98 protein-coding genes (1 of these 98 only partly in view) are annotated in these 112,760 nt (G+C 69.3%); 53 read left to right on the forward strand and 45 right to left on the reverse strand.

Annotated features, from left to right (window positions below):
- Positions 1–14: 14 nt before the first annotated feature.
- Positions 15–647: a thymidine kinase gene (locus ACFWZ3_RS00965; RefSeq protein WP_439705916.1), complete on the forward strand. Its 633-nt coding sequence runs from the start codon at positions 15–17 to the stop codon at positions 645–647.
- 40 nt (positions 648–687) lie between these two features.
- Positions 688–1,449, forward strand: coding sequence for a hypothetical protein (locus ACFWZ3_RS00970; RefSeq protein ID WP_439705917.1), 762 nt, complete (start codon positions 688–690; stop codon positions 1,447–1,449).
- Positions 1,450–1,509: 60 nt separating this feature from the next.
- On the opposite strand, the gene mutM is transcribed toward ACFWZ3_RS00970, so the two are convergent.
- The 6 genes from mutM to ACFWZ3_RS01000 all read right to left on the reverse strand — a co-directional run bounded on the left by mutM (position 1,510) and on the right by ACFWZ3_RS01000 (position 7,493).
- On the reverse strand, positions 1,510–2,337 hold the full coding sequence (mutM, locus tag ACFWZ3_RS00975; RefSeq protein WP_439705918.1) for a bifunctional DNA-formamidopyrimidine glycosylase/DNA-(apurinic or apyrimidinic site) lyase: 828 nt from the start codon (positions 2,335–2,337) through the stop codon (positions 1,510–1,512).
- A 278-nt stretch (positions 2,338–2,615) separates the two neighbouring features.
- On the reverse strand, positions 2,616–4,025 hold the full coding sequence (gene gndA, locus ACFWZ3_RS00980) for an NADP-dependent phosphogluconate dehydrogenase (protein WP_439705919.1): 1,410 nt from the start codon (positions 4,023–4,025) through the stop codon (positions 2,616–2,618).
- 141 nt (positions 4,026–4,166) lie between these two features.
- Positions 4,167–4,652, reverse strand: a complete 486-nt coding sequence (locus ACFWZ3_RS00985) for a hypothetical protein (protein ID WP_439705920.1) — start codon at positions 4,650–4,652, stop codon at positions 4,167–4,169.
- Positions 4,652–6,007, reverse strand: a complete 1,356-nt coding sequence (locus tag ACFWZ3_RS00990) for a GldG family protein (RefSeq protein WP_439705921.1) — start codon at positions 6,005–6,007, stop codon at positions 4,652–4,654. The genes ACFWZ3_RS00985 and ACFWZ3_RS00990 overlap by 1 nt, the downstream gene beginning before the upstream one ends.
- Complete coding sequence (locus tag ACFWZ3_RS00995; protein WP_439705922.1) at positions 6,007–6,762, reverse strand: ABC transporter permease; 756 nt, start codon at positions 6,760–6,762, stop codon at positions 6,007–6,009. The genes ACFWZ3_RS00990 and ACFWZ3_RS00995 overlap by 1 nt, the downstream gene beginning before the upstream one ends.
- On the reverse strand, positions 6,759–7,493 hold the full coding sequence (locus ACFWZ3_RS01000) for an ABC transporter ATP-binding protein (RefSeq protein ID WP_439705923.1): 735 nt from the start codon (positions 7,491–7,493) through the stop codon (positions 6,759–6,761). The genes ACFWZ3_RS00995 and ACFWZ3_RS01000 overlap by 4 nt, the downstream gene beginning before the upstream one ends.
- A 137-nt stretch (positions 7,494–7,630) precedes the next feature.
- On the opposite strand from ACFWZ3_RS01000, the gene ACFWZ3_RS01005 reads away from it, so the two are divergent.
- Entirely contained in the window at positions 7,631–8,824 is a 1,194-nt protein-coding gene (locus tag ACFWZ3_RS01005; protein ID WP_439705924.1) for a DesA family fatty acid desaturase, read from the forward strand.
- Positions 8,825–8,958: 134 nt separating this feature from the next.
- On the opposite strand, the gene ACFWZ3_RS01010 is transcribed toward ACFWZ3_RS01005, so the two are convergent.
- From ACFWZ3_RS01010 to rpmB, 5 genes are all read right to left on the reverse strand, one after another.
- The gene (locus tag ACFWZ3_RS01010; protein WP_439705925.1) at positions 8,959–9,471 is read right to left on the reverse strand and encodes a DUF3016 domain-containing protein; all 513 of its coding nucleotides are present in this window, start codon (positions 9,469–9,471) and stop codon (positions 8,959–8,961) included.
- Positions 9,472–9,601: 130 nt separating this feature from the next.
- Positions 9,602–10,009 (reverse strand): thiol-disulfide oxidoreductase DCC family protein, encoded by a 408-nt coding sequence (locus ACFWZ3_RS01015; protein ID WP_439705926.1) that lies wholly within the window; start codon positions 10,007–10,009, stop codon positions 9,602–9,604.
- Entirely contained in the window at positions 10,002–10,541 is a 540-nt protein-coding gene (locus ACFWZ3_RS01020) for a DUF4166 domain-containing protein (protein ID WP_439705927.1), read from the reverse strand. The genes ACFWZ3_RS01015 and ACFWZ3_RS01020 overlap by 8 nt, the downstream gene beginning before the upstream one ends.
- Before the next feature lie 79 nt (positions 10,542–10,620).
- A complete protein-coding gene (gene rpmG / locus ACFWZ3_RS01025; protein WP_017463578.1) occupies positions 10,621–10,788 on the reverse strand; it encodes a 50S ribosomal protein L33 in 168 nt (55 codons plus the stop codon).
- Between the two features lie 10 nt (positions 10,789–10,798).
- On the reverse strand, positions 10,799–11,035 hold the full coding sequence (gene rpmB / locus ACFWZ3_RS01030; protein WP_209619039.1) for a 50S ribosomal protein L28: 237 nt from the start codon (positions 11,033–11,035) through the stop codon (positions 10,799–10,801).
- Positions 11,036–11,336: 301 nt separating this feature from the next.
- Here rpmB and secB point away from each other — a divergent pair, with 301 nt between their 5' ends.
- From secB to ACFWZ3_RS01050, 4 genes are all read left to right on the forward strand, one after another.
- Positions 11,337–11,843, forward strand: coding sequence for a protein-export chaperone SecB (gene secB, locus ACFWZ3_RS01035; protein WP_439705928.1), 507 nt, complete (start codon positions 11,337–11,339; stop codon positions 11,841–11,843).
- A 12-nt stretch (positions 11,844–11,855) separates the two neighbouring features.
- Positions 11,856–12,881 carry an NAD(P)H-dependent glycerol-3-phosphate dehydrogenase gene (locus ACFWZ3_RS01040; protein ID WP_439705929.1) on the forward strand — a complete coding sequence of 342 codons (1,026 nt, stop codon included), beginning with the start codon at positions 11,856–11,858 and terminating at the stop codon, positions 12,879–12,881.
- Positions 12,882–13,072: 191 nt separating this feature from the next.
- Complete coding sequence (locus ACFWZ3_RS01045) at positions 13,073–16,096, forward strand: DEAD/DEAH box helicase (RefSeq protein WP_439705930.1); 3,024 nt, start codon at positions 13,073–13,075, stop codon at positions 16,094–16,096.
- A 135-nt stretch (positions 16,097–16,231) separates the two neighbouring features.
- Positions 16,232–18,196 (forward strand): S9 family peptidase, encoded by a 1,965-nt coding sequence (locus tag ACFWZ3_RS01050; RefSeq protein WP_439705931.1) that lies wholly within the window; start codon positions 16,232–16,234, stop codon positions 18,194–18,196.
- A 44-nt stretch (positions 18,197–18,240) separates the two neighbouring features.
- Here the strand turns inward: ACFWZ3_RS01050 and ACFWZ3_RS01055 are convergent, their stop codons facing one another.
- From ACFWZ3_RS01055 to glk, 3 genes are read right to left on the reverse strand one after another with little or no spacing between them, the layout of a single operon-like run.
- Positions 18,241–18,924 carry an HAD family hydrolase gene (locus tag ACFWZ3_RS01055; RefSeq protein ID WP_439705932.1) on the reverse strand — a complete coding sequence of 228 codons (684 nt, stop codon included), beginning with the start codon at positions 18,922–18,924 and terminating at the stop codon, positions 18,241–18,243.
- Positions 18,921–20,162, reverse strand: a complete 1,242-nt coding sequence (locus ACFWZ3_RS01060; protein WP_439705933.1) for a hypothetical protein — start codon at positions 20,160–20,162, stop codon at positions 18,921–18,923. The genes ACFWZ3_RS01055 and ACFWZ3_RS01060 overlap by 4 nt, the downstream gene beginning before the upstream one ends.
- A gap of 54 nt (positions 20,163–20,216) precedes the next feature.
- The gene (glk, locus tag ACFWZ3_RS01065) at positions 20,217–21,233 is read right to left on the reverse strand and encodes a glucokinase (RefSeq protein WP_439705934.1); all 1,017 of its coding nucleotides are present in this window, start codon (positions 21,231–21,233) and stop codon (positions 20,217–20,219) included.
- 145 nt (positions 21,234–21,378) lie between these two features.
- On the opposite strand from glk, the gene ACFWZ3_RS01070 reads away from it, so the two are divergent.
- The 6 genes from ACFWZ3_RS01070 to ACFWZ3_RS01095 all read left to right on the forward strand — a co-directional run bounded on the left by ACFWZ3_RS01070 (position 21,379) and on the right by ACFWZ3_RS01095 (position 28,167).
- Complete coding sequence (locus tag ACFWZ3_RS01070) at positions 21,379–22,044, forward strand: ABC transporter ATP-binding protein (RefSeq protein WP_439705935.1); 666 nt, start codon at positions 21,379–21,381, stop codon at positions 22,042–22,044.
- Entirely contained in the window at positions 22,028–23,917 is a 1,890-nt protein-coding gene (locus ACFWZ3_RS01075) for an HlyD family secretion protein (protein WP_439705936.1), read from the forward strand. The genes ACFWZ3_RS01070 and ACFWZ3_RS01075 overlap by 17 nt, the downstream gene beginning before the upstream one ends.
- Complete coding sequence (locus ACFWZ3_RS01080; protein WP_439705937.1) at positions 23,917–25,122, forward strand: efflux RND transporter periplasmic adaptor subunit; 1,206 nt, start codon at positions 23,917–23,919, stop codon at positions 25,120–25,122. Before ACFWZ3_RS01075 ends, ACFWZ3_RS01080 begins: the two co-directional genes overlap by 1 nt.
- Positions 25,119–26,351 carry an ABC transporter permease gene (locus ACFWZ3_RS01085; protein ID WP_439705938.1) on the forward strand — a complete coding sequence of 411 codons (1,233 nt, stop codon included), beginning with the start codon at positions 25,119–25,121 and terminating at the stop codon, positions 26,349–26,351. The genes ACFWZ3_RS01080 and ACFWZ3_RS01085 overlap by 4 nt, the downstream gene beginning before the upstream one ends.
- 329 nt (positions 26,352–26,680) lie before the next feature.
- On the forward strand, positions 26,681–27,673 hold the full coding sequence (hemB, locus tag ACFWZ3_RS01090; protein ID WP_439705939.1) for a porphobilinogen synthase: 993 nt from the start codon (positions 26,681–26,683) through the stop codon (positions 27,671–27,673).
- 95 nt (positions 27,674–27,768) lie between these two features.
- The gene (locus tag ACFWZ3_RS01095; protein WP_439705940.1) at positions 27,769–28,167 is read left to right on the forward strand and encodes a TIGR03067 domain-containing protein; all 399 of its coding nucleotides are present in this window, start codon (positions 27,769–27,771) and stop codon (positions 28,165–28,167) included.
- Positions 28,168–28,261: 94 nt separating this feature from the next.
- Here ACFWZ3_RS01095 and ACFWZ3_RS01100 read toward each other — a convergent pair whose 3' ends face one another.
- The gene (locus ACFWZ3_RS01100) at positions 28,262–29,065 is read right to left on the reverse strand and encodes a glutaminyl-peptide cyclotransferase (protein WP_439706202.1); all 804 of its coding nucleotides are present in this window, start codon (positions 29,063–29,065) and stop codon (positions 28,262–28,264) included.
- 109 nt (positions 29,066–29,174) lie between these two features.
- Between ACFWZ3_RS01100 and ACFWZ3_RS01105 the strand changes: the two genes are divergently transcribed.
- Entirely contained in the window at positions 29,175–30,983 is a 1,809-nt protein-coding gene (locus ACFWZ3_RS01105) for a monovalent cation:proton antiporter-2 (CPA2) family protein (protein WP_439705941.1), read from the forward strand.
- Positions 30,984–31,311: 328 nt separating this feature from the next.
- Here ACFWZ3_RS01105 and ACFWZ3_RS01110 read toward each other — a convergent pair whose 3' ends face one another.
- Both ACFWZ3_RS01110 and ACFWZ3_RS01115 read right to left on the reverse strand, forming a co-directional pair.
- Entirely contained in the window at positions 31,312–34,755 is a 3,444-nt protein-coding gene (locus ACFWZ3_RS01110; RefSeq protein WP_439705942.1) for an ankyrin repeat domain-containing protein, read from the reverse strand.
- A 65-nt stretch (positions 34,756–34,820) separates the two neighbouring features.
- The gene (locus tag ACFWZ3_RS01115; RefSeq protein WP_439705943.1) at positions 34,821–35,108 is read right to left on the reverse strand and encodes a YcgL domain-containing protein; all 288 of its coding nucleotides are present in this window, start codon (positions 35,106–35,108) and stop codon (positions 34,821–34,823) included.
- A 200-nt stretch (positions 35,109–35,308) separates the two neighbouring features.
- Between ACFWZ3_RS01115 and ACFWZ3_RS01120 the strand changes: the two genes are divergently transcribed.
- Positions 35,309–36,805, forward strand: a complete 1,497-nt coding sequence (locus ACFWZ3_RS01120; RefSeq protein WP_439705944.1) for an OmpP1/FadL family transporter — start codon at positions 35,309–35,311, stop codon at positions 36,803–36,805.
- Positions 36,806–36,878: 73 nt separating this feature from the next.
- On the opposite strand, the gene ACFWZ3_RS01125 is transcribed toward ACFWZ3_RS01120, so the two are convergent.
- The 3 genes from ACFWZ3_RS01125 to putA form a co-directional block, all read right to left on the reverse strand.
- Positions 36,879–37,214 (reverse strand): hypothetical protein, encoded by a 336-nt coding sequence (locus ACFWZ3_RS01125; RefSeq protein ID WP_439705945.1) that lies wholly within the window; start codon positions 37,212–37,214, stop codon positions 36,879–36,881.
- Between the two features lie 144 nt (positions 37,215–37,358).
- Positions 37,359–38,768: a coniferyl aldehyde dehydrogenase gene (locus tag ACFWZ3_RS01130; RefSeq protein ID WP_439705946.1), complete on the reverse strand. Its 1,410-nt coding sequence runs from the start codon at positions 38,766–38,768 to the stop codon at positions 37,359–37,361.
- Between the two features lie 408 nt (positions 38,769–39,176).
- The gene (gene putA / locus ACFWZ3_RS01135) at positions 39,177–42,332 is read right to left on the reverse strand and encodes a bifunctional proline dehydrogenase/L-glutamate gamma-semialdehyde dehydrogenase PutA (RefSeq protein ID WP_439705947.1); all 3,156 of its coding nucleotides are present in this window, start codon (positions 42,330–42,332) and stop codon (positions 39,177–39,179) included.
- A gap of 376 nt (positions 42,333–42,708) precedes the next feature.
- Between putA and ACFWZ3_RS01140 the strand changes: the two genes are divergently transcribed.
- From ACFWZ3_RS01140 to ACFWZ3_RS01160, 5 genes are all read left to right on the forward strand, one after another.
- Positions 42,709–43,149 carry a DUF2244 domain-containing protein gene (locus tag ACFWZ3_RS01140; RefSeq protein WP_439706203.1) on the forward strand — a complete coding sequence of 147 codons (441 nt, stop codon included), beginning with the start codon at positions 42,709–42,711 and terminating at the stop codon, positions 43,147–43,149.
- A gap of 20 nt (positions 43,150–43,169) precedes the next feature.
- Positions 43,170–44,135 (forward strand): cytochrome c oxidase subunit II, encoded by a 966-nt coding sequence (gene coxB / locus ACFWZ3_RS01145; RefSeq protein ID WP_439705948.1) that lies wholly within the window; start codon positions 43,170–43,172, stop codon positions 44,133–44,135.
- A gap of 54 nt (positions 44,136–44,189) precedes the next feature.
- Entirely contained in the window at positions 44,190–45,806 is a 1,617-nt protein-coding gene (ctaD, locus tag ACFWZ3_RS01150; protein ID WP_439705949.1) for a cytochrome c oxidase subunit I, read from the forward strand.
- Positions 45,799–45,984: a hypothetical protein gene (locus tag ACFWZ3_RS01155; protein WP_439705950.1), complete on the forward strand. Its 186-nt coding sequence runs from the start codon at positions 45,799–45,801 to the stop codon at positions 45,982–45,984. The genes ctaD and ACFWZ3_RS01155 overlap by 8 nt, the downstream gene beginning before the upstream one ends.
- Positions 45,985–46,086: 102 nt before the next feature.
- Positions 46,087–46,971: a cytochrome c oxidase subunit 3 gene (locus ACFWZ3_RS01160; protein ID WP_439705951.1), complete on the forward strand. Its 885-nt coding sequence runs from the start codon at positions 46,087–46,089 to the stop codon at positions 46,969–46,971.
- 185 nt (positions 46,972–47,156) lie between these two features.
- On the opposite strand, the gene ACFWZ3_RS01165 is transcribed toward ACFWZ3_RS01160, so the two are convergent.
- Positions 47,157–47,372, reverse strand: a complete 216-nt coding sequence (locus ACFWZ3_RS01165; protein WP_209618944.1) for a twin transmembrane helix small protein — start codon at positions 47,370–47,372, stop codon at positions 47,157–47,159.
- 59 nt (positions 47,373–47,431) lie between these two features.
- On the opposite strand from ACFWZ3_RS01165, the gene ACFWZ3_RS01170 reads away from it, so the two are divergent.
- The 7 genes from ACFWZ3_RS01170 (at position 47,432) to ACFWZ3_RS01200 (ending at position 56,668) form a co-directional block, all read left to right on the forward strand.
- Positions 47,432–48,169: an SURF1 family protein gene (locus ACFWZ3_RS01170; RefSeq protein WP_439705952.1), complete on the forward strand. Its 738-nt coding sequence runs from the start codon at positions 47,432–47,434 to the stop codon at positions 48,167–48,169.
- On the forward strand, positions 48,166–48,741 hold the full coding sequence (locus ACFWZ3_RS01175; RefSeq protein WP_439705953.1) for a hypothetical protein: 576 nt from the start codon (positions 48,166–48,168) through the stop codon (positions 48,739–48,741). The genes ACFWZ3_RS01170 and ACFWZ3_RS01175 overlap by 4 nt, the downstream gene beginning before the upstream one ends.
- A 20-nt stretch (positions 48,742–48,761) precedes the next feature.
- A complete protein-coding gene (locus tag ACFWZ3_RS01180; RefSeq protein ID WP_439706204.1) occupies positions 48,762–49,961 on the forward strand; it encodes a COX15/CtaA family protein in 1,200 nt (399 codons plus the stop codon).
- Entirely contained in the window at positions 49,958–50,863 is a 906-nt protein-coding gene (gene cyoE, locus ACFWZ3_RS01185; protein ID WP_439705954.1) for a heme o synthase, read from the forward strand. The genes ACFWZ3_RS01180 and cyoE overlap by 4 nt, the downstream gene beginning before the upstream one ends.
- Before the next feature lie 268 nt (positions 50,864–51,131).
- Complete coding sequence (locus ACFWZ3_RS01190; RefSeq protein ID WP_439705955.1) at positions 51,132–51,320, forward strand: hypothetical protein; 189 nt, start codon at positions 51,132–51,134, stop codon at positions 51,318–51,320.
- Positions 51,321–51,460: 140 nt separating this feature from the next.
- The gene (mgtA, locus tag ACFWZ3_RS01195; RefSeq protein ID WP_439705956.1) at positions 51,461–54,109 is read left to right on the forward strand and encodes a magnesium-translocating P-type ATPase; all 2,649 of its coding nucleotides are present in this window, start codon (positions 51,461–51,463) and stop codon (positions 54,107–54,109) included.
- Positions 54,110–54,229: 120 nt separating this feature from the next.
- On the forward strand, positions 54,230–56,668 hold the full coding sequence (locus ACFWZ3_RS01200; protein ID WP_439705957.1) for a CehA/McbA family metallohydrolase: 2,439 nt from the start codon (positions 54,230–54,232) through the stop codon (positions 56,666–56,668).
- 80 nt (positions 56,669–56,748) lie between these two features.
- Here ACFWZ3_RS01200 and ACFWZ3_RS01205 read toward each other — a convergent pair whose 3' ends face one another.
- The 6 genes from ACFWZ3_RS01205 to rpsU all read right to left on the reverse strand — a co-directional run bounded on the left by ACFWZ3_RS01205 (position 56,749) and on the right by rpsU (position 61,675).
- A complete protein-coding gene (locus ACFWZ3_RS01205) occupies positions 56,749–57,735 on the reverse strand; it encodes a bile acid:sodium symporter family protein (protein WP_439705958.1) in 987 nt (328 codons plus the stop codon).
- Positions 57,736–57,782: 47 nt separating this feature from the next.
- A complete protein-coding gene (locus ACFWZ3_RS01210) occupies positions 57,783–58,406 on the reverse strand; it encodes a DedA family protein (RefSeq protein ID WP_439705959.1) in 624 nt (207 codons plus the stop codon).
- A 65-nt stretch (positions 58,407–58,471) separates the two neighbouring features.
- Positions 58,472–60,262, reverse strand: a complete 1,791-nt coding sequence (dnaG, locus tag ACFWZ3_RS01215; RefSeq protein WP_439705960.1) for a DNA primase — start codon at positions 60,260–60,262, stop codon at positions 58,472–58,474.
- Between the two features lie 124 nt (positions 60,263–60,386).
- On the reverse strand, positions 60,387–60,557 hold the full coding sequence (locus ACFWZ3_RS01220) for a DUF1328 domain-containing protein (RefSeq protein ID WP_231321958.1): 171 nt from the start codon (positions 60,555–60,557) through the stop codon (positions 60,387–60,389).
- Positions 60,558–60,909: 352 nt separating this feature from the next.
- Positions 60,910–61,356, reverse strand: a complete 447-nt coding sequence (locus ACFWZ3_RS01225) for a GatB/YqeY domain-containing protein (RefSeq protein ID WP_439705961.1) — start codon at positions 61,354–61,356, stop codon at positions 60,910–60,912.
- 103 nt (positions 61,357–61,459) lie between these two features.
- Positions 61,460–61,675, reverse strand: a complete 216-nt coding sequence (gene rpsU / locus ACFWZ3_RS01230; protein ID WP_055999514.1) for a 30S ribosomal protein S21 — start codon at positions 61,673–61,675, stop codon at positions 61,460–61,462.
- Positions 61,676–61,747: 72 nt separating this feature from the next.
- Here rpsU and tsaD point away from each other — a divergent pair, with 72 nt between their 5' ends.
- The 5 genes from tsaD to ACFWZ3_RS01255 all read left to right on the forward strand — a co-directional run bounded on the left by tsaD (position 61,748) and on the right by ACFWZ3_RS01255 (position 66,160).
- The gene (gene tsaD / locus ACFWZ3_RS01235) at positions 61,748–62,809 is read left to right on the forward strand and encodes a tRNA (adenosine(37)-N6)-threonylcarbamoyltransferase complex transferase subunit TsaD (RefSeq protein WP_439705962.1); all 1,062 of its coding nucleotides are present in this window, start codon (positions 61,748–61,750) and stop codon (positions 62,807–62,809) included.
- 98 nt (positions 62,810–62,907) lie between these two features.
- Positions 62,908–63,267 carry a dihydroneopterin aldolase gene (gene folB, locus ACFWZ3_RS01240; RefSeq protein ID WP_439705963.1) on the forward strand — a complete coding sequence of 120 codons (360 nt, stop codon included), beginning with the start codon at positions 62,908–62,910 and terminating at the stop codon, positions 63,265–63,267.
- A gap of 80 nt (positions 63,268–63,347) precedes the next feature.
- Positions 63,348–64,598: a mechanosensitive ion channel family protein gene (locus ACFWZ3_RS01245; protein ID WP_439705964.1), complete on the forward strand. Its 1,251-nt coding sequence runs from the start codon at positions 63,348–63,350 to the stop codon at positions 64,596–64,598.
- A 3-nt stretch (positions 64,599–64,601) separates the two neighbouring features.
- The gene (folK, locus tag ACFWZ3_RS01250) at positions 64,602–65,084 is read left to right on the forward strand and encodes a 2-amino-4-hydroxy-6-hydroxymethyldihydropteridine diphosphokinase (RefSeq protein WP_439705965.1); all 483 of its coding nucleotides are present in this window, start codon (positions 64,602–64,604) and stop codon (positions 65,082–65,084) included.
- Between the two features lie 221 nt (positions 65,085–65,305).
- On the forward strand, positions 65,306–66,160 hold the full coding sequence (locus ACFWZ3_RS01255; RefSeq protein ID WP_439705966.1) for a DUF6159 family protein: 855 nt from the start codon (positions 65,306–65,308) through the stop codon (positions 66,158–66,160).
- 97 nt (positions 66,161–66,257) lie between these two features.
- On the opposite strand, the gene ACFWZ3_RS01260 is transcribed toward ACFWZ3_RS01255, so the two are convergent.
- Together ACFWZ3_RS01260 and ACFWZ3_RS01265 are read right to left on the reverse strand one after the other, a co-directional pair.
- Entirely contained in the window at positions 66,258–67,004 is a 747-nt protein-coding gene (locus ACFWZ3_RS01260; RefSeq protein ID WP_439705967.1) for a pteridine reductase, read from the reverse strand.
- Positions 67,005–67,035: 31 nt separating this feature from the next.
- Positions 67,036–67,716 carry a hypothetical protein gene (locus ACFWZ3_RS01265; RefSeq protein ID WP_439705968.1) on the reverse strand — a complete coding sequence of 227 codons (681 nt, stop codon included), beginning with the start codon at positions 67,714–67,716 and terminating at the stop codon, positions 67,036–67,038.
- Positions 67,717–67,866: 150 nt separating this feature from the next.
- Here ACFWZ3_RS01265 and ACFWZ3_RS01270 point away from each other — a divergent pair, with 150 nt between their 5' ends.
- The 3 genes from ACFWZ3_RS01270 to ACFWZ3_RS01280 all read left to right on the forward strand — a co-directional run bounded on the left by ACFWZ3_RS01270 (position 67,867) and on the right by ACFWZ3_RS01280 (position 71,807).
- Positions 67,867–70,005: a TonB-dependent receptor gene (locus tag ACFWZ3_RS01270; RefSeq protein WP_439705969.1), complete on the forward strand. Its 2,139-nt coding sequence runs from the start codon at positions 67,867–67,869 to the stop codon at positions 70,003–70,005.
- 180 nt (positions 70,006–70,185) lie between these two features.
- Positions 70,186–71,379 carry a class I SAM-dependent methyltransferase gene (locus ACFWZ3_RS01275; RefSeq protein ID WP_439705970.1) on the forward strand — a complete coding sequence of 398 codons (1,194 nt, stop codon included), beginning with the start codon at positions 70,186–70,188 and terminating at the stop codon, positions 71,377–71,379.
- The gene (locus tag ACFWZ3_RS01280; protein ID WP_439705971.1) at positions 71,376–71,807 is read left to right on the forward strand and encodes a VanZ family protein; all 432 of its coding nucleotides are present in this window, start codon (positions 71,376–71,378) and stop codon (positions 71,805–71,807) included. The genes ACFWZ3_RS01275 and ACFWZ3_RS01280 overlap by 4 nt, the downstream gene beginning before the upstream one ends.
- Positions 71,808–71,968: 161 nt before the next feature.
- Here ACFWZ3_RS01280 and hemH read toward each other — a convergent pair whose 3' ends face one another.
- Positions 71,969–73,012, reverse strand: coding sequence for a ferrochelatase (hemH, locus tag ACFWZ3_RS01285; protein ID WP_439705972.1), 1,044 nt, complete (start codon positions 73,010–73,012; stop codon positions 71,969–71,971).
- Between the two features lie 101 nt (positions 73,013–73,113).
- Here hemH and ACFWZ3_RS01290 point away from each other — a divergent pair, with 101 nt between their 5' ends.
- The 4 genes from ACFWZ3_RS01290 to tatC all read left to right on the forward strand — a co-directional run bounded on the left by ACFWZ3_RS01290 (position 73,114) and on the right by tatC (position 75,319).
- On the forward strand, positions 73,114–73,800 hold the full coding sequence (locus ACFWZ3_RS01290; RefSeq protein WP_439705973.1) for a lipid-binding SYLF domain-containing protein: 687 nt from the start codon (positions 73,114–73,116) through the stop codon (positions 73,798–73,800).
- Positions 73,801–73,866: 66 nt separating this feature from the next.
- The gene (tatA, locus tag ACFWZ3_RS01295; RefSeq protein WP_439705974.1) at positions 73,867–74,112 is read left to right on the forward strand and encodes a twin-arginine translocase TatA/TatE family subunit; all 246 of its coding nucleotides are present in this window, start codon (positions 73,867–73,869) and stop codon (positions 74,110–74,112) included.
- An 18-nt stretch (positions 74,113–74,130) separates the two neighbouring features.
- Complete coding sequence (gene tatB / locus ACFWZ3_RS01300; protein WP_439705975.1) at positions 74,131–74,577, forward strand: Sec-independent protein translocase protein TatB; 447 nt, start codon at positions 74,131–74,133, stop codon at positions 74,575–74,577.
- A complete protein-coding gene (gene tatC / locus ACFWZ3_RS01305; RefSeq protein WP_439705976.1) occupies positions 74,564–75,319 on the forward strand; it encodes a twin-arginine translocase subunit TatC in 756 nt (251 codons plus the stop codon). The genes tatB and tatC overlap by 14 nt, the downstream gene beginning before the upstream one ends.
- 367 nt (positions 75,320–75,686) lie before the next feature.
- Here the strand turns inward: tatC and ACFWZ3_RS01310 are convergent, their stop codons facing one another.
- On the reverse strand, positions 75,687–77,030 hold the full coding sequence (locus tag ACFWZ3_RS01310) for a S41 family peptidase (protein WP_439705977.1): 1,344 nt from the start codon (positions 77,028–77,030) through the stop codon (positions 75,687–75,689).
- Positions 77,031–77,116: 86 nt separating this feature from the next.
- Complete coding sequence (locus tag ACFWZ3_RS01315) at positions 77,117–78,286, reverse strand: murein hydrolase activator EnvC family protein (RefSeq protein ID WP_439705978.1); 1,170 nt, start codon at positions 78,284–78,286, stop codon at positions 77,117–77,119.
- Between the two features lie 161 nt (positions 78,287–78,447).
- On the opposite strand from ACFWZ3_RS01315, the gene ACFWZ3_RS01320 reads away from it, so the two are divergent.
- The 4 genes from ACFWZ3_RS01320 (at position 78,448) to ligB (ending at position 86,383) form a co-directional block, all read left to right on the forward strand.
- A complete protein-coding gene (locus ACFWZ3_RS01320; protein WP_439705979.1) occupies positions 78,448–80,553 on the forward strand; it encodes a TonB-dependent receptor family protein in 2,106 nt (701 codons plus the stop codon).
- Between the two features lie 250 nt (positions 80,554–80,803).
- Positions 80,804–83,626: a TonB-dependent receptor plug domain-containing protein gene (locus ACFWZ3_RS01325; protein ID WP_439705980.1), complete on the forward strand. Its 2,823-nt coding sequence runs from the start codon at positions 80,804–80,806 to the stop codon at positions 83,624–83,626.
- A gap of 91 nt (positions 83,627–83,717) precedes the next feature.
- Positions 83,718–84,470, forward strand: a complete 753-nt coding sequence (locus tag ACFWZ3_RS01330) for an NRDE family protein (RefSeq protein WP_439705981.1) — start codon at positions 83,718–83,720, stop codon at positions 84,468–84,470.
- Positions 84,471–84,697: 227 nt separating this feature from the next.
- The gene (ligB, locus tag ACFWZ3_RS01335; RefSeq protein ID WP_439705982.1) at positions 84,698–86,383 is read left to right on the forward strand and encodes an NAD-dependent DNA ligase LigB; all 1,686 of its coding nucleotides are present in this window, start codon (positions 84,698–84,700) and stop codon (positions 86,381–86,383) included.
- A 32-nt stretch (positions 86,384–86,415) separates the two neighbouring features.
- Here ligB and ACFWZ3_RS01340 read toward each other — a convergent pair whose 3' ends face one another.
- The 10 genes from ACFWZ3_RS01340 to ACFWZ3_RS01385 all read right to left on the reverse strand — a co-directional run bounded on the left by ACFWZ3_RS01340 (position 86,416) and on the right by ACFWZ3_RS01385 (position 96,008).
- Positions 86,416–86,814 (reverse strand): YchJ family protein, encoded by a 399-nt coding sequence (locus ACFWZ3_RS01340; RefSeq protein WP_439705983.1) that lies wholly within the window; start codon positions 86,812–86,814, stop codon positions 86,416–86,418.
- 76 nt (positions 86,815–86,890) lie between these two features.
- A complete protein-coding gene (locus ACFWZ3_RS01345; RefSeq protein ID WP_439705984.1) occupies positions 86,891–87,436 on the reverse strand; it encodes a lipocalin family protein in 546 nt (181 codons plus the stop codon).
- Positions 87,437–87,531: 95 nt separating this feature from the next.
- Complete coding sequence (locus ACFWZ3_RS01350; RefSeq protein ID WP_439705985.1) at positions 87,532–88,131, reverse strand: DUF938 domain-containing protein; 600 nt, start codon at positions 88,129–88,131, stop codon at positions 87,532–87,534.
- Position 88,132: 1 nt separating this feature from the next.
- Positions 88,133–88,330, reverse strand: coding sequence for a hypothetical protein (locus ACFWZ3_RS01355; protein ID WP_231321914.1), 198 nt, complete (start codon positions 88,328–88,330; stop codon positions 88,133–88,135).
- A 77-nt stretch (positions 88,331–88,407) separates the two neighbouring features.
- Positions 88,408–88,995 (reverse strand): NnrU family protein, encoded by a 588-nt coding sequence (locus tag ACFWZ3_RS01360; RefSeq protein ID WP_439705986.1) that lies wholly within the window; start codon positions 88,993–88,995, stop codon positions 88,408–88,410.
- Positions 88,996–89,079: 84 nt separating this feature from the next.
- Positions 89,080–89,640 carry a HutD/Ves family protein gene (locus ACFWZ3_RS01365; protein WP_439705987.1) on the reverse strand — a complete coding sequence of 187 codons (561 nt, stop codon included), beginning with the start codon at positions 89,638–89,640 and terminating at the stop codon, positions 89,080–89,082.
- Between the two features lie 210 nt (positions 89,641–89,850).
- Positions 89,851–90,804, reverse strand: a complete 954-nt coding sequence (gene tal / locus ACFWZ3_RS01370) for a transaldolase (protein WP_439705988.1) — start codon at positions 90,802–90,804, stop codon at positions 89,851–89,853.
- Between the two features lie 16 nt (positions 90,805–90,820).
- The gene (locus ACFWZ3_RS01375) at positions 90,821–92,122 is read right to left on the reverse strand and encodes an NAD(P)/FAD-dependent oxidoreductase (RefSeq protein ID WP_439705989.1); all 1,302 of its coding nucleotides are present in this window, start codon (positions 92,120–92,122) and stop codon (positions 90,821–90,823) included.
- A 157-nt stretch (positions 92,123–92,279) separates the two neighbouring features.
- On the reverse strand, positions 92,280–94,445 hold the full coding sequence (locus ACFWZ3_RS01380; RefSeq protein ID WP_439705990.1) for a primosomal protein N': 2,166 nt from the start codon (positions 94,443–94,445) through the stop codon (positions 92,280–92,282).
- A gap of 366 nt (positions 94,446–94,811) precedes the next feature.
- A complete protein-coding gene (locus ACFWZ3_RS01385) occupies positions 94,812–96,008 on the reverse strand; it encodes a DUF3667 domain-containing protein (RefSeq protein WP_439705991.1) in 1,197 nt (398 codons plus the stop codon).
- A 105-nt stretch (positions 96,009–96,113) separates the two neighbouring features.
- Between ACFWZ3_RS01385 and ACFWZ3_RS01390 the strand changes: the two genes are divergently transcribed.
- Positions 96,114–97,529, forward strand: a complete 1,416-nt coding sequence (locus tag ACFWZ3_RS01390) for an MATE family efflux transporter (protein ID WP_439705992.1) — start codon at positions 96,114–96,116, stop codon at positions 97,527–97,529.
- 18 nt (positions 97,530–97,547) lie between these two features.
- A complete protein-coding gene (gene sppA, locus ACFWZ3_RS01395) occupies positions 97,548–99,425 on the forward strand; it encodes a signal peptide peptidase SppA (RefSeq protein ID WP_439705993.1) in 1,878 nt (625 codons plus the stop codon).
- 753 nt (positions 99,426–100,178) lie between these two features.
- Here the strand turns inward: sppA and ACFWZ3_RS01400 are convergent.
- On the reverse strand, positions 100,179–100,388 hold the full coding sequence (locus ACFWZ3_RS01400) for a hypothetical protein (protein ID WP_439705994.1): 210 nt from the start codon (positions 100,386–100,388) through the stop codon (positions 100,179–100,181).
- Positions 100,389–100,469: 81 nt separating this feature from the next.
- On the opposite strand from ACFWZ3_RS01400, the gene ACFWZ3_RS01405 reads away from it, so the two are divergent.
- Entirely contained in the window at positions 100,470–101,252 is a 783-nt protein-coding gene (locus tag ACFWZ3_RS01405) for an SDR family oxidoreductase (protein WP_439705995.1), read from the forward strand.
- An 81-nt stretch (positions 101,253–101,333) separates the two neighbouring features.
- Here ACFWZ3_RS01405 and ACFWZ3_RS01410 read toward each other — a convergent pair whose 3' ends face one another.
- Both ACFWZ3_RS01410 and ACFWZ3_RS01415 read right to left on the reverse strand, forming a co-directional pair.
- Positions 101,334–102,005, reverse strand: a complete 672-nt coding sequence (locus ACFWZ3_RS01410; protein ID WP_439705996.1) for a DUF4124 domain-containing protein — start codon at positions 102,003–102,005, stop codon at positions 101,334–101,336.
- Between the two features lie 273 nt (positions 102,006–102,278).
- Positions 102,279–103,220, reverse strand: a complete 942-nt coding sequence (locus tag ACFWZ3_RS01415; protein ID WP_439705997.1) for a DegV family protein — start codon at positions 103,218–103,220, stop codon at positions 102,279–102,281.
- Between the two features lie 226 nt (positions 103,221–103,446).
- Here ACFWZ3_RS01415 and ACFWZ3_RS01420 point away from each other — a divergent pair, with 226 nt between their 5' ends.
- The 7 genes from ACFWZ3_RS01420 to ACFWZ3_RS01450 all read left to right on the forward strand — a co-directional run.
- Positions 103,447–104,238 carry an AMP nucleosidase gene (locus ACFWZ3_RS01420; RefSeq protein ID WP_439701591.1) on the forward strand — a complete coding sequence of 264 codons (792 nt, stop codon included), beginning with the start codon at positions 103,447–103,449 and terminating at the stop codon, positions 104,236–104,238.
- A 498-nt stretch (positions 104,239–104,736) separates the two neighbouring features.
- Positions 104,737–106,527: a thiamine pyrophosphate-requiring protein gene (locus ACFWZ3_RS01425; protein WP_439705998.1), complete on the forward strand. Its 1,791-nt coding sequence runs from the start codon at positions 104,737–104,739 to the stop codon at positions 106,525–106,527.
- Entirely contained in the window at positions 106,524–107,666 is a 1,143-nt protein-coding gene (locus ACFWZ3_RS01430) for an enolase C-terminal domain-like protein (protein ID WP_439705999.1), read from the forward strand. Before ACFWZ3_RS01425 ends, ACFWZ3_RS01430 begins: the two co-directional genes overlap by 4 nt.
- 162 nt (positions 107,667–107,828) lie before the next feature.
- Positions 107,829–110,975 (forward strand): FAD-binding and (Fe-S)-binding domain-containing protein, encoded by a 3,147-nt coding sequence (locus tag ACFWZ3_RS01435; protein ID WP_439706000.1) that lies wholly within the window; start codon positions 107,829–107,831, stop codon positions 110,973–110,975.
- A 220-nt stretch (positions 110,976–111,195) separates the two neighbouring features.
- Positions 111,196–111,642 carry a PPC domain-containing DNA-binding protein gene (locus tag ACFWZ3_RS01440; protein WP_439706001.1) on the forward strand — a complete coding sequence of 149 codons (447 nt, stop codon included), beginning with the start codon at positions 111,196–111,198 and terminating at the stop codon, positions 111,640–111,642.
- Positions 111,639–112,019 carry a sensory rhodopsin transducer gene (locus tag ACFWZ3_RS01445; protein WP_439706002.1) on the forward strand — a complete coding sequence of 127 codons (381 nt, stop codon included), beginning with the start codon at positions 111,639–111,641 and terminating at the stop codon, positions 112,017–112,019. Before ACFWZ3_RS01440 ends, ACFWZ3_RS01445 begins: the two co-directional genes overlap by 4 nt.
- An 85-nt stretch (positions 112,020–112,104) precedes the next feature.
- Positions 112,105–112,760, forward strand: partial view of an SDR family oxidoreductase gene (locus ACFWZ3_RS01450; RefSeq protein ID WP_439706003.1) — the 5' portion only. The gene runs 352 nt beyond the window's last position; only the first 656 of its 1,008 coding nucleotides appear in the window; it begins with the start codon at positions 112,105–112,107; its stop codon lies beyond the right edge, outside the window.

Genomic DNA, 112,760 nt, shown 5'->3' on the forward strand with positions numbered 1-112,760 from the left:
GGCCTCGCCGCCTCATGGCCAAGTTCTACTTCTATTACTCGGCAATGAATGCCGGCAAGACCACCACGCTGCTGCAGAGCGCGTACAACTATCACGAGCGCGGCATGCGCACGCTGATTCTCACGCCCGCGCTGGACAATCGCTTCGGCGTGGGTGTGGTGGCTTCGCGCATCGGCCTGAAGGCCAACGCGCGGCGTTTCGGTGCGGGCGAGGACCTGTTCGCGCTGGTGGAGAAGGACATCGCCGACCGCGGTGCGCTGCATTGCGTGTTCGTCGACGAGGCGCAGTTCCTCTCCAAGGCGCAGGTGTGGCAACTGTCCGACGTCGTCGACCGGCTCAACATTCCGGTGCTCGCCTACGGCCTGCGCACGGATTTTCGCGGCGAGCTGTTCGAAGGCAGCCGCTACCTGCTCGCCTGGGCCGACAACCTGGAAGAGATCAAGACCATCTGCCACACCGGCCGCAAGGCCACCATGGTGGTGCGCGTGGACGAGCAGGGCCGCGCGGTGACCGAAGGTCCGCAGGTTGAGATCGGTGGCAACGACCGCTATGTCTCGGTCAGCCGCGCCGAGTTCAAGCACATCACCGAGGGCCGAGGTCGCATCGAACTGCAGCAGAGCGTGCTGCCGCTCGACGATCGGCCCTGACGCTTCGCCTTGCCGGGCGCCCTCTCCTCAAGGACACCCCATGACCGCAACCCCGGAAGCCTGGCCTCGCCCCTACTGGCAGCCGAGCGATGAAACCCTCGTGCTGCACTTCTACGTCTTCGGCCGTTTTGCCCAGGACCTGGCGATTCCCGCCGCGCGCTACGCGAGCCGGGGCCTGCCTGACGGCATGGGGCTGCAGCGCTTCGGCCACAACGCGCTGCGTGGCTGGGAGGGCTATCCGCTCAAGGGCGCGCTGGGCGAGCTCCTGAAGGAAGACGCCCCCGATGCCTTTGACCGCGCCCGCGCCGCGCCGGATGTGCTGGTGGTGCGTGGCGAGCTGGCCGACCGCGACAGTCTGGACTACCTGCGCGACACGATGGGCGTGCTGGCCGGCCTGCTGGACGTGGGTGGCGCCGCGATCCTTGATCCGCAGATACTCACCCTGTTCGACGCCGAGGCATGGCGCCAGCATTACCTGGTGCCTGGTGGCGCGCCGCCGCGCAACCACGTGCTGATCCTGCGCAACCCGGACGACGAGGGACGCTCGCACATCCACACGCGCGGCCTGCGCAAGTTCGGCCGTCCCGACCTGAGCCTGCGTCACGTCCCCGATGCGCACGCCGGACAGGCCGGCATGCTGTGCGAACGGCTGGTGGAACTGCAGGCGCTCGGCGCCCACTTCGCCGAAGGCCAGCCGCTGGAGGTCGAAGGCCTGCCTGGCGAACTGGTGGCGCACCTGGGGGGCAGCCTGGACGATCCGCGCTTCAACAACACCCACGTTGCCTTCGACTGGCCGGCGTAGGTCGGCTCCAGCCACCATCGGCGCCCGGCACGGGGCGGTGGCGGGTGGACGTTCGCCCGCTCAGCGCTGGCAGCGTGGGCACCAGAACGTCGAGCGCTGGCCGAGCACGGCCTGGCGGATCGGCGTGCCGCACGCCTTGCACGGTTCGCCGGCGCGGCCGTACACGTTGAGTTCGCGGAAGAAGTAACCGGGCGCACCGTCGGGATTGAGGAAATCCCGCAGCGTGGTGCCGCCCCGCTCGATCGCCCAGCCGAGGATGCGCTTGACCTCCGCCGCGAGCCGCGCGTAGCGCTCGCGCGAAACGCGGCCGGCCGCGCGGCGTGGGTCGATGCCGGCGGCAAACAGCGCCTCGCTGGCGTAGATGTTGCCCACCCCGACCACCACCGCGTTGTCCATCAGGAAAAGCTTGACCGCGGCGCTGCGCCCGCGAGAGACGTGCCAGAGCAGGTCGCCATCGAAGGCGTCAGTGAGCGGCTCGGGGCCGAGCGCGGCGAGTAGTTCGTGGGTCTCGCCCGGCGGCTGCCAGAGCAGGCAGCCGAAGCGGCGCGGATCGGTGAAGCGCAATACGCGTGCGGGGCGGCTGGCCTCTGCGGCGAGCTCGATATCGACGTGGTCGTGCGCGCCCAGCGGCGCGTCGGGCGGCAACACGCGCAGCATGCCGCTCATCCCCAGATGCATCAGCGCGCTGCCGGCGCGGGTGTGCAGCAGCAGGTACTTGGCGCGACGCTCGACGGCCTCGATGCGCTGACCGGGCAGCAGTTCGCTCACCTCGTGCGGGATCGGCCAGCGCAGGTCCGGGCGACGCAGCACCACCCCCGCGACGCGGCGGCCCTCGACTTGCGGAGCGATGCCGCGGCGGGTGGTTTCGACTTCGGGAAGTTCGGGCATGGTGATGGATGTTCGGGTGAGGGCCGGGGCAAGGTTGCCCCCATCCGCCCTGCGGGCACCTTCCCCCGTCTTCACGGGGGAAGGATCGTTGGCTGTTCCCTGGCGGAGGTCAGGGGTGCTTCGAGTCGGCAGTCTTGGCTGATCCGATTCTTCCTGGCGCGAGAGGGCGATTGCAGAACGAATGGGGTTTGCCTCAAGTCTGCCAGCTTGCGGCTGACCCGGTCCTTCCCGCGCGCGCGGGGGAAGGTGCCCGAAGGGCGGATGGGGGAAGCCTTGCCTCAGGCCTCCCAGTCCACATGGAAACTCCCGGGCCGATCGACGCGTTCAAACGTGTGCGCACCGAAATAGTCGCGCTGCGCCTGCAGCAGGTTGGCCGGCAGGTGCTCGCTGCGGTAGCCGTCGAACCAGGCGATCGCCGATGCCAGGCAGGGCGTGGCGACGCCACAGGCCACCGCGGTGGCGACCACTTCGCGCAGGGCCTGCTGGTAGCGCGCGGCCGTGTCGGCGAAATAGGGATCGAGCATAAGGTTGGCAAGGTCCGGGTCGCGCGTGTAGGCCTCCATGATCCGTTCCAGGAAGCCGGCGCGGATGATGCAGCCGGCGCGGAAGATGCTGGCAATGGTGGCGTAGTCCAGGTCCCAGTCATGTGCCGTGGAGGCGGCGCGAAGCTGCGCGAATCCCTGCGCGTAGGAGACCAGCTTGCCCAGGTAAAGCGCACGGCGTACCGATTCGACGAATGCCGCGCGATCCCCGGCGAAGGCCGTCGTGGGTCCGTGCAGCACGCGGCTGGCGGCGAGGCGCTCGTCCTTCTGCGCCGACAGGCCGCGCGCGAACACCGCCTCGGTGATAAGCGGCAATGGCACGCGCATCTCCAGCGCGTCCTGGCAGGTCCACTGGCCGGTGCCTTTCTGCAGGGCACGGTCGAGGATCATGTCGACCAGGTCGTTGCCGCTGTCGGGATCCTTGCGGGTGAAGATGTGCGAGGTGATTTCGATCAGGTAGCTGTCCAGTTCGCCCCGGTTCCAGTCCGCATAGACGCGCGCCAGTTCGGCGTTGGACAGGCCCAGCACCTGGCGCAGCACCGCGTAGCTTTCGGCGATCAGCTGCATGTCGCCGTACTCGATGCCGTTGTGCACCATCTTCACGTAGTGGCCGGCACCGTTGGGGCCCATCCAGGCTACGCAGGGCGTACCGTCCGGCGCGCGCGCGGCGATCTCGGTGAGGATCGGTTCGACCCTGGCGTAGGCGTCGCGCGGGCCGCCCGGCATGATCGACGGGCCGAGCAGCGCGCCTTCCTCGCCGCCGGAGACGCCGCAGCCGATGAAGTTGAAGCCGGTCGCCTGCATCGCTCGCTCGCGGCGGATGGTGTCGCGGTAGTAGCTGTTGCCACCGTCGATCACGATATCGCCCGGCTCCAGTAGCGGCGTGAGCGCCTCGAGCATCGCGTCGACCGGCGGCCCAGCCTTGATCATCAGCAGGATGCGCCGCGGGCGCTCGAGCGATGCGACGAAGGCGGGCAGTTCGTGGAACGGCACCAGGCGGCGGTCGGGATGGGCGGCCATGACCTGGTCGGTGAAGGCGCCGTCGTGGTCGTAGACGGAGACCGCGTGCCCGCGGCTTTCGATGTTCAGCGCCAGGCTGCGTCCCATCACGCCCATGCCGAACACACCCATCACCTGCTGGCTCATCGCGCGCTCCTTCGGTCTTCGATCCGTTGGATATGGGACCGCCGCGCGCACGCCACAAGCGCCGGCGCCTTTCGCAGGAGCGCACCGTGTGCGCGGCACGGGGGCGGCTTGCGGTCGCGCACAGGGTGCGCTCCTACAGGATCAGTGGATGCGCTCGGCGTCCCGCGTGGCCGGGCGCGGTGTGTAGCGCAGCGGCACGAGTGCGATCCGTTCGCCCACGCGCACGTAACGCAGCGGTCCGGTCACGGCGGTGGTGCCGAAATCCAGCACCTGGCCATCCAGCGTGAGCTGCGCGACCGGCGGCGCCAGGCCGATTTTCCCCGCCTGGAAATCGGTCGCCGGCCGCCAGCTGACGACCGGCGCCTGCGCGATCTCGGTCAGCTCCTGCAACCGGCCATCGTCAGCGCGCTTGCCGTCGGCCTGCCACCAGTGGCCATCGTGGCGACGGTAGCTCTCCGGGGGCTGGCCGGACAGGGTGAGGGTGACCGAGGCGATCGCGGTTGGGTCCAGGTCCAGCAGCGTGCCGGGCGCCTGGCGCTGGTCGTGCAGGTACTGCACGGCGGCCAGCGCCAGCAGCGCCAGCGCGATCGCGCCGACGATCCAGCGCTGGCGTGCCTTGCGCCGCATCAACGCCGGCGCCGGCGCCAGGTCAGCGCGCCGCCGATGATCAGGAGCAGCAGCGGCAGCGCGATCAGGAAGCCCAGGCTCACCACGTTGAGTTCGGTCTGCGAGAGCTCCAGCACGCGGTCGGGTGCGCCGCGCGGCGGCAGGCTAACCAGCGCGTCGTCGCCGAGTAGCCAGTCGAACACGCGTTCGCCCAGTGCGCGGTTGCCGCCGTTCCCCAGGAACGTGTTGGACAGGAAATCACCGTCGCCGATCACCACCACGCGCTGCTGGCTCTTGTCCGGACTCGGCGACAGGCGCGACAAGGCCAGGCCGAAGGCCAGCGGCCCCTTCAATTCGCCGGCCGCAGCATCGAAACGAATGGTCGAGCTCGATGCACTCTCGATCGGCTGGAACTCGGTCCAGCTCTGCGGGCCCGATTCGAGGAAGTCCTGCACCGCCCAGTCGTTGCGGTTGACCTGGGCCAGCGCGGCGACCTGCGGGAACAGCGTGGTGAGCATGAAGCCGCGCGTGATCGCATGCGGCGGATAGGCGCCCAGTGCGATCAGGCGCGGATCCTTCAGGCCCAATGCGGCGCCGCCGCCATCGACCAGCACGCCCGGCAGCACGCGCAGGCCCAGCGCATCGGCGAGCGGTGCAAGGTTGAGGTCGCTGTTGGCCGGCTCGGTGAGCCACAACAGGTTGCCGCCATTGGCCAGGTAATCGACCAGTGCACGCACGGCGCCCGGCGCGAGGGCCAGCGAGGGGCTGGCCAGCACCACCAGGTCGGTGTGCTGCGGGACCGCAGTGACCTGCGCGAAGTTGAGCGGCACCGCACGCATGCCGCGGCTTTCCAGCTGCGCCATGAAGGTGCCCACGTCGGCGTTGGCCTGGCCGTCCGCGCGGCGTTCGCCGTCGCCGGTGACGAAGGCGACGATGCGCTCGCCGCCGCGCGCCAGCCGCTCCAGCGCGTTGGTCAGGCTGCGCTCGGACAATTCGTCAAGCCGCTGCTCGCGGCCGCGGTAGCGCACGATGATCGCGCCATCGACGGTGATGCCCAGCTCGCGCATCTTCGCCGGGTCCTGTTGCGGGTCGACGAAGCGCAGCGTCAGGTCGGGCTTGGCCCGGCGGTAGCGTTCGAGGAAGCCGGCGATCGTCGGGCGCAGGTCGCCCTGGGGGTTCGCATAGCTGACGATCTCGACCGGCCCGTCGAGCTGGTCGAGCACGGCGTGGCTCTCCGGCGACAGGCTGGCGCGCCCGCCCGCGGTCCAGTCGGCGACGAAGACGTGCCGGGTGGTGAGGTAGCCGATAGCCCCCGCGCCGACCAGCATGGCCAGCGCGAACAGCCAGACGTCCAGGCGTCCGAATAGCGTGCGCATCAGCCGCGCTCCCGTTCAGCCGCGACGCGGCGGATCGCCAGCGCCAGGCAGACCACTGTAAGCAGCGCGAACCACGCCACGTCGACGCTGGTCACCAGCCCGCGCAGCAGCGGCTGCAGGTGCGAGCTCATCGCCAGCCAGTTGATCGCGCCGCCTTCCATGCCGGCCAGCTGGGCGCCCATGTTCACCGCCCACAGTCCCAGCGTGAGCACCAGCGCGGCGGCCGCGGCGAGGGCCGGATGCGAGGCGAATGCCGAACAGGCCAGCCCCAACGCAGCAAGCGAGGCGAGCAGCAACGCCATGCCGAGCGTGGCGGCGGCGAGCTTGCCCCAGTCGATCGCGGTCGCGTGCGCCAGCGCCGCCGGCATGGCCAGCACCAGCGCCAGCCAGGCCAGCAACCACACCAGCAGTGCCGCGTACTTGCCCAGCACGATGCGCGAGGGCGACAGGCCCATGCCGAGCAGCAGCGCCAAGCGCCCCTCGCGACGCTCGCCGGCAAGGGCCGACATCGACAACAAGGGCACCACCAGGAAAGCGAGCTCGGCCAGCTTGGCCAGCAGCGGCACGGCCACCAGGTCGGTGTAGCCGGGGCCGTCGGGCAAGGCGGCCAGGCGGATCTGCGCGGCGAGGAAGCTGCCCAGCAGCAAAGTGAAGTTCCACGCCAGCCAGGCGAGCGTAAGCGCGCCGAGCACCCAGGCGAGTGGACGCACGAACAGCCGGCGCAGCTCCAGTCGCGTCATGGCCAGCGCGCTCATGCGGCCGCCTTCGTGGTGGCGATGGCGAAGAAGCGCTCCTCGAGCGCGGCGTTGTCGCCGGCGTCCAGCGTGCCCGCATGGCGCAACGAGCCGTCATGCAGGATTGCCACGCGATCGCACACCGCGGTGACCTCCGCCAGCACGTGGGTGGACAGGATCACCGCGGTGCCGGCGGCGGCCTGTTCGCGGATCAGCGCGCGCAGCGCGGCGACCTGCACCGGATCGAGCGCGTTGCCGGGCTCGTCCAGCACCAGCAGCGCCGGCTGGTGCAGCAGCGCGCAGGCCAGCCCCAGGCGCTGGCGCTGGCCCTGCGAGAGCACGCCGGCGAGGCGGCGTTCCAGCGGGGCCAGTTCCAGTCGCTCGACCATGCGCGCGCATGCCTGCCTGAGCGCCGCGCCCTTGAGCCCACGCAGGCGACCGTGCGCGTCCAGATGTTCCCCCACCGTCAGTTCCTGCCACAGCGGGGCACGTTCGGGCAGCCAGCCCACCAGGCGGCGCGCGAGTGCCGGCTGCTCGGCCAGGTCCTCGCCGTCGAGCAGGATGCGCCCGCCGTCGGGCGCCAGCGCGCCGGCGATCATCGACAGCGTGGTCGACTTGCCCGCGCCGTTGACGCCCAGCAGGCCCAGCACCTGGCCGCGATCGAGCGTGAGGTCGAGGTCGCTAACCGCGGCCCGTCCGGCGCGGCGGCGGCTGGCTTTCTCCAGCGTTAACAGCGGTTGTGGCAGAGTCATTGCATGATTGTCACGGTGCCCCCACGTTTGCACAACCTGCGGGGCGCTTCACGCATGCGCGAAGTGCAAAGCGCCATGCTGGCGGGTACGGAAACCCCTCCGATAGACTGCCTTTCCACTTCCCCGGTGCTTTCCTGATGCTCGACGCGGTGCTGAACTTCCTCTCCAACGGCGTGACCCACGCCAGTTGGCTTGCCATGCTGGTCTACATGCTGGTGATGACCCAGCTCACCATCTTCACGGTGACGCTGTACCTGCATCGCAGCCAGACCCATCGCGGGGTGGATTTCCATCCGGTGCTGGCGCATTTCTTCCGGTTCTGGGGCTGGTTGACCACCGGCATGGTCACCAAGGAATGGGTGGCGGTGCATCGCAAGCACCACGCCAAGGTGGAGACCGAGGAGGATCCGCATAGCCCGATGATCTACGGCATCAAGAAGGTGTTCTGGGACGGCGTCTCGCTGTACCGCGACGCCTGCGAGTCGAAGCAGGACATGGAGCAGTACGGTCGCGGCACGCCCGATGACTGGGTCGAGCACAAGCTCTATGGCGCGCACCCGTACTGGGGCCCGACCCTGATGCTGCTCATCAGCCTGGCGCTGTTCGGCGTGATCGGTGCGGCGCTGTGGGCCGTGCAGATGATCTGGATCCCGTTCTGGGCGGCCGGCTTCGTCAACGGCATCGGCCACTGGGCCGGCTACCGCAACTTCGAAAGCGCCGACACCGCGCGCAACCTGCTGCCGTGGGGTTTCTGGATCGGTGGCGAAGAGCTGCACAACAACCACCACGCGTTCCCGAGCTCGGCCAAGTTCGCCCTGCGCAAGTGGGAGTTCGACATCGGCTGGGCGGCAATCTGCGGCCTGCGTGCCGTGGGTCTTGCCAAGGTGCTGCGCGTGGCGCCGGCGCTGGACGTGCGCCCGAACGTGAACCTGCCCGACGCGGAGACGCTCAAGGCCGTGCTGACGCATCGCTTCCAGGCGATGACCGACTATTACCGCGGCGTGATCATGCCGACCCTGCGCGAGGAAGCTGCCCACGCCGGCGACAACCTCAAGGCGATGCCGCGCCGCATGCGCCGTGCGCTGGCCGACGGTGGCCGCTGGCTGGACAGCGAAGGGAGCGCGCGCCTGCAGGCCGTGCTGGCCAAGCGTCCCACGCTGCGCACCGTGTGCGATTTCCGTAACCGCCTGGCGGCGCTGATGGAGCAGCGCGGTGCCGAGCAGACGCTCAAGGGCCTGCAGCAGTGGATCGCCGAGGCCGAGCAGAGCGGCATCCGCTCGCTGCAGGAGTTCGCGGAGCGGCTGAAGGGTTACCGCGTCGCCAACGCCTGAGCGACCCGATGCAGGACAAAAGGCCCGCCTCCATGGCGGGCCTTTTTTTTGCCTTGCTTAGGATGGGCCTCAGCCCACCGCTCTGGTTCTGCCACCGGCCGCTGGGCTGAAAGCCCACCCTACGCGGTCCAGCGTTACAGCTTCGCGGGGCCGCGAGACAACCAGCGGTCGATCGTGCGCTTCTCGTAGCGCAGCGGGTCGGTGTTGGAGAACCCGCCCGGGCTGTCGTGCATGAAGCCCAGGTCGGTGAGTTTGCGATCGCCCTCGCGGATCACCTGTCCCTGGCCATCGAGCAGGCGGAAGTGCAGTGTGATGCGCGGGGGATAGACGTCCCTGACGATGCGCACCGGCTGCAACGATCCCACGGTGGGCGCATAGGAGCCGGCGCGGTCGATGTCGGTCACGACGATGTCGAGCGTCTGGCCTTGCTCGAGCTCGGTGGCGGCGCGCTTCTCGATATAGGTCTTCAGCGTCTTCAGATAACCCGAATCGGCGCGCGAGGGCGCGAACGCCCGCACCTCCTTCGTTTCGGTGAAGTTTTCGGGGTGGTCATAGCGGACGCTCACGGTGCCGGCGGCCGCCGCTGCGGTGGATGCCGCAAGCGCGAGGGCCAGGCCGAGAGCGGGGCGGAGCGGAAGCTTGGACATGGCGTATCTCCGGTGATGACGCGACGCTGGACGGGGGAGGGGACGCAAACGCGGCGAGGTTTCCCGCCAGCGTGGAAACGCCCGGACGCGCGCCCGGTGGACAGTCTCGCCGAATCGGTGTTTCCCTGAGCTAGTCGAGGAAGCGCCAGGCGTGCGCCGTCTCGGGCAGTCGGCAGCTCGCGCGCTGCCCGAACAGCCGGTACCGGTGGCGGGCCACCCAGCGATAGGCCGGATCGCGGCAGGCGCGCGGGATCGCGTGCAACAGCGACGCGGCCAGGCGCCAGCGCCCGCCGAAGCCGCGCAGGACGCGCGCGATGGCATCGGTGTCGGTATGTCCGCATCCGCCTTGCACCAGCAGGAACGACACCGGGTCGTCCGCCGACAGGCCATGCGCCGCGAGCAACGCGCGCCCGTGCGCACCCTGCATCGCGGCCAGGCGGAAGCGGCCCGCGCGATCATGCCGGAGCACGAAGTCGACCCAGCGGCTGCACAGCACGCAGACCCCGTCGAAAACGATGATCGCGGCCTGCTCAGCCACCGACCGGCTCCAGCCAGCCGCGGTAGGCGACCAGCCGTCCCACCAGCGGCAGGTGTGTGTCGATGTCGAAGACGTAACGGCCCGCCTGTGCACTGCTGCGCGAGCGCACCGCGCCGAACCAGGCGCGCGGCAGCGGCAGGCCCAGCAGGCTGCCGCCGCGCAGTTGCCAGTCGATCGCGTCGTCCGTGCGGCGCAACTCGAAGTGCAGCGTCACCGGGCCGAGCCGTTCGTACAGCTGCGCGCCACGCGGGTTCTGGAAAAGTCGGGAGTGCATCCGGCCGTGGGCGAAGCACCGCGTCCAGGCCTCATGGCCCGGATGCCGTTCGATCGACACTTCGACGGGTTGCGCCATCCCCGGCTCGGGCAGGCCAAGCAGCCGGCGCAGGAGTCGGGCCGGCAGGTGCATCGCGCCGGCCACGTCGGCCTGGCCGATCGCCCGCATGCGCAAGCCGTCGCCATGCATGCGCCGCACCGGCGCCGCCAGCGCGTGCCATTGTTCGCCGAGCAGCGCAGGGAACAGGGCCTCAGCCATGGCGCGCATCATAAAGCGGGGCGGCGGCTTTTCGTGCGGCCAAAAGAAAACCCGCCGTGGGGCGGGTTCTCTTCGAAGATCACTTGATCTTGCCTTCCTTGTAGATCACGTGCTTGCGCACGACCGGATCGTACTTCTTGAACTCGAACTTTTCCGGCGTGTTCTTCTTGTTCTTCTGCGTGGTGTAGAAGTGGCCGGTGCCGGCCGAGGAGATCAGGCGGATCTTGTCTTGGGTCTTGTTAGCCATGGTTCAATCCTCAGACCTTCTCGCCGCGGGCACGCAGCTGGGCGATCACGGCCTCGATGCCATTCTTGTCGATGGTGCGCAGCGCGGCGTTGGAAACGCGCAGCTTCACCCAACGGTTCTCGCTGGCGACCCAGAAGCGGCGCTCATGCAGGTTCGGCAACCAGCGGCGACGGGTCTTGTTGTTGGCGTGCGAGACGTTGTTGCCGGTCTGCACACCCTTTCCGGTGACTTGACATACACGGGCCATGAGGGCCTCCGTAATCGGTAGTTTTGACCGCCCGTTGGCCAGGACGGCATCGGCCCAGCGGCGCTTGCGGCGCCACGCGATGCTGGAGGGTGTTGCGCTTCGAGAGGGGCCGGCTTGCGTTTCCGCATCGCGTCGCGGAAGCCCGAGGATCGGGGCGGCCCTGGATCGAGCCGCGTATTCTCCCGGAAAAACAGCATCCTGCGCAAGTCATTCCGGCCGCCGGGCGATGGCGGGGCGACCGGATGTATGGAACAATCGCCCTCTTTGCTCCGCCGCACTCACGAATTCGAGGGATTCCAAGATGGCTGAAGTCACGCCCGCCAACGACCAGGCCGCCGGCCAGGCCACGCCGCAGCTGATGCTGCAGAAGATCTACGTCAAGGACGTGTCCTTCGAGGCGCCCAACGCGCCACAGATCTTCCAGGACATCGGCGAGAACGACCAGGCCCAGCCGCAGGTGCAGCTGAACCTTGGCCAGCGCGCCACCGACCTGGGCAACAGCCTGTACGAAGTGGTGCTCAGCCTGACCTTGACCTGCACCATCGGCGAGCGCACCGCCTACTTGGCCGAAGTGCACCAGGCCGGCGTGTTCGGCATCGCCGGCTTCAGCGAGCAGGACCATGCCGGCATCATCGGCAGCTACTGCCCGAACCTGCTGTTCCCGTATGCTCGCCAGGTGATTTCCTCGCTGGTGCTGGAGGGCGGCTTCCCGCCGTTCCTGCTGCAGCCGATCAACTTCGACGCCCTCTTCGCGGAACAGCAGCGCCGCATGGCCGGTGGCGGCGAGGCGCCGACGCTCAACAGCTGACGCACGCAAATCATGCGGGACCAACCGATCCTCGCGGTGCTAGGCGCCGGCTCCTGGGGCACCGCGCTGGCCGCGCTGGCTGCGCGCAACGGGGTCACCACGCGCCTGTGGGGCCGCGACCGCGCGGCGCTGGCGGCGATGGCCCAAAGCCAACGCAACCAGCGCTACCTGCCTGACCTCGAACTGCCAGCCGCGCTCGGCTACGAGCCCGAGCTGGCGGCGGCCGTGCGCGATGCCGACATCGTGCTCATCGTGGTGCCCAGCCACGCCTTCGCCGCGATGCTGGACGAGCTCGCGCCGTTGCTCGGCCCCGACACCGCGATCGCCTGGGCGACCAAGGGCTTCGAGCCGGGCACCGGCCGCTTCCTGCACGAGCTGGTGGCGCAGAAGCTGCCGGGTCGCGCGGCCGCGGTGGTGACCGGTCCGTCATTCGCGCGCGAAGTCGCCGCGGGGCTGCCCAGCGCGGTCACCGTGCATTCGGACGATCAGGCCTTCGCCAAGGCGCTGGCCGCGCTGCTGCACGCGCCCAACTTCCGCGCCTACTCGGGCAACGACGTGCTGGGCGCCGAGCTTGGCGGCGCGATGAAGAACGTGCTTGCGGTGGCCACCGGCGTGGCTGACGGCATGCAGCTGGGCCTCAATGCCCGCGCCGGGCTGATCACCCGCGGCATGAACGAGATGCTGCGGCTGGGCCTGGCGCTCGGCGCACGGCCGGAAACCCTGATGGGCCTGTCCGGTCTGGGCGACCTGGTGCTGACCTGCACTGGCGATCTCTCGCGCAACCGGCGGCTCGGCCTGGCGCTGGGCCAGGGCATCGCACTGGACGAGGCGGTGCGCCAGATCGGCCAGGTGGTCGAGAGCGTGGTCACCGCGGACGAGGTGTCGCGCCTGGCCGAACAACACGGCCTGGATTTGCCGATCGCCAACGGCGTGCGCGCCGTGCTGCACGGCGAGGTCACCCCCGTCGAGGGCGTGCGCATGCTGATGGCGCGCGAACAGAAGCCCGAATACCCGCAGGGCCTGTTCGGCACTGCCTGACCAGGCGCCGCGCATGTAGGAGCCCACTTGTGGGCGATGCTCCTGTTCTTGTGCACAGAGCAAAAGCATCGCCCACAGTGGGCTTCCACGGTGGCTTGGCTGGTTGCGCAGGAACTTGCACCCTCGACGCGCACACCACCCATCCCCTTGCTAAGCTCGTTGTTTTGGCCGGCAAGGCGGACCGCACGCGCATGCAGCAACCGGACGAAAAGCAGCCTGCCGATCGTGCCTCCCCTGCGGAGGACATGGCCGGAGGCGGCTTGCCGCCGGCCTGGCGCCGCCTGTTCAAGCCGGTCACGCCCCCCGCCACCGAAACCCAGGTGCTGGGCTTCTTCCTTGAAGTCATGCCCGAGGACGGCGCCGCCTGGGCCTACCTGGACGTGGCGCCGGTAGCGCTGGGCGTGGCGGAGGCCGGCCGTTATGTGCGCCCGGTCCCGCTGGACAGCCGCCACCTCGCCCAGGCGCCGCTGCAACCGCACGAACAGCACCTGGCCGCCGCCTTGCTCGGACTGCCGCAGAACATGCGCAAGGGCCGCACCTACGTGCGCCTGGCCGGTCACATCGGCGACGCGCTGCTGGCGCAGATGCTCGATACCGCGCCTTGTTTCCTCGGCGGCCTGGCCGGGCTGCGCCTTTCGCGCGGCAAGGCGCATCCGCTCAACTGGCATTGGCACCTGGACCAGGACGGCAGCCAGCGCCTGCTGCCCACGCTCGGCCACAACCAGCGCCTGCTGCGGCTGGATTGCCTGTGGTACCTGGATGCCGAACGCGCCACGCTGGGCCTGCTCGAGGCGGACAAGCGCGAAAGCCACTGGCTGGACCTGCCGCCGCTCAAGCACGAAGCCGGGCGGCCGCTGCTGAAGGCCCTGAAGAACAGTCCGCTTGGCCACCGCCTGCCCGCACCGCAGGTGTTCGACGAACTGCGCCGCGCGGAGCTCGCCCCCAAACCGGTGCTGACCTTGCACGCGCTGACCCGCCATGCGCGCCTCGCCGCCGGCACGCCGCCGCTGGCGTACGCGCGGCTCGCGTTCGATTACGCCGGCGAGCGCCTGCCGGGCCGCGGCGGCGAACCGCTAGTGCGCCGCGTGCGCAACGGCCATCTGGTCGAAATCACGCGCCGACGCGCGGAAGAGCTCTCGGCGATGGAGCAGCTCGAACGCGCCGGCCTCACCCCGGGCGTGGATACCGAAGGCCTGCCCTGGGACCTGGCCGACACCTTGCCCGAGGACGCCTGGCTGTTCCCCGGCAAGGGCTACGCCGGTGCACTGGAAGTGAACACGCCGGCGCGTTGGCTGGCCTTGCGCGGCAAGCTCGAAGCCGAAGGCTTCCAGCTCGACTACGCGCCGAGCTTCCCGTTCGAGGTGCTCGAAGGCCCGGTGCGCTGGTACGGCAATGCCACCGAGGACGCCGACGACCACGCCTTCGACCTGGAGATCGGCATCGAGGTCGAGGGCAAGCGGCACAACCTGCTGCCCGCGGTGGCACAGGCGCTGGCCGAGCACCAGTTGAACCTGAGTCCTGCGCCGAACGAGCCGGAAGATGCGGTCTGGTATGCGCCGGTAGACGAGCGCCGCCGGGTACCGGTGCGCCTGAAGGAACTGCGCGGCCTGCTCGCGCCGCTGGCCGAATATCTCGAGCGCCCGAAGAAGAAGCTGCACCTGCCGCGCGTGCAGGCCGGTCGCCTGGAAGAGCTGGTCGAGGCGCTCCCCAGCGGTGGCGAGCTGCGCGCGCCCGAGGCGCTGCGGGGTTTCACCGCACGCCTGCGCGATGCGGCCGAGCGCGCCAGCGATGTGGTGCCCGAAGGGCTCACGGTCGAACTTCGGCCGTACCAGCGCGAGGGCCTGCGCTGGCTCAATGCGCTGGCCGAGGCTGGTGTCGGCGGCGTGCTCGCCGACGACATGGGCCTGGGCAAGACGCTGCAGCTGATCACCCACCTGCTCGCGCTCAAGCAGCGTGGCGCGCTGGCGCAACCGGCCCTGGTGGTGGTGCCGACCAGCCTGATCCCGAACTGGCAATCGGAGATCGCCCGCTTCGCGCCGGACCTCACGGTGCTCGCGTTGCACGGCCCGCAACGCAGCGGCGATTTCTCGCAACTGGGCGCGCAGGACATCGTGCTGACCAGCTACGCGTTGCTGCCGCGCGACGTCGTGACGCTGCGCAAGCAACCGTTCGCGCTGATCGTGCTGGACGAGGCGCAGCAGGTGAAGAACCCGCGCACGCAGGCGCGCCGCGCCGTGCTCAGCCTGCGCGCGCCGCGCTGCATTTGCCTGACCGGCACGCCGCTGGAAAACCATCTGGGCGAACTGTGGTCGCAGATCGACCTGGCCGTGCCGGGCCTCCTCGGTGACGAAGGCGCGTTCCGTCGCCACTACCGCGTGCCGATCGAGAAGCAGCGCGATGAGGACTGCCAGGCACGGCTCAACCGCCGCCTCGCGCCCTTCATCCTGCGCCGCACCAAGGCGCAGGTGGCGTCCGAGCTGCCGCCCAAGACCGAGATCACCCGCCGCGTGGTACTCGACGGCCGCCAGCGCGAGCTGTACGAAAGCCTGCGCCTGACCCTGGCCGAGGAGCTGCGCGAGGTGATCGCCCAGCGCGGCATCGCGCATTCGGGCATCGTCGTGCTCGACGCGTTGCTCAAGCTGCGTCAGGTCTGCTGCGATCCCCGCCTGGTCAAACTCGAGGCCGCGCGCGGCGTGCGCGAGTCGGCCAAGTTCGAATTGCTGATGGACATGCTGCCGGCGCTGCTCGCCGAAGGCCGCAAAGTATTGCTGTTCTCGCAGTTCACCGAAATGCTCAAGCTGATCGCCGCCGAGCTGGACCGCAAGCGCATCCGCTACGTCATGCTCACCGGCGAGACCCGCGACCGTGCCGAGCCGGTGCAGCGCTTCCAGGAGGGCGCCGTGCCGCTGTTCCTGCTCTCGCTCAAAGCTGGCGGCGTGGGCCTCAACCTCACCGCTGCCGACACTGTGATCCACTACGACCCGTGGTGGAACCCGGCCGCCGAGGCGCAGGCCTCCGATCGCGCCCATCGCATCGGCCAGGACAAGCCGGTGTTCGTGTTCCGCCTGATCACCGCCGACACGGTCGAGGAGCGCATCGAGGAGTTGAAGGCGCGCAAGGCCGAACTGGCCGAAGCGGTGCTCGAAGGTGGCGGCGCGCGCGAGAAGCTCAGCTTCGACCAGGACGACCTGGACGCGCTGCTCGCACCGGGCTGAAGCCCTCGCACGCCGGTCCGGGATGGCCCGGCGGATCAGCGCAGGCCAGGCCGCGCTCCCTTTACGCGGCGATGACGCGCGCGCCGGGCAACCGGCCTAGACTGCGCCGGACGCCCCGTCGGAAGGAATCCGCTCATGCGCTGGTCGATCCTTGCCTTGCTGGTTGTCGCCGTACCCGTGTTCGCCGCGGTGCCTGGCCCCGAACGTCCGCTTACCGACCCGCATGCGCTGCAGTCGCCGTCGGTGCCCGGCGCCGGCCCCGTACCGATTCCGGACCTGTTCTACAGCCGTGGGTACTGGGGCGCCGCGTGGTCGCCGGATGATCGCCAGGTCGCTTTTTCCACCAACTTCACCGGCCGCTACAACCTGTGGAAGGTCGACGCGGCGGGTGGCTGGCCGATCCAGCTCACCCAATCGGAGGATCGCCAGCTCGGCGCCGCCTGGTCGCCCGACGGCCAGTCGATCGTGTTCCAGTCCGATCATGGCGGCGATGAGATGTACCAGTTGTACCGGGTGCCCTCGGCCGGCGGCCAGGTGGTCGCGCTGACCTCCGACCCCAAGGTCAGCCACACCGAGCCGCTGTTCTCGCCCGACGGGCGTCAGCTGGCATTCGACCGCAAGCCGAAAGAGGCGCCGGTCAACGACGTCGTAGTGCTCGACCTGGCCACGCGCGCGGTGCGGCAACTGACGCACGAGGCCAGCGGCAACCATCTGTGGCAGGTGTTCGCCTGGAGTCCGGACGGCCGCTCGCTCTACGCCAACCGCACCAACGCCGCGTTCACCGATTCGAGCGTGTGGCGGATCGACCTGCGCGACGGCCGCACCACGGAATTGACGCCGCACCGGGGTGACGCGCTGATCGTCGGTAGCGCGGTGTCGCCGGACGGCCGCTGGCTCAACGCCACCTCGGACGTGCGCGACGGGCACAGCCAGGCGGTGCTGATCGATCTCTCCAGCCACGCGGTGCGCTGGATCACCGACGGCCCATGGGAGGCCTTCACCGCCGGCTTCTCGCCCGATGGCGGCAGCGCTGCCTACATGGTGAACGCCGACGGGCGCAGCGACCTGTTCCTGTACGACGTCGCCAGCGGCCGATCGCGCAAGTTGCCGCTGGCGGCGGGCCTCAACGTGTTCGCCGGCAACCCGTCGGCATTCTCTTCCGACGGCACGCGCCTGCTGGTCACGCACCAGAGCTCCTCGCAGCCGGGCGAGGTATGGATCGCCCCGGCCAACGGCGGCGCGCCGCGCCAGCTGAGCCATGGCGTGCTCGCCAGCCTCGCCGCGGCCCGCTTGCCCGAGGCGAAACTGGTCCACTACAAGAGCTTCGACGGCACGGTGATCAGCGCGTTCGTCTGGCTGCCGTTCAACCTCAAGCGCGACGGCACGGCGCCGGCCGTGGTGCTGCCGCACGGCGGCCCGACCGGGCAGACCGTGGATGCCTTCTATCGGGACGCGGTCGCGCTGGCCTCGCGTGGCTACGTGTGCATCGCGCCCAACGTGCGCGGCTCGACCGGTTACGGCATGGCCTTCCAGAAGTCCAACGTCAAGGACCTCGGCGGTGGCGACCTGAAGGACGAGCTCGCGGCCGTGGATTTCCTGCTCGCCAGCGGCTACGTCGATGCGAAGAAGGTTGGCATTTCAGGTGGCTCGTACGGCGGCTACATGACGTTGATGGCGATCGGCAAGACGCCCGAGGTGTGGGCCGCCGGCGTGGACTCCTACGGCATCATCAACTGGCTGACCATGGCACGGCACTCCGATCCGTTCCTGCAGCAGTACCTGCGCGCGCTGCTGGGCGACCCGCAGAAGGATCGCGCCATCTACGAAGCCGCGTCGCCGTTGACCTACCTCAAGCAGGCCCGTGCCCCGCTGCTGGTGTTGCAGGGTGACAACGATATCCGCGTGCCGAGGGAAGAGGCCGAGCAGGTGGTCGCGTTGCTCAAGGGCGCCGGCCACACGGTGGACGCGCACTACTACCCGCACGAAGGGCACGGTTTCGCGCGCCGGGAAAACCAGATCGATGCGCTGGAGCGTACGGTCGCGTGGTTCGATCGTTACCTGAAGGGCGCGAAGCCGGCCGCGTCCCGCGACGCGCCCTGAGTCGCGTGCGGCGTCGCGCGTGCGGCGCCACACGGACCACCGGTTCAATCGCGCGCGGCGACTTCGTCGACGTGGTAAAGCAAATCGGCCGGGTCCTCGTACACGCGGAAGGCGCCCGCGCGCTCCAGCTCCTCCTGGCCGTAGCCGCCGCAGAGCAGGCCCAAGCCGAGCGCGCGGCAGCGTTGCGCGGCGAGCATGTCCCAGATGCTGTCGCCCAGCACCAGCGCGTGCTGGATATCCACGCCCAGCCGGTCGGCGGCGGCCAGGAACAGGTCGGGATCGGGCTTGGCGTGGCGTACGTCGTCGCGTGTGATCACCGGTACCTTGTCCGGATCGACGCCCAATGCCTCAAGGTTGTGTGCGGCCGTCTGCATGCGGCCGCTGGTGGCGATCGCCCATGGCAGGCCGGCCTCGGTGAGCCAGGCCAGCAGCTCGCGCGCGCCGGGCAACGGCCGCACGCCGCCGGCCTCGGCGCGGCGCGTGAACGCCTCGGCGTGCCAGCGCCGTAGCCGCGCCACCCGGTCCTCGGTGATCTCGATGCCGGTCTCGCGCAGCAGGATGCGCGTGAACAGGCCGCCACTCATCCCGATCTTGCGGTGGATGCGCCAGACCGCCAGCTCGATGCCTTCGCGGTCGAGGGCCTCCTTCCACGCCAGCACGTGCTGGTAGACGCTGTCGACCAGGGTGCCGTCGAGGTCGAACAGGAACGCGGTGCGCGGGCGGGTCATGGGCTCTCCCGGAAAGCAGGCGTTGTATCCAGCAGCCCGATCTTCTGCAGGCCCGCACGCAAGGCGGCGCGCTGCGCGTCGCCCGGCCAGCCGACGACCGTGTCCACTACGCGCCCCTGGCGCAGGAAGTAGAACGTCGGTGTCGCGAAACGGGAAACGAAAGGCAGCCCGGCATCCTCGTGCAGGACGACCAGCGGTTGCGCGGGATGTGCGCGGTTCCATGCCACGAGGGCGTCGAAGGCGACGATGTCGTGGGCCGGCGCCACCCATTGCGCGTGTTTGCTGAATAGCTCGCGCAACAAGGGATCGGCACCAATGCTGCGTGCGGCGGCTTCGGAGAAATGGCAGCCGGTGGATCCGAGCACCACCACCTGGGCATCGGCATCCAGGTGGAATGGCTGGCGCCACAGGTCGCGCCCACCGCGTGCGACCCAGAGACTCGCCGAATCGGACGCGATGGGCGCGTCGTGCAAGGTCGGCGGCGGTTGGCGATCCAGGATTGGATGGGCGGCGAGCAGGGCACGCGCTTGATCGGGGCGATGCGCGGCCAGCAACGCATCGTAGAGCGCATCGACGTGTGGACGATCGAGCCGACCCCGCCGTTCGAGCTCGGCGACATCGCGTTGCATGTCGAGCAGGTAGCGCGTCTGGGTGGGATCGATGCGGGCCAGGCGATCGGCCGCGCGCAACAGCAACTCCACGTCGCGGTCGCCGAGCGTGCGCAACCTGGCCTGCGCCGGTGCAAACGCGCGAGCGTAGACCGCCACGGCGGCGGGTTTGCCAGACGCCTCCGGCGAGGCGCCGACCAACTCGTCGTAGGCCACATCGAGCGTCGCTACGCGCGCACCGGCCGGGCGTGGGCGGGTGCGTGTGGCCAGCCCGGCGGCGTAGCGCTCCGCGCCGAACAACCGCAACACGTTCCATGCCTGCTCCCGCGTCAGGTCGTACGTGAGGTCATCGAAGCTGAAGCCGCCAAGCCCGCGCTGGCCGAACACCAGGCCGGCGAGAAAGCGCCGCTGGCCCGCAGGGCTGAAGGCGCTGAGCGGCGAGGCGGCCGGTGGCGTGTCATGCCGGTACGCGTCGAGCTCGACGCGCGAGGCGATCGGCATGTCCGGCCAGCGCAGCGGCGGAGCGAGCGTGACGGCGGTCGCTGGCGGCAACGGCTGCGCCGCCCAGGCGAATGGCGTCCACGCCCATGCGCAAGCCAGCGCGAAACCGAAGAAAGACTGTCGGGTCATCGCCATCCTCCCTGGGGTTGCGTGGAGGATAGCCGCGCGGCGCTCAGGCGATGTCTACGGCCTCGGCAGCAGCGGCCGGCCCGCTTCCATCACCGCCAGCGCGGCGGCGCCGAGCAGGCCCGGTTCCGGATGCAGTACGGCGATCGTGGGCACCTGGCGCATGGTGTCGGCGAAGCGGCCCTTGGCCTCGAAGCGCTGGCGGAAGCCGCCGCGCTGAAGCCACGGCAACAGGATCGGCAGCAGGCCGCCGGTGAGGTAGACGCCGTCCCAGCCGCCCAGGGTCAGCACCAGGTCGCCGGCGACCGAGCCGAAGATGCCGGCCAGCGTCTCCACCGTGCGCACGCACAGCGGGTCCGTGCCGGCGCCAGCGTGGGCGGTGATGTCCTCGGGGGTGTAGTCCTGTGCGCGCTCGCCGGCGATGTCGGCCAGTGCGCCGTAGAGGTTCACCAGGCCGTTGCCGCAGATCAGCCGTTCGTTGGAGACGCGGCCGAAGCGTTCGTTGAGCCGATGCAGGATCTCGATGTCCTCGCGGCTGTGCGCGGCGAAGCCGGCGTGGCCGCCTTCGCTTTCCAGCACGCTGCAATGGCCGTCGCGGCGCAGCAGGCCGCCGACGCCCAGGCCGGTGCCCGGGCCCATCACCACGAAGGTCTGGTGGTCGCAGCGGTCCAGCCGCGGCAGCGGCAGGTCGCCGACGGTCTTGAGGTGCTCCGGCTGCAGCAGTGACACGGCCATGCTCTGTGCGGCGAAGTCGTTGACCAGCCGCACTGACTCCATGCCGAGATCGGCCTGCAGCGCATGCGCGGCGACCGCCCAGGGGTTGTTGGTGATCTGCACCGTCTCGCCGTCGGCGATGCGTCCGGCCGCCGCGATGATCGCGCGCGGCGCCGTCAGGCCGGTGTCGGCGAAGTACTGGCGGATGGTGTCGGCCAGCGTGGCGAAGTCGCGCACGCGGTAGCGGCGCACGCTGTCGGCCACCAACGGCTGGCCGGCGTCGACGTCGGCGAGAGCGAAGCGCACGTTGGTGCCGCCGAGGTCGGCAAGCAGGGTCGGGGGTCGGGTGTCGAAGCTCATCGGGTCGTTCTGTGGGCGCAGCGTCGCGGGCGCGGCGGCAATCGGGCGAAGGTATCGGAAACCGGCCTGACTGGCTACTTGCGGGGGCTCGCCGTGGTTGCCACACTCGAAAGAAGTGTGATGCAAGGGGGCATGCATGGTCTGCATGGAGGCAGTGACCCGGCACTACCGGGTCGGCGATCAGACGATCGCCGCGTTGGATGGGGTGAGCTTCACGGTGCCACGTGGACAGTTCACGGCCATCGTCGGGCCGTCGGGCTCGGGCAAGTCGACTCTGCTCAACATGCTCGGTTGCCTGGACCGGCCCGACAGTGGCCGCTACCTGCTCGAGGACGTGGACGTCTCCACCTTCGACGACGAGCGCGCCAGCGATTTCCGCAACCGGCGCATTGGCTTCGTGTTCCAGTCCTTCCATCTGCTGCCGCGGCTCTCGGTGCTGGAGAACGCGATGCTGCCGGCGCGCTTCCTGCGCGGTTCCGACGAAGGCCTGGCCGAGCGTGCGCGCGCGTTGCTCGAACGCATGGGCCTGCACCGCCATCTGGAACATCGCCCGGGCCAGCTCTCCGGCGGCCAGATGCAACGCGTGGCGATCGCGCGCGCGCTGCTGATGAAGCCCGCGCTGCTGCTCGCCGACGAGCCCACCGGCAACCTCGATTCGAAGAGCGCTGCGGACGTCCTGGCGCTGCTGGACGAGGTGCATGCGCAGGGCCAGACCGTGGTGATGGTCACCCACGATGCCGACGTCGCCGCGCGCGCCCAGCGCCAGGTTGGCATCCGCGACGGGAGGATCGAGTTTGATTCGGCCGCGTGAGTGCCTGTGGCTCGCGCTGCTGGCCTGGCCGGGACTCGCCGCCGCCACCGTGTTCAGCGGCCAGGTGCAGATGGCTGACGCGCAGGGCATCTATACGCCGCCGTCGATGAGCTCGCCGGTGGTGCTGCGTTACTACGTGCCCGACGGCGCGCACGTGGGCAAGGGCGATGTGCTGCTGCGCATCGATGCCGGTCCGGCCGAGGCGCAACTGCGCAAACTCAAGGCACAGCTGGTGCAGACCGAAGCGAAGAACGCCAAGGAAATCGCCGAGCTCGAACTCAAGCAATCCGACGCCGAGCTCGCGCTGGCCGATGCGCAGGCCGAGCGCGATACCGCGGCGCTGGATGCCGCGGTTCCCAGGAGCCTGATTTCCGCGCTCAACTACGACCGCTACCAGAGCGAGATGGAGCGCACCGAGCGCGCTCTCGCAGTCAAGCACGAAGCGGCGGAACAGGCCGCCGAGGCGGTCGCGCGCCGGCGTAACGACAGCGAACTGGAGCTCGAAAAACAGCGTCTCTCGCTGGGCTTCTACCAGGACCAGGTGACCCAGGCGGAAGTGCGCGCCACGCGCGCGGGTACGGTGATCCACGGTTTCGACAACGTCTTCGGCAACGGCGGGCGCTTCGAGGAAGGCTCCTCGTCCTATCCGGGCAACAAGGTCGGCGAGGTGGTCGGGCAGGGCGACGATTACACGGTGACCGCCTGGGTGCTGGAGCCCGACCGCGATGGGCTCAAGGTCGGCCAGGCCGTCCACCTGGCGATCGATGCCCTGCCGGGAAGCCGCGCGCCGGGGCACATCCAGGCGATCGCCGGCGCCTCCATCGAGCGCAAGGAGTGGGGTGATGGCCGTTACTTCGAGGTCGCCATCGCGTTCGACAAGGGCACCCGGCTGGCGCTGCGCCCGGGCATGAGCGTGCGCGTGGATACCGACGCGGAAACCGCTGAAACGGCGCAGTCCGTGACGCCGGACGCGCCGCTGTCCATCACCGGCGAGCTCTTCGCCCAAAGCAGCCTGGCGATCTCGCCGCCCGCGGTGGACGGCCTGTGGCAGCTCACCGTGACGCAGATGGCCGACGACGGCGCGAAGGTGAAGAAGGGCGAGCCGCTGGTGGTGTTCGATGGCAGCGAGGTGACCAAGAACCTCACCGCCAAGCGCAGCGAACTGGCCGAGAAACAGCGCAAGCAGGAGCAGCTCAAGCTCGACCTGGCCGACCGCGCGCGCGAGGCGGAACTGGCCACCGCGCAGGCCCGCGCCGATGCCGAAAAGGCGCGCCGCAAGGCGAGCGTGCCGAAGGATTACGTGGCCGGCATCGAATACCGCAAGCTGGTCGTCGCGCGCGCCAAGGCCGAACAGAAGCTGCGTTTGACCATCGAGCGCGAGCGCATCGCGAAACAGGCACGTGCCGCCGAGCAGCGCCTGGCCGACGCGGAGGTCGCGCAGCTCAGCGAGGAAGTGGCGGAACTCAAGACCTCGCTCGCTGCGTTGACGGTCAACGCGCCGCGCGACGGCATCCTGCTGCACGAAGCGAAGTGGAACGGCGAGAAGATCGACAACGGCTCGCAGATCTGGCGCGGCCAGTCGGTCGGGGAGATGCCGGACCTCTCGACGCTGGCCGTGCGTGCGGCGCTGCCCGAGCGCGAGCTCTCGCGCGTGCGGGTCGGCCAGGGCGTGCAGGTGCGCGTCGCCGGCGGCGGCCGGCAGCGGCTGGACGGAACGGTGACGTCGATCGGCAACAACGTGCACAGCAAGTCGCGGGTCGAACCCATCCCGGTGGTCGACGTGCTGATCCAGCTGCAAGGCGGCCAGCGCGTGGGACTGAAGCCGGGGCAATCGGTACAGGTGGCGATCGCGCCTGCCGGGGAGGGTGCCTGATGCGCCGTGTGTATGCACTTTTACCGGCCCTGCTGGCGCTGGCCGCCTGCGGCAGCGCGCCGAAAGCGGACTACACCGTGCTCGAACAGGCCCATGCCGGTCCGCTCGAATTCAGCGTGCAGGCCGAGGGCGAGCTGCGCGCAGTCACCGCTACGCCGCTGCTGGTGCCGGGCCAGCAATGGACGCCGCGGCAGCTGGCCTGGATGCTGCCCGATGGCAGTCATGTCACCAAGGGCCAAGTGGTGGCGCGCTTCTCCGCCACGCAGAGCGTGCAGGACCTGGCGCAGGCGCGCATCGACCTGGAGCGCAACCTGCTCGCCCGCGCCGGCAAGCAGGACGACCTGGCCGGCAAGCGCGGGCAGCTGGACGTGGATCTGATCCAAGTCGACGGGCAACTGGCCATCGCCCAGCGTTACGCACACGCCACGATGGCGGCGATCGCGCGCAACGACATCCTCGACGCGGTGCAGGACGCGGCGTACCTGGGCGTGCGCCGGCAGATCCTCCAGTGGCGCGAGCTGCAGTCCAGCGCCCGCGGCAAGGCCGAGCTGGCCGTGCTCGACGCGCAGCACGACACCTACGCCACGGTGGCCAGGCAGAAGAAGGACGACCTGGATGCGCTGGAGCTGCGCGCGCCGCATGACGGCGTGTTGGTGCTCGAACGCAACTGGTCCGATGAGCTGCCGCACGTGGGCAGCAGCATGTGGGCAGGTTTCAGCTTCGCCAGCCTGCCGGATCTGGACGCCCTCGAAGTGCAGCTTGCCGTGCCGCAGATCGAAGCGCAGGGCATCGCCGTGGGCGAGGCGGTGGAACTGCATCCATGGGGGCGCCCGCAGCAGCGGGTGACAGCCGAACTGAGCTGGATCGCGGCCGCCGCGCAGCCGCGCGACCGCGAGAGCCCGGTCAAGTACCTGCTGATGAAGGCGCGCGTGCCGGCCGACGCCGCGCGACGTTACGGCTGGACGCCGGGTCAGCGCTTCGTGGGCAAGATCCTGCTGCTGCAAACTCCACGGGGCATGAGCGTGCCCAACCTCGCCCTGGGTGGCGACGATGGCGCGGCGGTGCGCGTACTGAGCGAGGGAAACGAAGTGGTACGCAAGCTCAAGCTTGGTGCGCGTGGCGCCACGCGCACGCAGGTGCTCGATGGCCTGCACGAGGGCGATCGCATTCTGCTCGATGCCGGTAGCCACGGAGCGGGCGCATGACGGCCGGCCCCTGGCTTGAGGCGATCGAGGAACTCTCGCGGCGCAAGTTGCGCACCCTGCTCACGCTGCTGGGCATGATCTTCGGCGTCGGGGCGATCGTCGCGATGCAGGGCGTGGGCGCCGGCAGCCGGCGCGAGGCGCTCAAGCTGGTCGAGAGCCTGGGCCTGCACAACCTGATCGTCGAGGCGCACAGCGCCGACGGCGACGCCTTGAAGGAGGCCCGCGCGCGCAGCCTGGGCCTGACCGAGGCCGACGCGCGCGCGGCACTGGCGGTGGTGCCGACTGCCGAGCGCTATGCGGCACAGAAGCGCATCAAGACCTGGGGCGTCTTCAGCGACGGGGGGACGAGCCAGGCGCAGGTAAGCGGCATCAGTCCCGGCTACTTCGAGCTTGCCTCGCTGCGCATGGCGCAAGGCCGTGCGCTCAGCGTGCAGGACGACGCTCGCCTGGCCGCGGTGGCGGTTCTCGGCGCGCAGACGGCGCACGAGCTGTTCCCCGATGGCAAGGCGCTGGGTCGACTGGTCAAGGTCAATCACGCCTGGCTGCGCGTGGTCGGCGTGCTGGCCGATCGCGACCTGGACAAGGACCGTTTCGAGGGCGTGGCGCTGGGCGCCGACAGCAACCGCATCTTCGTGCCGCTGGCCAGCGCCCGTGCGCGCTTCCGCTTCCAGCCGATGGAGGACGAGATCGACCGCTTCCTGCTGCGCGTGGCCGACCCGGACCGCCTCGGCGACGGCGCGCGCGTGCTTGGCCAGGTGCTCGACCAGCGCCATGCGGGCGTGGATGACTACCAGCTGGTGGTGCCGCAGCAGCTGTATCGGCAGAACCAGCAGACCCAGCGCATCTTTTCCATCGTGATGGGCTCGATCGCGGGCGTCAGCCTGCTGGTCGGCGGTATCGGCATCATGAATATCATGCTCGCCAACGTGCTGGAGCGGCGCCGCGAGATCGGCCTGCTGCGCGCGATCGGTGCGCGCCGGCATGACATCGTGGTGCGCTTCCTGCGCGAGGCGGTGGTGATCTGCACGGCCGGGGCGTTGATCGGGCTGCTGTTCGGCGCGGCACTGGCGTACGCGATCGCGCTGTTCGCCGGTTGGCAGGTGGCGTGGGAGCCGATCGGCATCCTTGCGTCGGTGATTGCCTGCCTGGCGATCGGCCTGGTGTTCAGCTTCTATCCCGCGCGGCAGGCGGCGGCGCTGGATCCGATCGCGGCGATACGCGACGCCTGAGGTGGGCGGAGCAGAGCCGTCGTCCTTTCCCGCTTGCGGGGGAACGACAAGGGTATGGAGCTTCGGCGATGCCCCCGCGTTCGGGTGAAGGATCGGACATCGATACCGCGGCCATGAGCCTTCCCCCGTTTACGGGGGAAGGTGCCCGAAGGGCGGATGGGGGAGGCCTTGCGAAGGTTTCACCCAGGTACCCGCCCAAGGGTGCCCCCATCCGCCCGTCGGCACCTTGTCGCGCGTTCGCGGCGGACGGACACGCGCGAAGCCTTCCCGGCAAGGGAGTTCAGGCCTCCGGCGTACAATGGCGCCTTTCGCACCACCGCAGGATCGCCATGAACTTCCCCGCCATCCGCATGCGCCGCATGCGCCGCGATGCCTTCTCCCGCGCGCTGATGCGCGAGCACAGCCTGCTGCCGAGCGACCTCATCATGGTGGCCTTCGTGATCCAGGGCGAAGGCCAGCGCGAGAGCGTGCCGTCGATGCCCGGGGTGTCGCGCCTTTCCATCGACGAGCTGCTGAAGCTGGCCGACGAGTGCGTGCGCCTGGGCATTCCCGCGCTGGCGCTGTTCCCTTCGCCGGACCCGTCGGTCAAGAGCGAGGACGCTGCCGAGGCGTGGAATCCGGACAACCTGATGCATCGCGCCACCCGCGCGCTGAAGGCGAAGTACCCGGAGCTGGGCCTGATCGGCGACGTGGCGCTCGATCCCTACACCACCCACGGCCAGGACGGCCTCATCGACGCGCACGGCTACGTCATGAACGAGCCCACGGTCGAGGCGCTGGTGAAGATGTCGCTGGCGCAGGCGGACGCCGGCATGGACTTCGTCGCGCCCTCGGACATGATGGACGGCCGCATCGGCACCATCCGCGACGCGCTGGAAGCGGCCGGCCATATCCACACCCGCATCCTCGCCTACTCGGCCAAGTACGCCTCCAGCTTCTATGGCCCGTTCCGTGACGCGGTCGGCTCGGCGGCAAATCTGGGCAAGGGCAACAAGCACACTTACCAGATGGACGTGGCCAATTCGGACGAGGCGCTGCGCGAGGTGGAACTGGATCTTGCTGAAGGCGCCGACGCGGTGATGGTCAAGCCGGGCATGCCGTACCTCGACGTGCTGCGCCGCGTGAAGGACGCCTTCGGCGCACCGACGTTCGTCTACCAGGTGTCCGGCGAGTACGCGATGCTCAAGGCGGTCGCGCAGAACGGCTGGCTGGACGAGAAGGCGGTCGTGCTCGAGTCGCTGACCGCGTTCAAGCGCGCCGGTGCCGATGCGATCCTCACCTACTACGCGATCGACGCCGCACGTTGGCTGCGCGGGGAATGAGGCCCAGGTAGGCGCGCACCCTGCGCGCGACCGCCGGTAGTTTGCTGTTCCAAGGTCGCGCCCAGGGTGCGCTCCTACAGTCAAGGATCACGAGCATGGATGCATCCGACCCGAACGCCCACGACCTGGCCGCGCTGCAGGGCATCTGGCAGCAGATCGCTTTCGAGGAGAACGGCGATCCTGCCGCCATCGACAGCACCGGCGCGCCGGACGCGCTGACCATCATCGACGGGCACCATTTTGCCGTGCGCACGCCGCAGGGCGAGTTCCTGCTGGAAGGCCGCTTCGCGCTGGACGCCTCGATCACCCCCAAGGCGATCACGTGGATCGATGCGATTGGCCCGGACGCCGGCCAGCCGCTGCCGGCCAGTTACCGCCTGGAAGGGGACCACTTCGTGTTCATCGCCGCCGACGCCGGCGCGCCGCGGCCGACGACCTTTCGCACCGTGCCCGGCCTGACCATGCGCACCTTCGTGCGGCACCTTCCCGCCTGAGGGACCAGGAAGCTCGGGCCAGCTGGGTCACTCGCGATCACCGGCGCGCGGTCGGCCAGCGACGTGCCTTTGTCGTTCGTGGGCGACGGTGCCTCTAGGGGCTGGCCGGCCGTGATCGGGCTTTGCGCGCGATAGGGCCGGCCGGTCCATCGCGGCGCTCCGGCGCCAGGCGGATCTCGTACACCCGTGGCCAGCGCTTGCCAGTGACGAACAGGCGATCGTGCGTGGCGTCGTAGGCGATGCCGTTGAGCACATCGTTGACGGGGTCCGCGAGTGTCTCGGGCGCGGGCGCCAGGCCGGCCAGGTCGATCCAGCCGATGACTTTTCCGGTCGCCGGATCGACCCGCGCGATGCGGTCGGTCAGCCACACGTTGGCGTAGAGCTCGCCCTTCACCCACTCCAGCTCGTTGAGGTTGGCCAGCGGTTTGCCCTCGGCGGTGACGTCGATGCGGCCGACCTGCTGCAAGCTGTCCGGATCGAGGAGACGGACGGTGGATGTGCCGTCGCTCATCAGCAGATGTGTGCCGTCGGTGGTCAGGCTCCAACCTTCGCCCGGGTAGGCGAATCTGGCACGTGGAGTGAGTGAGGCCAGGTCATACAGGAATCCCTCGTGGTTCTGCCAGGTCAGTTGGATCAGCCGGTCCTTCCACGCCACGATGCCCTCGCCGTAGTCCGGCCATGGCGTGGGACGCTGCTGCAGCACCTTGCCGCTGGCCAGCTCCACCTTGCGCACCGAGGATGCGCCGACCGTTCCGGTGGCCTCGTAGAAATAGCCGTCCAGGTAGAACAGGCCTTCGGTGTAGGCCGAGGGATCGTGCGGGAAGGTGTGCACGATCGTGTAACCCTGCACCGGGACGGATGAGGCCATGGCCGCAGGCGGCAGCAGCAGGACAGCCATGGCGAGCGTGACGGGTTTCATGGTGTCCATGATCCCATGCTGCGCAGGCGAGCGATCGCGCGCGGTGCGACGTGGAATAATCGGGCATCCCCAACAAGGCATCGCGCGCGTGGAAAGCCATCACTACCTCGAAACCGCGCTGGTGTTCCTGCTGGCGACGGTGATCGCCGTGCCGCTGACCAAGCGCTTCCGGCTCGGTTCGGTGCTGGGTTATCTGCTGGCTGGCGTGGTGATCGGCCCGCAGGAACTGGGCCTGGTCAGCGATACCGCCGGCGTGGCGACGATCTCCGAGTTCGGCGTGGTGCTGATGCTGTTCGTGATCGGCCTGGAGCTGTCGCCGCAGCGCCTGTGGGTGATGCGCCGCGCGGTGTTCGGCACCGGCCTGATGCAGGTGCTGGCCTGCGGCATCGCGATCGGTGTGATCGGCTTCGCCTGGTTCGGGCTGCCTGGCCCGGCGGCGGTGATCGTCGGCGGCAGCCTGGCACTGTCGTCGACCGCGTTCGGCCTGCAGATCCTGGCCGAGCGCAAGGAGGCCGGCTGGGCCTACGGGCGCCAGGCGTTCGCAATCTTGCTGTTCCAGGACCTGGCGGCGATTCCGCTGATCGCGATGGTGCCGCTGCTGGCGAGCTCGGGCGGACACGGCGTGGACCTGGCGAGCGTGCTGCGCACGGTGGGGGCGATCGTGGCGGTCGTGGTCGGCGGACGCTACCTGTTGCGGCCGGTCTTTCGTTTTGTCGCCAGGGCCGACGCGGTCGAGGTTTCCACGGCCACCGCCTTGCTGGTGGTGATGGGCACGGCATGGCTGATGGAGCGGGTGGGCGTGTCCTCCACGCTCGGTGCGTTCCTGGCCGGCGTGCTGCTGGCCGATTCGGAATACCGGCACGAGCTGGAATCCCATCTGGAACCGTTCAAGGGCCTGCTGCTGGGGTTGTTCTTCATCAGTGTGGGCATGTCGATGGACCTCTCGCTGCTGCTGCACGAGCCGTTGCGTGTGCTGGCGCTGGTGATTGGGCTGTTGCTGGTCAAGGGCGTGCTGCTGTGGCCGCTGGGGCGGCTGTTGGGCGGGCTCGACCGTGGCGAGTCGCTGCGCCTGGCGGTCTTGCTGGCCAGCGGCGGCGAGTTCGCGTTCGTGGTGCTCAACCTCGCGGCCGGGCAGCGCATCCTCGATGGCACGCTGCACAGTCGGCTGGTGCTGGCGATCACCCTGTCGATGGCGCTGACGCCGCTGCTGGTGGCGCTGACCGGGAGGATGCTCGGCGCGCGGCCGAAGAAGGCGGTGCGCGAGTACGACACCATCCAGACGCAGACACCTAAGGTGATCATCGCCGGCTACGGACGCATGGGCCAGATCGTGGCGCGCGTGTTGCGCGCGCAGGGCATCCGCTTCGTGGCGCTGGATCATTCGGTCGAGCAGATCGATTTGGTGCAGCGCTTCGGCGGCTGGAACGACATCTTCTATGGCGACCCGGCGCGGCCGGAGCTGCTGCGCGCGGCGCAGGCGGACAAGGCTGAGGTGTTCGTGCTGGCCAGCGACGATCCCGAATCGAGCCTGCGCGTGGCGCGGCTGGTGCGTCGGCAGTATCCGCACCTGAAGGTCGTGGCGCGTGCACGCAACCGCCAGCACGTATGGCGGTTGATGGACCTGGGCATAGGCGATCCGGTGCGCGAGACGCTCTGCTCCAGCCTGCAGATGACGCAGATGACGCTGGAGGCGCTGGGCGTGCCGACCGACGTGGCCGCCGCGCGCGTGGAACGCTTCCGCCAGCAGGATGCCGAGCTGCTCAAGCGGCAGTACCTCGTCTACGACGACGACGCGCGCATCGTGCAGACCACGCGCGAGGCGCTGGCAGACCTGGAGCAGTTGTTCGAGGCGGATGCGGAGCGGGAGCGGCCGGAATCTTCCTCGCCGTCTGCTTGAGGCTTCTGCTCGTTGTCCTCGGCGGGGCTGGGGACGAGCGCCTTTGTTGCACTATCGGTGAGGTCCCCGCGAGCCCCGGCCCCTCACCCCCCAACCCTCTCCCCGGCGGGGAGAGGGAGCTGTTTCGCTCGAACAGTGAAGATCCTCGTCCCGCCCGCCGCTGGAACCCTCTCCCCTTCGGGGAGAGGGTAGGGTGAGGGGCCTGGGCTCGCGGGAAAGGCTGCTCGCGCGACGATCTTCAAAAGCTTTGACGGTGCGAGTCGCCTGGAGGCCGCTCACCCAACCTCTTCCCGCACGGAAAAGGGCTCCAACCTGATACGAGCGTTGACTACTCCGCCGCCTGTGCCGGCTGGCGCAGCATCTGCCGCACGCTGGGCACGGCGTTGCTGCGTGCGGCCAGTTCATGTGCGATGTCGATCAGGCCGAGGTGGCGAGCGACGTCCGCCGGCGTGCGACCGAAGGCATCGTTGGCCTGGCGGTCGGCACCGCGGGCGAGCAGCACGCGGGCGGCCGGCAGCAGCGCGTGCATGGCGCAGGCGTGCAGCGCGGTGACCCCGCGCTGGTCGGCGTGTTCGAGCTGCGCGCCGGCGTCGAGCAACACCGGCAGCAGCGCGGCCAGGTGGGTGGCGTCGCAGGCCGTGCCCGGCTTGAACTGTGCGCCGAGCAGGAGCAGCAGCGGCGTCTTGCCCTCGTTGTCGGCGCGGTTGACGTCGGCACCGTGCTTGAACAGCACGTCGAACAGTCGCCGCGCGCGCAGGCTGTCGTTGTGTTCGAAGCCGAACTGCGCGGCCGCGTGCAGCGCGGTGCGTCCGCGCATGTCGACCGCGTGGATGTCCGCCGCGCCGGCAAGCAGGTGTTCGACGATCTCGGGATAGCCCAGCGCAGCGGCGACCATCAGCGCAGTGGTCTCGCCCGGCAAGCGCTGGTCCACGGCCACGCCGCGGTCGAGCAGCAGGCCGACCAGCGCATCGCGGCGCGCGCCCACGGCCGCGGCGAGCGGCGTGACGCCGGTACCGGCGGCCAGCGTGGCGTCCGCGCCGGCGTCGAGCAGGCGTTCGGCGATCTCGCGATGGCCGGCGCCGCAGGCGTGCAGCAGTGCGGTGGCGCCCTGCGCGTCGCGGGTGTCGACGTCGAAACCCAGTTCCAGCAGGCGTTCGACCGCGGTCAGCGCGCCGGTGCGGGTGGCGGCGGGCAGGTCTGCGGCGGTGAGCGTGCGGCGCGGACGCGCCCAGTCGCCCCAATCCAGCCAGTGCTGGATGGCGCCGTGTTCCAGCGCCAGGCCCAGTGGGGTCTCGCCGTTGGCGTCCGTGGCCTCGGCGTCAGCGCCGTGGGCGATCAGCGCGCGCACCAGTCCGAGCCCGCTCTCGCCGTGCTCAATTGCGGCGAACAGCGGCGTACGCCCGGCGCCGTCGCGTGCGTTGGGGTCGCAGCCGCGCGCCAGCAGGGCTTCGAGCAGTGCGTCCTGGCGGTGGATCGCCGCCAGGTGCAGCGGGGTGCGCCCACGCGCGTCGCAACCGAACGCATCGGCGCCGGCATCGAGCAGCCTGAGCGGCAAGGCCGCGCCCTGCACGTTGTCACCCGAAGCGCCCAGCGCCTGCGCGAGCAGGCCGGCGCCCGCCGGCGTGGCGCCGGCCTTGAGGAGGTCGTCGACCGCTTCGGTGGAGGTGGGCAGTTGCGCCAGCAGCGCATCGACCAGGCGTCGGCCGAGTACGTGCGACGCCTCGTCGGCGTCGATGGACGCCGCGGGCAGGCGCGCTTCGGCGGGCAGCCCGTGTTCGAGCAGCCAGCGCCGCGCCGGGCCCAGGCCGGGCGCGGACAGGCCCAGATAGAGCTGTGCAAGCTGCGCCTGCGGCCACTGCCGCGCGCGTTCGGCAAACGCGGCGATCACCGCCCACTGGCCCTGGCGCAGGGCTTCGAGCAATCGCGCCGGGGTGTCGTCGTCTTCCGGCGCGTCGCCGCCCAGGCTTGCCGGCAGCGGCGACTCGGGATCGAGCAGGGCGACCAGGTCCCAGCGACCGGCGGCCGCGGCGTGGTCCAGCGCGCTGCGGCCGTCGCTGCCGGGGCGCTTGGGCTCGGCGCCGAGCGCCAGCAGGGCGCGCACGGTACCGGCCTGCGCGTGAGGCGACTGGCAGGCGAGGGTGAGCGCGTCGCGTTCGTGGTTGTCGCGGGCACGGGCGTCCGCGTGCGCGTCGGCCAGCACCTGCACCAGTTCGCTGGCACCGCAGCGCGCGGCCTCCATCAGGGCGGTGCTGCCGTGGCGATCAGCCAGGTTCGGGTCGGCGCCGGCGGCGAGCAGGGCGCGGGCGATCTGCAGGTGGCCTTCGGCGGCGGCGGCCATCAAGGCGGTGCGCTGGTGGGCGTCGGTGGCGTTGACGTTCGCGCGGTGCTTGAGCAGCAGCTTGACGCCCGACGGGTCGTCATCGGCGATGCCGGCGGCGGCGACCAGCGCCGGTTCGCCCTCGGCGGGCGCGGGTTTGGCGCCATGTTCGAGCAGGTATTTGGCGAGCGGCCAGTTGGCGGCGCGGCAGGCGGCGGCGAGCGGACTGATGCCGGCCTTGTTGAGCGCGTTCACCGGGGCAGCGGCATCCAGCAGCATCGCCGCGACGATCGGTTCCTCGCTCAGCGCCGCCCCGTGCAGCGCGGTGTTGCCCTCGCCGTCGGTGGCCAGCGGGCTGGCGCCGTTGGCGAGCAGGGTCATCACCGCTTCGGCGCGTCCATGCCAGCTGTCGCGGGTGGCCGCGAGCAGTGCGGTGAGGCCGCCGCTGGCGCGGTTGACGTCGGCACCCTTGGCGATAAGTGCGCGCAGCAGGCGCGTATCCGGCAGCAGGGCGGCCAGGGTGAGTACCGGGCGCTGGTCGCGTTCGCCCGGTGTGGGTGCCGCGTCCGGTTCGGCGCCGGCTTCGAGCAGGGCGAGCGCGCGCTCGATGTCGCCGTCGCGGGCCGCGGCAAGCAGCGCTGACCCCTGCTCGGGCGCGCCGGCGGTGCGCTCTTCCTCGCTCAACGGGAGCGGGCGTGGTGCCGCGGGCGCGGGGAAGCCGGACGGCAGTGCCGCGTCCTCGGCGCGTCGGCGTGGGCGCGTGCGCTCGCACAGCAGCGCACGCAAGGTGCGATTGGCGATCACCAGACAACCCAGCGGCAGCACCGCCAGTCCGTAAACGACCAGCGCCGCCGTGCGCAGTTCGGACGGAAGCACGCCGTACAGGCCGGTCAGTGCGATGGCGCCGTAGGCCAGCACCAGCAGCGCGAACGCCGCGGGCAGGAAATGGCTGAAGAAGCGCTCCTCGCGCGCCAGGTGGCGACCGAACGCCAGGCTGCGCGCGGTCGCGGTGAATATCCACGATCCGTCGCTCTGCGCCGGATAGGCGTCGTCCCAAACGAAAACCAGGCCGAACGCGGGCCACACGCGCCACAGCGACACCAGCGCCACGACCAGCGCGGCCGCCAGCAGCAGCACGCCGCCAAGCGTCGGCTGCTGGCGCAGTTCGAGCATCGGCCAGGCGATCAGCAGGAACACCAGCGCCACGTAGCCGGTGAACATCACCAGGTGCGCGGCGCCCCGGCGCAGCACCGTGCGGCCGAAGCGCGGCTCCGGATCGAAGCCGATCGCATGGCACACCGCCGCCATCGTCAGCGCGTTGGCGGCGAGCAGCGGGATCAGCGCCAGCGGGTGCGCGCCGAGTGCGGCGATCGCCACGGCAATCCATCCAGGCAGGAACCAGGCCGCTCCCTTGAGCAGGGGCGGCGGGCGGTGGCGCGATCGGGGCTCGTTCATGGCGGGAGTATAGGAAGCGTAGGCGCCGCAGACGGTAACGGCACGTTAACCCCCGCACCACAATTTCATTCGTCGCGATCGTCCGGGGTACTGCGCTGCATCTGGTTGGCGACCGCGAGCGTCTCCTGCGGCGGCAGTTGCAGGTGCCAGCCCTGGCTGCGCAGGTGTTCGAGCACCAGCTCGGTGTCCTCGTGCGGCAGGCGGCGCTGCTCGTCCAGCTGCACCTCCAGGACGAAGCGCAGGTCGCCGAGCAGCATCGACAGCGACTCGGGAACCACGCCGAATTCGTCGCGCGCGGCAAGCCACACGTAGGTATCGGATTTGCGCTGGCTGGCATAGACGAAACAGTGCATGGGACGACTCCGACGGCGGTGGCGTGGGGCAGGGAACGCGCAGGGTAACAGTGCGTCGCCAAATGCTGCGGTCGCACTTGCAAGCCCCCGGGTGGCTGGGCAGAGTGTCGCGCAGGGGACTCAAACGCGCGTATGAAAACTGCCGCGACGGTCTCCGTTGCCACCCCGAGCCGCGTCTTAAGATAAGCAGGAGCTTAGCGATGCCTATGTCTTTTCGTTCCCATCCGGGCGCTGCCCGGCCCCTGGCGCTGGCTGCGCTGAGCCTTGCCGTCGCCGGTGCGCTGGCGCTGCCGCAGGCCGCCGATGCGAGCGCCTTCCAGCTGAAGGAAAACAGTGCCAAGGCCATGGGCCGCGCGTACGCCGGCTCGGGTACTGCCGGCGGCGACGCCTCGGTGGTGGTGAACAACCCCGCCGCCATGACCGACCTGGACGGCACCTACTTCCAGGCCGACGTCACGGCCATCAATTTCAGCGCCCGCTTCAAGGGCACGGCTACCGACGCGCTCGGCCGTCCGATCAGCGGCGGCGACGGTGGCGATGCCGGTACCACGCTGCCGGTGCCGGCGCTGTTCTTCGCGACCAAGGTCTCCGATCGCGTGCACCTGGGCTTCGGTTTCTCCGTGCCGTTCGGCTTCCAGACTGAATACGGCAACAACTGGAAGGGTCGCTACCACGGCGTGAAGTCGAAGTTCCAGTCGCTGGACGCCACCCTGTCCGGCTCGTTCGACGTGACCGACAACTTCGCCCTCGGCGCCAGCGTCATCGCGCAGAAGACCTCAGCGGAACTCACTTCGGCGATCAACTACAACGCCATCGGCCTGAGCGTCCAGCAGGGCATCCAGGCACAGACCGCCGCCGGTGTGGCGCAGATCCAGGCTGCCGCCGCGGCCGGCCAGATCTCGCCCGCGCAGGCCCAGGCCATGATCCAGGCTGCCGTGCAGCAGGGCCAGGCTGCTGCGGCCGGCGTCGCCGCCGCCACGCCGATGGGCGTGGATGGTTACGCCCGCATCAAGGGCGACGACACCGCCTACGGCTGGCAGGTGGGCGCGCACTGGAAACTCACCCCGAACGACAAGCTGTCGTTGAACTACCGCTCGAAGATCTCGCACACCCTGGAAGGTACGGGCAATTTCACCCGCACGCCGGGCTACGACATGCTGCTGGCCAACCCGCAGCTGGCCGCCTCGTTGCCGCCCTTCGAGCACACCACCGGCCGGGCCGACTTCACCACGCCGGCCACCGCCACCGCCAGCTACTGGCACCAGGGCGAGAAGTTCGGCCTGGGCATCGACCTGGCATGGACCAAGTGGGACGTGTTCAAGGAACTGCGCGTGCAGTACGGCAACACCCAGCCGGACAGCGTGGAAACCTACAACTGGCGCAACACGTTTTATGCGGCGATCGGCGGTGACTACTACGTCAACGACAAGCTGACCCTGCGTGCCGGCATCTCGGTCGACACCACGCCGACCTACAATGCCACCCGCACGCCGCGCGTGCCTGATTCCACCCGCAAGTTCGCTGCGGTGGGCCTGGGCTACAAGGCCAGCGAGCATTTCGAGATCAACGCCTCGTATGCGCACATCTTCGTCAACCAGGCGCACGTCAACGCCACCAGCAGCACCGGTGACCGTCTGACCGGCAACTTCGACGACTACGGCAACCTGCTGAGCCTGTCGGCGCAGTACAAGTTCTGATCGTTCGTACTACGAAAACCTCCCCGCGCGAGCGGGGAGGTTTTTTTGTGCCCGGAGCCCGACGTGCGGTCGGTCAACCGTTGCGCAGGGGCTTGTCGCCGCGGTCGGTGGCGACGTAGTTGCCCTCGCCCTGCGGCTCGCGGATGGTCGACGCACGGTCGTCCTGTTCGCTCAGTCCGCTCTGCCCGGCGGGGCGGGCGCGGTAACCGGGTTGCGCCTTGTCTGAGCTGTGTTCGGGGCGGTGACCGTGTGTGTCGTGCGACGGGCGAGTCTTGGGCTCGCGTGCCTGGGCCTCAAGCCGCGCGCCTTTGGGTTCGCCGCCGGCCCCGCCCGCGCCGCTCTGGGGCCCGGCGTTGACGCCGGCGGGCGCGGGGGTGTGCTCGTCGTTGGGAAGGTTCGAGTTGGCCATGGCGACTCCTGCGATGCGATACCTTCTACCCAGTGTCATCGCCTCGCCGTAGGCAGCACGTGCATGTAGGAGCCCGCTTGCGGGCGATGCTCTTTTCCGTCCGGACGAAGAGCATCGCCCGCAAGCGGGCTCCTACAAAGATCGTCAGCCGTGTCGCAGCAGCAGTTCCAGCAGCCGCCGGAAACGGGGCCCATAGGGCGGGCGCAGCAGGCCAGCGCCGTTCCAGCGCGACTGCGCGAACACCGGCTTGAGGTGAGAGAACGTCTCGAAGCCAGCCTTGCCGTGGTAACCGCCCATGCCCGAGGCGCCGACGCCGCCGAACGGCAGGCCGTGCTGGGCGATGTGGTAGAGCGTGTCGTTGACGGTGACGCCGCCGGCCTGCGTGCGCGCAAGTACCGCATCGATGGTCGGGCGGTCGCGCTCGAACAGATACAGCGCCAGCGGATGCGGACGGGCGTTGACGTAGTCGACCGCCTGCGCGACCGAGTCGCAGGCGACCAGCGGCAGCAGCGGGCCGAAGATCTCCTCGTGCATCACCTTCGCGTGGTCCGGCACGTCCAGCAGCAGCTGCGGCGGGAACAGGCGTCGCACGGGGTCGGTTGGCGCATCACTCAGCGTTTCGACGCGTGCGCCGGCCCCGGCGGCCTCATCCAGCAGCGCAGACATGCGCGCAAAGTGCCGATCGGAAACGAGGCTGGTGTACTGCCGGTTGCGCGCCATATCCGGGTACAGCCGTGCCGTCGTGGCGCGCGCAGCCGCAACGAATTCGTCTACGCGCGTGCGCGGCAACAGCACGTAGTCCGGCGCGATGCAGGTCTGTCCGGCGTTGACCAGCTTGCCGACCAGAATGCGCTCGACCGCGTGCACCATGTCGGCGCCCGGCCCGATGATCGCTGGTGACTTGCCGCCAAGCTCCAGCGTCACGGGTGTCAGATGGGCCGAGGCGGTGCGCATCACGTGGTGCCCGACGGCAGTCGAGCCGGTGAACAGCAGGTGGTCGAATGCCAACCCGGAGAAGGCCTGCGCGACCGCCGCGTCGCCGGTGACCACCAGGACCTCGTCGTCGGCGAAGTACGCCGCGACCTGTTCGGCGAATAGCGCCGAGAAGCGTGGCGTGAATTCACTCATCTTGACCATGGCGCGGTTGCCCGCCACCAGCGCGTCCACCAGCGGCCCGATCGCCAGGAACAGCGGGTAATTCCACGGCACCACGATGCCGACCACGCCGCGCGGTTGCGGCAGCAGGCGGTTGTGTCCGGGCAGGAAGGCGAGCGAGGTGGGCGCACGCCGCGGACGCACCCAGCGCTTGCCGTGGCGTAGCGCGTGGCGGATCGCCGAGAGCGAGGGGAACAGCTCCAGCAGCTCGGTTTCCTCGGCCGGACGCTGGCCGAAATCGGCGTCGATCGCTTCTGCGAAGGCAGCGCGCTGTTCGCGCAGCATGCGCGCCAGGCGCTGCAGGCGGTCGGCACGAACCGTCCAGGAAGGCAGCGGATCACGCGCCTGCGCGGCGCGCAGGCGGTGCAGGGTGGCGGTCAGTTCGGAAGTCTCGGCCATGGCCTGCGCCTGATGGAGATTAGGCACATGGTTGCACGACGTTACGGCAAACGCGCTTTGCCCCCTCTCCCCTCCGGGGAGAGGGCTGGGGTGAGGGGCCGGGGCTCGCCTCGTACGCCATCCGCCCCCGCCGCCTTGGCGGTCGCGTCTGCAGTGAAGCGGCCAGTCGTAATGAAAACCCCTTTTCGGCACGTCCCAAAAGTGCGTTGCGAAACTCTCCAACTGCACTACGGGACACTACGTCCTTGTAACGCTTGGCTTGAAAGGCCACACGCAAGCTACGAAGGGACTCAGGCGCAATTCATACCCATCAAGCTCCCCCCTCGGTGGTTCGAGGCTAGCGTGGCCCCTCACCCACCCCCTCTCCCCGAAGGGGAGAGGGGGCCATCTACACTTGCCGCTTTCCTCTTACTCGCCGATGGTCAGCAGCGAGGCGTTACCGCCGGCGGCGGTGGTGTTGATGGTGAGCGTGCGCTCGCTGGCGAAGCGCAGCAGGTAGTGCGGGCCGCCGGCCTTGGGACCGGTGCCGGACAGGCCCTCGCCGCCGAACGGCTGCACGCCGACCACCGCGCCGATCTGGTTGCGGTTGACGTAGCAGTTGCCCACGCGGGTGTGGCGGGCGATGTAGTCGATGGTCGCGTCGATGCGGCTGTGCACGCCCAGGGTCAGGCCGTAGCCGGTCTCGTTGATCTTCTCGATCACCTGCGGCAGCTCGCTGGCCTTCCAGCGCAGCACGTGCAGCACCGGGCCGAAGATTTCCCGATCGAGGATCGACAGCGTGGGGATCTCGTAGGCACGCGGCGCGAAGAAGGTGCCGTGCGCGGTCGCGGCCGGGTCCATCGGCGCCTCGGCGATCTTCTTCGCTTCCTTGTCCATGCGCTCGGCGTGGGCGACCAGGATCGCCTTGGCGTCCTCGTCGATCACCGGGCCGACGTCGGTAGAGAGCAGGCCGGGGTCGCCGACCTTCAGCTCGGCCATCGCGCCGGTGAGCATGGTGATCACCTTGTCGGCGATGTCTTCCTGCACGTACAACACGCGCGCGGCCGAGCAGCGCTGGCCGGCGGACTGGAAGGCCGAGGCCATCACGTCCTTGACGATCTGCTCGGGCAGCGCCGAGGAGTCCGCGATCATTGCGTTCTGACCGCCGGTCTCGGCGATCAGGATGGCGATCTGCGCCTTGCGCGCGGCGAGTGCGCGGTTGATCGCCCAGGCGGTCTCGGTCGAGCCGGTGAACACCACGCCGGCCACGCGCGGGTCGCGGGTCAGCGCGGCGCCGACGGTCGGGCCGTCGCCCGGCACGAACTGCAGCACGTCCTTCGGGATGCCTGCGTCGTGCAACAGCTGGGTGGCGACGTAGCCGATCAGGCTGGTCTGCTCGGCCGGCTTGGCGATCACCGTGTTGCCGGCGGCCAGCGCGGCGCTGACCTGGCCGATGAAGATCGCCAGCGGGAAATTCCACGGGCTGATGCCGACAAACACGCCGCGGCCTTCCAGGAACAACTGGTTGGTTTCGCCGGTCGGGCCCGGCAGCGCGATCGGCTCGCCGAACAGGCGCTTGGCCATGGTGGCGTAGTAGCGCAGGAAGTCGGCCGCCTCGCGGATCTCGGCGATCGCGTCGGGCAGGCTCTTGCCGGCCTCGCGCACGCACAGGGCGATGAACTCGCCGCGGCGGGCTTCGAGCTGCTCGGCGGCGTACTCGAGCATGGCGGCGCGGTTGGCGACCGGGAAATTGCTCCAGCGATCCTGCGCGGCGTGCGCGTTGGCCAGCGCCTGCTGCACCGTGGCCTCGTCAGCGGCGACGTAGCTGCCGAGCTTGCGGCGGCGGTCGGTCGGGTCGGTGACCTCGACGGTCGGACCCTTGCTGGTCGCGCCGGGCACCAGGGGACCTGCGGTCCACGGGCCCTGGTGGGCATTGGCCTCGTCGGCCAGGGTCTTCAGTTCGTTGTCGTTGGCAAAGTTCACGCCCATGGAATTCTTCCGTAGTTCACCGTAGAGGTTGGCCGGCAGCGGGATGCGCGGGTGCGGGATCGACTCGAACGACCGCACCGTCAGGCACGGATCGGCAACCAGTTCGCGCGCCGGCACGTCCTCGTCCACCACGCGGTTGACGAAGCTGGTGTTGGCGCCGTTCTCCAGCAGGCGGCGCACCAGGTAGGGCAGCAGGTCCTCGTGCGTGCCGACCGGCGCGTAGACGCGGCACGGCGCGCCGAGCCCGTTGGCGCCGATCACTTCGGCATACAGGTCCGCGCCCATGCCGTGCAGGCGCTGGTATTCGAACGGCCGGCCCTGCGACAGATGATGTACCGCGGCGATCGTGTGCGCGTTGTGCGTGGCGAACTGCGGGTAGATCAGCGAGGGACCGGCGTTGAACAGGCGTCGCGCACAGGCGATGTAGGAGACGTCGGTGTTGGGCTTGCGCGTGTACACCGGGTACCCGGCCAGGCCGCCTTCCTGCGCGCGCTTGACCTCGGCGTCCCAGTACGCGCCCTTGACCAGGCGCACGTACCAGCGCCGCCCGTGCGCGAGCGCCATTTCGACCAGCCAGTCGATCACGAACGGGGTGCGCTTGGAATAGGCCTGCACCACGATCCCCAAGCCGTTCCAGCCCTCCAGCGACGGATGCGCGAACACTTCGCCGATGATGTCCAGCGAGAGCTCCAGGCGGTCGGCTTCCTCGGCGTCGACCGACAACGCGATGCCCGCCTTCATCGACAGCTGCGAAAGCTCCAGCAACCGCGCCACGAGCGCCCTGCGCGCACGCTCGCGCTGGCCGGGTTCGTAGCGTGGGTAGAGCGCCGAGAGCTTGACCGAGATCGACGGTGCGTCGGTGTGGTTGGCGAACGGGCCACGGCGGCCGATCGCGGCGATCGCGTCGCGGTAGGCCTGCTGGTAGCGCTCGGCGTCGGCGGCGGTCAGCGCGGCCTCGCCGAGCATGTCGAACGAGTAGCGGTAGGCCGCGTTTTCTTTCTTTTTTGCGCGGTCCAGTGCTTCGTCGATGGTACGGCCCATCACGAACTGGTGCCCCATCAGGCGCATCGCCTGGCGCACCGCGGCGCGGATCGCCGGCTCGCCCAGGCGCGCGACTAGGCGGCGCAGCGAACCGGTGAAATCGTCGCGGGTGGTGTCGGCCAGGTTGACCAGGCGGCCGGTCAGCAGCAGGCCCCAGGTCGAGGCGTTGACCAGCGCCGATTCGCTCTGGCCCAGGTGCTTGCGCCAGTCCGCGTCGCCGAGCTTGTCGCGGATCAGCTTGTCGGCGGTGCGCTGGTCGGGAATGCGCAGCAGCGCCTCGGCCACGCACATCAGCAGCACGCCTTCCTCGCTGGACAGGTCGTACTGGCGCATGAACGCCTCGACCATGCTTTGGTCCTTGGCGCGGGCGCGCACGCGGGTGACCAGGGCGGCGGCACGGTCGACCACCGATTCGCGCTCTTCCGGCGGCAGGTCGGCCTGGTCGAGCAGGTCGAGCACCGCCTCGGTCTCGTCGCGCAGCCAGGCGGCGGTGATGCGGGCGCGAGCGGGCTCGGCGACCGCGGGGATTTCGGGGCTCAGGATAGGTTGCGTCACGTGGGGGATCTGCTGGCTGAGAAACCGCCCGGGGCGGCGGCGAAGCTCGCGATTGTACGCCCCGCGCACAGGCAGGCGCATCCGTGCGCAGGCGCATCGATGACCGCGGCTGAGGGCGCGGGACAGGCGTGGTGGTTCCACGGCGTGCGCCGCGGGCCCAGCGCTCATCCCAGGGGTTGCGCGGTCCGCACAGGCACGAGCCGAACCGCACGTTTCCCATTCCCCTTGCCCTGTCTACCACGGCGTGATCCAGGTCATGGGGGTGCGACATTCTTGCCTCGCGGTGATTCAGCGGCCTATCATTCCCCGGTTCCAGGCACGCCGGATTCCCATGATCGTGCTTCGACCCGCTGGCGCCGGCCTGCCGTGCGTGACGATGTGGCTCCGGCCCAATCGCGCACTCAGCCGACGCGGGCTGCGTCGCCTGATCATGGTACTGGCGGCCCTGGCGCTGACGACGGCCGGGTTAGGCGCGTGGCAGGGGAATGTATTCGCTCCGCTGTTTGCCCTGATCGAGTCCTGCGCGATGGCCCTTGCCCTGCGGCAGGCCTGGCGCGCGGGCGACCGCAGCGAACGCATCCGCCTCGACGAATCGTCGCTGGAGGTGCGCTCGCTGCCCGGGCGACGCCGCGTGTGCTTCCAGTCCTACTGGGTGCGCGTGCGGCTGGCGCCCGGCAACGGGCACGGACGTCTGCTGCTGGGGTCGCACGGGCGTGAGCTGGAGATCGGGGCGTTCCTCGCCGAAGAGGAGCGCCTGGAGTTGTCAAGGAAACTCAAGGTGTTGCTGGCGGGCGTGCAAGGCCAGCAGCGCAGGTAGCTACAACAAAGGTGCAGGACATGACATCTGGCGGCATCAGGATCAAGGCATGGGCGGCGGCAGCGGCCTTTGCGCTGTTCAGCGGCGCGGCATGGGCCAACCCCCAGCCGGGCCAGCTCAACATGACGCGCGGCGTCAGCGAGTGGTCGCCCGAGGCCTACTTCCTCAACAACGTCGCGCTCGGCGTGTGCACCGTCATCGGCGTGCTGGTGTTCGGTGCGATGTTCATCGCGATGTTCCGCTTCCGCAAATCGCGCGGCGCGGTCGCCGAGAAGTGGTCGCACAACACCATGCTCGAAGTGGTCTGGACCACCATCCCGGTGATCATCCTGATCGTGCTGGCCTGGATGTCCACCGGCGGCCTGGTCTCCTTCGCCGACACCACCGGCTCGCAGATGACCGTCAAGGTCACCGGCTACCAGTGGAAGTGGCGCTACGACTACGTCGAGTACCAGGGCAAGTCGATCGACGGCGTCGGCTTCATGTCCAAGCTCGACGACCAGAGCAACGAGACCCGTCAGCTCGATTCGGGCCTGGACCCGAAGTCGGTCAAGGTCGGTGACGAGAACACCTATCTGCTCAACGTCGACAAGCCGCTGGTGGTGCCGGTCGATACCAAGATCCGCTTCGTGATCACCGCCGGCGACGTGATCCACTCCTGGTGGGTGCCGGCCCTGGGCTGGAAGATCGACGCCATCCCGGGCATCGTCAACGCGGCCTGGACCAACATCAAGGTGCCGGGCACCTACCGCGGCCAGTGCGCGGAACTCTGCGGCCAGGACCACGGCTTCATGCCGATCGTGGTGAAGGCGGTTTCCAAGGCCGAGTTCGCCCAGTGGCTGGCGCAGCAGGAGGCCGCCGGCAAGGCGCCGCCGGCCACGCCCGCGACACCGGCCGTTCCGGCGCCGGCGTCGACCGCCGCCGCCCCGGCATCCGCTTCGACCACGGCCGCCCCGGCAGCCAAGACGCCGGGCAAGCAGGGCTGACGCCCACCCGCTCATCCGTTTTCAAGCATTCGCATTAGGTAGAGGTGCAAGGCCATGGCCCACGCAGCCACCCACGATCACCACGACGACCACCACGGCGCGCCGTCGAATTTCTTCACGCGCTGGTTCATGTCCACCAACCACAAGGACATCGGCACGCTGTATCTGGTCTTCTCGTTGCTGATGTTCTTCATCGGCGGCAGCTTCGCGATGGTGATCCGCGCGGAGCTGTTCAAGCCCGGCATGCAGCTGGTGCAGCCGTACTTCTTCAACGAGATGACCACCATGCATGCGCTGGTGATGATCTTCGGCGCGATCATGCCGGCCTTCGTGGGCCTGGGTAACTGGATGATCCCGTTGATGGTCGGCGCGCCGGACATGGCGCTGCCGCGCATGAACAACCTCTCGTTCTGGATCCTGCCATTCGCCTTCGCGCTGATGCTGTCGACCCTGTTCATGCAGGGTGGCGGCCCGGCCGGCGGCTGGACCATGTATCCGCCGCTGTCGCTGCAGAGCGATTCGGTCGCCTACGTGGTGTTCGCGATCCACCTGATGGGCATCAGCTCGATCATGGGGGCGATCAACATCATCGCGACCATCCTCAACATGCGCGCGCCGGGCATGGACCTCTTGAAAATGCCGGTGTTCGTGTGGAGCTGGCTGATCACCGCGTTCCTGCTTATCGCCGTGATGCCGGTGCTGGCCGGCGCCGTGACCATGCTGCTGACCGACAAGTACTTCGGCACCAGCTTCTTCAATGCGGCCGGCGGCGGCGACCCGGTGCTGTACCAGCACGTGTTCTGGTTCTTCGGTCACCCCGAGGTGTACATCATGATCCTGCCGGCGTTCGGGATCATCTCGGAGATCGTGCCGACCTTCTCGCGCAAGCCGATCTTCGGCTACAAGGCGATGGTGTTCGCGATCGCGGCGATCGCCTTCCTGTCGTTCATCGTGTGGGCGCACCACATGTTCGCGGTCGGCCTGCCGTTGGGCGCCGAGATCTTCTTCATGTACGCCACCATGCTCATCTCGGTGCCGACCGGCATCAAGGTGTTCAACTGGGTGAGCACGATGTGGGGCGGCTCGCTGACGTTCGAGACGCCGATGCTGTTCGCCATCGCGTTCATCATCCTGTTCACGATCGGCGGCTTCTCCGGCCTGATGCTGGCGCTGGTGCCGGCGGACTTCCAGTACCACGACACCTACTTCGTGGTGGCGCACTTCCACTACGTGCTGGTGACCGGCGCGGCCTTCGCCATCATGGCGGCGACCTACTACTGGCTGCCCAAGTGGACGGGCATGATGTACAGCGAGTTCTGGGGCAAGGTGCACTTCTGGTGCTCGGTGGTGTTCGTGAACGTGCTGTTCTTCCCGCAGCACTTCCTGGGCCTGGCCGGCATGCCGCGCCGTATCCCCGACTACAACGTGGCCTTTGCCGACTTCAACATGATCAGCTCGATCGGCGGCTTCCTGTTCGGCGCCTCGCAGCTGATCTTCCTTGGCGTGATCGTGCATTGCGCGTTCTTCTCCAAGAAGAAGGCGGCCGATCGCGTATGGGAAGGTGCACGCGGCCTGGAATGGACGGTGCCCTCGCCGGCCCCGCACCACACCTTCGCGCTGCCGCCGGTGATCCACGACGACGAACTGGCCCACGGCCACGTGGATGATTGATGCAACGGGCGCGCCGGCCCTGGCCGGTGCGCCGGATGGGCGCAGGGTGATGAACGGGCAGGGCAACGATGGGGAGTCGGCACGCCGGAAGGGCGTACGGCGCACCCTCTGGATCACCGGAACGATCGCGGTGGTGCTGTTCCTGCTCTCGATCCTCAGTATGGTGAAGATCGGCTAGCGTCAGGTTTTCCCCGGGACCGCCACGGTGGCCCGGCAAGCAGTTCCCCGCGCGGCACGGCGGGGATGGAAGCAAACAAAGAGATATCCACGGGGATCACTCATGGGTCAGCAGCAAGCGTATTTCGTACCGGCCAAGAGCCAGTGGCCGATCGTGGCCGCAGTGGTCATGTTCCTCACCGTGTTCGGTGCCGCGCATTGGTTGAATGCTGCGCCGGGCGAGGCGGGTTTCGGCAAGACGGTCATCACGATCGGCTTCATCGGCGTCCTGCTGATGTTCTTCGGCTGGTTCCGCTCGGTGATCCACGAGTCGCTGGCCGGCAAGTACGACGCCCAGGTGGATCGCTCCTTCCGCATGGGCATGATGTGGTTCATCTTCTCCGAGGTGATGTTCTTCGCCGCATTCTTCGGCGCGCTGTTCTACACCCGCATGTTCTCGGTGCCGTGGCTGGGCGGCGAGGGCCATGGCGTGCTGACGCACCAGTTCCTGTGGAGCGATTACGCCGCAGCCTGGGGTGCCGGTGGCGGCAACGGTCCGGGCAACATCGGCGGTGATTTCCAGACGGTGGCACCGTGGGGCCTGCCGCTGCTCAACACCCTGATCCTGCTTACCTCGAGCGTCACCGTGACCATCGCGCACCACGCGCTGAAGGCCGGCCACCGCGGCAAGATCCTGGTGTTCCTGGGCCTGACCGTGCTGCTGGGCGCGACCTTCGTGTATGCCCAGGCGCACGAGTACATCGAGGCCTACAAGGAGCTCAACCTCACGTTGCACACCGGCGTGTACGGCTCGACCTTCTTCATGCTGACCGGCTTCCACGGCCTGCACGTGACGCTGGGCACGATCATGCTGGCGATCATCTGGCTGCGCGTGCTCAAGGGCCACTTCAGCCCCGAGCATCACTTCGGTTTCGAGGCCGTGGCCTGGTACTGGCACTTCGTCGACGTGGTGTGGCTGGGCCTGTTCATGTTCGTCTACATCCTCTGAGACGACAGCCCCGCAAAGAAAAAGCCCGCCGATCGGCGGGCTTTTCATTTTGCAGGAGGCCGCTTGCGGACGATGCTTTTACAGGCCTGGATGGGAGAGCATCGCCCGCACGCGGGCTCCTACAGGTGTCCAACGGCTGCGCTAAATGTCGCGCTTCGGGCTTCGCTCGCCCTGGCCCGCTACAATTACCGGCCGACGCCGTGGGGCTGCAGCCAGCCCATCCAGATGCCCAGCATGATCATGGCGATCAGCACGATCGACAGGCCGATGCGCCGGGTCAGCGCCCAGGCGGTGCGCTTGCTGCCGTCCTTGTCGGTCATCATGTAGTACAGCGCCTGGCCGAGGTTGAACACCACGACCAGGAACATGATCACCAGCGCGACTTTGTAGATGGTTTCCACGTGAGCGGTCCGATCAACTTGCGAGCCGGCAGTATAGCCACCGCTGACGGTGCCTCCGCGTGACACGTTGGCGCAGGCCGGCCTGGTGGAGCGTGCTGTTGACCGTGGCCGCCGCGGCGCTGTTCGTGCGCCTGGGCGTATGGCAGCTCGACCGCGCCGCCTACAAGGACAGCCTGGTGCGGCGTTATGCCGCCGCGGCCGCCGCGCCGCCGGTGCCTTTCGGGCAGGTTGCGGCGACGCCGCCGGCCGATGCCTTCCCGCGGGTGGCCGTGCAAGGCAGCTGGCTGGCCGAGCGCACCTACCTGCTCGATAACCCGAACCACGACGCGCGTGGCGGCGTGGAGGTCTACGTACCGCTGGCGCTGCCGGGCGATTCGCGCCTGCTGCTGGTGGACCTCGGCTTCCTGCCAGGCACCCGTGACCCCGCGCCGGCGCTACCGCCGCTGCCGGCCGGCGAGGTCGCCCTGCATGGGCTCTATCTGCCGCCGCCGGGCGTGGGCCTGGAACTGGGCGGCGATGCGCTGGCCGGCCAGGCGCACTGGCCCAAGACGACCATCTATCTCGATCTGGCGCAGGTGGCGAAAGACCTCGGCCGCCCGCTGTACCCGCGCGTACTTGCGCTCGACGCGGATCCGGCCGTCGCCTACAAGCGCGAGCACGCGTTCGACTTTTCCTCGATGCCGCCGTCGCGGCACCGGGCCTATGCCTTCCAGTGGTTCAGCTTTGCAATCGCGGTCGTGGCGATCTTCATCGTCCTGCACCGCAAGCGCCGCCCCCGACGCACGGACATCCGATGAACACTCCCGCGCCTCCCTCCCTCAAGGCCAGCCGCGCCAAGCTGTTGGCGATCATGGCGGTCTTCGCGCTGCCGATCATCGCCGCCGGCGTGCTGACCTTCACCGGCTGGCAGCCCAGCGGCAAGGGCTACGGCAAGCCGATCCAGCCGCAGCGCAACTTTATCGACGAGCACCTGCGCGTGACCCTCGCCGACGGCGGCGACTACGCCTGGCGCGACCCCGAAGAGCCGCGCATGACGCTGGTCGCGCTGGCGGGGCCGGGCTGCGCCGCGCGTTGCTTCGAGACGCTGACCGGCATGGCCAAGGCCTGGGTCACGCTCAACCGCAACCAGAAGCGCCTGCGCCTGCTGTACGTGGGCGAACCGCCGGCCGACCCGGGCCGTCGGGAAGCGATGAAGTCGTTCTGGACGCTGGGTCGCGACGCGGACGGCAAGCTCGATGCGTTTCGGCCGCAGGCGTCCGACAGTGTGAGCGCGCTGCTGGTCGAGTCCAACGGCACGGCGCTGGCGTACTACCCGGCGGGCTTCGACGGCACCGGGCTGCTGCGTGACATGCACAAGGTGATCAAATGAACGGTGAGGGCGGCGGCCGCATGCAGGGCGCGAACGTAACGGCATCGGCCAGGGCGCGTCGCATCATGCGCTGGCTCGCGTTGTGCGCGGCGGTGTTCGCCTTCGGCGTGGTGATGTTCGGCGCGTTCGTGCGCCTGTCCAACGCGGGCCTGTCCTGCCCGGACTGGCCGACCTGCTACGGCCAGGTGACCTGGCCGCATCACGAGCAGGCGGTGGCGCGTGCCGACGCGGCTTTCCCGGATCGCCCCTACGAGGCGACCAAGGCCTGGCGCGAACAGGTTCACCGCTTCCTGGCCGGCACGCTGGGCGTGCTGGTGCTGGTACTCGCGCTGATCGCCGCCTGGCGCCCGCGCTGGGCGCGCGTGGCGGTGATCCTGGGCGCGGTCTTCGCCGCCGGCGGCGTCTCGCTGTATATGCGCGGGGAACATGCCTGGTCGTCGTTGCTGGCGGTGGTGGCAATTGCGCTGCCGCTGGCTGCCGCGGTCCGGTTGCGCAGTCCGGGCGCGTGGCGGATCGCCGTGCTGGCGCTGGCAGTGATCATCTTCCAGGCGATGCTGGGCATGTGGACCGTCACCCTGCTGCTCAAACCGATCGTCGTAATGGGCCATTTGCTCGGCGGCATCACCACGTTTGCGCTGCTGGCTTACGCGGCGCTGCGCTTCGCCGGTGTCGGCGCCCGCGATGCGCGCTACGAGCCGCTGCGCCGCTGGATCGTGCTCGGCATCGTGCTGCTGGTCGGCCAGATCGCGCTGGGCGGCTGGACCTCCTCCAACTACGCCGCGCTCGCCTGTGGCACCGGGCCGGATGCGTTCCCCAAGTGTCTGGGGCAATGGATGCCGCCGACCGACTTCAAGGAGGGCTTCGTGCTTTGGCGCGGTATCGGCGTGAACTACGAGGGTGGCGTCCTGGACATGGCCGCGCGCAGCGCGATCCAGATCGCGCACCGCTTCGGCGCGCTGGTGGTGTTCGTCTACCTGATGTGGCTGGGCCACCGCGTGGCCCGGCGCGGCTTGCGCCTGGCGGGCGCGGCGATCGGGACGGTGCTGGTGGCACAGGTGCTGCTGGGCATCAGCAACGTGCACTTCGGCCTGCCGCTGCCGGTGGCCACCGCGCACAACGGCGTGGCGGCGCTGCTGTTGTTCACCCTGCTGGCGACACTGGCGCGCACGCAACCGCACCCGGATGATGCACCGATGCGATCCCTGGAGCCCGGACGATGAGCGCGCACCTGCGCGAATACCTGCAGCTGACCAAGCCGCGCGTGGTCGCACTGCTGGTGTTCTGCGCCGTGATCGGCATGTTCCTGGCGGTGCCGGGCATCCCGCCGTGGCGCGCGCTGGTGTTCGGTACGCTCGGCATCTGGATGGCCTCCGGTTCGGCTGCTGCCTTCAATCATCTGATCGACGAGCGCATCGACAAACTGATGGCGCGCACCCAGCGCCGGCCGCTGGCCACGGGTGCGCTCAAGCCGCGCCAGGTGCTGTTGTTCGCCATCGCGCTTGGCATCGCCTCGATGCTGGTGCTGGCGCTGCTGGTCAACCCGCTGACCGCGTGGCTGACCTTCGGCGGACTGATCGGCTATGCGCTGGTCTATACGGCCTACCTCAAGCGCGCCACGCCGCAGAACATCGTGATCGGCGGCCTGGCCGGCGCGATCCCGCCGGTGCTCGGCTGGACCGCGGTCACCGGGCAGTTGCACGCCTTTGCACTGCAGCTGTGCCTGATCATCTTCGTGTGGACGCCGCCGCATTTCTGGGCGCTGGCGATCTTCCGCCGCGAGGACTACGCGCGCGCCGAAATCCCGATGCTTCCGGTCACTCACGGCGTTACCTACACGCGCTGGCATGTATTGTTCTACACCGTGCTGTTGGTGCTGGTGACCCTGCTGCCGGCGTTGACCGGCTTCAGCGGCGGCGTGTACCTGGGCGGCGCCGTGGTGCTGGGTGCAGGCTTCCTCTACTACGCCATCCGCCTGCTGAACCCGCCGGACGAATTCTTCGCCATGCGCGTGTTCAAGTATTCAATCGTGTACCTGATGGCGTTGTTTGCCTTCCTGCTCGCCGACCACTGGCTGATCGGGCCGGTGCAGGACGCCGGCGTCATGCTGCAACGCGCCGCCTGACCCGTCGCCCGCTTGACAGACACGCGTTCGGAAACCAGAATGCGCGCGCCCTCCGGCGCGCTGCGTCGCGGCATTCCCCAAGACCTTCCAAGGCATATGGACGTCTACCCTAGTCGCAACGTCGACATCCGCTCGCATCGGGTGCCGGCGTCGCATCACAAGCAGAACGCCTGCGGCGACCGCCTGCGGTCGGCCGGCGCTTTCCTCGACTAGGAAACGCCCGGCCCACTCCCGCGGTGCCGCCGGCACCGTTACGAGGAGTCGGGTCATGAACCTCCTTCGCGATGTTTCGTGGCTGCGCCTGTGGCGCCGCCTTGCCATCGACCGCCGCCGCGTGGCACGGCCGGTCTATGCCGTTACCGTTCCCGCACCGCTGGCCGCTGCCGGCCCGGCCGAACGGCGCCAACCCGTGGTGGTGACACAGGTGGTGCCGTTGCCGCGCGTGGCGAACGGGTGAGCCTGCATCGGTTGCACAAGGGCTGGCCTCCGCCAGGTCCGCACCCGGTCCGGCCGTCCAGACGTCCGGATCTTCGGTAGCCGCGCGCGCCGGGTCGAAGGCGGGTGCCGGTCGATCAGGCGACAGACGGAAGCGGAAAGATGATCAGGCAGACCCTCCACAGCGCGGCGGTCCGGGCGACCGGCAGGAGCGCGGCGCCGGCACGCGTGGTGGCGGCGGACTACGCACGGCTGCGCAACGACGAACTGCTGGCCCGCCTCGACACCGGCACGGCCGGTCTGGATGCCGAACGCATCGCCGCGCGCCTGCATCGCGATGGCCCCAATGAGGTCTCGCACGAGAAGCCGCCACACTGGTCACGCCAGCTGCTGCGCGCCTGCCGCAACCCGTTCATCGCTGTGCTGGTGTTGCTGGCGATCGTGCAGCTGGCGACCGATCGCGAGGACCTCACCGGGCCGCTGATCATCGCCGTGATGGTCGGCATCAGCGTGCTGCTGAGCTTCACCCAGGAACACCGCTCCTCGCGCGCCGCCGAGCAGCTCAAGGCGATGGTGCGCAACACCGCCAGCGTGACCCGCCGCGCGGCCGACGGCCACAGCGAGCGCATCGAGGTGCCGGTGGGCGAACTGGTGGCGGGCGACATCGTGCACCTGGCCGCCGGCGACATGGTGCCCGCGGACCTGCGCCTGCTTTCGGCCAAGGACCTGTTCATCAGCCAGGCCATCCTGACCGGCGAATCGCTGCCGGTGGAGAAGGCCGCGCCGATGGCGCGCGACCTGGTCCAGGGCCATGCCAATCCGCTGGACCTGCCCAGCGTGTGCTACATGGGCACCAACGTGATCAGCGGCACCGCGACCGCCGTGGTGGTGGCGACCGGCTCGCGCAGCTATCTCGGTTCCCTGGCGCACACGCTCTCCGGCCAGCGCGTGCAGACCAGTTTCGATCGCGGCGTGCGCTCGGTCAGCTGGCTGCTGATCCGCTTCATGGCGGTGATGGTGCCGGTGGTGTTCGTCATCAACGGGCTGGACAAGCACGACTGGCTGCAGGCCTTCCTGTTCGCGCTCTCGGTGGCAGTGGGCCTCACGCCGGAGATGCTGCCGCTGATCGTCACCGCGAACCTGGGCAAAGGTGCCATGGCGATGTCCCGCCGCAAGGTGGTGGTCAAGCGCCTCAACGCCATCCAGAACTTCGGCGCGATGGACGTGCTGTGCACCGACAAGACCGGCACGTTGACGCTCGACCGGATCGTGCTCGAGCGCCACCTGGACCTGCACGGCGAGGCCTCCGACGAGGCGCTCGAATTCGGCTACCTCAACAGCCGCTTCCAGACCGGGCTGAAGAACCTGATGGACAAGGCGGTGCTCGCGCACCGCGATCTGGAGCCGATGGCCGCGCGCTTCCGACTGGTCGACGAGATTCCCTTCGATTTCCAGCGCCGCCGCATGTCGGTGGTACTCGCCGGCGACGACGGCGAGCACCTGCTCGTGTGCAAGGGCGCGGTCGAGGAGATGCTCGCCATCTGCACCGCGGCGCGGCTGGACGGCATCGACACGACGCTGGACGACGCGCAACGCGCCGAGATCCGCGCGATGACCCGCCGGCTCAACGAGGACGGCCTGCGCGTGCTGGTGGTTGCCCTCAAGCAGCCGCCCCCGGGCCAGCATACCTATGGCCTGGCCGACGAAACGGGCCTGACGGCGATCGGCTGCCTGGCCTTCCTCGATCCGCCAAAGGACTCGGCCGCCACCGCGATCGCCGCCTTGCGCGAGCACGGCGTGGCGGTGAAGGTGATCACCGGCGACAACGAGGCGGTGACGCGCAAGATCTGCCGCGAGGTCGGCCTCCAGGTGGCGCACTCCGCGCAGGGCCGCGACATCGAGCCGCTGGACGAGCCGGCGCTCGATGCGCTGGTCGCGCGCACCACCGTGTTCGCCAAGATGTCGCCGCTGCAGAAGGCGCGCGTGGTCAGGTCACTGCAGCGCCAGGGCCACACCGTGGGCTTCCTGGGCGACGGCATCAACGACGCGCCCGCACTGCGCGAGGCCGACGTGGGCATCTCGGTGGACAGCGCCACCGACATCGCCAAGGAATCGGCCGACATCATCCTGCTGGAGAAGAACCTGATGGTGCTGGAGGAGGGCGTGATCGAAGGCCGCGTCACCTTCGGCAACGTCATGAAGTACATCAAGATGACCGCCAGCTCGAACTTCGGCAATGTGTTCAGTGTGCTGGTGGCCAGCGCCTTCCTGCCGTTCCTGCCGATGCTGCCGCTGCAGCTGCTGGTGCAAAACCTGCTCTATGACATCTCCCAGCTGGCGATTCCGTTCGATCGCATGGACGAGGACTACCTGAAGTCCCCGCGGCAGTGGGATGCCAGCGACATCGGCTGCTTCATGGCCTGGGTGGGGCCGGTCAGCTCGATCTTCGACCTCACCACGTTCTGGCTGTTGTGGCACCTGTTCGGCGCAAACGACGTGGCGCACCAGGCGTTGTTCCAGTCCGGCTGGTTCGTCGAGGGCCTGCTCTCGCAGACGCTGATCGTGCACATGATCCGCACGCGGCGGATTCCGTTCCTGCAGAGCATCGCCGCCGCGCCCGTGCTAGCGCTGACGCTCGCGATCGGCGCGATCGGGCTGGTCGTTCCCTACAGCCCGCTGGGTGCCAAGCTCGGGATGACTGGCTTGCCGATGGCCTACTTCGGCTGGCTGGCGTTGACGCTGCTCTGCTACGCCGCGCTGACGCAGCTGGTGAAGCGCGTGTATATCCGGCGCTACGGCCGCTGGCTCTGAGTGTCACGGGAATTTTTCCTACGAATTTTGCCGATACCACCGCCATCGGCCGACGGCTATAAAACCTGTCGGGGGAATCCTTGCCAACGTGTAGGGGTTCATATGCATGCAAGGTTCTTGATGGTTCGCGCGCTGATGTTCGCGGGCCTGGGATGCTGCGGCCTGCCGGCTGCGTGGGCCGCCACGGCGCTGCCCGACCACCAGGAATTCGAGGCATCGCTGCAGGTGCCGTTCCAGGCGACCGCCGGACGGCCGGTGGCGCTGCACTTCGCCTATCCGGGCGCCGCGCCCGGCACGCCGGTCGCCTGGGAGGTCGCGCTGCTCGACCGCGACGGTCGCGTGCTGCGCGCGTGGGAGGGACACAGCACGCTGCACGCGCGCACTGCCACGGCCCGCCTGCGCTGGGACGGCAAGGGCAGCCACGGCGAGGCCCTGCCGGCCGGTTACTACACGGTGCGCCTGCGCGCGATCGCGCTGGACGAGGCCAACATCCGCCAGCTGGGTACCGGCCTGCCTGGCCACGCGTTGGCCCTGGCGGTCGATCGCGCGCCCGGGCGCATCGAGGAACAGCGCTACGACATCCAGGTCGGCAACGTGGCGCCCGCGCGTGTGCCGGCCTTCCGCGCGCTGCCGCGCCACGGCGACACGCTGCAGGCGCAATCGGTGAGTGCCGGCTCGCTGCCCTACACGATCTACTACGGCAACCTGCACAGCCAGACCAACCACAGCGACGGCGGCGGCGACCTGGCCACCTGCGACAGCGAGCAGGCGCCGCAGAGCAGCGCCTACGGTCCGGCCGACGCCTACCAGTACGCGATGAACCGCGGGCTGGACATGCTCATGACCTCCGAACACAACCACATGTTCGACGGTTCCACCGGCACCAACACCTCGGCCGATCCGGCCACCGCGAAAAACCTGTTTGCCTCCGGCCTGCAGGCGGCCTCCGCGTTCCGTGCCGCGCACCCGAACTTCCTCGCCGTGTACGGCCAGGAGTGGGGCGTGATCAGCAATGGCGGCCACATGAACATCATCAACGCCGACGGCCTGATCGAGTGGGAGAAGAACAGTGCCGGCCAGGTGATCGGCGACTACTACATCGCCAAGGGCGACTACGCGTCGCTGTACACGCTGATGCGCCAGCACGGCTGGATCGGCCAGTTCAACCATCCCGCGTCCAGCGGCCAGTTCGTGGTCAACGGCACCAACTTCGGCTACACGGCCGACGGCGACGCGGTAATGGTGCTGGCCGAGGTGCTCAACAGCTCGGCCTTCTCGGCCAACACCAGCGAGACCGAAACCTCGCGGCCGAACTACGAGACCGCCTTCAACACCATCCTGGAACGCGGTTACCACGTGGCGCCCAGCTCCGACCAGGACAACCACTGCGCCAACTGGGGCGCGAGCTACACCAACCGCACCGGCGTGCTGATCCCCAGCGGCACCGTGCTCAGCCTGGCCAGCTTCCTCGACGCGCTGCGCGCGCGCCGCGTGTTCGCGACGGAAGACAAGGCCGACCAGATCGTACTCACCGCCAACGGGCACGTCATGGGCGAGCGCTTCAGCAACTCAGGCCCACTCACGCTCACCGTCAACTACGCCAGCACGTCCGGCGACAGCGTGCAGCGGGTGCAGGTGTTCCAGGGCGTGCCCGGCAGCAACGGCACGGTGACGGAGTTGTCCGAAACCTCGACCACCACCCTGACCCCGACCGCGGGCGAGCACTTCTATTACGCCAAGATCACGCAGGCCGACGGCAACCGGCTATGGTCCGCGCCGGTCTGGGTGAGCCAGGGCAGCGGCGGTGGCGGGGGCGATACCACGCCGCCGACGGTCAGCGCCTCGGAAAGCGGCAGCGCCGGTACGATCACGCTGGCCGCTACGGCGAGCGACAACGTCGGCGTCAGTCGCGTGGAGTTCTACGTCGATGGCGCGCTCAAGGCCACCGACAGCAGCTCGCCCTACCAGGCCAGCCTCGACTCGACCACGCTCACCGACGGTTCGCACACGCTCGTCGCCAGGGCCTACGACGCGGCCGGCAATGTCGGCAGCAGCACCGGCGTAGGCTTCAGCGTCGCCAATGCCAGCGGCGGCGGCAGCAGCCAGTTGCTGAGCAACGGCGGCTTCGAGAGCGGCGTCACCGCCTGGACGCAGACCAGCGGCGTGATCACCAGCGACAGCAGCGAGGCAGCCCACGCGGGCAGCTGGAAGGCCTGGCTGGATGGCTACGGCAGCAGCCACACCGACTACGTGCGGCAGCAGGTGAGCATTCCCTCCACGGTGATGAGCGCAACGCTGGACTTCTACCTGCACATCGACAGCGCCGAGGGCACTGGCACGGCCTACGACACGCTGCAGGTGCAGGTGATCACTTCCACCGGCAAATACATCACGCTGGCCACCTACTCCAACAAGGACGCCGCCGGCGGCTACCAGCACCACACCCTCAGCCTGAACGGCTACAAGGGCCAGACGGTGCAGGTGAACTTCTACGGTGTCGAGGACGGCAGCCTGCAGACCTCGTTCGTGGTGGACGACGTGGCGGTCAAAACGCAGTAACGGGAAGTCCGCAGGAGCCCACTCGTGGGCGATGATCTTTTTGCGATCCGGCCGCAAAGGCATCGCCCATACGTGGGCTCCTACAGGTTCGGCGGCGCCTTCGCGTATCGCCGCGCCAGCACCGCGCACACCATCAGCTGCAGCTGGTGGAAGATCATCAACGGCAACAGCAGCGCGCCCAGTCCGCCGGCCTGCGAGGCAAACAGGATCTTGGCCATGGGCACGCCGCTGGCCAGGCTTTTCTTCGATCCGCAGAACACCAGCGTGATGCGGTCGGCACGGGCGAAGCCGAGCAGCCGCCCGGTCGTGCTGGTGCACAGCAGCGCCAGCGCCAGCAGCAGTGCACCCATGCCGAGGGTGGCCAGCAGAGCCAGCGGCGCGGTGGCGCGCCACAGGCCTTCGACTACGGCCTCGCCGAATGCGGCATAGACCACCAGCAGGATGGTGCCGCGGTCGGTGAATCCCAGCAGCGGACGGTGGCGATCGACCCAGTGTCCGATCCACGGGCGCAGCAGGTGGCCGACCGCGAACGGCAGCAGCAACAGCCTGACGATCTGCCACACGCCCTCGGCGCCGGGCGCATGGCCGCCGTGCGTCGCCAGCAGCAGTTCGACCAGCAGCGGCGTCGCCACGATCCCGATCAGGCTGGAAAGCGACGCACTCACCACCGCGGCCGGCACGTTGCCGCCGGCGATCGAAGTGAACGCGATCGAGGACTGCACCGTCGACGGCAGCGTGCAGACAAACAGCATGCCCAGCGCCAGCGGCGGTGTCAGCAACGCGTGCGAGAGCGGTGCCAGCAGGAAGCCCAGCACCGGGAACAGCACGAAAGTGCTGGCGAACACCGCCAGGTGCAGCCGCCAGTGCGTCACGCCGCGCACGATCGCCGCGCGTGAGAGCTTCGCCCCGTGCAGAAAGAACAGCAGCATGATCGCCGCGTCGGTGCTGCGGTCGAGCCAGACCGCGGCGCTGCCGCGGCACGGCAACACCGTCGCCAAGGCGACGGCGGCGAGCAGGGCGAGCGTGAAGCCGTCGGGAAGCAGACGGCGCAGCGGGGCAAGGGACATGAGATTCGGTCGGAAGACGCGTGCTGCGAGGATTGTAGCGGGCAGGCTCAGTCGTCCATGCCGCAGCGCGCATGCCGGCGTCGGCGCCACCACAGCACCAGTGCCGCCATCGCCAGCAGTCCGGCGAGAATCCAGATCCCGTGCTGCCCGCGGCCGATCCACATCGCCAGCCACTCGCGATTGTTCGCACCGAAGTAACCGAGGTACACCCACACCGGCACGCTGATCAGGGCCGCCAGTCCATCGAGCAGGAAAAAGCGCATGAACGACACGCGATGCGTGGCGCCCGCGGTCACGTACACCGCCGTGCGCATGCCGGGCAGGAAGCGCGCCAGGAACAGCAGACGGTTGCCGTAACGGGCGAACTTCTCCTGCACCCGGCAATAGCGTTCGGGCGTGAGCAGGCGCGCCACCAGTGGCCACTGCATGATGCGTGCGCCGTGCCGGTGGCCGAGCAGGAACATCGCCGCGTCGCCGGCGAGCACGCCGACCAGCGACACCAGCGCCATCACGTGCACGTTGGCGAAGCCCAGCCCGGCGATCACCCCACCGGCCACCAGCGTGATGTCCTCCGGCAGGGGCGCGCCGGCGCCGCACAGCAGCAGCGCGGCGAACACCGCCAGGTAGCCGCTTTCGGCAAACAGCAGGATCAGGCGTTCAAGCAACTGCATCGGTGATCCTGCGGGACGCGGGCGCCAATCGGGAGTGGCGCACGCGCCAGAAATAAAGCTGCACGTTACCGCCCCGAAATTGATGGGTGGCGCCTTGCGTGCAGTTCGCGCAACTCCGCCTTTTCGGCGCTTGAGATCGTGCCATTAGCTCTCTTCTGAGCCAGTTCTTCTTGCCGAAGAGAGTTGGCTTGTTCTTCCATGCGAGCCAAGGCGTCAAGAAATTCGACTCTTTGAACATCTGGTTCGCCTACCACCATCGCCGCCATCAGCTTCTGCAGCGAGGGGTACTCGGGCCGCTCGGCGAAGTGTTCGACCAGCATCGCCGGGTTGATGCCCGGCCGCGCGCGACACAGGTCGATCAGCTCGGCCAGCAGCCCCACGCCGGGCTTGTCCAGGCGCAGGAAGCGGTAGGGCGGCTCGACCAGGTCGGCCAGCCCCGGCTGGGCCAACAGCAGCGCGATCGCGCTGCGCACCAGCGAGCGCTGCACGGCCACCGGACGCTGCACCGCGCGGCGCGCGGACGGCTCGGCCGGGACGTTGGCGCGGGCGCCGGTGCGCTTCTCCAGCTCCTGCGCCATCAGGTCGCGGAAGGCGCCGTCGGGCAGCTTGGCGATCAACGGCCGGGCGCGCTCGGCCAGCCGCGCGCGGCCGTCGAGGCTGCCGGTGGCGACGTCGTGCGAGAGTTCGCCGAAGAAGTAGTCCGACAGCGGCGTGGCCTCCTTCAGGCGCTTCTCGAAGCCGTCCTTGCCTTCCTTGCGCACCAGCGAATCCGGATCCTCGCCGTCGGGCAGGAACAGGAAGTACGCCTGGCGGCCATCGCGCAGCCGCGGCAACGCGGCGTCGAGCGCCTTCCATGCGGCGGCGCGGCCGGCGCGGTCGCCGTCGAAGCAGAACACCACATCGGGCGCGGCGCGGAACAACACCTCGGTATGCTCGGGCGTGGTGGCGGTGCCCAGCGTGGCCACCGCGATCGGCAGGCCCGCCTGGTGCAGCGCGATCACGTCCATGTAGCCCTCGACGACCACGATCCGCGCGAGCTGGCTGTTGGCCTGCTTGACCTGCCACAGCGCGAACAGCTCGCGGCCCTTGTGGAACAGCGGCGTCTCGGGCGAGTTGAGGTACTTCGGGCCCGTGCTTTGTTGAGAAGTGCGGGCATGGATGCCCGCTTCTTGATCTTCGCGCGCGGGAGGCGCGCTGGAAATAATGCGTCCGCCGAAGGCGATCACGCGGCCGCGGCGGTCGAGGATCGGAAACATCAGCCGCTCGCGGAAGCGGTCGTAGCGATGGCCGCGCTCGCCGGTGGCGACCATGCCCGCTTCGGTCAGCAGTTGCATGCGCCGGTCATTGCCGCCGAGTGCCTTGATCAGCCCGTCGTAGCCGGCCGGCGCCCAGCCCAGGCGGAAGCGCGCGATGGTGTCGGCGTCCAGCCCGCGCTTGCGGCAGTAGGCCTGCGCCTCGGCGTTCTTCGGCAACTCGCCCTCGTACCAGCGCGCGGTGCTGTCGAGCAGCGCATAGAGGTCGGTCTTGTCCTCGCGCGGCGCCGCCTCGCGCCCGCCCTCGCGCGGCACGGTCAGGCCGACGGCCTGGGCGAGTTCCTCCACGGCGTCCGGAAATTCCAGCCGCTCGTAGTCCATCAGGAACTTCACCGCGCTGCCGTGCGCGCCGCAACCGAAGCAGTGGAAGAACTGCTTGGCGGGACTGACGTAGAACGAGGGCGTGCGCTCGTTGTGGAACGGGCAACACGCGGTCCATTCGCGCCCGGCTTTCTTCAACGGCACGCGCCGCTCGATCACGTCGACGATGTCGACGCGGGCAAGCAGTTCGTCAATGAAGCTGTCGGGGATACGGCCGCGCATAGGCGGCCTAGTCTAGGGCCTGGGGGCGCGTTTGCGGGGCGCCCGCGGCGTTGTGTGGCCGCGAAGCCCTCGATCCAACGTACGGCGACCGGGAGGTGGGCTGAAGCCCACCCTGCGCAGGGCGCTAGAGGATGTGGAACACCCCGATCACCGCCAGCAGGGCGATGATGAACAGGATCACGAAGATCACGAACAGCACCTTGGCGATCGTCGCGGCGATGCCGGAAATCCCGCCGAAACCGAGCCAGCCGGCGATCAGCGAAATGATGGCGAAGATGATGGCCCACTTGAGCATGCGGCTTCTCCCTCGCCGCGCGGCCGGAGGCGGGGGCCTCCGATCAGGCGACGCCGCGCTGTTGTAGGCGATGGGGCGTGAAGGGTGCGCATCAGCTCGCTGTGCATGGCGTGACGCGAACTTGCTTACTCTCCTCTCGGGGCAGCTGCGATCTTGCTCCCTCTCCCCTCTGGGGAGAGGGCTGGGGTGAGGGGCCACTCTCGCGGCGGAGCAGGTCGGAGCGCGGCTTTGATGGGGTTTCCTGCGAGCCCCGGCCCCTCACCTCTCCCGGAGGGGAGAGGAAGCGAACGCAAAGAGCCGTACTTATGCCTCACCTCGATCCTCTCCCCAAAGGGAGAGGAAGCAGGGCGGCTCAGCCGCCCAGGCGTGCCTTGATGCGGGCGGAAACTTGCGCCATGTCGGCGCGACCGGCGGCCTGCTGCTTGACCGAAGCCACCACCTTGCCCATGTCGCGCGGCGAGCTGGCGCCGGTCTGCGTGATGGCCGCGTCGATGAGTGTGTCGACCTCGGCCTCGCTGAGCTTGGCGGGCAGGTAGGCCTCGATCACCACCATCTCGGCGCGCTCCACGTCGGCCAGGTCCACGCGGCCGGCGGCGTCGTACTGCACGATTGAATCGCGCCGCTGCTTGAGCATCTTCTCGAGCACGGCGAGCACTTGCGCCTCGTCCAGTTCGATGCGCTCGTCCACCTCACGTTGCTTGATCGCGGCCAGGATCAGGCGGATTACCGCCAGCCGATCCTTCTCGCCGCCGCGCATGGCGGCCTTCATGTCGTCGGTGATGCGCTGCTTGAGGCTCATGGGGGGTTGTCTCCGGAAACGCGAAAGGCCGGTGTCGCCATGGGCAACACCGGCCTCGGGATGTCAGAACACCGTGCCGCGCGCTACGCAGCGGCGACGGGGATCAATACATCCGGGTCTTGCGCGAAACGTCGCGCGAGAGGCGGCGCAGGTGGCGCTTCACCGCGGCGGCACGCTTGCGCTTGCGCTCCTGGGTCGGCTTCTCGTAGAACTCGCGCTTGCGGGTTTCGGCGAGGACGCCGGCCTTTTCGCAGGTACGCTTGAAGCGGCGCAGGGCAAGCTCGAACGGCTCGTTCTCGCGGACTTTGACGCTGGGCATGAAAACTCCGAGTGGTAAACTGGCCCGCCAACCTGGCGCGCCTGTGGAATAGGGCGAGCCGCGAATTATAGCGTGGACAAAAAAGAAATTTCAAACCCGCCTGTCAAGCCCGTTCTCGGCGTGGAAACCTCCTGCGACGAGACTGGCGTGGCGTTGCTGCGCTGGACGCCCGGGGCGCCGGGCGAGGGCCTGCTGGCGCACACGCTGTACAGCCAGGTCAAGCTGCATGCGGACTACGGCGGCGTGGTCCCCGAACTGGCCAGCCGCGATCACGTGCGCAAGCTGCTGCCGCTGGTGCGTGAGGCACTGGCGCAGGCCGGCATGACCCCGGCCGACCTCGGCGGCGTGGCCTACACCGCCGGGCCCGGTCTGGTCGGCGCGCTGCTGGTCGGCGCGGCCGCGGCGCGGGCGATGGCCTGGGCGCTGGACGTGCCGGCGATCGGCGTGCACCACATGGAAGGCCACCTGCTGGCGCCGCTGCTGGAGCCCGATCCCCCCGCGCCGCCGTTCGTGGCGCTGCTGGTGTCCGGCGGCCATTCGATGCTGGTCGAGGTGCGCGCGATCGGGCAGTACCGCCTGCTTGGCGACACTCTTGACGATGCCGCCGGCGAAGCGTTCGACAAGACCGCCAAGCTGATGGGCCTGCCGTACCCGGGCGGCCCGGCGCTGGCGAAGCTGGCCGAACGGGGCCGGCCGGGCGTGTTCCGCTTCTCCCGCCCGATGACCGACCGGCCCGGGCTGGATTTCAGCTTCTCGGGCCTGAAGACCCAGGTGCTGCTGGCCTGGAAGCAGTCCGACCAGTCCGAACAGACCCGCGCCGACGTGGCCCGCGGCTTCGAGGAAGCCATCGTGGACACGCTGGTGATCAAGTGCCGCCGCGCGCTGGAGGCCACCGGTACCCATCGGCTGGTGATCGCCGGCGGCGTAGGCGCCAACAAGCGCCTGCGCGAGACGCTGGCGGCCGCCGGTGAAAAGGACGGTTTCCGCACCTACTTCCCGCGGCTGCAGTTCTGCACCGACAACGGCGCCATGATCGCGCTGGCCGGGGCGATCCGGCTGGCGGCCGGCCAGGGCCAGGACGAAGCCGTGCGCGTGTCGCCCCGCTGGGACCTCGAAAGCCTGCAATCGGTGTAGGAGCGCACCCTGTGCGCGACCGCCATGCGCGCCCTCCCGCATCGGCCGTTCCGCGGGTCGCGCGCGGGGCGCCCGGCCACATGTCCTAAACTGGCGCGATGGACATCGTTTTCATCGAAGACCTGCGCATCGACGCGGTGATCGGCATCTACGACTGGGAGCGGCGCGTGCGCCAGACGCTCGCGTTCGACATCGAGATGGCGTTCGACAACACCGTCCCGGCCGCCAGCGACGACATTGCGCACACGCTCAACTACAAGGACGTCTCCAAGCGGCTGATCGATTACGTCGGCAGCTCCAGCTTCGGCCTGGTCGAGACGCTGGCCGAGCGTTGTGCGGCGATCATCCGCGACGAGTTCGGCGTGAGCTGGGTGCGTCTGAAACTCTCCAAACCCGGCGCCGTGCGCGGCGCAAAATCGGTCGGCGTGCGCATCGAGCGCGGCACCCGCCCCCAGTAAACCCATCGGCGGCGCCCGCGCCGGCGCCGTCCGCCGCGGCCGTGGCATGCCGCGCGCGACCGGCCCCGAAAGGAGACCGCATGCCTCCCCTGTCCGAACTGTTCGATCTTCCCTGGATGCGCACCCTGCTGGGCGTGCTGGCCGTGTTGTTGCTGGCGTGGCTGGCCGGCGAGCTGTGCCGGCGCCTGCTGCTGCGGCTGGTGCGGGGCCTGGCCAGGCGCACCGCGTGGCATTGGGACGATGCGCTGCTGCAGCACGGTGCCTTTCGCTGGCTGGCACGGCTGGTGCCGCCGCTCGCGCTTTCCTATGGCATCGCGCTGGTACCCGGTGTACCCGACGCGGCCGAGGCCGCGGTGGCCAAGGCCATGCTGGCGTTGGTGGTGTTGTGCGTGGTGATGGCGCTCAATGCTGCGCTGTCGGCAACCGAAGACGTTTACCGGCAGACGCCCGCCGGACAGCAGCGCTCGATCAAGGGCGCGGTGCAGCTGACCAAGCTGGGCCTGTACTTGGTCGGCGCGCTGGTGGTGATCGCGGCGGTGACCGGCAAGCAGGTGGGCCTGCTGCTGTCGGGTTTGGGCGCGATGTCTGCGGTGCTGATGCTGATCTTCAAGGACACGATCCTGGGCTTCGTTGCCGGCGTGCAGCTGTCGTCCAACGACCTGCTGCGGGTCGGCGACTGGATCGAGATGCCGCAGCTCCATGCCGACGGCGACGTGATCGACATCGCCTTGCACACGATCAAGGTGCGCAACTGGGACAACACCGTCACCAGCATCCCGAGCTGGCGGCTGATGTCCGAGCCCTACAAGAACTGGCGCGGGATGCAGGAGACCGGCGGACGGCGGATCAAGCGCGCGCTGCACATCGACGCGGCGAGCGTGCATTTCCTGGACGAGGCGCAACTCGCACGGCTGGCCCGGCTGCGCCTGCTGGCCGATTACCTGCCGGCGAAGTCGCGCGACGTGGCCCAGTGGAACCAGGCGCTGGGCGAGGCCGCCGCGCTGCCGGCCAACCGTCGCCGGCTGACCAACCTGGGCACCTTCCGCGCTTACGTGCAGGCCTACCTGGACACCCATTCGTGCATCCACCATGGCCTGAGCTGCATCGTGCGCCAGCTCGACAGCGGCGCGCAGGGCATCCCGCTGGAGCTGTACTGCTTCACCGCCACGACGGCATGGGCCGAATACGAAGGCATTCAGGCGGACATCTTCGAGCACCTGTTCGCGCTGCTGCCCGAGTTCGGCCTGGCGCTCTACCAGCAACCCTCGGGCCAGGACGTGCGCACGGCGCTGGCATCGCCCGTGCGTGCCCGCGCGCTGGCCGGAGCCTGAGCGATGGGGCGCGCCTACCTCAGCCTGGGCTCCAACCTCGAACCCGAGCGCCACCTGCGCGCGGCGCTGGACGAACTGCGCGCGCGCTTCGGCGCGATCGACGTGTCGCCGGCCTACCGCAGCCGCGCCGTCGGCTTCGAGGGTAGCGATTTCGTCAACCTCGCGGTGGCGCTGGAGACCGAGCTGGCACCCGAGGCGCTGAACGACTGGCTGCATGCGCTGGAAGACCGCCACGGCCGCCGCCGCGACGTGCCCCGCTATTCGGACCGCACGCTGGACGTGGACATCGTGCTCTACGACCAGCGCGTGCTCGACGGTCCCGGGCACCTGCAGATCCCGCGCAAGGAACTGCGCCACGCCTTCGTGTTGAAACCCCTGGCCGACATCGCACCCGGCCTGCGCCACCCGCTGGACGGGCGCAGCATGGCCGAGCTGTGGGCGGCTTTTCCGCACGACAGCGAACCGCTGGAGCTGCTGTCGCTGTAGGCAATGCCGGCATCCGGCCAAACACCCCTGTAGGAGTGCACCCTGTGCGCGACCGCGCAGCCTGGTCCTGCGCAAGCGCCGCAGGTGCCGGATCGCGGTCGCGCACAGGGTGCGCTCCTACAAGGGCGCCGGAACCTCTCGAAACACGTGGGTCACTGTCGTTACCGCGGAGCGGGTGCTAGAAAGGCGCCCGGTATTCACGGATCGATAGGGGGAATCGCATGGCCGGCAAGTTTGCGCGCAGTTGGGGACTGATGAAGGCGAGCGCCGCGGTGCTGCGGTCGGACAAGGCATTGCTGGCCTTTCCGCTGCTGTCCGGGTTGTGTTCGCTGGTGGTGGCGGCGAGCTTCCTCGTGCCGGTGGCGTTGGCGGCGATCGCCAGCGATGGCCGCACGCTCGATCGCGAGCATTGGTCCGCGGCCACCTGGCTGCTGATGTTCGCCTTCTACCTGGTGCAGTACTTCGTGATCGTGTTCTTCAACACCGCGCTGGCCGGGTGCGCGCTGCGCCACCTGCGCGGCGAGCCGACCAGCCTGTCCGACGGCCTCGCCCTGGCCGGTTCGCGCTGGGCCAGCATCCTGGGCTATGCGCTGATCGCCGCCACGGTGGGCCTGTTCCTGCGCGCGCTGCAGGAGCGGTTGGGCCTGATCGGCAGGCTGGTCGTCGGACTGCTCGGCCTGGCGTGGACGGTCGCGACGTTCCTGGTGGTGCCGGTGCTGGCGAGCCAGGCGGTGGGCCCGGTCGATGCGGTCAAGCGCAGCGTCGAACTGCTCAAGCGCACCTGGGGCGAGAACCTGATCGGCAACGTGGGCCTGGGCGCCGCGTTCGGGTTGATGACGTTCCTGGCCGTGCTGCTGGGCGCGCTGCTGATCGGTGGCGCCTTTGCGCTGCACTCGATGCCGGCGGTGGTGGTGGCCGTGGTCGTGGTGGTTGTGGCGCTGGTGTTGCTGAGCCTGGTGCAGGCCTCGCTGCAGGGCATCTATGCGGCCGCGCTGTTCCGCTATGCCGAGGCCGGCGAGAGCGGCGCGGGCTTCGAGCCGGCCCTGCTGCAGGGCGCCTTCCGCCCGAAGAAATAGCGACTCCTCGCAGGAGCCCGCCTGCGGGCGATGCTCTCCCATCTGGCGCCAGGAAAAGCATCGCCACAGGTGGGCTCCTACGAAAGCGACAGCGGCGCTAGACCGCCAGCGTGCGCCCGCCGTCCACGCGGATGATCTGGCCGGTGACGAACGGGGCATCGCGCAACAGCCACAGCACGGCGGAAGCGACGTCCTCCGGTGTGCCTGCACGCTGGAGCGGAGTGCGCGCCAGCATCGCGGCGCGGTCGTCGTAGTCCTTGCCGTCGGACGGCCACAACACCGCACCCGGGGCGACGCCATTGACGCGCACGTCAGGTGCCATGTCCTGCGCCAGCGTGCGCGTCATGGCGGCCAGCGCGGCCTTGGCCATCACGTAGATCGGATGGTCGGCCAGTGCGCGCTCGGCGTAGATGTCGACCAGGTTGACGATCGCCCCGCGCGCCTCGCGCAGCGCCGGCCATGCCGCCTGGGCCAGGAAGAACGGCGCGCGGGCGTTGGACGCGAACAGCTCATCCCACTGCGCCGGCGTGGCGCTGCCGACTGGCGTGGGGAAGAACGCCGAGGCGTTGTTGACCAGCGCGTCGAGCTGCCCGAAACGGGCCAGCACCTGGTCCACCAGCGTGGGCAGGTGGTCGACTGCGGCGAGGTCGGCCTGCACCGCCAGCGTGCTGCCGGTGCGCGCGTGCTCCAGTTCCGCCAGCAGGGTGGCGGCCTCGTCGGCCGAGTGCCGGTAGTGCAGGGCAAGGTCGTAGCCGGCCGCGTGCAGTGTGCGGGCGATGCTGGCGCCAACGCGGCGGGCGCCGCCGGTGACCAGCGCGACGGGACGGGGATGCTGGGGGCTCATGGGGCGAGCTTGCCGCAAAGCGCGCGAGGCGTCACTGCGAAGAGGAATCGTCCGGTTCGATGGTGTCGTCCGGTTCGATCACCTCGTCCGGCACAACCAGCGGCTCGGTGCGCACGAGGCTGCCGCTGCCGAACAGCTCGATCGCCGTGCGCGCCACGCTGCGGGTGTCGTACCAGGCGTAGGCGCCCACGCCGGCGGCGCCGATCACCGGCAGCCAGCGCGAAACGCCGGCACCGACCGCGCGTTGCGACAGGCTCACGCCGATCCGCCTGGCCACGCGCTCGGCGACCGTCGCCGAGAGCTGGCGGAACAGCAGCCGGTCGCCCATGCGCACCACCAGGTCGCGGAACGCCTGCGCCGCGGTATGGCGGAACAGGCACCACAGCATCTGCTCGCGGCCGAGGCTGGCGTGCTGCCCGAAGGCGGCCGCGATGTCGCTGACCATCTGCGCCTGGATGCGCCAGATCGCCACCAGCTCCGGCAGCACCGTGAGCCAGCCAAGTGGTCCGGGCGGCAGCGCCAGCGAGCCGGCGGTAAGCGCCGCCTTGCGCGCCGCCTGCGAGGCCACTTCCCGCGCCTTCGCTTCCGGGTGCAGGCCCCGGTGCACATGGCTGGCGGGAATCTGGCTGGCGAAATCGAGGATCGCGGCGGCGATGCGGTTGTGCTCGATCGGCGCGGGCACGGCGGGAACCTGGATCGGTGAATCGGCCATGGTGGCTCCTGCGAACGGGGCGCCCAGTGTCTGGGAAGGGCCGTGAATGGTGCATGCGTCGCGCTCGGGCGTGACTTTCGGCCCAGGGCGGATGGTCGTCGTTGTTGTTACGTTATAACATCACTGGTCACCCTTCCCGGAACACTGTCGATGCCCCGTACGCTGCTTGCCTTGAGCCTCGCCTGCGCCTTGAGCCCCGCCTTCGCCGCCGCCGCACCGGCAGATGCCACCAGCGACGACGCCAAGGCGCCGCCGGCCCCGCAGCAGGTGCGCGAACTGGGCACGATCGACGTCAGCGCGGCGCTGGACGTGTCGCGCAACGCACTCTCGCCCGACACCGGCTCCAGCCAGTACGTCATCGACCAGCAGGCCATCGCGCAGTTGCCGCTGGGCGCCGCCACGCCGGTCAACCAGGTGCTGCTGCAGGCACCGGGCGTGGTGCAGGACTCCTACGGCGGTCTGCATGTGCGTGGCGATCACGGCAACCTGCAGTACCGCATCAACGGGGTGATCATTCCCGAGTCGATTTCCGGCTTCGGTCAGACGCTGGACGCGCGCACGATCCAGAGCATGAAGCTGCTCGACGGCGCGCTGCCGGCGCAGTACGGGCTGCGCACCGCGGCGGTGGTCGACATCACCACCAGGAGTGGCCATCAGCTCGGCAACGGCGGCAGCGTGGGCGTTACCGGCGGCTCGTTTGGCACGCTCAATCCGAACGTCGCGCTGTGGGGCAGCAGTGGCCGTTGGAGCGGCTTCTTCACCGCCAGTTACCTCCAAAGCGATGCCGGCATCGAGAACCCGACCGCCAGCCGCAAGCCGATCCATGACCACACGAACCAGCTCAAGAGCTTCGGCGACCTGAGCTACCTGATCGATACCGACACGCGGCTGAGCTTCCTGTTCGGCACGGCGAACAACCGCTTCGAGATCCCCAACGTACCCGGCCAGCAGCCGCAGTTCGGCTATCTCGATCGCACCACGTTCGATTCTTCCCTGCTCGACGCCCGCCAGCGGGAAAACACGCGCTTCGGCGTGCTCGCGCTGCAGGGCAAGCTGAGCCACACCGACTATCAGGTGTCGCTCGGCCAGCGCTACACCGACGTGGACTACACGCCCGACCGGGCTGGCGAGCTGATGTTCAACGGCGTCGCCTCGACCGTCGCGCGCAGCAACCGCGCCAGTACGCTGCAGGCGGACTTTGCCACACCGCTGGGTGACGCCCACACGCTGCGCTACGGCCTCTACGGCAGCTTCGAGCGCGCCGGCAGCAGCAACGACGCGTGGGTGTTCCCGGCCGACGAGGAGGGGGCGCAGACCAGCACCACGCCGCTGGAGATCCTCGACGCCGGCCGCCTTACCGCCAAGACCTGGTCCGCGTACGTGCAGGACGAGTGGAGCCTCGGCGAAGCCTGGACCCTCAACCTGGGCCTGCGCGGCGACCGCTACCAGTTGCAGCGCACCGAAAGCCAGCTGAGCCCGCGCGTCGGACTGGTCTGGCAGGCCACCGGCAACACGGTGGTGCACGCCGGCTATGCGCGCTACTTCACGCCGCCGGCCACCGAGATGATCACCAGCGAGAACATCGCCCGCTTCGACGGCACCACCAACGCGGTGCCGGACCTGGGCAACAACACGCCGCTGGCCGAGCGCTCGGACTACTTCGACGCCGGCGTGCAGCAGATGCTGGGCCCGTGGACGCTGGGCGTGGACGCCTACTACCGCAAGGTCGACCGCCTGCAGGACGAGGGCCAGTTCGGCTCGGCGCTGGTCTACTCGACCTTCAACCTCGCCCAGGGCCGGGTCAAGGGACTGGAATTGACCGCCGACTACAGCGCCGGACCGGTCTCGGCGTACTTCAACCTCGCGGCGAGCAAGGCGATCGGCAAGGGCATCATCACCAGCCAGTACAACTTCGATCCGGACGACCTGGCCTACGTCGCCCAGCACTACATCCACCTCGACCACGACCAGACGCTGGCCTCTTCCGGCGGCATCAGCTACGCACTGGATGAGCGCACCCGGGTCGGGGCGGACTACCTGTTCGGCAGCGGCCTGCGGCGGGACGGTGCGGTGCCCAACGGCGATCACATGCCGGCGTACTTCCAGCTCAACCTGAGCGTGGCACACGATTTCACCGTGGGCCGCTTTGGCGACCTGCACACCCAGCTGGCGGTGATCAACGCGCTGGACCGCAGCTACGAGCTGCGCGACGGCAGCGGCATCGGCGTGGGCGCGCCGCAATTCGCGCCCCGGCGCGGTGTCTACCTGAGTCTGCAGAAGGACTTCTGAGCAAAGGCGTCCGCCCTTCGCAGGAGCGCGGCAAGCTTGCGCGATGTACGCACTCCCCCGGTCTCGCCGGGGAAGTGCGTTGCGGTGAGGGGCGCCTGTCCCCAAGCGGAAAACCCCCGACAGGCTCCCCACATCCCATCGGCTACCCTGTGCATCTTTTGCACCGATACCCCGATGCCCATGGCCTCACGACTCCCCGATCCCGGCCCCGACGAGCGCGTCCATTCCGATCGCCTGCTGCAGCTCCTGCGCGAGCAGATCGCCTCGCACGGACCGATGCCGTTCGCCCAGTACATGGAGCGCTGCCTGTACGCGCCCGGCCTGGGCTACTACAGCGCCGGCAAGACCAAGTTCGGCGAGGCCGGCGACTTCGTCACTGCGCCGGAACTGGGCGGCCTGTTCGCGCAGTGCGTGGCCAACGCGGTGCAGCCGGTACTGGCGATGTTGGGTGACCAGGCCGACTTCCTCGAACTGGGTGGCGGCAGCGGCGCCTTCGCCGAAGCCGTGCTGCATGCCTTGGCCGACGCCGGCACGCTGCCGCACCGTTACCTGATCCTGGAGCCGAGCGCCGACCTGCGCGAGCGCCAGCGCGATCGACTTGCCGCCGCGCTGCCGGCGGAGCTCAACGCACGCGTGAGCTGGCTTGATCGCCCGCCGGAAGAGAACTGGCGCGGCGTGTTGTTCGCCAACGAGGTGGTCGACGCGCTGCCGACCACGCGCTTCACGCTGCGCGCGGGCGAGGTCTACGAGGAACACGTCACGCTCGATGGCGAAGGCCGGCTGATGCGCACCGACCGTCCGGCCGACGCGCTGGTCGCCGGCGCCGTGCGTCATCTGGAACGCGACCTGGGCCAGTCCTTCGAGGACGGCTACCGATCCGAAGTGCTGCCGCAACTGCCGTACTGGGTGCAGGCGGTGGCCGGCACGCTGGAGGCGGGGCTGATGCTGTTCATCGACTACGGTTACGTGCGCCGCGAGTTCTATTTGCCCGAGCGCACCGACGGCACGCTGATGGCCCATTACCGCCACCATGCGCACGCCGATCCGCTGCACTTGCCGGGCTTGAACGACCTCACCGCCTCGGTGGATTTCACCGCGCTGGCCGAAGCCGGCAACAGCGCGGGGTTCGGTGTCGCGGCCTACCTGCCGCAGGCGCAGTTCCTGCTCGCCAGCGGGCTGCAGGCGGCCTTCGAGCAGGCCTATGCGCAGGCCGGCGACGACCTCGCCCGCCAGCGCCTGGCGCAACAGGTACGCCGGCTGACCTTGCCCGAGCAGATGGGCGAGCGCTTCCAGGCGATGCTGTTCGCGCGCGGACTGCCGGCGCTGCCGCTGGCCGCCGAACTGCTCGCCGCCGACCAGGGCGGACGGCTGTGAACGCGCTGGCGCAGGACACGACGCCGTTGCGCTGGCGGCGTGGCTGGGCGGTGCTGGGCGTGCTGCTGATGGTCGCCGTGGCGGCCATCGCGCTGCTGCCGGCGACGCGCCACCTCACGGCGATGGCGCTGGCCCTGCCCGCGGGCGACAAGCTGCTGCACATGCTCGCCTTTGCCGCGTTGATGGGCTGGTGGGGCAACCTCTACCACCGGCCGCGCCCCCGCCTGGGCGTGGCCGCCGCCTGCCTGCTGTTCGGCCTGTTGATCGAGCTGGCGCAGTGGCCGCACAACCCCAAGGATGCGAGCGTGTGGGATCTGGCCGCCGATGCCATGGGTCTAGGATTGGGCGCGCTTTTGCTGCGCACGCCGCTGGCCGGTGTGCTGGCGGGCGTCGAGCGCGTGCTTGGCCTGCAACAGACACGCCGGTAACGCACATCCTTCCCCCGTTCACGGGGAAGGTGCCCGGAGGGCGGATGGGGGAGGCCTTGCGAAGGGCTCGACCGTGCGTCCCGCCCAAGAGCGCCCCATCCGCCTGTCGGCACCTTCCCCCGCGGTCGCGGGGGAAGGCTCGATAGGTGGCGTGTCGAGTACTACGGAAAGCCCGGCCACCCCTGCGCTTGCCGGCGGACGATTGCCGCCAGGCTTGCCACCTGTTCGGGCGAGTCGTTGAGCGCGGGGATGTAGCGCAGGTCCTGCCCGCCGGCTTCAAGGAAGAAATCGCGGTTCTGCATGGCGATCTCCTCCAGCGTCTCCAGGCAGTCCACGGCAAAGCCGGGACAGGCCACGTCCAGCCGCGTGACGCCTTCTTCAGCCAACCGGCGCACGGTGGCATCGGTATACGGCTGCAGCCACGTCTCGCGGCCCACGCGCGACTGGAAACTCAGCAGCAACCGGCTCTCGTCCAGGCCCAGCCGCGCGCGCAGCCGCGCGGCGGTGGCCTGGCACTGCGCCAGGTACGGATCGCCCAGGCGCACGTAGCGCTCCGGAATGCCGTGGAAGGAAAGCAGCAGCTTCTCGCCGCGGCCGTTGGCCTCCCACCAGCGCTCGATACGGGCAGCCAGCGCCTCGATGTGGGTCGGGTCGTCGTGGTAGTCGTTGACCAGCCGCAGCTCCGGCGGCCAGCGCAGGTGCTTGAGCGCATCGGCGACTGCGTCGATCACCGAGCCGGTGGAGGTCGCCGAATACTGCGGATACAGCGGCAACACCAGCAGCCGGCGCACGCCGGCGGCCTGCAGCTCGGCGATCGTCCCGGCCACCGATGGCGCCCCGTAGCGCATCGCCAGTGCGACGCGCGCCTGCTCGCCCAGTTCGGCCTGCAACGCCGTGGCGAGCGCCTCGCTCAGCACGCGCAGCGGCGAGCCGGCCTCGGTCCATATCCGCGCGTAGGCGTGCGCCGAGCGACGCGGGCGGATCGCCAGGATGACCTGCAGGATCGGCCACCACTTCCAGCGCGGGTAGTCGATCACGCGGCGGTCGGAGAGGAACTGGGCCAGGTAGGGCCGGAGCGCGCGCGCGGTCGGCGCCTCCGGTGTGCCCAGGTTGACCAGCAGCACGCCCGTCGCGCGCGCGCCTGCCTGAACGTTCCGGTCAGGGGCGTGGTCTGAAGGGCCGGTATAGTGGTCGCGCTGTGGCATCGAAGGCATCGGTGGCAGGCAGGCGGTGGAGTCTGCCACAAGCCGTCCGACCGACCGCCTGGCGCGGTGCCGCACCCCCATTCCCTTGGAAGGAGTCACCCATGTTCAAGGCATTGCGTCGTTGCTCGCTGGTTGCGCTGGCCCTGTTGCTGCCGTCGATGGCCGCCCATGCCGAGGATCCGCCGCTGGTGCGCGCGCAGAACGCGGTGCGCGTGCTGCACGAGGTCATGCAGGCGCCGGACAAGGCGATCCCGAAGGACCTGCTCGGGAACGCCAAGGCGATTGCCGTGATCCCCGACATGGTCAAGGCCGGCTTCATCTTCGGCGGCCGTCGCGGCGAGGGGCTGATCTCGGTGCGCAGTCCGGACGGCACCTGGTCCAACCCCAGCTTCATCACCCTGACCGGCGGCAGCGTGGGATTCCAGGCGGGCGTGTCCTCCACCGACGTGGTGCTGGTGTTCCGCACCCAGCGCGGGGTCGATTCGATCGTCAACGGCAAGTTCACCGTCGGTGCCGATGCGGCCGCCGCCGCCGGCCCGGTGGGTCGCACCGCCAGCGCCGCCACGGACGCGCAGATGAAGGCGGAGATCTACTCCTACTCGCGCTCGCGCGGGCTGTTCGCCGGCGTGGCGCTGGACGGCTCGGTGCTGCGCATCGACTACGACGCCAACGAGGCGATCTACGGCCCCGGCATTACGCCGCGCCGCATCTTCGAAGGTGGTGTCAGCAACGTGCCGGGCCCGGTCGTGGACTTCCGCGACCAGCTTGAGGAGTACACTGTGCGTTGATCCCGTTGCTGGCATAGCGCCTGCAACACAACGGTTTTCGGCACAGTCCGTCAGAGGTTTGAAGTCATGGGTCTGGACAGTTTTTGGCATTGGATCATCCTGCTCATCGTGGTGCTGGTGATCTTCGGCACCGGCAAGCTGGCGAAGATGGGCCCGGATCTGGGCAACGCCGTGCGTGGCTTCAAGAAGGCCATGCAGGGCGACGAGGACGAAGAGGAGGCCAAGCGCAAGGCGCAGGAACAGCTGCGCGCCGATCCGCCTGCCTCGGACGCCACCGCCAGCAAGGCGCGCGACACCAGCGAAACCAAGTAAGCGCGCGGTGGCGCGACGATGATCGAGATCAGCTTCGGCAAGATGCTGCTGCTGGCGCTTATTGCGCTGCTGGTGCTCGGCCCTGAAAAGCTTCCCGGTGCGGCACGCACCGCCGGCGCGCTGGTGCGCCGCGTGCGCAACACCTGGGACAGCGTGCGCGCCGAGGTCGAGCGCGAGCTGGAGGTCGAGGAAATCAAGCGCACTGCGCGCGAGGCCGCCGCGCGCGCCGAGGCCGCGCAGGCGCAGATGAACGCCACTGCCCGCGACGTGCGCGAGGCGGTCGGCTCGGTGGCGGCGGCACCTGCACCGGCGTCGCCCGAGCCCGAGCCGGAGGCGCGGTTGGCCAGCGAGATGGCAGACGAGGCCGACGAACCCGCACCCGAACGCGACACGCTTACCGGCGACCTGTTCGCCGACGATCCCAAGCACGCGCCGGTGAAGGAACCTCCGCATGGCATCGCCTGAGCCCGAGCCGCAGGTCGACCTGCAGCAGGGCCTGTTTTCCCACCTGATCGAACTGCGCTCGCGCCTGCTCAAGGCGTGCGCGATGGTGTTGCTCGTACTGCTGGCGCTGATTCCTTTCGCCAACCGGCTCTACACGCTGCTGGCCGCGCCGCTGGTGGCGCACCTGCCGCAGGGCGCGCACCTGATCGCGACCGAGGTGGCCAGTCCGTTCATCACGCCGCTCAAGCTCGCCTTCTACACCGCGCTGTTCATCAGCATGCCGGTGATCCTCTACCAGCTGTGGGCGTTCGTCAGCCCGGGTCTGTACAAGCACGAGAAACGCCTGGCACGGCCGCTGCTGCTGGCGGCGCTGGTGCTGTTCTACGTCGGCTGCGCGTTCGCCTATTTCCTGGTGCTGCCGGCGGCGTTCCGCTTCCTCACCGCGGTCACGCCCGTGGGCGTGGAGATGATGACCGACATCACGCATTACCTGGACTTCGTGATGCTGATGTTCTTCGCCTTCGGCCTGTGCTTCGAGGTCCCGGTGGCGGTGGTGATCCTGGCCGCGGTGGGCGTGGTCGATGTCGCCAAGCTGCGCGCCGTGCGCCGCTACGCCATCGTGGGCGCGTTCGCCATCGCCGCGGTGATCACGCCGCCGGATATCACCTCGATGATCATGCTGGCCGTGCCGATGTGCCTGCTCTACGAGTTGGGCGTGCTGGCCGTGCGCTGGCTGGTCAAGCCGCGCGAGGCTTCCGAGTAGCGCGCGCTCTCTCCCTGCGGGGAGAGGATTCGACAGCACGGCTCGCTGGATTTTCCCGCAAGCCTTGTCCCCTCACCCCAGCCCTCTCCCCGGTGGGGAGAGGGAGCAAAGCGCCGCACGGTTGCAGTGGAACGGCGTGCTTCGACGGCCTTTGGCTCATCGCGAGGGCGGCGCTACCTTGCGGCTTCCGACTCCCTCTCCCCACCGGGGAGAGGGTTGGGGTGAGGGGCCGGGGCTCGCCCGGCGGTTGCATGGAGCGGTTGCTCTTCGCGGCAAAGGCCCGGCCCGCCGCATTCCCCGCAAGCCTTGTCCCCCTCAGTCCGGGCCGCTCTCCGGAGGTGAGGGAGCAAGCCGCACGGTGGAAGCGCTACTTCACGGTGTCCGCGCGATGCCCCAGCGCCAGTCCCTTGAGGATGTTCAACGCCTGCGCCAGCGTGTAGTCCTGGGTCGCCAGCTTGGCGTTCTCCGCGCTGCCGTCGTTGTCGATGTCCTGCGCGGCGGCGGTGTTTTCGTTGGCCAGGTGGTGCTTGAGGTCGGCCTCCGAGTTGATCAGCTCCGGTTGGCTGTCAGCCTGATTGACGGTGAGCTCGGCGAGCGCAATGTCCGGCTTGATGCCTTCGGCCTGGATCGAGGTGCCGTTGGGCGTGTAGTAGCGGGCGGTGGTGAGCTTGACCGCGTGGTCGGCATCCAGCGGCAGCACGGTCTGCACCACGCCCTTGCCAAAGGTGCGCCGGCCCACGATCAGCGCACGATGGTTGTCCTTGAGCGCGCCGGCGACAATCTCCGCCGCCGAGGCGGTGCCGTTGTCGGCCAGCAGCACTATCGGCGCACCCTGCAACAGATCGCCCGGGTGCGCGTCGAATTTCATGTTGGCGTCGGCCAGCCGACCGCGCGTGCTGACGATGCCGCCTGCGTCCAGGAAGTCGTCGCTGACCGCCACCGCCGAGGTGAGCAGGCCGCCGGGGTTGGAGCGCAGGTCGAGCACGGCGCCCTTGGGCTGGCCGTGCTTGGTCACGTACGCGGCGAACTTGCGCTCCAGGTCGTCGGCGGTGTCTTCCTGGAACTGGCTGATGCGGATGTAGGCGTAGCCGGGCTGCAGCTCGCGCAGCTTCACGCTGGTCACCGAGATCTGCTCGCGCACCAGGTGCATGTCGATCGGCTGGTCGCTGTTCTCGTGGAGGATCGATAGCGTGACCTTGCTGCCCGGGTCGCCGCGCAGCAGCTTGAACATGTCGTCCACGTTTTCCGGATCGACCAGCTTGCCGTTGATCTTGACGATGGTGTCCCCGGGCTTGATGCCGGCGCGCGCAGCCGGGGTGTCGTCGATCGGGGCGATGATGCGCAGCGTGCCGTCCACCTCCAGCACCTCGATGCCCAGGCCGCTGTACTGGCCGGTGGTGTCCTCGGAAAGCTGCTGCAGGCCCTGCTTGTCCAGGTATTCACTGTGCGGGTCCAGTCCGCTCAGCATGCCGCTGATCGCGGCCTTCATCAGCGTCTTGTTGTCGACCGGCTCGACGTAGGCCTGGCGAACCACTTCGTACACGCGGCTGAAGTTGCGCACGTCGTCCAGGTCGACCGGCTCGGGTGCGCTGGCGGCCTTGGCCGGCGCCGCCGAGCTCGCGGCGCTGGCCGGCGCCTGCTGTGCATGCAGCGGCGCGAACGCCAGCGCGGCGGTCACGGCGCAGGCCAGGGCACGGGGGATCGGATGCATGCGAAGACTCCTGGGTATCCGGCGGATTTCGACCGCGCGGCAGCGTGGTCGTTCCAAAGTTAGCCTGCGGTGCGCCGCAGGGGGCGTCAACGGCGCTTGGCCAGCCAGCCGCGCGGGTCGACCGGCTTGTTCTTGTGACGCAGTTCGAAATACACGCCGGTGTTGAGGCCGGTGGTCGGGCTGGCGGTGCCGATCGCCTCGCCCGCCTCGACCTGGTCGCCGACGTTGTGCAGCACGCTTTCGTTGTTGCCGTACATGCTCAGCCAGCCATCGCCATGGTTGAGGATCACCAGCAGGCCGTAACCGCGCAGGAAGGCCGCGTAGACCACCCGGCCGCGCGCCACCGCATGCACTTCGCTGCCGCCCTCGGCCTTGATCAGCACACCGTTGCCATAGTTGGCCACCGCGCCGGACGCGGGCCAGGGCAGGTTGCCGCGGATGTCCGCCTTGCCGCCGGCACGGTTGGGCGCCGCAGGGCTGGCACGCTCGCTGCGCGCCGCCTCGCGGGCGGCCTCGTCGATCGCGCGCTGCAGCTTGTCGACCAGGTGGTCCAGCGACTGTGCGTTCTGTTTCATCGCGGCCAGGCGCTGGCCCTCGTCCTTGTACTTGGCGTTGGCCTGGGCGACCAGCTTCTGCTGCGCGGCGCGCTGCGCGGTGAGTGCCTGGGCCTTGTCCGCGCGCTCGGCGCGGGTGGCGGCCAGGGCCTGTTGTTCGGCGGTGATGTCGGCCTCCAGTTGCTGCAGCCGGCCGAGCTCGTTCATCAGATCGGCCACGCGCGCGGCGCGGTCCTGCTGGAAATACTTCGAGTAGGCCAACGCGCGGGCGATCTGCGCCAGGTCCTGGTCGCCCAGCAGCAGACGCAGGTCGGTGCCGCGGCCGAGCGTGTAGGTGGCGCGCAGCAGGTCGGCGATGGCCGCGCGCTGGCCGGCCAGGCGCTGTTCCAGGTCGCTGCGCTGCTGTTGCAGCTGCTCCAGTTCCTGTTGCTTGGCCGCCAGTGCGGTGTCGGCCTCGCGCAGTGCGCGGGCGGCCTCGGCCAGTGCGCTGGCCTGGCGCGCCAGTTCGGCGTTGGCGCTGTCGCGGCGGGCGGCGGTCTTTGCCTGCTCGCGGGCCAGCGCTTCCATCTTGCTGCGCAGTTCGGCCAGTTGCTGTTTGGCCTGGGCCTGCTTGTGCAGGGAGGCGTCCTGCGCGATGGCCGGCACGGTGGCGGTCAGTGCGATGAAGATCAGCAGGAGGGCACGAAGGGTGGGTCGGCGCATGGGGACCGATTATCCCCGAAGCGGACGCGTCGTAGGGCGGGCGTAGGGCACCAGCTCTGGTGCCGGACGAGCGGTGGGCTGAAGCCCACCCTACGCCACCGGCGACAGCGCCTGCACGGGCGGCCGCTACCATGGCCGTTCGTCAGCGGACAGGTACGTCGATGGGCAAGCGTCGAACGTGGACCGCGATCGCGGTGGCCGGCTGGCCACTGGCGCTCGCGGCGCAGACCGTCACCGATCTACCTCCGGTGCCGGTGCAGGCGGTGCGGCTGGACATCCCGCCGTTCGACCTGCCGGCCGCGCTGTCCCGCGTGCCGGTAGCCACCAGCGCCAGCGGCAAGCCGGGCGTGAATCTTTCCGAGGCACTGGTCGGCGTGCCCGGCGTGCTGGCAAGAGACCGGCAGAACTACGCACAGGACGAGCAACTCTCGATCCGCGGCTTCGGCGCGCGGGCCAGCTTCGGCGTGCGCGGCGTGCGGCTGTACGTCGACGGCATCCCCGCCACGATGCCGGACGGGCAGGGCCAGCTCTCGCACGTCGCGCTGGCCGCGGCCGATCGCGTGGAGGTGTTGCGCGGGCCGTTCTCGGCGCTGTACGGCAATTCCTCCGGCGGGGTGGTCCAGGTATGGACGGCCGCCGGCGGGCCGGTGCCGGTGCGCACGCTGGAAGCGTTCGCCGGTGCCGATGCCAGCTGGCATCTGGATGCCGGAGCGCGTGGCCTTGCCGGTCCGCTCGACTACAACGTGGCGCTGGGCCATTTCCGCACCGACGGCTACCGTGCCCACAGCCGCGCACAACGCACCTCCGGCAACGCACGGCTGGGATTCGACCTGGGCAACGGGCGGACGCTGACCGTCGTACTCAACACGCTGGCACAGCCGTGGACGCAGGACCCGTTGGGCCTCACCCGCGCGCAGTGGCGGGCCGATCCCCACCAGCCGGTCGACGCCGCCACCGCCTTCGACACCCGCAAGCGCGTGCAACAGCAGCAGTTGGGTGCGACCTGGCGCGCCGAGGGCGAGCACGATGGCGTGCGCCTGATGGGCTACGCCGGCCAGCGCGCGGTGGACCAGGTGCTGTCGATCCCGCCCGTGGCGCAGCAAAGCCCGCTCAGCGCCGGCGGGGTGATCGACCTGGCGGGCGGCTACGGTGGCGTCGATGCGCGCTGGACCCATCGCGGGCAGGCGCTGGGGCGCCCGCTGGAAGCGGTGCTGGGCACGAGTTGGGACGCGCAGGACCAGCATCGCCGCGGCTACGAGAACTTCGTCGGCGACACCCTCGGCGTGACGGGGGCCCTTCGTCGCGACGAGCGCGACCGCGTGCAGGCGTTCGATCAGTACGCGCAGTTGTACTGGCACCTCGCCGAGCGCTGGTCGCTGCTGCTCGGCGCGCGCCACAGCGAGGTCGCGTTCCGCGCGCGCGACCGCTACGTCACCACCGCCAATCCCGACGACAGCGGTCGCGTGCGTTACCGCGCGACCACGCCGGTGGCAGGCCTCGACTACCGGCCCGGCACGCACCTGCGCCTGTACGCCAGCTACGGCGAGGGCTTCGAGACGCCCACCTTCAACGAGCTCGGCTATCGGAACGATGGCGGCGCGGGCCTGGCGCTCGACCTGGCGCCGGTGCGCAGCCGCAACGGCGAACTGGGCCTGAAGTGGCGGCCGCACGATGAGCTCGGTATCGAGCTGGCACTGTTCCGCGCGGACAGCCGTGACGAGCTGGCGGTGGCGAGCAGCCACGACGGACGCTCGACGTATCGCAACGTGGGGCGCAGCCGGCGACAGGGTGCGGAGCTGTCGGTCGATGGCGAACTCGGCGCCGGCTGGAGGCTGCGCCTTGGGCTGATCTGGCTGGATGCGCGTTTCCGCAGCGGCTTCCTGGCGTGCGCCGACACGCCCTGTCTCGTACCGGACCTGACGGTGCCGGCCGGCACGCGCATCCCGGGCGTGCCGCGGCGTTACGGCTCGTTGCGTCTGGAACGTGGGAGCGAGCTGGGATGGCGCGGCGGCCTCGAGCTCGAAGGCGTGGGTGCGGTGCCGGTGGACGACCGCAACAGTGCCACGGCGCCTGGGTACCTGCGCACGGGCCTCGACCTGGGCTACGGCCTGGCGCTCGGCGACACCCGGCTCTATGTCTCCGCACGGGTGGACAACCTGTTCGACCGCCACATCGTCGGCTCGGTGATCGTCAACGACGGCAACGGCCGCTACTACGAACCGGCACCGGGCCGGAGCGTCACGGTTGGCATGCGTCTGGTTCTGTGAGCGTATGGCGGTATAGGCGTCCACACCGGCAAGCGCCTGGATGCCCGGAATCGCCCGTGGCGCGAGGCATACAACGTGCCAACGGCAGACATGTGTCGGTTTCCGCCAAGCGGGGTTAATTGCTTGTAAGCGCCTGCGGAAAGTGGAAGACTGCCCTCGCGCAATTCCCCTCGCCTGCAGTGCTGGCGGTGCGCACAACACACCACCAGTCCTCGGGCGCATTGCGCACCCCACAACCGAGGATTGAGTCATGAAAGCGAACAAGCTCGCTACGGCGTTGGCTTTGCTGCTGACGCCCTTAGGTTCCGTTTACGCACAGACCACCCCGCCTGCCGACACCCCCGTGCCTGCGCCGCCGCCACAGGACCAGCAGCAGGCCAACCCCCAACAGGCACAGCAACTGCAGACGATCACCGTCACCGGCTCGGCGATCCCGCGCATCGACGTGGAGACACCTTCGCCAGTCACGGTGATCACCGCGGCGCAGATCGAGCGCAGCGGCCTGAAGACGGTCAGCGACGTCGTGCGCGCGATCTCCGCCGACAACAGCGGTTCGATCCCGACCGCCTTCACCGCCGGTTTCGCGGCGGGCTCCGCCGGCGTCGCCCTGCGCGGCCTGACGGTCAACTCGACGCTCGTGCTGGTCGACGGCCGCCGCTCGACCAATTACCCGCTGGCAGACGACGGCCAGCGCACCTTCGTCGACCTCAACACGATCCCGGTCAACGCGATCGAACGCATCGACGTGCTCAAGGACGGCGCCTCGTCGCTTTACGGCGCCGACGCGATTGCCGGCGTGGTCAACATCATCCTCAAGCACGACTACAAGGGCCTCGAAGGGACCGCCGAGATCGGTACTTCCCAGCGTGGTGGCGGCACCACGCGCCGCGTCACCCTGCTGTTCGGCGGCGGCGACCTGCAGAAGAACGGCTGGAACGCCTACGGCAGCATCGAGGCGCAGAAGGACGACCGCATCTGGGCCCGCGACCGCGACTATCCGTACAACACCACTGACCTCAGTCCGGGCGGCGGGAGCGATCTCAACTGGGGCCAGCCGGGATTCAACAACGGCTCCATCTGGGGCATGGTGCAGCCCGCCGTGCCGGGCGTGCCGGGACCGGGCGGCCAGCAGACCGGCACCGCGGTCGACGGTTCGCTGTGGCAACCGCTGCGCCCGTGCGGACCGGGCTCCACCCTGGTGACCAACGAGCTGGGCAGCGGGTGCGAGCAGAACCAGATCGCCGACTACATCGACCTGGCACCCAAGCAGGAACGCGCGGGCGTCTACGGCCGGCTGACCGTGAAGGTCGGCGACACCAGCGAGGCCTACGTCAGCGGCAGCTACTACCACAACAAGGTGGAAGCCGCGGCCACGCCGCCGCAGATCCGTGCTGGCACGCCGGTGAACACCCGCTCGATCGTGTTACCGGCGACCCTGCCGGACGGTTCGGACAACCCGAACAACCCGTACCCCGGCCAGCCGGCGCTGATCACCTACGCCTTCGGCGATATCCAGGGCGGCGCCAAGACCGTCAACGACAACCTGCGCATGGTCGGCGGCATCCACGGCCTGTGGGGCGAGTGGAACTACGACAGCGCGCTGGTGCTCAACCACAGCTCGCTGGACGTGGACAACTACGGCTTCCTCAACTACGCCGCGCTGATCAGCGCCGTGAACAACGGCACGTATAACTTCATCGACCCGTCGCAAAACTCGCCCGAGCTGCTCGCCCAGCTCGCGCCGGTGCTGCACAAGAAGTCGACCACCGACCTGCAGTCGCTGGACTTCCACCTCACGCGCCTGTTGATGGATCTGCCGGGCGGTTCGCTGGGCCTGGCCACCGGCATCGACCTGCGCCGCGAGAAGCAGTCCGATCCGGACCTCAACCCCGGCCTGTCAGCCCAGGGCCTGGGCGTGGCGCACACCTTCGGCAAGCGCACGGTCAAGGGCATCTATGCCGAGCTGGACGCGCCGTTCCTGGAATCGCTGGAGGTGGACGTGTCCGGCCGCTACGACCGCTATTCCGACTTCGGCGGCAATTTCTCGCCGAAGGTCGGCTTCAAGTGGAAGCCGATCGAATCGCTGGCGATCCGCGGCACATGGTCGAAGGGTTTCCGTGCACCGAGCTTCGCCGAGAACGGATCGAGCGAGTCGGAGGGTTTCGCTACCTACAACCTGCCGGACGACTACGTGGCGGCGCATGGCAGCGATGCCTACACCCGTCCCTACGGCCTGGCCTACGACACCATCGGCAACCCCGATATCCAGCCGGAAAAATCCAAGAGCTGGACCTTCGGCGTGCTGTGGCAGCCGACCGGGCAGTTCAGCGCGTCGGTGGACTACTACGACATCAAGAAGACCGGGGTGATCGGCCAGTTCGACCCGCAGGCGGTGCTCGATGCCTACTTCGCCGGCCAGCCGCTGCCGCCGGGCTCGGCAATCATCCCCGACGTGCCCGACCCGGAGCACCCGACGCTGTTGCCCAAGCCGGTGGTGGTGCAGGCGCCCTACGTCAACCAGAACGCGTTGCAGACCAAGGGCGTGGACCTGGACCTGATCGGCAACTTCGACTTCGGCGGCGTGAAGCTGCGCAGCGAGTTCAGTGCCACGCGCATCTTCGAGTGGAACCTCACCCTGCAGGACGGCACGGTGCAGCGCTTCGTCGGCACGCACGGCGTGTACGCCGTGTCCTCCGGCGCCGGTACGCCGCGTGACCGTGCGACCTGGTCGAACAGCTTTATGTTCGGCCCGGCGACGATCACCGGCACGCTGTACTACACCAGCGGCATCAGCATGACGTCGCCGGACGCGGGCGAGGGCTGCATCTCCACCGACGACAACGGCGATGCGTTCCCGCCGAGCTGCCACGTGGGCGCCTGGACGCAGTTCGATCTCACCGGCAACTACGACTTCAACGACCACTTTTCGGTCTATGCGTCGGTCCTCAACGCGTTCGATCGCCGTGCGCCGTTCGATCCGGCGAACTACGCCGGCGTCAACTACAACCCGACCTGGTCGCAGATGGGCATGGTCGGGCGGTTCTACACGGTCGGCGTGAAGTACAAGATGTAACCCGCGCACGCGGGCCTTCCGGGGCGCGCCGCCAACGGCGCGCCCTTTTTTGTCGGCGACAATAGTTCTTTCCATTTGGCCCGAGCCGTCCATGTGCCTGATCGCTTTCGCCTGGAACGTCCATCCGCGCTGGCCGCTGGTGCTGGCGGGCAACCGCGACGAATACCACGCGCGCCCGAGCGCGCCGCTGGCCCGGTGGAGCGACATGCCGGTGATCGCCGGGCGCGATCTGGAAGCCGGCGGCACCTGGCTCGGAGTAAGCCCGCTCGGGCGTTGCGGCGTGGTCACCAACGTGCGCGACCCGCGCCAGCCGCAGACCGGGCTATCACGCGGCCTGCTGGTCACCGACTGGCTGCGCGGCGAGGCCGACGCCACCACGCACGCACGCGCGCTGTGCCGGGACGCAGCCCGCTATCGCCCGTTCAACCTGCTCACCTTCGACGCGCAGGCGGCCTTCTACCTGGGCAACCAGCCGGAGCCGCGCATGCAGGCGGTGACGCCGGGCGTGCACGGGCTGTCCAACGCCGACTTCAACACGCCGTGGCCGAAGACGCGCCAGCTGATGGCGCGCCTGCAGGCATGGCTGGACGAAGGCGCTGAAGACGCCGCGCCGCTGTTCGCGGCGCTGGCCGACGAGCAGCCCGCCCTCGACCATGAGCTTCCCGATACCGGCATCGGCCGCGAGCGGGAACGCTGGCTCTCGCCTGCGTTCATCCGCGGGCCCGAATACGGCACGCGCGCGAGCACGCTGGTGCTGATCGACCGCACGGGTGGCGGGCGGATCATCGAGCGCCGGTTCGGACCGGATGGACGTCCAGAAAGCCAGAGCGACATGACGTGGTGAACTGCCCGCCGCGTACCGCGCACATCCAGGCCGGGCGCGATCGGGGCCTCTCCCCGCCGGGGAGAGGGTGGGTGAGGCCGGGGCTCGCCTGAAACCCCACTGATCCCTGCGCAATCGCCCACCTCCCGATCGGGCGCGCCCTACGCCATCGATCGGCCGGCTGCCACTGCGCCGATGGCCGGCGCACCGCTACCGTGTCGGACCTGCCACCCACGAGGGAACGTTCGATGCGACACGGATGGCGCTGGTGGCTGTTGGCCGCCTGCCTGCTGATCAGACCTTGCCTGGCCACCTGCCCAGCCTGGGATGCACCGCGCGCCACGCACGAGCTGCAGGCCCTGCACGATCAGCTCGACCGCTGGAACCATGCCTACCGCACCGACGGCCGCTCGCCCGTCGACGACGCGATCTACGACCAGGCCCTCGCCCGCTACGAAAGCTGGCGCGCCTGCTTTCCCGGACAGGCGCCGCCGGCGCTGGCGCACCTGGCCGATGCGACCGGCCCCGTCCGCGCGCCGATCGCGCAGACCGGCCTGGCCAAGCTCCCCGATGCGGCGGCCGTGCAGGCGTGGATGCATGAGCGTGGCGACCGCGACCTGTGGGTGCAGCCCAAGGCCGACGGCGTGGCCGTCACCTTGCTGTATGTCGAGGGCGAGCTGCGCCAGGCCGTGAGCCGTGGCGACGGCCTGCATGGCTCGGACTGGACCGCGCAGGTGGAAAGGATCGCGGCCGTGCCGAAACGCCTCGCGCACGCGCCACCGCGCGTGGTGCTGCAGGGCGAGCTAGTCTGGCACCTGCCAGGGCACCGGCAGGCCACCGAGGGCGGCGTGCGTGCGCGTGCCGATGTCGCTGGTGCACTGGCACGCCAACCGTTCGACGCCCGGACGGCGGCGCACATCGGCCTGTTCGTGTGGGACTGGCCGAGCGGGCCGGCCGACATGCGTGCGCGACTGGCGGGCCTCCAGGCCATGGGCTTCGGCGCCAGCGTGGCGCTGACCCAGCCGGTGACGAGCCTCGCGCAGGTCCGCCGCTGGCGCGAGCGCTGGTACCGCCAGGCGCTGCCCTTCGCCAGCGACGGCACCGTGCTGCGCCAGGGCCACCGGCCGCGCGGCACCGCGTGGCAGCCCGCGCCACCGGACTGGGCGGTCGCCTGGAAATACCCGCCCGCCAGGGCGCTGGCCACGGTGCGCGCGGTGGACTTCCGCCGCGGGCGGCGCGGCCGCATCAGCGTGGTGCTCGAGCTGGAGCCGGTGGTGCTGGACGACCGCACGGTGCGACGCGTGAGCGTCGGCTCGCTGGCCCGCTGGCGCAAGCTCGACGCACGGCCGGGCGACCAGGTCGCGCTCTCGTTGGCCGGCCTCACCATCCCGCGCTTCGACGGCGTGGTGTGGCGCACCCGCGGGCGTGCTGCGGTAGTCGTCCCGCCGGAAACGATGCGCGATGGCCTGGACTGCTGGCATCCCGATGCCGGTTGCGAACGCCAGTTCCTGGCGCGGCTGGTGTGGCTCGGCGGTCGGCAAGGCTTGCGCATCGATGGCATCGGCGAGACGACCTGGCGCGCCCTCGTCGATGCCGGGCTGGTGCACGGCGTATTGGACTGGCTCTCGCTCACGCCCGCGCAGCTGGCGGCGGTGCCGCGCATCGGCGCCACCCGTGGCGCAAAGCTGTCCCGGGCATTCGCACATGCGCGGGCGGCCGGGTTTGCATCCTGGCTGCGCGCGATGGGCATGCCGGCAGCGGGGGCTGCCGCTCTGCCCAACTGGGGTGTGCTGGCGGCGCGGGACGCGGCGGTATGGGCGAAGGAGCCGGGCGTCGGTCCCGCCGGGGCCGCGCGGTTGCAGGCCTTCTTCCACCACCCGGAGGTGGGCCGCCTCGCCGCGCGACTGCACGCGATGGGTATCACCGGGTTCTGAGCAACACGCGGGGGCCTGCCCGCAGGCAACCGCTAGGCCAGGATCTCGCCGTCCACGTAATACCAGCGGCCATCCTCGCGCAGGAACCGGCTTACCTCGTGCAGGCGCTGTGCCCGCCCGCCGCCGTAGCGCAGGCGCGCGATGAATTCGACCACCGCCTCGACCGCGCCATCCTCGTGACGCTTCACGGACAGTCCAAGCCAGCTCGGCGCCGGCTGCTGCGCGGCGAGCTTCAGGTGCGCCGGGCGCGTGCTCGGATGCCAGGTGGCCAGCAGGTAGTCTTCGCGTTTCAACACGTACGCGCTGTAGCGCGAACGCATCAGCGCTTCGGCGGTCGGCGCGGCGCGCCCCTCATGCAGCGGCCCGCAGCAGTGCGCGTAGCCGGCGGGGTTGCCGCAAGGGCAGGGAGTAAGGATGTCGACGGCGCGCACGTTATGCAGGAATCCACCGGAAGAGTGCTGCCGGTCATCCTGACGGTTGGGGCGGAAAATGCAACGCGTCGACCACTCAGTCGGCCCGCTGGCGCGAAACCAGCAGCGGCGCCAGGTCGTAACCCATGCGCCGCGGGATGGCCTTGAGCTCCTCGAACAGGTGGTAGTCCATGCGCGGTTCGCGGCCCAGGATCCACAGGTAGCGGCGCCGAGGTTCGCCGACCACGGCCCAGCGGTAGTCGGCATCCAGGGCGATCACCCAATGCTCGTTCCACACGAAGCGCAGGCGGTTCAGCCAGGCCGGGGCGAAGCGCAGTTGCAGCCGTGCCGGTTCGCGCAAGGGCTCGGGTTGGCGCAGCACGCCGTGCGCTTCGCTCAGCCGGCCATCCTCGTCACGGCAGGCGCTGACCACCGCGACCAGGCCGTCGTCGCGTGGCGTGTATTCCAGCGTGAGTTCGCCCCAGCAGCGGCGCTGGAACGGCAGCGGCAGCCAGGCCAGGCCGTGCCATCGCCCGATGTAGCGTTCGAGGTCCAGCCATGGCACGGCCTCCACGCCGCGCGCGGTGGCGCCGGTGCTGCGTGCCGGACGTGGCGACGATCGCCTGTCTGTGTGCTGTTGCATGGGCTCCCCGAACGACGAAAGCCCCCTCATGAAGCACGCCTGGCGATCAACCCGGCGTCAAGCGTGCGCGATCCTCCGAAGGTCCGCGGCTTGTGTCACCCGGCACCTTGCCGGTGCCACACGCGGCAGCGGTTGTTGGCCGGCATTGCGCGATCTTCTTGCAGCACAAAACCGGCGGCGCGTGCCAGCGCGTCGACCGCCTCCGCATCGCGCAGGCCCATGCATGGATCGCGCATCTTCAGCGAGCGGTCGAAGGCCGCGTTGCTTTCGCTGGTGTAGTGGCCGTCGTAGTTGAACGGGCCGTAGATGACCAGCACCGCGCCATCGGTCGTGACGGCAGGCAGGCGCGCAAACAGCTGCCCGACTTCCGCCCAGCCCATGATGTGCAGCGTGTTGGCGCTGAACACCGCGTCGTAGCGTGTGCAGGGCCAACCGCCTGCCACGTCCAGTTCGAACGGCTCGGGCGTGTTGGGCAACCTGGCTTCGTCAAGCCAGGCGCGGATGCCGGGCAGGTACTCGCCGCGGTCGGAACACTGCCAGTTCAGCCACGGCATGGCCGCGGCGAAATGCACCGCGTGCTGGCCGGTGCCGCTGCCGATCTCCAGCACGCGCGAGCAGCCCGCGAAGGCCTCGCGCAACACGTCCAGGATCGGCTCGCGGTTGCGTTCGCAGGCCGGCGCGAACGGCTTGCCCATCTCAGGCCGGGCGGCCGCGCAGCACGCGGGCAGGCAGCATCAGCAGCGCGCCGAGGAAGGCGAACACCGCGTGCAGCGTGATCCCTACCAGCCGGAACGGAAGCGAGATCAACCAGACGATCGGCCACAGCACCAGCGCCAGCAGCGCCAGCGGCCAGCAGAACACGAGCAGCAGCAACCAGAGCAGGAAACCGACCATGGCCGTACCTCGGGTGGTGGGAAGTAAAAGACTCTAGCGCGGCCGGTTGCCGGCGCGTAGATGACTGGCGGCACCCGTCAGTGCATGCCGGCCATCGGGTCGACCCCGATCAGCCAGCCGTGCAGCCAGAACGCGAACAGGCACCAGGCGATGATGCCGATCACAACCGCGACCGCATCGCCGCGCAGCGTGCCGGCGGGGTAGACAATGCCTTCCAGCCGGTCGCGCTGGCGCAACCAGATCGCCATCGGCAACGCCCAGGATAGGAACGCGCCGAACAGCACCACGTCGTGCAGCAGGCCGGTGGCGAGCAGGTGGCCCGACGCCCACACCACCACGCCCAGCAGCATGGGCTGGCCCAGCGCCGACTTGATGTGGTTGCGCGGCACGTAGGCGGCGACCACCAGCACGAAGGCCACCAGGGTGAACAGCGCGTTGAGGTGATCCATCGACGGCGGCGGCGCGTAAAGCACCAGCGGCAACCGCCGCGCCTGGCCGAACCCGATGCAGGTCAGCACCAGGCCGGCCAGCGCCACCAGTGCAAACACGCCTTTCCAGGCGCGTTCGCCGAACCGGTCGATCTGCCGGCGGCGCCAGCGCGGAAACACCAGCGGCACCACGTGGATGCCGAGGAAAACGAACAGGCCGTAGATCATCAGCTGCATCGCGCTTCTCCCCGGGTTCGACATCGATCATAGGCACGCCGCGGCGAGCCTTCGTGACGATGGCATCACGGCACGGCGGCTGGCTCAGCCGACCGGCAGCACGTCCACCGCGAGCACGACGCTGCCGGGTGCCAGCCGCAGGTGTGCCGGGGGCGTCGCCGCCTGCAGCCACGCATCGCCCGGCCCCAGCATGTCGTCATCCAGTTCCAGCCGGCCGCGTGCGCAGAACAGCAACACCGTCTCCGCCCGGGGTCGTGCCTGATCGGGCCCGCGCCAGACCGCGACGCGGCCGCGCGCGCGATCGCGGCGGACCATCAGGTTGAAGTCCCGGGTGGCGCCGCCGGCCAGCGTGATGGTCACCTGTGCCTCGCCTGCAAACGCGAACGGTACGAACGGTTCGGTCAGGGCATGCACGCGGCCGTCGTCGAGCGTCATGGCGAAGCCTTCGCCCTCCAGCAGCACGATGGTGCGGTCGATCCCGGGAAAGGCGGAGAAGGGCGCGGCGCTGTCGACCTCGGCCACGCTCACGCGCCAGAGGAAGTCGTCCATACCGGCGCCCGGCGGTGCCGCGGCCAGTTCGCGGGTGCGGCCCAGGCCATTCTTCCAGGGACGGGCGGGGCAGTCGTGCAGGCGCAGGAGAGGCATGGCCGCATTGTAGGGTGAGCTTTGGTGCGACGGCGGCCGGGAGTGTGGTGGCAGCGCCTCGACTCCGGCGCTTGGCGCCGCGCCCGGCACGACGACCGCGAAACATGCTCGCCCTCGCGAAGCCAGGCCGCAGGGCCCACAGCGCGGCTCACTCCGTGCGAGCGACGCACCGCGCTTCCGCCAGCCGCACGCCCGGCAGGTGATGGAAAGCTACAGCCGCTCGGCCAGCAGCTTCTCCAGCTGCCGCTGGTCCGCCGCGAACTTGCGGATGCCCTCGGCCAGCTTGTCGCTCGCCATCGCATCCTCGTTCATGCCCCAGCGGAAGCGCGCCTCGTCGATCGCCGGCGGACGTTCGGTGCGGGTGCCGTCGTCGGACAGGCGGCGCGGCAGCGCCTCGTCCGAAGCGTCCAGCTGTTCCATCAGTTCGGGACTGATGGTCAGGCGATCGCAGCCCGCCAGGGCCTGGATCTGGCCCACGTTGCGGAAGCTCGCGCCCATCACCACGGTGTCGTAGCCGTGGGTCTTGTAGTAGCGGTAGATGCGCCGCACTGATTCCACGCCCGGGTCCTCGTCCGGCGCGTACTGCTTCACGCCGGTGTTGGCCACGTACCAGTCCATGATGCGCCCGACGAACGGCGAGATCAGGAACACGCCCACCTCGGCGCTGGCCACCGCCTGTTCGAAAGCGAACAGCAGGGTCATGTTGCACTGGATGCCGCGGCGCTCCAGTTCGCGTGCGGCGCGCACGCCTTCCCAGGTGGAGGCCAGCTTGATCAGCACGCGGTCGCGCTGGATGCCTGCGTCTTCGTAGAGTCCGATCAGCCGCTCCGCCTTGGCGATGCTGGCGTCGGTGTCGAACGACAGCCGTGCGTCCACCTCGGTGGAGACGCGCCCGGGGACCAGTTCGAGGATCTTGCGCCCCACCGTCACCGCCAGGTGGTCGCCGGCATCGATGAGCTGTTGCTCGCGCGAATGGCTCTTCGCCCGCGCCCAGGCGAGCGATTCCTCCAGCAGCGGCGCGAAGCTGCTCTGCGTGACCACCTTGAGCAGCAGCGAGGGGTTGGTGGTGGCGTCGACCGGCCGCCAGCGGGCGATCGCGTCGATATCGCCGGTGTCGGCGACCACGGTGGTGTACTGGCGCAGTTGTTCGAGTTGGGAAGGCACGATGGGTTCCGAAAGCTTAGGGTGAGTCGGCAGGGCGTTCGTCTACGGCGGGCACGTCGTCGGCGTCGGCACCGGTGACGATGCGGGCGGAACGCTCGTAGGTCCAGTAGGCCCAGGCCCAGTCCAGCAGCACCACCAGCCGGTTGCGGAAGCCGATCAGGAAGTAGATGTGGGCGACGAGCCAGACCCACCACGCCGGCGGGCCGGACAGCCGCAGCCGCCCGAATTGTGCCACCGCGGCCATGCGCCCGATGGTGGCGAGCGCACCCTGGTCACGGTAGTGGAACGGAGCCGGCGTCGAATCGGCGTCGACGCGAGCGCGGATGCGCTGCGCCACGTGCTTGCCCATCTGCTTGGCCGCCGGCGCCACGCCCGGCACCAGCGAGCCATCGGCGCGCTCGACGCAGGCCAAGTCGCCGATCACGAACACTTCCGGGTGCGCGGGCAGGCTGAGGTCCGCCGCCACGCGCACGCGGCCGGCGCGATCCAGCGGCGCATCGAGCTGCCGGCCGAGCGGCGAGGCGGCCACGCCCGCCGCCCACAGCACGGTATAGGCGGGCATCGGCGCATCGCCCAGGCACACGCCGACGCGGTCGATCGCGGTGACGGCCGTGCCGGTGCGTACTTCCACGCCCAACCGCTCGAGCTGGCGCTGCGCCTTGGTCGAGAGCGACGGGTCGAACGCCGCCAGCAAGCGCGGCCCGGCCTCGACCAGCACCACTCGCGCACTGTGCGGGTTGCTGCGGCGGAACTCGCGCGGCAGCGTATGGCGGGCGATCTCTGCCAGCGTGCCGGCCAGCTCCACGCCGGTCGGGCCGCCACCCACCACGACGAAGTTGAGCCAGGCCTGCCGCTCGGCCGGGTCGTCCTCGCGCTCGGCCCGCTCGAAGGCGAGCAGTACACGGCGGCGGATTGCGAAGGCGTCGTCCAGCGTCTTCAGGCCGGGCGCCCAGCGTGCCCACGCGTCGTGGCCGAAGTAGGCGTGGGTGGCGCCGGTGGCGACGACCAGGAAGTCGTAGTCGAGCGTCTCGTGGGCGAAGCGCACGCGGCGGGCCGGGAGGTCGACGTCCATCGCCTCGTCGAGCAGCACGGTGACGTTGTCCTGCCTGCGCAGGATCTGCCGCAGCGGCGCGGCGATCGAGGGCGCGGAGAGGCCGGCGGTGGCAACCTGGTAGAGCAGCGGCTGGAACAGGTGATGGTTGCGCCGGTCGACAAGGGTGATGCGTACCGGGGCACCGGCGAGGCCGCGGGCGGCGGCCAGTCCGCCGAAACCGCCGCCAAGGATCACGACGTGGGGAAGCGTCGGGGCATCGTCCATGGGCTTGCCTTGTACAAGGATGCGTCCGCCCATTGTCCCACCTCAGGGCGCGGAAACCGAATGCGTCCCCTGTAGGAGCGCACCTGTGCGCGACCGTCCTGCACGACCTGCCGCACGGTCGCGCACAGGTGCGCTCCTACACCGGATCGAGGAGTCGTCAGTAAAGGTCGATCGGGTCGACGTCGAGCGACCAGCGCACCTTGCGTGCCGACGGCAGCGCGGCCAGCGCGTGCTGCCAGGGCCGCAGCGCGGCGTGCAGCGGCCCGCGGGTGTCGGCCTCGACCAGCAACTGCCCGCGATGGCGGCCGGCGCGCAACGGCATTGGCGCGGGCATGGGCCCGGCGATGCGCAGGGCGGCATCGTCCGGCAGCGCGGCATGCGCCTCGGCGAGAAAGGCGTCCACGTCCGCGCGCTGGTGCGCTTCCACGCGCAGCAGGGCCTGGTGGCTGTAGGGCGGCAGCAGCGCTTCGCGCCGTTCGGCCAGCAGTTCGCGCGCGGCCGCGGCGTAACCCTGGGCGAGCAGACCGCGCAGCAGCGGGTGGTCCGGGTGGTGGGTCTGCAGCAGCACGCGGCCGGGCTTGCGTGCGCGCCCGGCGCGACCGGCCACCTGCACCACCAGTTGGGCCAGCCGCTCGCCCGCGCGGAAATCGACGCTGTGCAGGCCCTCGTCCACGCCGACGATGGCGACCAGCGTGAGGTTGGGCAGGTCATGGCCCTTGGCCAACATCTGCGTGCCGACCAGGATGGTCGGCGCATCGTCCTGCAGGCCGTGGAGCAACTGTTCGAAGGCGTCGCGGCGGCGTGTGGTCTCGCGGTCGATGCGCAGCACCGGTACGCCGGGGAAGCGTGCGGCGAGCGCTTCCTCCAGACGCTCGGTGCCCTGGCCCTGGGGCTTGAGTTCGGCGCTGCCGCAGGCCGGGCAGGCCGGCGGCACGGCCGCGTGCCGGTCGCAGTGATGGCATGCCAGCGTGCGGCGCTGCGCATGCAGGGTCATCGGGTGTTCGCAGCGCGGACACTCGGCGTGCCAGCCACAGGCATGGCACAGCAGCACCGGCGCGTAACCGCGGCGGTTGCGGAACACCAGCGCCTGTTCGCCACGCCCGGCCGCCTCGGCCACCGCGGCCAGCAGCGCGGGCGACAGGCCGTGGTCCAGCCGCTGCGCGCGCATGTCCACGATCTGCACCTGTGGTGGCCGCGCCGCGCCGGGTCGCGCGCGCAGGTGCAGCGCGCGGTAGCGGCCCGCCTCCACGTTGGCCAGCGTTTCCAGCGACGGCGTGGCCGAGCCCAGCAGCACCGGCACGCCCAGCGCACGGCCGCGCACCAACGCCAAATCGCGCGCGTGGTAGCGAAACCCTTCCTGCTGCTTGTAGGCGCCGTCATGTTCCTCGTCGACCACGATCAGGCCGGCCTGCGGCAGCGGCGTGAACACCGCCGAGCGGGTGCCCAGCACCACCCGTGCCTCGCCGTTGCGCGCGCGCAGCCCGGCGCGCGCGCGCTCGCCCTCGGCAAGGTTCGAATGGATCACCTCCACCGGCACGCCCAGCCGCTCGCGCAGCCGGCGCAAGGTCTGCGGCGCCAGGCCGATCTCAGGCACCAGCATCAACGCCTGTTTTCCTGCCGCCAGCGCCTGCGCGATCAGTGCCAGGTAGACCTCGGTCTTGCCGCTGCCGGTGACGCCATCGAGCAGGAACGGCTGAAAACGGTCTAAGGCGCCGGCGACTGCCGCCACGGCCGCTTCCTGCTCGGCATTCAGCGCCGGGGCGGCCGAGGGTGTTGGTGGCGAAGCTTCGGGCGTGCGCTGTTCGATCAGCCCCGCATCCAGCAGGCGCTTTGCGGCCGGGCGCCAGCCGGGCAGGGCGAGGTCCAGTTCGGCGGCCCCGAGCGGCGCGGCGACGAGCAGGTCGAGCAGCGCCCGGCTGGACCCGCGCCGGCTGCCCGCGTCGCGCGCGCTCCGCCCGGCCACGGTGAGCGCATAACAGGGCTCGGTGGTCTGCGGCAGCGGCCGTGGCTCGCGCAGCGCCAGCGGCAGCGCGTTGGCGTAGGCCTCGCCGGGCGCCGCCAGCCAGTAGTCGGCGGCCCAGGCCAGGGTCTGCATCAGCTCGGCATCGAGCAGGGGCGCGTCGTCCAGTACGGAAAGCACCGCCTTGAGCCGTGCCCCGGCCACCGCCGCCTCCACCCCGCTGGCCACCACCACGCCGACCAGCTTCTTGCGCCCGAACGGCACCAGCACGCGGCTGCCGACCGCCACCCCGCCGGCGGGCGGCAGGTAGTCGAACAGGCGGGCGAGCGGAACCGGCAGGGCGACGCGGACGACGGCGGGCATGGACACCTCGTGGGCGGGCCAGTGTAACGGCTCCCCGACGGTGTCCCGCGGGCGCGCAGGTGGGTGCTGCCCGGTCATCTAGGAATCTTTCCTAAGTGGCTCTCTCCCGGCGGAAATTTCCCTTATCCACAAAGCCTGTGGATAAGTCTGTGGACGGGTCGGGGAGAGCACTGTCAAAGCCCTGTCACGGGGGCTTCGGGCACGTCCTGGGCAAAAAATAACCAGCAAATTTAGCAACGGAGAATCAATGACTTGCACAACCGCGTGTGATGCCGTTCACGCGTCACTCATGCTCCCGGAAGCGGCCTTGACAGGTTCATGACGCTGTGCACAACCGCTATGACAGGCATTCCGGACTGCGGTCGCTCAGTGGCTGGCGCCCATGACCGCCGCCACCAACAGCACGACGCAAAGCAGCCAGAAATAGCACCAGCCCACGCACCAGTATTTGAGCAGGGTCATGGCCCAGCCCTGGCGGTAGACGCGCTTCTGCATCACCAGCAGATAGGCGGGCATCCACAGGAAGACGGCCGTCTGCAGGTAGTTCACTCCGTCGCTGGCCCAGGCCACGTGCGGGCGCAGCCAACCGGAAAGCATGCCCAGCAGGGTGGCCAGCAACAACGCCAGGAACAGGAAGGCGTGGCTGTGCAGGGCCACGATCAGGTGCTCCATGTAGAGCCGGCGCCGGAAGAAATAGAAGAGCTTCAGCAGCAATGCGAAGAGCGGGATCATCACGACCATCGCCTGCGGCAGCACCGAGAAGACGCCCGTGATCAGGCGGTCGCGTGCCGCTTGCCGTACCGCCGGGTCGCGGTTGCTCCATTCCTTCAGGTTCGCCACCGTGCGCTGGATGTAGGTGTTCATGCGCTCGTTCATGAACGCGGGCAACCAGGACAACTCGATGTGACTGCCGTCCAGTTTGCTGTTGATCTGGATCGGGCCCTCCGCGCCCGCGGAGGGCTTCGCAGGCGCCGCGACGCTGGCTCCCGCGGACGGAACGGCGCCCGCGGCAAGCGGGGTGGTGCCCAGCGCAACCAGCCGCTTGTCCGCCAGCGCCCGAAGCTGCCGCTCGCTCGCATCAAGCGCGGGGTGGGCCACCGCCGGAGTCACCTCGCGGGTAACAGCCAGGCCGTGCAGCTGTTCGGCCAGCTGCTCGCGCACCTCTTGCGGGGTGTCCGCATTGGCGAAGGCATCCTCGTTCACGTGCGGCGCATCGACCAAGTTCACGCCGTGGCCTTCCACCACCCTGTCCACGGCCAGGTGCATGGCGAAGAAGGCCAGTAGGCACAGGACGAACATGAGCCGGAAGGGCGCCACGTAGCGCTGCCGGCGGCCCGAGAAGTACTCCAGGGTGAGGAAGCCCGGCTTGCCCAGCAGCGGCGGCACCGTGTGAAAGATGCGCCCGTCCACGTGCAGGAACATGTCCATGCTGTCTTCGAGCATGTGGTGCACGGGCTTGAGTACGCTGTGCATGGACTGGCCGCAGTGGTGGCAGAACTCGCCCTCCAGCGGCGTGGCGCAGTTGGCGCAGTGCAGTTTGCCGGCGTCGATCAGCTCGTTCATCGGAAGGCCGCCCCTGGGAAAGCGTGCGATCTTGGCACAGCATGTCGCCCCGGGCAGCCCTGGCGACTGGGCTAGAATGCCTCGCCCTCTCCGGACCCAAGAGCCATGAAGACCATCGACCGCGCGCGTGTCGTGCACGAGGTCGGCGCCACCGTGCGCCTGGCCCTGCCGCTGGTGCTCGCGCAGCTGGCGGCGGTCGGCACCAATGTGGTCGACGCGCTGCTCTCGGGGCATTTCAGCGCGCACGTGCTGGGCGCGGTGGCGGTCGGCACCAGCGTGTGGTCGCTGGCGATCGTCAGCGGCATCGGCGTGATGATGGCGGTGCCACCGTCGGTGGCGCAGCTCGATGGCGCCCATCGGCGTCACGAGGTGGGCGCGGTGTTCCGCCAGGCGCTGTGGCTGGCGGCCATGCTCGGCATGCTGCTGTGGTTTGGCGTGCGCCACGCCGAACCGCTGGTGAACCTGATCGGCGTGACCCCCAGCCTGCGCCACGACGTCAACGCGTTCCTGCACGCGATCAGCTGGGGCGCACCCGCGCTGGCCTGCTATTTCACCTTGCGCGGGCTGTCCGAAGGGCTGTCGCTGACGCGCCCTTCGATGATGTTCAGTCTCGGCGGCCTGGCCATCCTGGCGCCATTGGGCTACGTGTTCATGTTCGGCAAGCTGGGCCTGCCGCCGCAGGGCGCGCGCGGCTGCGGCATCGCCACGGCGCTGGTGCTGTGGCTGGAGATGCTGGGCTTCCTCGTCTACGTGTTGTGCCACCGCAACTATCGCGGACTCAACCTGTTCGAACGCTTCGAATGGCCGCACTGGCGGCGCATCGGCGCACTGCTGCACATCGGCCTGCCGATGGCGGTGACGCTGCTGGCCGAGGCCGGGCTGTTCGTGGCCACCGCGCTCTTGATCGGCACGATGGGCGAGGACGTGGTGGCCAGCCACCAGGTAGCGATCAACGTGGCTTCGGTGTTCTTCATGATCCCGCTGGGCGTGGCGATGGCGATCACCGTGCGCGTGGGCAATGCGGTGGGTCGCGACGATGCGCGCGGCGTGCGCTATGCCGGCTTCTGCGGCATCGGCCTGGCGCTGGTCACCCAGCTGCTCTCGGCCGGCGTGATGCTGGGCCTGCCGCACGCGATCGCCTCGCTCTACACCGGCAACGCCGCGGTCATCGCACTGGCCGCGCAACTGCTGGTGCTGGCCGGATTGTTCCAGTTCTCCGACGGCATCCAGGTCGCCTCCAACGGCGCGCTCAGGGGCCTGAAGGACACCCGAGTGCCGATGGCGATCACCCTGTTCGCCTACTGGGGCGTGGGCATGCCGGTGGGCTGGTGGCTCGCCTTCCGCCAGGGCTACGGTGCGCGCGGCATGTGGATGGGGCTGATCGCCGGCCTGAGCGTGGCGGCGGTGCTGCTGTTCGCGCGCTTCTGGCGCAGCGCCTGGCGCCATCGCTGGCAGGCGACCCCGCCGGAAGACACCATGACGGTGCGTTCGCAAGCGGTTACGCTCAACGATCATCTCTAGCATCAGCGACAACGACCCATGAGCACCCCGCCGCCCCTGCGCCGCCCGAACGGATTCTGGGCCTTCCTCTGCGTGATCGGCCGCGGCTTCAACGTGGTGCGGCTGGTGATCCTCAACCTGGTGTTCTTCGTGCTGCTGTTCTTCCTGCTGCTGCTGCTCGTGGGCGTGGCGGCAGGCAGCCGCATGGCGCACACCATCGAGGACTCCAGCGTGCTGGTGCTGCAACCCAGGGGGGAGCTGGTCGAGCAGTACAGCATCGAGCCGCTGCAGCGCGCGCTGGAAAGCCTCTCCGGCGAGCCGCCCAAGCAGGTGCAGATGCGCGACCTGGTCGGCGCCATCGACGCGGCGGCGAAGGACAAGCGGATCAGCCGCATCCTGCTGCTGCCGGACGAGCTCAAGGGCGGTGGCTTCGCCGCGCTGCGCGAGGTGGGTGCGGCGCTGGATCGCTTCCGTGCCGCCGGCAAGCCGGTGATCGTGTGGGGCGTGAACTTCGACCAGGGCCAGTACTACCTGGCCGCGCACGCCGACCGCATCCTGCTCGATCCGCAGGGCGGGGTGATGATTACCGGCCTGGCCAGCTACCGGCTGTTCTACAAGGACCTGCTCGACAAGCTCGGCGTGGACGTGCACCTGTTCCGCGTCGGCCGCTACAAGAGCGCCGCCGAGCCCTACATCCTGGACCACGCCTCGGACGACTCCAAGGCGGCGGACCGCTTCTGGATGAGCGGACTGTGGGATGAATACATCGGTGAAGTGGCGAAGCTGCGCGGCCTGGAGCCGGCCACCTTCCGCGCCGATATCGACAACCTGCCCCAGGCCATCGAGCGCACCCAGGGCGATCTTGCGCAACTGGCCAAGGACGAACACCTGGTCGACGGCACCGCCACCCGCGCCGAACTCGACGCGATGATGCGCAAGGCCGGCGTGCCGGCCGGCGACAAGCCGCAGGAAGGCTTCCGCCAGGTCGACCTCTCGCGCTACGTCGCCAACCTCGAACACGACAGCCCATTCGCCTCCGGCGTGGCGGTGGTCGTCGCCGAAGGCGAGATCGTCGGCGGCAAGCAGCCGCAGGGCAGCGTGGGAGGCGACTCGACCGCGGCGCTGATCCGCGCCGCGCGGCACGACCGCCGGACCAAGGCGCTGGTGCTCCGGATCAACTCGCCCGGCGGCGAGGTCTACGCCGCCGAGCAGATCCGCCGCGAAGTGGAGCTGACCCGCAAGGCCGGCATCCCGGTCGTGGTCTCGATGGGCAACGTGGCCGCGAGCGGCGGCTACTGGATCGCGATGAACGCCGATCGCATCTATGCCGACCCGAACACGATCACCGGCTCGATCGGCATCTTCGGCATGTACTACGCGGTGCCCGGCACGCTGGAGAAGATCGGCATCCACAGCGACGGCGTGGGCACCGGGCCCATGGCTGGCGCCTTCGACATCACCCGGCCGCTCGATCCGCAGGCGGGGCAGGTGATCCAGGCGATCATCAACAAGGGCTACCGCGATTTCGTCGGCAAGGTCGCCAACGCGCGGGGCAAGAGCTTCGAGGCGGTCGACGCGATCGCCCAGGGTCGCGTGTGGACCGGCCGCCAGGCGCTGGAACGCGGGCTGGTCGACCAGCTCGGAGGCTTGGATGCCGCGCTCGACGAGGCCGCGGCGCTGGCAAAACTGGGCAAGGGCTACCGCGTGCACTACGTCGAGGCGCCGCTGGGCGGCTTCGAGCAGTTCCTGGTGGGCATGAACCAGAGTGCCATGGTGAAGGTGGTCCAGGGCTACGGACTGCGCCTGCCCGCGTGGCTGGCCGAACTGCCGCAGCTGGCCCCCGAGCTCAAGCTTCTGGGCCATGCCCAGGCCGGTCGCCCGAACGTCTACGCCTACTGCTTCTGCGCCCCGCGCTAAAGCTGTTCCTTCCCCCGTTCACGGGGAAAGGATTCGATAGCAGGACGCTGCTGCGCCATGCGCGGTCCGCTCGCCCCAGCGTGTTCGCTTACCGCTTCTGCGCGCCGCGCTGAAGCTTTGATTCCTTCCCCCGTTTACGGTGGAAGGTGCCCGCAGGGCGGATGGGGGAGGTCTTGCGAAAGGCTAGACCGTGCATCCCGCCAAGAGCGCCCCCATCCGCCTGTCGGCACCTTCCCCCGCGTTCGCGGGGGAAGGATTCGATAGCGGGCGCTGCTGCGCGCCATGCGCGATCCGCTCGCCCCAGCGTGTTCGCTTACCGCTTCTGCGCGCCACGCTGAAGCTTTGATTCCTTCCCCCGTTTACGGGGGAAGGTGCCCGCAGGGCGGATGGGGGAGATCTTGCGAAAGGCTGGACCGTGCATCCCGCCAAGAGCGCCCCCATCCGCCCTGTCGGCACCTTCCCCCCGCGTTCGCGGGGGAAGGATTCGATAGCGGGACGCTGCTGCGCCGTGCGCAGTCCGCTCGCCCCGGCGTGTACGCCTACTGCTTCTGCGCCCCGCGCTAAAGCTGTTCCTTCCCCCGTTCACGGGGGAAGGTCCCGCAGGGCGGATGGGGGAGGCCTTGCGAAAGACTAGACCATGCATCCCGCCAAGAGCGCCCCCATCCGCCTGTCGGCACCTTCCCCCGCGTTCGCGGGGGAAGGATTCGATAGCGGGGCGCTGCGACTTCGATCGCGCACTCAGGCGGGTGGTGATTACTGCTCGGCGTCGTCGAGCGCTTTCTGCTGCGCCTTGGCCTGGTCGTCGAGCACGTTCTGCACGTCTCTGGCCTTCTGCTCGTCCTTCTTCATGTCGTCCCATGGCGCGGCGACGCGCTTGGCCGCGGCAGTGGCCTGCGGTTCGGGCGCCTTGTTCGAGCAGCCGGTCAGCGCGAGCAGGCAGGCGAGTGGCAGCAATGCTTTCATGGCGGTTCCCCTAGTCGACCCGGTCCGCAGTGTCCCGCCGCCCTGCGATCGCGGCAAGCGCATCGGCTAAGCTCTGCGCCCATGAACCTGCGCACCGACGCCTGGCAGCTTGCCGGCCACACCGCCCTGATCACTGGTGCCAGCAAGGGCATCGGGCTGGCTGTCGCGCGCGAACTCGGTGGCCTGGGCGCGGACCTGCTGCTGGTGGCCCGCGACGACGTGCACCTGGAACAGGTCCGCGCCGAGCTTGCAGAGGACCTGCCCGGGCGCGAGGTCCTCGCCTTCGCGGCCGACCTGGTCGAGGACGAGGAGCGGCTGGCGGTATTCGACTGGATCGCCGACATCGACGCGCCAGTCTCCCTGCTGGTCAACAATGCCGGCGGCAACGCGCCCGACGCCACGCTGGCCTACGACAGCACCGACTACCGCGCGATCTTCGAGCAGAACCTGTTCAGCGCGTTCGAGATGTGCCGGCTGGCGCACCCGCACCTGGCCGAGCACGGCAACGCCGCGATCGTGAACGTGGGTTCGGTCTCCGGCACGGTGCATGTGCGCACCGGCTCGCCCTACGGCATGAGCAAGGCCGCGCTGCACCAGCTCACCCGCAACCTGGCGGTCGAGTGGGCGGCGGACGGCATCCGCGTCAACGCGGTGGCACCCTGGTACATCCGCACGCAGCGCTCGGAACCGGCACTGGCCGACGCCGACTATCTGGAAGAAGTCCTCGAGCGCACGCCGCTCAAGCGCATCGGCGAGCCGGAGGAAGTGGCCGCGGCGGTGGCCTTCCTGTGCCTGCCGGCGGCCGGCTACATCACCGGGCAGGTGCTGGCAGTGGACGGCGGCTTCCTCAGCTTCGGCTTCTAGCCTTTCGTAGGGTGGGCTTTAGCCCACCGTGCCAGATCGAGCGAGAGCGTGGTGGGCTGAAGCCCACCCTACGAAGGGGGCTCAGTCGCCGCAGTTGACCAGTTGCGCCTGTAACTGCCCCGCGCGCTTCTCCAGCGGCGGGCGCTGGCTCTTGAAGGCATTGTCGAGCTTGTGCTCGTTCTCGTCGTAGGCGTCCTGCAGGGCCTGGCAGGTTTCCTCCTCGTCCAGCTCGCGGCACTGGTCCTGCACCCATACGTAGTTGTTCGCCACCAGGCCGGAGCTGACGCGTCCGCGGTTGGCTTCCGGCGCTGAGATGCCGGCTGCGCCCCGGTCGGCGCCGTAGACCTCCGACAACGGCAACTGCTCCGCGCCGAGCATGCCGTAGGGCGCCTGGTAGGGCGGCGGGTTGCCGTTGTCGCTCAGATAGGTCTTGCCGTCGGTGGCGCGCACGCAGGCGTACATCAGCGGCAATGGCGCGGAAGGCACGGAGGGTGCGCGAGCGGGTGGCGGGGCGGCGGGTTCGGGCGCTGACGCGGGGACGGGCGGCGTGGGCGGGCGCGGTGTCGCGGGCGCATCGGCGACCTGCATCGTGCGCTGCTGCTGGCCTGCACTACAGGGGGTGTCCTGGTAGATCACCCGGCCATCGGCGGTGGTGCATTCGTAGATGGTGGTGGCCGCCGCGCGGCCGCACCACGTCAGCCCGGTGGCAAGCAGGCCAAGACCCAGCAGGACGGGGAGGGGCGGGCGGCGCATGGTGCGATTGTAGGGCCGTGCCGATGACCCGGTGTGGAAATCGCGTTGCCGGGTGGCGTCGGAGATAGAGCGCCGCCCTGTGTGCGGTTTCCCGCAAGCCCCGGCCCCTCACCCCAGCCCTCTCCCCGCAGGGGAGAGGGAGCCCAACGTGGCGGCCTCACCCTCATCCCAACCCTCCCTGGCAGGGGATAGGGGGCGGAGCGCAGCGGCCCCTCACACCAGTCCTTTCACCGAGGGGACGGGCAGGGCGTGCGAGACCAGCCGCGCGAGGGCCTAAAAATCAGGCTCGTGTTCCTCGGCGGCGAAGCCGAGCGTCACCGCGCCTTCGCCCACATTGACCATGCCGGTGATGCTCATCGGCGCTTCCAGTAGCGTCACGCCGGCTTCCTCGCAGGCCTGGCGCAACGTGTCGTAGCCCGGCAGCTTGGCCAGTTCGGACAGGTCACCGCCGTAGCTGACGCACATCACCGGCACCATCAGGCCGGCGCGCACGCGGCGGACGGCATAGGCAAACAGCATCTCGGCGCCGTGCTCGAAGCCACGCACCTTGCCGACCGGGCCGGTCTCGCCGCGGAAGCAGCGCAACAAAGGCTTGATGTCCAGCGCCGTACCGACCACCGCGCTGAACAGGCTGACGCTGCGGTCGCCGCGCTTGCGGGTGCGGCTGCGCAGGTGGTGCAGGTCGCGCGGCAGCATGTAGGCATAGGTGTGGTTGGCGATGACGCCAAGCCGCTCGCGAATCGCCGGCGGCGCCTCGCCGGACGCGATCAGCCGCGTCGCCTCGAACACCGCCGGGCCTTCGCCGGCGAACACGTTGCGGGTGTCGACCACGCGCATCAGGAATGGACCGGGCACGCCGGCGCGCTCGCGCACCTCGCGGTAGTTCTTCAGGATCGCGAAGCTGGCCTTGAGCACGTTCTCGTGGATCGGACTGCGCGTGGCGGTGATGGTCAGGCAGAACACGCAGTCCTGCTCCAGCACCAGCTTGTCCAGGAACATCCGCTGCACGTCCTCGACCGAGCAGGGCTCGGTTTCGGCCGCGTGGGTGCCGGCCAGTTCCATGTGGAGGAAGCGGTCGATCTCCTCCTGGTTGCGGTTGTCCTTGAAGACGCTGCCGTCGAGCTTCACGATGACCGGCATCACCGCGATGTTGTGTTGTTCGAGGAACGCCTGCGGCAGGTCGCAGGACGCGTCGATAGCCAGCCCCATCCGCATGTGTCATCCCCCTGGTCAATGACGCGCCGAACATAACACGCGCGTCAATACTGCGACTTGGTTCATGCAGCGCGGTTTTCATCCGGTTTATCGGCGACTTTTGCGGTGGCTTGAGTGACGGCGCGACGCATCCGCACGTAGAATGCCGGCACTCGAATGGCTCCTGCCGGCGTGGCGTCGCCGGCGCGCGCATCGCGACCGCGGTGCGTTTCCCTTCGGATACCCGATGAAAGACAAGCAAGCGATCGTCTCCAACTGGCTGCCGCGCTATACCGGCACGCCGCTGGAGCAGTTCGGCCAGCACATCCTGCTGACCAATTTCGGCCTGTACGTGGACCTGTTTGCCCAATGGCACGGAGTGGAGGTGCAGGGGCGTGACCGGCCGATGCCCAACGCCACTGCCGACGGCATCACCCTGATCAACTTCGGCATGGGCAGCCCCAACGCCGCCACGGTGATGGACCTGCTCAGCGCGGTGCAGCCGCACGCGGCGCTGTTCCTGGGCAAGTGCGGCGGACTCAAGAAGAAGAACCAGCTCGGCGACCTGGTGCTGCCGATCGCCGCGATCCGCGGCGAGGGCACCTCCGGCGACTACCTGCTGCCGGAGGTGCCGGCGTTGCCGGCGTTCCAGCTGCAGCGCGCGGTCTCCACCATGATCCGCGACCTCGGCCACGACTACTGGACCGGCACCGTCTACACCACCAACCGGCGCGTGTGGGAACACGACGAGGCGTTCAAGGACTATCTGCGTCGCACCCGCTGCATGGCGGTGGACATGGAGACGGCGACCATTTTCGCGGCCGGCTTCGCCAACAAGATCCCGTGCGGCGCGCTGTTGCTCGTATCCGACCAGCCGATGATCCCCGAAGGCGTCAAGACCGAGGCCAGCGACCGCAGCGTGACCGAGAAGTACGTCGAGGCGCACATCCGCATCGGCATCGAGGCGCTCAAGCTGGTCCGGCGCAACGGGCGCAGCGTCAAGCACCTGCGGTTCGAGGACGAGATGGACGGCGACTGAGGCTCGGAGGTCCTGGCGGGGGGCGGTTCCAGGCAAGGTTCCCCCCCATCCGCCCTCCGGGCACCTTCCCCCGTCAAGCGGGGGAAGGATCTTGTGGTTCGCTGCGTTTCCGGGCCCTGCGACGAACGGGGCGCAACGCTTGCCGCCGGCTTCGTTCCCGAGCCTTCCCCCGCGAACGCGGGGGAAGGTGCCGACAGGCGGATGGGGGCGCTTGTGCCAAACGCTACAACCTGCCGGCGCCCGACTCGCGCGAGCGACCACGCAACGCAAGATCCTGCGCCACGCCTAGCGTTCGCATCGCACCGCTTTCACCCGCAGATGACCGCCCGCGCGGCAAGGTAGGGCGGTCCGATCCCCAGCGCGTGTCGGTGTCGATGCTCCTGCATCCACCGATCCTTGCCAGATCCCCTCAAGCTCTGACAGGCACGCGCTTCCTGCGCGAGGCGAACCCTTGCGCCCGATCCGCGGCGCCACGCGCCCGCAAGGAGCTTGTCACCCATGAGCGAAACCGTCGGCGATTTCATCCTGCAGCGCCTCACCGATTGGGGCATCCGACGCATCTTCGGTTTCCCGGGCGATGGCATCAACGGCATCATGGGCGCGATGGGCCGCGCGGCGGAACGGTTCGACTACGTGCGCGTGCGCCACGAGGAAATGGCCGCCTTCATGGCCGGCGCACATGCCAAGTTCACCGGCGAGATCGGCGTGTGCGTGGCCACCTCCGGACCGGGTGCGATTCACCTGCTCAACGGCCTGTACGACGCGCAGATGGACCACATGCCGGTGCTGGCGATCGTCGGCCAGTCCGCCCGCAGCGCGATCGGCAGCGACTACCAGCAGGAGGTGGACCTGCAGGTGCTGTTCCAGGACGTCTGCGGCTACGTCGAGACGGTGTTCTCGCCGGTACAGGTGCGCCAGGTGATGGATCGCGCGATCCGCATTGCGGCTGCGCGGCGCACCGTCACCTGCGTGATCGTGCCCAACGACATCCAGGAACTGCCGGCGGTGAAGCACCCGCCGCGCAAGCACAACGACATCTACACCGGCGTCGGCTACGCCAACCCCTGCCCGGTACCGAGCGACGCCGACATCAAGCGCGCCGCCGACATCCTCAATGACGGCCGCAAGGTGGCGATCCTGATCGGCGCCGGCGCCATGCATGCGGGCGAGGAGGTGGTCGCGGTCGCCAACAGGCTCGATGCCGGCGTCGCCAAGGCGCTGCTCGGCAAGGCGGCGCTGCCGGACGACCTGCCCTTCGTCACCGGCTCGATCGGCCTGCTCGGTACCAAGCCGAGCTGGGACATGATGAACGACTGCGACACGCTGCTGATGGTCGGCACCACGTTCCCGTATTCGGAATTCCTGCCCGAGGAAGGCCAGGCGCGCGCGGTGCAGATCGACATCGATCCGCGCAACGTGTCGATGCGCTACCCGACCGAAGTGAACCTGATCGGCGACAGCGCGCAGGTGCTCGAGCGCCTGCTGCCGCTCCTGCGGCCGAAGGAGAACCCGGACTGGCGCGAACGCATCGAGCTCAACGTGCGCAAGTGGTGGCGCGACCTCGAAGCGAAAGCGATGGAGCCGGCCAACCCGATCAATCCGCAGCGCATCTTCTGGGAGCTGTCCCCGCGGCTGCCCGACAACACCATCATCTGCGGCGACTGCGGTTCGCATACCAACTGGTACGCCCGCGACGTGAAGATCCGCAAGGGCATGATGGCCTCGCTCTCGGGCAAGCTCGCCACGATGGGCAGCGGCATGCCCTACGCGATCGCGGCCAAGTTCGCCTATCCCGAACGGCCGGTGCTGGCGATCGTCGGCGATGGCGCCATGCAGATGAACGGCAACGCCGAGCTGATCACCGTCAAGCAGTACTGGAAGAAATGGTCCAACCCCTGCTTCGTGGTGATGGTGCTGCACAACGACGACCTCAACCAGGTCACCTGGGAGCAGCGTGCGCTGGGCGGCGATCCGAAGTTCTCCGAGTCGCAGGACGTCGAGGAATTCTCCTACGCCAAGTACGCCGAGCTGCTCGGCTTCAAGGCGATCCGTGTCGACCGCCCCGAAGACCTGGGCACCGCCTGGGAGCAGGCCTTCGCCGCCGACCGCCCGGTGCTGCTGGACATCATCAGCGACCCGGACGTGCCGCCGCTGCCGCCGCACATCACCTGGAAACAGGCCAAGGACTACATGACCGCGCTGGCCAAGGGCGACCCGGACGAGGGCGGCATCATCAAGCAGAGCCTGCGCCAGGTGCTCGCCGGCATCCTGCCGCACAGCCAGCGATGAACGCCGCGCGGCCCTCACCCGCCGCGACCGTTCCCGCAACGCGCCGCATCGCACGCATCGAGGTCGATGCGTACCGCATTCCGACCGACGCGCCCGAAGCCGACGGCACCATTGCCTGGGACGCGACCACGCTGGTGCTGGCGCAGGTCTCCGCCGGCGGCCATACCGGACTGGGCTGGACCTACGCCCACGCCGCTGCGGGCGCGGTGATTGCCGATCCGCTGCGCGACGTGCTGCTCAACCAGGATGCCGACGACATCCCCGGCGCCTGGGCTTCGATGAACCGGGCCCTGCGCAACATCGGTCGCCCCGGCGTCGGCTTGATGGCGATCGCCGCCGTCGACGTCGCGCTGTGGGATCTCAAGGCGCGCCTGCACGGCACCTCGGTGGTGCGTCTACTGGGCCGTGCACGCGAGACGGTGCCGGTGTACGGCAGCGGTGGCTTCACCTCCTACACGATCGAGCGCCTGCAGGAACAACTCGCCGGCTGGGTCGGCCAGGGCATGGCGCGGGTCAAGATGAAAGTCGGCACGCACCCCGACGACGACCCGGCGCGCGTGCACGCCGCCCGCGAAGCGATCGGTGCGGCGCCAGAGCTGATGGTCGACGGCAACGGCGCCTATGAGCGCAAACAGGCGCTGGCGCTGGCCGAGTGCTACGCGCACGAAGGCGTGGGCTGGTTCGAGGAACCGGTGTCCTCCGATGACCTGGAAGGCTTGGCGCTGCTGCGCGACCGCGCGCCGGCCGGCATGAATATCGCCGCCGGCGAATATGGCTGGGACGCCTGGTATTTCCGCCGCATGCTTCAGGCCGGCGCGGTCGACGTGCTGCAGATCGACGCCACCCGCTGCGGCGGTTTCAGCGGCTTCCTGCATGCGGCCGCGCTGGCGCACGGCTTCGGCATCCCGGTCTCGGCCCACTGTGCGCCGCACTTGCACGCGCATGTATGCAGCGCGGTCGGACACCTCAAGCACGTGGAGTATTTCCACGACCACGCGCGCATCGAGTCGATGTTCTTCGATGGCCTGCCCGAACTGCGCGATGGCGCGCTGGTGGTCGATGCGGACACGCCCGGATTGGGCCTGACCTTCAAGCAGCGCGACGCGGAGCGTTACCGCGTCCCACTGGAGGCCTGCTGACATGAGTTCCAAGCGATCGACCGCTCAATGCGTCTGGAAAAACCAGCTGCCCGTCTGTAGGAGCGCCCTTGGGCGCGACCCGGATGGCGGTCGCGCCCAAGGGCGCTCCTACAACCGTGAGCACGAACCGGCGAGGGGTTTTCTACACGGAGGCCGGCACACATGACCAAGCAGCGAGAACACGGCTCCGTCCCTTCGTTCCCACGCAAGCCCGACGCCCCCGGCGCCGAGGCGGCTGCATCGTCCACCGACGGCCGCGATCGCCAGGACAGCCACCGCGATGCCGCCGTGCTGCCGCTGGCGCCGCCGCGCGTGCGCCACTCGCACAGCAACCGCTTCGCCTTCTCCAGCGCCGCCGCCGCCGTGCTGGCGCAGGACCTGGCCGCGGCACTGGAGGGCGAGGTCTGCTTCGACGATGGCAGCCGCGCGCTGTACGCCACCGATGGCTCGATCTACCGCCAGGTGCCCATCGGCGTGGTCAAGCCGCGCCACGCCCGCGACGTGATCGAAACCCTTCGCATCTGCCGCGAGCACGACGCGCCGGTGCTCTCGCGCGGCGGCGGTACCAGCCTCGCCGGGCAATGCTGCAACACCGCGGTGGTGATGGATTTTTCCTATCACCTGAACCAGATCGTCGCGATCGATCCCGATCGGCGCCGCGCGCGCATCGAGCCCGGCTGCGTGCTGGACGACCTGCGCGACGAGGCCGAGAAGCATCACCTCACCTTCGGTCCCGACCCCTCCACCCATGCGCACAACACGCTGGGCGGCATGATCGGGAACAACTCCTGCGGCGTGCATTCGGTGATGGCCGGGCGCACCGCCGACAACGTGCACGCGCTGGAGATCGTCACCTACGACGGCCTGCGCATGCGTGTGGGACCGACGAGCGAAGAGGAGCTGGAACAGATCATCCGCGAGGGCGGGCGTCGCGGCGAGATCTACGCGGGCCTCAAATCCATCCGCGACCGCTACGCCGACCTGATCCGCGCGCGCTACCCGAAGATCCCGCGCCGCGTGTCCGGCTACAACCTGGACGAGCTGCTGCCCGAAAACGGCTTCAACGTGGCGCGCGCGCTGGTCGGTACCGAGGGCACCTGCGTGACGATCCTGGAGGCGGAGGTGCGGCTGGTGCCCAGTCCGCCGGTGCGTTCGCTGCTGGTACTGGGCTACCCCGACGTGTTCGAGGCGGGCGACCACGTGCCGCAGATCCTCGCTTTCGGCCCGACCGGCCTGGAGGGCATCGACGATGCGCTGATCGCCGACATGAAACGCAAGGACATGCATCCGAAAGACCGCGCCCTGCTGCCGCCCGGCGGCGGCTGGCTGATGGTCGAGTTCGGCGGCGACTCCAAGGAAGAGGCCGACGCCAAGGCACGCAAGCTGATGGCGGCGCTGAAGCAGGACGACCACCCGCCGAGCATGAAGCTGTTCGACGACAAGGACGAGGAAGGCATGCTGTGGACCATCCGCGAATCGGGCCTGGGCGCGACCGCGCGCGTGCCCGGCCAGCCGGACGGCCACCCGGGCTGGGAGGACGCCGCGGTCCCGCCGGACAAGGTCGGGCCCTACCTGCGCGACTTCCGCAAGCTGCTGGCCAAGTACACCTACACCTGCGCGCTGTATGGCCACTTCGGCGACGGCTGCATCCACTGCCGCATCGCCTTCGACCTGGCCACGCCCGAGGCGGTGGCGCAGTGGCGCGCCTTCATGGACGAGGCCTCCGACCTGGTGCTGTCCTACGGCGGCTCGCTCTCGGGCGAACACGGGGACGGGCAGGTGCGTGCCTCGTTCCTGCCCAAGATGTTCGGCGACGAACTGGTGCAGGCGTTCGGACAGTTCAAGGCGCTGTGGGATCCGCGCGGGCGCATGAACCCGGGCAAGGTGGTCGATCCCAACCCGATGGACGCCGACCTGCGCGACGGTCCCGGCTACCAGCCGCCGAAGCTCAAGACCGCCTTCGCTTATCCGGCCGACGGCATGAGCTTCGCCCAGGCCGCGCGCCGCTGCGTGGGCGTGGGCAACTGCCGCAACAAGCACAAGAACGTGATGTGCCCGAGCTACCGCGCCACCCACGAGGAGAAGTGGTGCACGCGCGGGCGCTCGCACCTGTTGTTCGAGATGCTCGAGGGCGACCCGTTGAAGGACGGCTGGCGCAGCGAGCCGGTGCGCGATGCGCTGGACATGTGCCTAGCCTGCAAGGGCTGCAAGAGCGACTGCCCGGTCAACGTGGACATGGCCACTTACAAGGCCGAGTTCATGCACCACCACTACAAGGGACGCCTGCGTCCACGCGCGGCCTACGCGATGGGGCGCATCTTCGACGTGGCGCGCGTGGCCTCGCGCGTGCCGTGGCTGGCCAACGCGGTACTGCAGACGCCCGGGCTTTCGCACCTGGCCAAGGCGATCGGCGGCATCGCCCAGCGACGCACGATGCCGCGCTTCGTCGGCGAGACCTTCCGCGACTGGTTCGCTGCACGGCAAGCCCCGCGCATGCGCGGGCCCGAGGTGCTGCTGTGGCCCGACACCTTCAACAATTACCTGCATCCTGATCCGCTCAAGGATGCCGTCGGCGTGCTGGAGGCGGCCGGCTACCGCGTGGTGGTGCCGCAGGCGACGCTGTGCTGCGGCCGGCCGCTGTACGCCGAGGGCATGCTGGACAAGGCGCGCGCGCAACTGTCCGACATCCTCGACGCGCTCTCGCCGCACATCGACCGCAGCGTGCCGGTGGTGGGGCTGGAGCCCTCCTGCGTGGCGGCCTTCCGCGACGAACTGCCCAATCTCTTTCCGGGTGACGAGCGCGCGCACTGGCTCGCGCGCAACACCTTCCTCTTCAGCGAATACCTCGACCGCGTCGGCTACGCGCCGCCCCAGTTCAGGCGCAAGGCGCTGGTGCACGCGCACTGCCACCACCACGCCGTGATCGGTACCGATGCGGAGAAGCGGCTGCTGGCCAAGGCCGGGCTCGACTTCGAGTTCCTCGACGCCGGTTGCTGCGGCATGGCCGGTTCGTTCGGGTTCGACGCGAAGAAGGTCAACGTCTCGCTCGCGATCGGCGAACTGGAGCTGCTGCCGGCGATTCGTGCGGCCGACCCGGACACGCTGATCATCACCAACGGCTTCTCCTGCCGGCAGCAGATCCAGCAATGCACCGGGCGCACCGCGCTGGACGTGTCGCAGGTGCTGGCGATGGCGCTGGCGCAGGGCACGTCCAACCTCGACGCCATTCCTGCCCGCGAACGCGAGGCCTCGCTGCCCTCGGCGCGACCGGAGCCCGGGCGCGGGGGCGAGGCTTGGGGAGGGCAGTGAGCGTGACGGGACTACCCGCTCCGGTTGCCCCCATCCGCACAGCGGGCACCTTTTCCCGCGCGGCGGGGGAAGGCTCCACCTTGCAGAAGCGCGCGCCCGTGAGCCTTCCCCCGTTCCACGGGGGAAGGTGCCGACAGGCGGATGGGGGCAACCGGAGCGCAAACCCCACCCCGACCGGCCCCGCTCTCCGCAGGAACCCGCACCGCAGGAGCGCCCACCCATGCACTACCAACTGATCCACCAGGACGACACGCGCACCTGGGCCGTCGTGCTCGAGACCGGCGACGAGGCCAACGCCTGCCTGCTCGCCTTCGCCAGGGAACACCAGCTGTCCGCCGCCCACCTCACCGCGATCGGCGCCTTCCAACGCGCCGTGCTCGGGTACTTCGACTGGAACACCAAGGATTACAGGCGCAACCCCGTCGACGAGCAGGTCGAGGTGGTTTCGCTGATCGGCGACGTGGCGCTCAAGGACGACGAGCCCAGGCTGCACATGCATGCCGTGCTCGGCCAGTCCGACGGCCGCGCGCTCGGCGGCCACCTGCTCGAAGGCCACGTGCGGCCGACGCTGGAAGTGATCGTCACCGAGGCGCCCGCGCACCTGCGCCGTCGCCACGACCCGCAATCGGGACTCGCCCTGATCCACCTCGACAAGGAGCTGCCATGACCACGCCAGAACCGATCGGCGAACGCCGCTGGGCCATCGCCGAGGGTTATATCCCGCCCGGCGGCACCCACGCGGACGACCCGCGTTTCCTCAGCCACGAAACCGCCTGCCTGCTCAACACCAACGCGCAGGACGCGCAGGTGACCATCACCATCTACTTCAAGGACCGCGACCCGGCCGGCCCCTACCGGGTCACCGTACCGGCGCGGCGCACGCTGCACCTGCGCTTCAACGACCTGAAGGATCCGGAGCCGATCCCGACCGACACCGACTATTCCAGCGTGATCGAGTCGGACGTGCCGATCGTGGTGCAGCACACGCGCCTGGACTCGCGCCAGGCCGCGCTCGCGCTGCTTTCCACCATCGCCTACAGCTGATCGCCTTTGTAGGAGCGCCCTTGGGCGCGACCGGCATGGCGGTCGCGCCCAAGGGCGCTCCTGCAGACACCGAAGGAGCCGCACCATGAAGAAACCCGAAGTCGTCGTCATCACCGGCGCCTCTGCCGGCGTCGGCCGAGCCACTGCGCACCGCTTCGCACGCGACGGCGCGCGCATCGCCCTGATCGCACGCAGCAGCGAGGGCCTGGAGCGGGCCGCGGAGGAAGTGCGCACGCTGGGCGGCGAAGCCCTGCCGATCCCGCTGGACGTCTCCGATGCCGACGCCGTGGAGGCGGCCGCCGAGCGTGTGGAGCAGGAGCTCGGTCCGATCGACATCTGGGTCAACGATGCGATGGCGACCATCTTCTCGCCGGTGCACGAAATCAGCCCGGCCGAGTTCAAGCGCGCCACCGAGGTCACTTACCTGGGCACCGTGCACGGCACGATGGCGGCACTCAAGCGCATGCGCGAGCGCAACCGCGGCACCATCGTGCAGGTGGGTTCGGCGCTGGCCTACCGGGCGATTCCGTTGCAATCGGCCTACTGCGGCGCGAAGTTCGCCATCCGCGGCTTCACCGACGCGCTGCGCGTGGAGCTGATGCACGACAAAACCGACATCCACATCACCATGGTGCAGCTGTCAGCGTTCAACACGCCGCAGTTCCAGTGGGGTCGCACCAAGCTGCCACGCCGACCGCAGCCGGTGCCGCCGATCTTCCAGCCTGAGGTCGCCGCCAAGGG

Source organism: Frateuria sp. GZRR35 (genome assembly GCF_051900415.1).
In the GTDB taxonomy this organism is placed as follows: domain Bacteria; phylum Pseudomonadota; class Gammaproteobacteria; order Xanthomonadales; family Rhodanobacteraceae; genus Frateuria_A.

Excerpts from the sequence above, each read along its gene's own strand:
- ligB (WP_439705982.1), top strand. The coding sequence starts at position 84,698 with ATGCGACACGGATGGCGCTGGTGGCTGTTGGCCGCCTGCCTGCTGATC.
- ACFWZ3_RS01060 (WP_439705933.1), bottom strand. The coding sequence starts at position 20,162 with ATGACCCGACAGTCTTTCTTCGGTTTCGCGCTGGCTTGCGCATGGGCG.
- ACFWZ3_RS01050 (WP_439705931.1), top strand. The coding sequence starts at position 16,232 with ATGCGCTGGTCGATCCTTGCCTTGCTGGTTGTCGCCGTACCCGTGTTC.
- ACFWZ3_RS01320 (WP_439705979.1), top strand. The coding sequence starts at position 78,448 with ATGGGCAAGCGTCGAACGTGGACCGCGATCGCGGTGGCCGGCTGGCCA.
- ACFWZ3_RS00970 (WP_439705917.1), top strand. The coding sequence starts at position 688 with ATGACCGCAACCCCGGAAGCCTGGCCTCGCCCCTACTGGCAGCCGAGC.
- ACFWZ3_RS01265 (WP_439705968.1), bottom strand. The coding sequence starts at position 67,716 with ATGGCCGATTCACCGATCCAGGTTCCCGCCGTGCCCGCGCCGATCGAG.
- cyoE (WP_439705954.1), top strand. The coding sequence starts at position 49,958 with ATGAGCGCGCACCTGCGCGAATACCTGCAGCTGACCAAGCCGCGCGTG.
- ACFWZ3_RS01440 (WP_439706001.1), top strand. The coding sequence starts at position 111,196 with ATGCACTACCAACTGATCCACCAGGACGACACGCGCACCTGGGCCGTC.
- rpsU (WP_055999514.1), bottom strand. The coding sequence starts at position 61,675 with ATGCCCAGCGTCAAAGTCCGCGAGAACGAGCCGTTCGAGCTTGCCCTG.
- ctaD (WP_439705949.1), top strand. The coding sequence starts at position 44,190 with ATGGCCCACGCAGCCACCCACGATCACCACGACGACCACCACGGCGCG.
- ACFWZ3_RS01120 (WP_439705944.1), top strand. The coding sequence starts at position 35,309 with ATGCCTATGTCTTTTCGTTCCCATCCGGGCGCTGCCCGGCCCCTGGCG.
- ACFWZ3_RS01210 (WP_439705959.1), bottom strand. The coding sequence starts at position 58,406 with ATGCAGTTGCTTGAACGCCTGATCCTGCTGTTTGCCGAAAGCGGCTAC.
- mutM (WP_439705918.1), bottom strand. The coding sequence starts at position 2,337 with ATGCCCGAACTTCCCGAAGTCGAAACCACCCGCCGCGGCATCGCTCCG.
- ACFWZ3_RS01445 (WP_439706002.1), top strand. The coding sequence starts at position 111,639 with ATGACCACGCCAGAACCGATCGGCGAACGCCGCTGGGCCATCGCCGAG.
- ACFWZ3_RS01115 (WP_439705943.1), bottom strand. The coding sequence starts at position 35,108 with ATGCACTGTTTCGTCTATGCCAGCCAGCGCAAATCCGATACCTACGTG.
- ACFWZ3_RS01325 (WP_439705980.1), top strand. The coding sequence starts at position 80,804 with ATGAAAGCGAACAAGCTCGCTACGGCGTTGGCTTTGCTGCTGACGCCC.
- ACFWZ3_RS00985 (WP_439705920.1), bottom strand. The coding sequence starts at position 4,652 with ATGCGGCGCAAGGCACGCCAGCGCTGGATCGTCGGCGCGATCGCGCTG.
- ACFWZ3_RS01155 (WP_439705950.1), top strand. The coding sequence starts at position 45,799 with ATGATTGATGCAACGGGCGCGCCGGCCCTGGCCGGTGCGCCGGATGGG.
- ACFWZ3_RS01205 (WP_439705958.1), bottom strand. The coding sequence starts at position 57,735 with ATGTCCCTTGCCCCGCTGCGCCGTCTGCTTCCCGACGGCTTCACGCTC.
- folK (WP_439705965.1), top strand. The coding sequence starts at position 64,602 with ATGGGGCGCGCCTACCTCAGCCTGGGCTCCAACCTCGAACCCGAGCGC.
- ACFWZ3_RS01085 (WP_439705938.1), top strand. The coding sequence starts at position 25,119 with ATGACGGCCGGCCCCTGGCTTGAGGCGATCGAGGAACTCTCGCGGCGC.
- ACFWZ3_RS01385 (WP_439705991.1), bottom strand. The coding sequence starts at position 96,008 with ATGAACGAGCTGATCGACGCCGGCAAACTGCACTGCGCCAACTGCGCC.
- ACFWZ3_RS01290 (WP_439705973.1), top strand. The coding sequence starts at position 73,114 with ATGTTCAAGGCATTGCGTCGTTGCTCGCTGGTTGCGCTGGCCCTGTTG.
- ACFWZ3_RS01255 (WP_439705966.1), top strand. The coding sequence starts at position 65,306 with ATGGCCGGCAAGTTTGCGCGCAGTTGGGGACTGATGAAGGCGAGCGCC.
- ACFWZ3_RS01355 (WP_231321914.1), bottom strand. The coding sequence starts at position 88,330 with ATGGTCGGTTTCCTGCTCTGGTTGCTGCTGCTCGTGTTCTGCTGGCCG.
- ACFWZ3_RS01350 (WP_439705985.1), bottom strand. The coding sequence starts at position 88,131 with ATGGGCAAGCCGTTCGCGCCGGCCTGCGAACGCAACCGCGAGCCGATC.
- ACFWZ3_RS01040 (WP_439705929.1), top strand. The coding sequence starts at position 11,856 with ATGCGGGACCAACCGATCCTCGCGGTGCTAGGCGCCGGCTCCTGGGGC.
- ACFWZ3_RS01375 (WP_439705989.1), bottom strand. The coding sequence starts at position 92,122 with ATGGACGATGCCCCGACGCTTCCCCACGTCGTGATCCTTGGCGGCGGT.
- secB (WP_439705928.1), top strand. The coding sequence starts at position 11,337 with ATGGCTGAAGTCACGCCCGCCAACGACCAGGCCGCCGGCCAGGCCACG.
- glk (WP_439705934.1), bottom strand. The coding sequence starts at position 21,233 with ATGAGCTTCGACACCCGACCCCCGACCCTGCTTGCCGACCTCGGCGGC.
- ACFWZ3_RS01270 (WP_439705969.1), top strand. The coding sequence starts at position 67,867 with ATGCCCCGTACGCTGCTTGCCTTGAGCCTCGCCTGCGCCTTGAGCCCC.
- ACFWZ3_RS01200 (WP_439705957.1), top strand. The coding sequence starts at position 54,230 with ATGGTTCGCGCGCTGATGTTCGCGGGCCTGGGATGCTGCGGCCTGCCG.
- tatB (WP_439705975.1), top strand. The coding sequence starts at position 74,131 with ATGATCGAGATCAGCTTCGGCAAGATGCTGCTGCTGGCGCTTATTGCG.
- ACFWZ3_RS01095 (WP_439705940.1), top strand. The coding sequence starts at position 27,769 with ATGGATGCATCCGACCCGAACGCCCACGACCTGGCCGCGCTGCAGGGC.
- ACFWZ3_RS01435 (WP_439706000.1), top strand. The coding sequence starts at position 107,829 with ATGACCAAGCAGCGAGAACACGGCTCCGTCCCTTCGTTCCCACGCAAG.
- coxB (WP_439705948.1), top strand. The coding sequence starts at position 43,170 with ATGACATCTGGCGGCATCAGGATCAAGGCATGGGCGGCGGCAGCGGCC.
- ACFWZ3_RS01005 (WP_439705924.1), top strand. The coding sequence starts at position 7,631 with ATGCTCGACGCGGTGCTGAACTTCCTCTCCAACGGCGTGACCCACGCC.
- mgtA (WP_439705956.1), top strand. The coding sequence starts at position 51,461 with ATGATCAGGCAGACCCTCCACAGCGCGGCGGTCCGGGCGACCGGCAGG.
- ACFWZ3_RS01310 (WP_439705977.1), bottom strand. The coding sequence starts at position 77,030 with ATGCATCCGATCCCCCGTGCCCTGGCCTGCGCCGTGACCGCCGCGCTG.
- ACFWZ3_RS01055 (WP_439705932.1), bottom strand. The coding sequence starts at position 18,924 with ATGACCCGCCCGCGCACCGCGTTCCTGTTCGACCTCGACGGCACCCTG.
- tatA (WP_439705974.1), top strand. The coding sequence starts at position 73,867 with ATGGGTCTGGACAGTTTTTGGCATTGGATCATCCTGCTCATCGTGGTG.
- ACFWZ3_RS01245 (WP_439705964.1), top strand. The coding sequence starts at position 63,348 with ATGCCTCCCCTGTCCGAACTGTTCGATCTTCCCTGGATGCGCACCCTG.
- ACFWZ3_RS01380 (WP_439705990.1), bottom strand. The coding sequence starts at position 94,445 with ATGCCCGCCGTCGTCCGCGTCGCCCTGCCGGTTCCGCTCGCCCGCCTG.
- ACFWZ3_RS01000 (WP_439705923.1), bottom strand. The coding sequence starts at position 7,493 with ATGACTCTGCCACAACCGCTGTTAACGCTGGAGAAAGCCAGCCGCCGC.
- ACFWZ3_RS00995 (WP_439705922.1), bottom strand. The coding sequence starts at position 6,762 with ATGAGCGCGCTGGCCATGACGCGACTGGAGCTGCGCCGGCTGTTCGTG.
- rpmB (WP_209619039.1), bottom strand. The coding sequence starts at position 11,035 with ATGGCCCGTGTATGTCAAGTCACCGGAAAGGGTGTGCAGACCGGCAAC.
- folB (WP_439705963.1), top strand. The coding sequence starts at position 62,908 with ATGGACATCGTTTTCATCGAAGACCTGCGCATCGACGCGGTGATCGGC.
- ACFWZ3_RS01365 (WP_439705987.1), bottom strand. The coding sequence starts at position 89,640 with ATGCCTCTCCTGCGCCTGCACGACTGCCCCGCCCGTCCCTGGAAGAAT.
- ACFWZ3_RS01160 (WP_439705951.1), top strand. The coding sequence starts at position 46,087 with ATGGGTCAGCAGCAAGCGTATTTCGTACCGGCCAAGAGCCAGTGGCCG.
- rpmG (WP_017463578.1), bottom strand. The coding sequence starts at position 10,788 with ATGGCTAACAAGACCCAAGACAAGATCCGCCTGATCTCCTCGGCCGGC.
- ACFWZ3_RS01360 (WP_439705986.1), bottom strand. The coding sequence starts at position 88,995 with ATGCAGCTGATGATCTACGGCCTGTTCGTTTTCCTCGGCATCCACGTG.
- ACFWZ3_RS01045 (WP_439705930.1), top strand. The coding sequence starts at position 13,073 with ATGCAGCAACCGGACGAAAAGCAGCCTGCCGATCGTGCCTCCCCTGCG.
- ACFWZ3_RS01260 (WP_439705967.1), bottom strand. The coding sequence starts at position 67,004 with ATGAGCCCCCAGCATCCCCGTCCCGTCGCGCTGGTCACCGGCGGCGCC.
- ACFWZ3_RS01405 (WP_439705995.1), top strand. The coding sequence starts at position 100,470 with ATGAACCTGCGCACCGACGCCTGGCAGCTTGCCGGCCACACCGCCCTG.
- ACFWZ3_RS01425 (WP_439705998.1), top strand. The coding sequence starts at position 104,737 with ATGAGCGAAACCGTCGGCGATTTCATCCTGCAGCGCCTCACCGATTGG.
- tatC (WP_439705976.1), top strand. The coding sequence starts at position 74,564 with ATGGCATCGCCTGAGCCCGAGCCGCAGGTCGACCTGCAGCAGGGCCTG.
- ACFWZ3_RS01175 (WP_439705953.1), top strand. The coding sequence starts at position 48,166 with ATGAACACTCCCGCGCCTCCCTCCCTCAAGGCCAGCCGCGCCAAGCTG.
- sppA (WP_439705993.1), top strand. The coding sequence starts at position 97,548 with ATGAGCACCCCGCCGCCCCTGCGCCGCCCGAACGGATTCTGGGCCTTC.
- ACFWZ3_RS01110 (WP_439705942.1), bottom strand. The coding sequence starts at position 34,755 with ATGAACGAGCCCCGATCGCGCCACCGCCCGCCGCCCCTGCTCAAGGGA.
- dnaG (WP_439705960.1), bottom strand. The coding sequence starts at position 60,262 with ATGCGCGGCCGTATCCCCGACAGCTTCATTGACGAACTGCTTGCCCGC.
- ACFWZ3_RS01345 (WP_439705984.1), bottom strand. The coding sequence starts at position 87,436 with ATGCAACAGCACACAGACAGGCGATCGTCGCCACGTCCGGCACGCAGC.
- ACFWZ3_RS01130 (WP_439705946.1), bottom strand. The coding sequence starts at position 38,768 with ATGGCCGAGACTTCCGAACTGACCGCCACCCTGCACCGCCTGCGCGCC.
- ACFWZ3_RS01275 (WP_439705970.1), top strand. The coding sequence starts at position 70,186 with ATGGCCTCACGACTCCCCGATCCCGGCCCCGACGAGCGCGTCCATTCC.
- gndA (WP_439705919.1), bottom strand. The coding sequence starts at position 4,025 with ATGAGCCAGCAGGTGATGGGTGTGTTCGGCATGGGCGTGATGGGACGC.
- ACFWZ3_RS01080 (WP_439705937.1), top strand. The coding sequence starts at position 23,917 with ATGCGCCGTGTGTATGCACTTTTACCGGCCCTGCTGGCGCTGGCCGCC.
- ACFWZ3_RS01070 (WP_439705935.1), top strand. The coding sequence starts at position 21,379 with ATGGAGGCAGTGACCCGGCACTACCGGGTCGGCGATCAGACGATCGCC.
- ACFWZ3_RS01100 (WP_439706202.1), bottom strand. The coding sequence starts at position 29,065 with ATGGCTGTCCTGCTGCTGCCGCCTGCGGCCATGGCCTCATCCGTCCCG.
- ACFWZ3_RS01140 (WP_439706203.1), top strand. The coding sequence starts at position 42,709 with ATGTGGCTCCGGCCCAATCGCGCACTCAGCCGACGCGGGCTGCGTCGC.
- hemH (WP_439705972.1), bottom strand. The coding sequence starts at position 73,012 with ATGCCACAGCGCGACCACTATACCGGCCCTTCAGACCACGCCCCTGAC.
- ACFWZ3_RS01125 (WP_439705945.1), bottom strand. The coding sequence starts at position 37,214 with ATGGCCAACTCGAACCTTCCCAACGACGAGCACACCCCCGCGCCCGCC.
- ACFWZ3_RS01010 (WP_439705925.1), bottom strand. The coding sequence starts at position 9,471 with ATGTCCAAGCTTCCGCTCCGCCCCGCTCTCGGCCTGGCCCTCGCGCTT.
- ACFWZ3_RS01400 (WP_439705994.1), bottom strand. The coding sequence starts at position 100,388 with ATGAAAGCATTGCTGCCACTCGCCTGCCTGCTCGCGCTGACCGGCTGC.
- ACFWZ3_RS01410 (WP_439705996.1), bottom strand. The coding sequence starts at position 102,005 with ATGCGCCGCCCGCCCCTCCCCGTCCTGCTGGGTCTTGGCCTGCTTGCC.
- ACFWZ3_RS01180 (WP_439706204.1), top strand. The coding sequence starts at position 48,762 with ATGCAGGGCGCGAACGTAACGGCATCGGCCAGGGCGCGTCGCATCATG.
- ACFWZ3_RS01225 (WP_439705961.1), bottom strand. The coding sequence starts at position 61,356 with ATGAGCCTCAAGCAGCGCATCACCGACGACATGAAGGCCGCCATGCGC.
- ACFWZ3_RS01020 (WP_439705927.1), bottom strand. The coding sequence starts at position 10,541 with ATGGCTGAGGCCCTGTTCCCTGCGCTGCTCGGCGAACAATGGCACGCG.
- ACFWZ3_RS01420 (WP_439701591.1), top strand. The coding sequence starts at position 103,447 with ATGAAAGACAAGCAAGCGATCGTCTCCAACTGGCTGCCGCGCTATACC.
- ACFWZ3_RS01330 (WP_439705981.1), top strand. The coding sequence starts at position 83,718 with ATGTGCCTGATCGCTTTCGCCTGGAACGTCCATCCGCGCTGGCCGCTG.
- ACFWZ3_RS01430 (WP_439705999.1), top strand. The coding sequence starts at position 106,524 with ATGAACGCCGCGCGGCCCTCACCCGCCGCGACCGTTCCCGCAACGCGC.
- ACFWZ3_RS01190 (WP_439705955.1), top strand. The coding sequence starts at position 51,132 with ATGAACCTCCTTCGCGATGTTTCGTGGCTGCGCCTGTGGCGCCGCCTT.
- ACFWZ3_RS01315 (WP_439705978.1), bottom strand. The coding sequence starts at position 78,286 with ATGCGCCGACCCACCCTTCGTGCCCTCCTGCTGATCTTCATCGCACTG.
- hemB (WP_439705939.1), top strand. The coding sequence starts at position 26,681 with ATGAACTTCCCCGCCATCCGCATGCGCCGCATGCGCCGCGATGCCTTC.
- ACFWZ3_RS01415 (WP_439705997.1), bottom strand. The coding sequence starts at position 103,220 with ATGCGGATGGGGCTGGCTATCGACGCGTCCTGCGACCTGCCGCAGGCG.
- ACFWZ3_RS00965 (WP_439705916.1), top strand. The coding sequence starts at position 15 with ATGGCCAAGTTCTACTTCTATTACTCGGCAATGAATGCCGGCAAGACC.
- ACFWZ3_RS01390 (WP_439705992.1), top strand. The coding sequence starts at position 96,114 with ATGAAGACCATCGACCGCGCGCGTGTCGTGCACGAGGTCGGCGCCACC.
- ACFWZ3_RS01220 (WP_231321958.1), bottom strand. The coding sequence starts at position 60,557 with ATGCTCAAGTGGGCCATCATCTTCGCCATCATTTCGCTGATCGCCGGC.
- ACFWZ3_RS00990 (WP_439705921.1), bottom strand. The coding sequence starts at position 6,007 with ATGCGCACGCTATTCGGACGCCTGGACGTCTGGCTGTTCGCGCTGGCC.